This window comes from Streptomyces malaysiense (assembly GCF_000980885.2).
GTDB classification, from domain to species: Bacteria; Actinomycetota; Actinomycetes; order Streptomycetales; family Streptomycetaceae; genus Streptomyces; species Streptomyces malaysiense.
On the sequence record NZ_LBDA02000049.1, the window covers coordinates 1 to 113,805 of the forward strand.

A 113,805-nucleotide genomic window follows, 5' to 3' on the forward strand; every position below is an offset into this window, starting at 1 on the left:
CCAGAAGTCGAGCACCGCGTGCTCAAGCGCGGGCAGGTCGACCTGGGCGGGCACCTGGCGGTATGTCGGCGCTGTCATCAGCGAGCATCCTCCAACGGACTTGCTTACTTCCGTCGGAGGGACGAGAGCTTCGATTCCCACGCCGTGTGCGGCGCGCTCCCGCGGTACCACCCTCCTTGGCCCGCCGCCGCGCGTCCCGGCCGCCGGTGAGCCCCCTCATTGGGTTCGCGAAACCGGTTCTACTGGCCTGGCCCTGCGGGTGCGGCTTTCTTCCGGCGGCTCCGGGGTGATCTTCGCGTCGCGCTCGCCCCCGGGCTTCCACCGTCCCCGGGTCGCTCTGGGCTGCGTACGCCGCTACTCGTCCCCATCCATGCTTCTCGCTCCGCCCAGTGTACGGCGCCGCGCGGACAGCGGCCGACCGCCTTTCGGGCCGGTGCCCGCGGGGGCCCGGGGCGGGCGTCCGATGCCCCGAATGGCACGGGTACGGGTGTGATGCCCGGTGTGGCGGATTACCCGGCGGGGAGCTGGGCACAACGGAGGCAGGCCCGTCGCGCGGGGGGTGCGGCCGGGCGAATCGGGCGGTGTGCCCCGTTGCCGCGGGAGGCAAGTCGATTTATCGTCCCAGCACGATTCGCGAGCGAGATCACCATTTGTGAAGGGGCCGCGGCCATGGTGGCGAGAGAGAGCGCGAAGAAGACCGCGGCCGGGAGGACGGGTACCGACAGGACCGCTGCCCACGAGGCCGCCGCCGGCCCGGCGGCGGAACGGAGAGCGGTGACCGAGGAGGGGGACGGGAAGGCGGTGGCCGGTAGGGCCGCCGCCGAGAAGGGAGCCGCCGTGAAGCCGGTCCTGGAGCAGACGGGCGCGGCCGAGGAGGCCGCCGCCCACCCGGTGGCGAGGAAGACGGCCGCCAGGGGGACGCCGGAGAAGAAGGCGGCGGCCGGGAGGACCGCGGCGGCCGCGCGCAAGACGGCCGCGACGCGGAAGAAGGCGGCCGGGGGAACGGCGGCCAAGAAGGCGGCGGCGAGGAAGGCGCCCGCCGGGAAGAGCGCGGCCGAGGACGCGACGGCCGGTGACAGGACGGCCGAGGGCACCCCCGGGGCGGGAACCGCCGACGGTAAGGCCGCGGCGAGGGCCGTGGCCCACAAGGCGGAGCCGGACGAGAAGAGCACGGCCAAGAAGGCGGGCGCGGCGCGGGCCGCGAAGCAGACAGGAGCCACGAAGGTGGTTGCGAAGAAGACCCCGGGCACGGCCACGGCGGACGACACAGCCCTTACCGAGGCGCGCCTCGCCGCCGCGGACCCCGGCGAGCTGGCGGTGCGCCCCGGCGAGGACCCCTGGACCGGGCAGGAGGTCGCCGAGGCGCGCGCGGAGCTCCAGTCCGAGATGGAGCGGCTGCGGCGGGAGATCAGCTCGTCCGAGGAGTCGCTGGTCGGCCTGATGCGCGACTCCGGGGACGGCGCCGGCGACGACCAGGCCGACACCGGGACCAAGAACATCACCCGTGAGCACGAGCTGGCGCTGGCCGCCAACGCGCGCGAGATGCTCACCCAGACCGAACGGGCGCTCGAACGGCTCGACGCGGGCACCTACGGCCTGTGCGAGAACTGCGGCAACCCCATCGGCAAGGCCCGGATGCAGGCCTTCCCGCGGGCCACCCTGTGCGTGGAGTGCAAGCAGAAGCAGGAACGCCGCTCCTGAGCGTGTGGGGCCGCCTGAGCGTGCCGTAGTCTCGTCCCCAGTCAGGTACCTAGGTCGAGGGACGCACGTGGCAGAGGCGGAGCGCATCATCAATACGCCGGACACCCCGCAGGACGGCGCACAGCAGGTCCCGGAGCGCGCGGAGGACCAGGCGCCGGAGCGGACCGGCCGTGGCCGCCGGATCGCCGTGCTGTTCGCCGTGGCCGCGTTCGCCTACGCGCTCGACCTGATCAGCAAGACCCTGGTGGTGGCCAAGCTGGAGGGCCACGCGCCGATCAAGCTGGTCGGGGACCTGCTGGAGCTGAACGCCATCCGCAACCCGGGCGCCGCCTTCGGCTTCGGGGCGGCCTTCACCGTGATCTTCACGGTGATCGCCGCGGCGGTGATCGTGGTGATCATGCGCCTGGCCCGCAAGCTCTACAGCTTCCCCTGGGCCGTCGCGCTCGGCCTGCTGCTCGGCGGCGCGCTCGGCAACCTCACCGACCGGATCTTCCGCGCCCCCGGGGTGTTCGAGGGCCAGGTCGTGGACTTCATCGCGCCGAAGGGCTTCGCGATCTTCAATCTCGCCGACTCGGCGATCGTGTGCGGCGGCATCCTGATCGTGCTGCTGTCCTTCCGCGGCCTGGACCCCGACGGCACGGTCCACAAGGACTGACGGCACGGCCCACGACGACCGACGACGCGGGCTCCGGCGGACCGGGGCCGCGGCCGGTTCTCCACAGGCCCGGTCAGGGCCGCCGTGCCCGTCCGGCATACTCGACGGGTGAGCACGATTCCCGAGATCCGTACCCTGCCCGTGCCCGACGGCCTGGAGGGCGAGCGCGTCGACGCCGCCATCTCCCGCATGTTCGGCTTCTCCCGCACGAAGGCGGCCGAGCTGGCCGCGGCCGGCAAGGTGCAGGTCGACGGCGCGGTCGTCGGCAAGTCCGAGCGGGTGCGCGGCGGCGCCTGGCTGGAGGTCGAGATGCCGCAGGCGCCCGCGCCGGTGCAGGTGGTCGCCGAGCCCGTCGAGGGCATGGAGATCGTGCACGACGACGACGACGTGGTCGTGATCGTCAAGCCGGTCGGCGTGGCCGCGCACCCCTCCCCGGGCTGGAGCGGACCGACCGTCATCGGCGGTCTCGCCGCCGCCGGCTACCGGATCTCCACCTCCGGCGCCGCCGAGCGCCAGGGCATCGTGCACCGCCTGGACGTGGGCACCTCCGGCCTGATGGTGGTCGCCAAGTCGGAGTACGCGTACACCTCGCTCAAGCGCCAGTTCAAGGAGCGCACGGTCGACAAGCGCTACCACACCCTGGTCCAGGGCCACCCGGACCCGACGAGCGGCACCATCGACGCCCCGATCGGCCGTCACCCCCACCACGACTACAAGTGGGCGGTCACCGCCGACGGCAAGCCCTCGGTGACGCACTACGACCTCATCGAGGCCTTCCGCGCCGCCTCCCTGCTCGACGTGAAGCTGGAGACCGGCCGCACCCACCAGATCCGCGTCCACATGGCCGCCCACCGCCACCCGTGCGTCGGCGACCTCACCTACGGCGCCGACCCCACCCTCGCCAAGCGGCTGCGCATCACCCGCCAGTGGCTGCACGCCGTGCGCCTCGGCTTCGAACACCCGGGCGAGGGCCGCTGGGTGGAGTTCGCCTCCGACTACCCCGAGGATCTCCAGCAGGCCCTCGACCTGGTCCGCGAGGAGACCTACGGATGACCGGGACCCCCACCGTCCGCGTCGCCGCGGACCCCGCCGACCTGGAGGCGTGCTTCGCGGTCCGCAAGGACGTCTTCGTCCAGGAGCAGGGCGTGGACGAGGCCATCGAGTACGACGTGTACGACGCCGCCGCCGTGCACGTGCTGGCCCTGGGCGCGGACGGCACCCCGCTGGGCACCGGGCGGCTGCTGACCGGCGAGGCGGCCGTCGCCAAGACCGGCGCGGACGCCTCCGTCGGCTCCCTCGGGCGGCTCGCGGTCTCCCGCCGGGCGCGCGGGCTCGGCATCGGCGCCGCCCTGGTGCGGGCCATCGAGGACGCGGCCCGCGCGCGTGGCCTGGCCGCGGTGGACCTGCACGCGCAGACCCAGGCGCTCGGTTTCTACGAGCGGCTCGGCTACGCGGCGTACGGACCGGAGTTCCTGGACGCCGACATGCCCCACCGGGCGATGCGCCGCGCCCTGTGACCACCGGGCGCACGAGCCGCTGAACGGGGGGCGGCGGCACCCTCCGGGCCGACGGGCACGGACGGCCGCCGGCCGGGCGGCATGGCAGGCTTGAAGCCCCGCGTCCCGTGCCGACCCCGGAGTGCCGTCCTTGGATCAGCTGGCCCTGTTGTTCGCCCTGCTGCTCGGGGCCCTGGTGAGCGTCCCGGTCGGCGACCGCCTCGGGGTGCCGGCCCCGGTGCTGATGACGCTGTTCGGCGGGGTCCTCGCGGTGGCCGACTTCGTGCCCAACGTGGACATCCCGCCCGAGCTGATCCTCCCCGGACTGCTGCCGCCGCTGCTGTACGCGGCCGTACGGCGCACCTCCTGGCGGCAGTTCGCGGCCAACAAGCGCCCGATCCTCACCCTGGCCGTCGCCCTGGTGTTCGTGACCATGGTGTGCGTCGCCCTCGTCGCCCACGCGATCGTGCCCGGCCTCTCGGTCGCCGCCGCCGTGGCGCTCGGCGCCCTGATCGCCCCGCCCGACCCGGTCGCCGCGACCAGCGTCGCCGGTCAACTGGGGCTGCCGCGCCGCCTGGTGTCCATCCTGGAGGGCGAGGGGCTGTTCAACGACGTCACGGCCATCGTGCTCTACCACGTGGCGATCGCCGCCGCGGTGAGCGGCCTGTTCTCGCCCTGGCGCGCCGGGCTCGCGCTGGTGCTGTCCGCCGTGGTGGCGGTGGCCGTGGGGCTGCTGCTCGGCTGGGGCGCCAACCGGCTGATGGACCTGCTGGGGGACCCCACGCTCCAGATCGGCCTGACCCTGCTGGTGCCGTACGCCTCCTACGTGCTCGCGGAGAAGCTCCAGGGCTCCGGCGTGCTCGCCGTGCTCACCACGGCCCTCTACCTCTCCGAGTACGCCACCGGCGCCGACGACGTGATGACCCGGCTGGCCGGACACACCTTCTGGGACATCATCGACACCCTCGTCACGGGCGTCGCCTTCGGGCTGATCGGCCTGGAACTGCACAACGCGATCCGCACGGCCAGCGGACGCTGGGGCGAACTGCTCGGCTGGGCCGCCGCCGTCGCCGGTGTGGTGATCGTCGTACGGCTGCTGTGGCTGCTCCCGGCGACCTGGCTGACCAAACGGCTGCACGCCCGGCGCGACGTGGAGGAGGAGATCCCGGCGAGCTGGCGGGAGACGGTCGTGATGTGGTGGTCCGGGATGCGCGGGGTGGCCTCGGTCGCGCTGGCGCTGGCCATCCCGCTGGAGACCGACGCCGGCAAGCCCTTCCCGGACCGGGGCGAGATCGTCTTCATCGCCTTCGGAGTGATCGTCGCCACCCTGGTGCTCCAGGGCCTCACCCTGCCGTGGCTGGTCAAACGGCTGCGGGTGCGGGCCGACGCCGAGCGGGAGAAGGAGTACGAGAAGGATCTGGCGGTCCGCGCGGCCAAGGCGGCCAAGCGCCGGCTGCGGGAGATCGAACAGGTGGAGGACCTGCCCGAGGAGCTGTCCGAGCAGATGCTGCGGCAGGCCTTCGACATCGGCATCCGGATCAGCCCCGACATGGGTGAGGAGGAGCGCCGCGAGGCACAGCACCAGCGGGCCAAGCGGCTGAAGCGGATCCGGCGCATCCAGGGCGAGATGCTCAGCGCGGCCCGGCACGAGGTGCTCGCCGCGCGCAGCGAGCCGGGCATGGACCCGGAGATCGTGGACCGGATCCTGCGCCACCTCGATGTGCGCAGCCTGCGCTAGCCAGGTCCTGTCCCGGGAGGCTGTGCGTCTGCGGTCACACAAACGTACGGGGACTGTGGACAAGCGGAAGCGCCCTCCGCCGCGGACTCCTACTCTCGGATCATGAATCGCAACATCGTGATCAGCGGAGGCGGTACGGGCATCGGGCTGGCGACGGCACGGGCCTTCGCCGCGGACGGGGACCGGGTGCTGCTCCTCGGGCGGCGCGCGCGGGTGCTGGAGGAGGCCGGGGTGCCGGGGGCGCTCACGCACGCGGCCGACCTCGCCGAGCCCGCCGACGTGCGGGAGGTCGCCCGCCTCGTCGCCCGGGAGTTCGGCACCGTCGACGTGCTCGTGCACGGCGCCGGGGGCTCCGGCGGCCTGGAGCCCCCGGCCGGCGGCGAGGACCCCCTCGACCGGGTGGCCCACGCCTGGACCGTCGCCTTCAGACTCAACACCCTGACCGCGGTGCTGCTCACCGAGGCCCTCCGGGACCGGCTCGCCGAGCCCGGCGGCCGGGTGCTCTTCCTCAGCTCCATCGCCGCCTACCGGGGCTCGGGCAGCGGCGCCTACGCGGCCGCCAAGGCCGGACTGCACCCCTACGCCCACGATCTGGCCCGCAGGCTCGGCCACCGGGGCATCACGGTGAACGTGGTCGCGCCCGGCTATGTCGAGGACACCGGCTTCTTCGGCGACGGCATGTCCGAGGAGCGGCGCGGGCAGCTCGTGGCCGAGACCTCCACCGGCCGGGCCGGCGAGCCGGGGGACGTGGCGTCCACCCTGCACTGGCTGGCCTCGCCCGCCGCCGGGCACATCACCTCACAGATCATCCAGGTCAACGGAGGCGCCGAACGCGGACACTGAGCCGGTCGGCATGGCCGCCGGCCCCGTCCCGCTCAGCTTTTGCCGGTGCGCGGGAACTCGTACGCCTTGCGCAGGGAGTGACGGTCCGGGGACGGGACGCGGTGGGGCGGCGGCACCGCGTCCGCGGTGTTGACCCGGGGCAGCGCGTAGGGGTGCTCCGCGGACAGCCAGGTGATCATCTGCTCGCGGACCGCGACCCGCACCGTCCAGATGTCGTCGGCGTCCTTCGCGGTCACCAGCGCGCGCACCTCCATGGTGTTGGCGGTGGAGTCGGTCACCACCAGGTTGGAGGCCCGGCCGTCCCAGGCCGGGCACTGGCGCAGGATGTCGCGCAGCTTCTCGCGCATCGCCTCCAGGGGCGCGCTGTGGTCGAGCTGCCAGAAGACGATCCCGGTCATCTGCGGGGTGCCCCGCGACCAGTTCTCGAAGGGGTTGGAGGTGAAGTACGACACCGGCATGGTGATCCGGCGCTCGTCCCAGGTCCGCACCGTCAGAAAGGTCAGGGTGATCTCCTCGATCGAGCCCCACTCGCCGTCCACGACCACGGTGTCGCCGATGCGGACCATGTCGCCGAAGGCGATCTGGAGTCCCGCGAACAGGTTCGACAGCGTCGACTGCGCGGCGACACCGGCCACGATGCCGAGAACACCGGCCGAGGCCAGCAGCGAGGCGCCCGCCGCGCGCATCGCCGGGAAGGTCAGCAGCATCGCGGCCACCGCGACCACGCCGACGATCGCCGAGACCACCCGCATGATCAGTGTGACCTGGGTGCGCACCCGCCGTACCCGCGCCGCGTCGTGGTGGGCGCGCGCGTAGCGGCTGTACGTCGTCTCGACCACGGCCCCCGCGATCCGGATCACCAGCCACGCCGCGGCACCGATCAGCACCAGCGTCAGGGTCCGCCCGACCCCGTCCCGGTGCTCCTCGAACAGCTCCGCCTCGTCGTAGGAGCCTCTGAGCAGGGCGGCCCACAGGACCAGCTGGTACGGGACGCGGGCGCGCCGCAGCAGGTCCCACAGGGGGGTCTCGGGGTGGCGTTCGTCCGCTTTGCGCAGCAGTACGTCCGTGGCCCAGCCGATGAGGACGGTCAGGAACACGGACGCGCCGACCACGATCACGGGACGCAGTACGGTCTCCATGCCTTGGAACGTAACCGGCTGCGGCGCTCGCGAACCTGTGATTTGTCCCGCTCCGGGGCCGGACCCCCGGGACTGGCACCATGGGCTCATGAACATCATGCTCTTTCACTCGACCTACGGGCTCAGGCCCGCGGTGCGCGACGCCGCCGACCGGTTGCGCGCGGCCGGCCACGAGGTGTGGACGCCGGACCTCTTCGAGGGGCGGACGTTCGGCACCGTCGAGGAGGGCATGGAGTTCAGCGACGGGATCGGCAAGGAGGAGCTGCTGAAGCGGGCCGTGCTGGCGGCGGCGCCGTACTCCGAGCGGGGGCTGGTCTACGCCGGGTTCTCGCTCGGTGCCTCCGTGGCGCAGACCCTCGCCCTCGGCGACGACAGGGCGCGCGGACTGCTGCTTCTGCACGGCACCTCGGACATCGCGCCGAACGCGCATGTGGACGAGCTGCCGGTGCAGCTGCACGTGGCCGAGCCGGACCCGTTCGAGACGGACGACTGGCTCGGCGCCTGGTACCTCGGGATGGGCCGGGCGGGCGCCGATGTGGAGGTCTACCGGTATGCCGGGGCCGGGCATCTGTACACCGACCCGGACCTCCCGGACCACGACGCGCAGGCCGCCGAGGCGACCTGGCGCGTGGCGCTCGGCTTCCTCGACGGCCTGCGGTCGGCCTAGGGCCTCTCGCTTGGATCATGCCGGGCCCTGATCCGGCCTGATCCGAACGGAAGACCCTAGACCGGGTCGTAGGCGCGCTCGACCTTCTGCGTGCCGGTGCGGGTGCGGTACGAGCGCTCCCACTTGGCGGTGGCGTTCGGGTCGGTGCGGTCGGAGAGGACGTAGTAGTCCATCTGGGCGCGCTCGGTGGTGATGTCGAGCACGCCGAAGCCGTGCCGGTCGGTGTCCACCCAGTGGACGTGCCGGTTGGCGGCCTCGATGAGCGGCGCGGCGACCGCGGAGACGAAGCCCTCGGGGACCTTGACGATGTCGTCGAGGTTGTCGGAGGTCACCGAGGTGATGACGAACTCGGTGGCGGCCGACTCCGACAGCGGGTAGGTGCCGGCGTCCACCGGCACGTCGTTGGCCCATGACATGTGGATGTCACCGGTCAGGAAGACGGTGTTGCCGATGTCGTTCGAGGTCAGGTGGTCGAGGAGTTCCCGGCGGTCGTGGGTGTAGCCGTCCCACTGGTCGGTGTTGACGCCTATGCCGCCCTGCGGCAGGTCGAGCAGCTTGGCGAGCGGCTTGAGCAGGTCCGCGGTGAGGGAGCCGATGACGAACGGCGCGATCATCACCGAGTTGCCGACCAGGCGCCACTTGGTGTCGGACGCCTTCAGGCCCGCCTTCAGCCAGTCGAGCTGGGCCCGGCCGGTGATGGTGCGGCTCGCGTCGTCCACCGCGCCGCTGGTGCCGGACACCTGCTGGGAGCGGAAGGAGCGCAGGTCCAGCAGGGACAGGTCGGCGAGCCTGCCGAAGCGCAGCCGCCGGTAGGTGGTGCCCTCGATCGCCGGGCGCACCGGCATCCACTCGAAGTAGGCCTGCTTGGCGGCGGCCTTGCGGGCGGTCCAGGTGCCCTCGGCGCCCTCGGTGTGGTTGACCGCGCCGCCCGACCACGCGTTGTCGGCGAACTCGTGGTCGTCCCAGATCGCGATGACCGGCGCCTTCAGGTGCAGGGCCTGGAGGTCGGCGTCGGTCTTGTACTTGCCGTGCCGGGTGCGGTAGTCGGCGAGCGTGATGATCTCGTTGGTGGGGGCGTGCTGCCGGATCACCTTGCCGCGGGCCGCGTACTCGCCGGACTTGTACTCGTAGATGTAGTCGCCGAGATGCAGCCAGGCGTCGAGGTCGTTCCGGGCGGCGAGGTGGCGGTACGAGGAGAAGTAGCCGGCCTCCCAGTTGGCGCAGGTGACCACGCCGAAGCGGAGCCCGGAGACGTCCGCGGTGGCGGCCGGGGCGGTGCGGGTGCGCGCGACGGGGGAGTCGGTGCCGCCGGAGGAGAACCGGAACCAGTAGTCGGTGGCCGGCCGGAGACCGCGGATGTCGGCCTTCACGGTGTGGTCCGAGGCGGCCGTCGCGGTGGTGGAGCCCTTGCTGACGACCTGGGTGAGCGCCTTGTCGGTGGCGACGACCCAGCTCACCACGGTGTCCGGGCCGATGCCGGAACCGGGAGTCGCGTCCGGGGTCGGGGTGACACGGGTCCACAGCAGGATGCCGTCGGGCAGCGGGTCACCGGAGGCCACACCGTGCAGGAAGGCGGGTGCCTGACCGGCGGCGCGGGCCGGAAGGGCGGCGGCGAGCGGCCCGGCCAGCACAGCGGTCGCCGCCGCGGCCTTGACGACCGTACGGCGGCGGGGGGAAGGGGAGTTGAGGCCCTGGGAGGCGGGCAGTGATCTGTTTCGACTGGTCACGGCCGATCAGGTTACCGATCGGTAGAACAAAAGAGCGGGCGAACAGGGAATGTTCGCCCGCTCTTCACCCGGCCGTCGGGTTTCGTCCGGCCGCCGAGCACCTTTGGCCGCCCTGGACGGTGAACGTCCGTCAGAGGCGCTTCGGGGACGGGCGCGCCGGCGCGGGGACGCCCGCCTTCGCCGGCGTCCCCGCACGGTGCCCGCCTACTTGCCCAGGGCCTTCTGGAGCGCGGTGTCGAACTCACCGACCGACATGGGGGCGTTCTGGCCGTCGCTGCCGGTCAGCTTCTTGCCGTCCATGAGAAGGGTGGGGGTGCCGCCGAAGCCGTACTTCTTCCCGTCCGCGTTGAACTTGTCGTTCATGAGCAGCGCCCACTTGTCGAACGTGCCCTTCTTGACGTCGTTCTGGAACGCCTTGTTGCCCTTGAGCGCGCCGACCGTGTCGGCCACCTTGATCAGGTAGGCGTCGTCCTTGAACTTGTCGTCCTGCTCGTCCGGGTGCCACTTGGTGGAGTAGAGCGCGGCCTTGTACTCCAGGAACGCCTCGGGGCTGACGTTCAGCGCGGCACCGAGGGCGCTCAGCGCGTTCTTCGAGCCCTCGCCGGGGATGTTCACGTCGATGAAGGTGGCTCCGACGTACTGGAGCTTGAACTTGCCGTCGTCGACGTCCTTCTTCACCGTCGAGCCCACGGTCTCCTCGAACTGGGCGCAGACCGGGCAGCGCGGGTCCTCGTACGTCACGAGGGTCTTCTTGGCGGTGCTCTTGCCGATGACGACGGTCGTGCCGTCCGCCCCGGTGGTGTTGGCCGGCTTCACCAGCTTCTGGTTCCGCACGGCGTCCCACCCGGTGGGCTTGTTGGCCTGGACGACCGCGTAGCCGATGCCGCCCGCGGCGGCCAGGACGACCACGATGCCGCCGGCCACGAACGCCTGGCGCCTCGCCTTGTCGCGCTTGGCCTGGCGCTCGCGCTCCATGCGCAGCCGCTCCCGGGCCGCCGTCTTCGACGCCTGGCTGTTCCGCTTGCTCATCTGGGTCTTCTCCCTGGGGGTCGCGCAGCTGTCCTGCGCGGGATACGGGTGGGGGACTGGTACGCGTCGCTCACCACGAGGCGAGCGCGGCGGAGCGCGGTGGTCCACGCCGTCCCAGGGAATGCGCGAGAAGCCGGTCGAGGGCGGTGGCCCGGCGTGGGGCCGGGCGGGGCGGGCGCCCCTGGGGCAGGGGCCGTGCGGCGACCGCGGCCACCGCGAGGAGCAGCGGCCGGAAGGAGGCGGCGGCCACCGCGCGCAGCAGCTGCGCCAGGGCCCGCTCGCCCCGGCGCAGCCAGGCGGCGGCCAGCAGGCCCACGCCGATGTGCGCGGCGAGCAGCAGCCAGGCGGTGGCCGGAGAGGCGTGCGCCAGTACCCCGGCGGCCTGGCCGCGGCTCACCTGGGCCAGCGGACCGCCCACCGCGCCGCCGTGGCACAGCAGGTCGAAGCCGAAGGAGTGCAGGGGGCCGGCGACCGGGCCGCCCGCTTGGCCGTAGCAGGTCTGCTGGCCGGTGGTGAACACCGTGTCCGCGGCCAGTTCCAGCGGGACCAGCAGGGCGGCGATCCGGCCGAAGCCGCGCTCGCGGCCCGCCAGCGCGTACGCGCCGGCGAAGACGCCGGCCGCGACCGCGGCCACGGTCGCGGCGGGCAGCGGGGTCCGGGACAGCAGCACGTGCGACGCGGTGCCGAGGGTCACGACGAAGGCCGTGAACAGCACCGCGCGAACGGCTCTGAGGTGGGTCCCGGATATGTCCATAGCGAAAGCAGAGTCTGTCATGAACCGGAGTAAGGGACCCCTAAAGGGGGCCTGTGAGTACGCGCACGCTACCGCCTTTCCGTGACTGTCCACAGCCCCGGGATCCGGCCGCTCCGGAACAGCTCCACGAAGATGCGGTGGTCCGCACGGGCCCGCGCGCCGTAGGTGTGCGCGAAGTCCACCAGCAGGGGCGCGAAGCCCTCCTCGTCGGCAGCGATCGCCGCGTCGACGGCCCGCTCGGTGGAGAAGGGCACCAGGGAGTCGCCGGAGGTCTCGTCCGCCGCCGCGTGCATGGTCGCCGTGGCCCGGCCCAGGTCGGCCACGACCAGCGCGATCTCCTCCGGGTCGTCGAGGTCGCTCCAGTCCAGGCCGACCGCGTACGGCGAGACCTCGGCGACCAGCTGGCCCGCGCCGTCCAGCTCGGTCCAGCCCAGCCAGGGGTCGGGGTGCGCCTGGAGGGCGCGCTGGGACATCACCGTGCGGTGGCCCTCGTGCCGGAAGCACCGGGCGACGGCCGGGTCGGTGAGGTGCCGGGAGACGGCCGGGACCAGTGCCTGCCTGACGCGGATCACGACGTCGTTCTCCAGGGCGTCGCTGTGGCCCTCCAGGAGGATGTCGTACGACGGCAGCCCGGCGGAGCCGATGCCGGCGCCCCGGCGGCCCACGACGTCCTTGACCCGGTAGGAGTCCGGGCGGGCGAGGGAGGAGTCCGGCAGCGTCTCCAGATAGCCGTCGAAGGCCGCGAGGATCTTGTAGCGGTCGGCCGCGTCCAGTTCGACGGTGCCGGGACCCGATGCGAACCGGCGTTCGAAGTCGCGGATCTCGGTCATCGAGTCCAGCAGCTCGGACCGGGTGCGGGAGCGGGCCGCGCGCAGCGCGCCGAGCAGCGGGCCCTCCGCGGTGTCCAGGGTGAACGGCGGCACCTCGTCGCTCTTGGCGCCGGTGGCCAGGGCGTGGATCCGCTCCCGGTACGCGTCCGCGTAGACCGTCACCACATCGGTGATCTGTCCGTCGCTCAGCGCCTTGGCGTACCCGAGGAGCGCGACCGAGGCGGCGAAGCGCTTCAGGTCCCAGGTGAAGGGGCCGACGTACGCCTCGTCGAAGTCGGCGACGTGGAACACCAGGCGGCCGTTCGAGTCCATGTAGGTGCCGAAGTTCTCCGCGTGCAGGTCGCCGTGGATCCACACCCGCGAGGTGCGGTCGTCCAGGTAGGGTCCGCCCCGCCGTTCGGCCTCGATGTCGTGGTAGAAGAGGCACGCCGCGCCCCGGTGGAAGGCGGACGCCGAGGCGGCCATCTTCCGGAACTTCACCCGGAACGCGGCCGGGTCGGCGGCCAGGAGCCTGCCGAAGGCGGTGTCGAACACGGCGAGGATCTCCTCACCGCGCTGCTCGTCACTGAGCTCGGGGACCGACATCGCGGGATGCCTCCTGGTGCGGGAGTGGTGCGTCACTGTGCGTCCATGGATACGACAGCGCTTTCGCCGTCTCCAACGGGCGACGCCGCGCGGGAGTGCCCGGTTCCCGCCCGGCCGTGCGCGGGGACCGACTCCGGCCGTCAGCGCCAGGGCATAGGATTCGAGGCTGTCCCCCGAGTGTCCGCCCGCCGTCGCCTGACGTTCTCCGCTGGAGGCCGAACCGTGTCAAAGCCGCCGTTCACGCACCTGCACGTCCACACCCAGTACTCGCTGCTGGACGGTGCCGCGCGGCTGAAGGACATGTTCAACGCCTGCAATGAAATGGGCATGACGCACATCGCCATGTCCGACCACGGCAACCTCCACGGCGCGTACGACTTCTTCCACACCGCCCAGAAGTCGGGGATCACTCCGATCATCGGGATCGAGGCCTATGTCGCCCCCGAGTCCCGGCGCAACAAGCGCAAGATCCAGTGGGGCCAGCCGCACCAGAAGCGCGACGACGTCTCCGGTTCCGGTGGTTACACCCACAAGACGATGTGGGCGGTGAACCGGACCGGTCTGCACAACCTCTTCCGGCTGTCCTCCGACGCGTACGCCGAGGGCTGGCTCCAGAAGTGGCCCCGGATGGACAAGGAGACCATCGCCCAGTGGTCCGAGGGCATCGTCGCCTCCACCGGCTGCCCCTCCGGCGAGCTCCAGACCCGGCTGCGCCTCGGCCAGTTCGACGAGGCCCTGAAGGCCGCCGGCGAGTACCAGGACATCTTCGGCAAGGACCGGTACTTCCTGGAGTTGATGGACCACGGCATCGACATCGAGCACCGGGTCCGCGACGGCCTCCTGGAGATCGGCAGGAAGCTCGGCATCCCCCCGCTGGTCACGAACGACTCGCACTACACATACGCCCACGAGGCGACCGCCCATGACGCGCTGCTGTGCATCCAGACCGGCAAGAACCTCTCCGACCCGGACCGCTTCAAGTTCGACGGCACCGGCTACTACCTGAAGTCGACGGACGAGATGTACGCCATCGACTCCTCGGACGCCTGGCAGGAGGGCTGCGCCAACACGCTCCTGGTGGCCGAGATGGTGGACACCACCGGCATGTTCGAGAAGCGCGACCTGATGCCGAAGTTCGACATCCCCGAGGGCTACACCGAGGTCACCTGGTTCAAGGAGGAGGTCCGCCGCGGCATGGAGCGCCGCTTCCCCGGCGGCATCCCCGAGGACCGCCAGAAGCAGGCCGACTACGAGATGGACGTCATCATCTCGATGGGCTTCCCGGGCTACTTCCTCGTGGTCGCCGACTTCATCATGTGGGCCAAGAACAACGGCATCGCGGTCGGCCCCGGCCGGGGCTCCGCGGCCGGCTCGATCGTCGCCTACGCCATGGGCATCACCGACCTCGACCCGATCCCGCACGGCCTGATCTTCGAGCGGTTCCTCAACCCCGAGCGCATCTCCATGCCCGATGTCGACATCGACTTCGACGAGCGCCGGCGCGTCGAGGTGATCCGGTACGTGACGGAGAAGTACGGCGCCGACAAGGTCGCCATGATCGGCACCTACGGCACCATCAAGGCCAAGAACGCGATCAAGGACTCGGCGCGCGTGCTGGGCTACCCGTACGCGATGGGCGACCGCATCACCAAGGCCATGCCCGCCGACGTCCTCGGCAAGGGCATCCCGCTGTCCGGCATCACCGACCCGCAGCACCCCCGCTACTCGGAGGCGGGCGAGGTCCGGGGCATGTACGAGAACGAACCGGACGTCAAGAAGGTCATCGACACCGCACGCGGCGTGGAGGGCCTGGTCCGGCAGATGGGTGTGCACGCGGCCGGCGTGATCATGTCCAGCGAGACCATCACCGATCACGTACCGGTCTGGGTCCGGCACACCGACGGCGTGACCATCACGCAGTGGGACTACCCGAGCTGCGAGTCGCTCGGCCTGCTGAAGATGGACTTCCTGGGTCTGCGCAACCTCACGATCATGGACGACGCGGTCAAGATGGTGAAGGCCAACAAGGGCCTCGACATCGACCTGCTGTCCCTGCCGCTGGACGACCCCAAGACCTTCGAACTGCTCCAGCGCGGCGACACCCTCGGCGTCTTCCAGTTCGACGGCGGCCCCATGCGCTCGCTGCTGCGGCTGATGAAGCCCGACAACTTCGAGGACATCTCCGCCGTGTCGGCCCTGTACCGGCCGGGCCCGATGGGCATGAACTCCCACACGAACTACGCGCTGCGAAAGAACGGGCAGCAGGAGATCACGCCGATCCACCCCGAGCTGGAGGAGCCGCTCAAGGAGGTCCTGGACGTCACCTACGGCCTGATCGTCTACCAGGAGCAGGTGCAGAAGGCCGCGCAGATCATCGCCGGGTACTCGCTCGGCGAGGCCGACATCCTGCGCCGCGTGATGGGCAAGAAGAAGCCCGAGGAACTGGCGAAGAACTTCACCATCTTCCAGGGCGGCGCCCGCAAGAACGGCTACAGCGACGAGGCCATCCAGGCGCTGTGGGACGTGCTGGTCCCGTTCGCCGGCTACGCGTTCAACAAGGCGCACTCGGCGGCGTACGGCCTGGTGTCGTACTGGACCGCCTACCTCAAGGCCAACCACCCCGCCGAGTACATGGCCGGCCTGCTGACCTCCGTCAAGGACGACAAGGACAAGTCGGCGGTCTACCTGAACGAGTGCCGCCGCATGGGCATCCGGGTGCTCCCGCCGAACGTGAACGAGTCGGAGTCCAACTTCGCCGCCCAGGGCGACGACGTGATCCTCTTCGGCCTCTCCGCGGTGCGCAACGTCGGCACCAACGTGGTCGAGTCGATCATCAGGTGCCGCAAGGCCAAGGGGAAGTACGCCTCCTTCCCCGACTACCTCGACAAGGTCGAGGCGGTCGTCTGCAACAAGCGCACCACCGAATCGCTGATCAAGGCCGGTGCGTTCGACACCATGGGGCACACCCGCAAGGGCCTCACCGCGCAGTACGAGCCGATGATCGACAACGTGGTCGCGGTCAAGCGCAAGGAGGCCGAGGGCCAGTTCGACCTCTTCGGCGGCATGGGCGACGACACCGCGGACGAGCCCGGCTTCGGTCTCGACGTGCAGTTCGCCGAGGACGAGTGGGACAAGACCTATCTGCTCGCCCAGGAGCGGGAGATGCTCGGTCTGTACGTCTCCGACCACCCGCTGTTCGGGCTCGAACACGTGCTGTCCGACAAGGCCGACGCGGGCATCTCCCAGCTCACCGGCGGCGAGCACGCGGACGGCGCGGTGGTCACCATCGGCGGCATCATCTCGGGCCTGCAGCGCAAGATGACCAAGCAGGGCAACGCCTGGGCGATCGCCACCGTCGAGGACCTCGCCGGCTCCATCGAGTGCATGTTCTTCCCGGCCACCTACCAGCTGGTGTCGACCCAACTGGTCGAGGACGCCGTGGTGTTCGTCAAGGGCCGTCTCGACAAGCGCGAGGACGTGCCCCGGCTCGTCGCCATGGAGCTGATGGTCCCGGACCTGTCCAACGCGGGCGCCAACGCGCCGGTGGTCCTCACCATCCCGGCGACCCGGGTCACCCCGCCCATGGTCAGCCGCCTCGGTGAGATCCTCAGCCACCACAAGGGCGACAGCGAGGTGCGGATCAAGCTCCAGGGGCCCCGCAAGACCACGGTGCTGCGCCTGGACCGGCACCGGGTCAAGCCCGACCCGGCGCTCTTCGGCGACCTGAAGGTGCTGCTCGGCCCGTCCTGCCTGGCCGGCTGAGCCGGCTCCCGGCAGCGTGAGAGGGGCGCACCCGCCATGGGCGCGCCCCTCCTTTCACGCAACAGGCGTCAATCGCCCTTTAGTTGTGGCCGAAGCTCTTCTGCTTCTTGCCGCGCCCGGTATCACCGGAACTGCCCTGGATGTGGGTGACCGGGGACTCGTGGGCCTCCGTGGTGTGCTGCGTCTGCTCGTGAGTCTGGCCGGCGTGCTGCGCGGCGCGGTTCTGCGAGCCACCCTGCTTGCGGTTCTTGTTCTTGGCCATGGTGATCTGCCTCCTGCGGGGGATCTAGGGGCCAGGGCCGGATTCAGATTCACATACGCTGACATCAATCGCATGTCGGACAATTACCCTGCGTGACAGGGTAGGTTGGCGGGTAACAGCCGCAAACGCCACGCCGAAGATCGAGTTCGGGCCGTTAACCCCCGCGCGGTCGGGCAGACTCGAAGGAAGTCCGAAGCAAAGCCTCCCGGGAAGAGGGTGAGTCGCGTGGACCGCTGCATCGTCCTGGTGGACGCCGGGTATCTGCTGGGCGCAGCCGCCAGTCTCCTCGCGGGCGAGCCCTCGCGGTCCCGGATCACCGTCGACCACACCGCACTGATCCAGGCGCTGCGCGACCGCGCCGAGTCCGACACCGAGCGGCCCCTGCTGCGCATCTACTGGTTCGACGGCGCCCCCGACCGGGTTCCCCAGCCCGAGCACCGCCGGCTGCGGGTCATGCCCCGGGTCACCGTCCGCCTCGGCGCCCTCACCCGCAGCGACGGACGCTGGGCCCAGAAGGGCGTGGACGCCGCCATGCACGCCGAACTGACCGAACTGGCCCGCAACCGTGCCTGCTCCGACGTCGTCCTCGTCACCGGCGACGGCGATCTGCTGCCGGGCATGATGGCGGCCAAGGAGCACGGCGTCGCCGTACACCTGTGGGCCGTACAGGCCGCCGACGGCGACTACAACCAGTCCGAGGACCTGGTCGCCGAGGCCGACGAGCGGCGCGTCCTGGACCGGGCCTGGATCACCCAGGCCGTCCGGGCCAAGGAACTGACCGGTGTGTGCGCCCCGCAGCCGGTGCCCCGCCCCGAGATCGCCGCGATCCTGTCCGCGCCGCTGCCCGAGTCCGCGCTCGCCGCGGCCGCCGAGCGCCCCGCCGAACAGGAGCCGCACCCGCCGGCCGGGGCCACCGGGAACGGCGGCCAGGAGCGGGTGCCCGCGCCCAAGGGCGTCCCCACCCCCAAGGACCTCGCCGCGCTGCGTGCCCCCGGCGCCGTCCAGCCCGCCCAGCAACCGGCCGGCGCGACCCTGCGCTGGTCCTCCGACAAGGGCTGGGTGGACCGGCCCGGCGCGGTGGCCGAACCGGCCGAGGCCGCCGCGATGCCGACCCTCGCCCAGCTCACCACGGCCGAGCAGCGCTGGGCGGACCGCGAGGAGGACATCACCACCGTCGGCGGTGATCCCTACGAGGTGGGTCAGGTCTTCGCCCGCCGCTGGATGTCCCGGCTCGGCGACCAGAGCCATCTCCAGCGGCTGTCCCAGATGTACCCGCGCATCCCGCACCGCATCGACGGGGAGCTGCTGCGCTACGCCGCGCGCTTCGGGCTGCTCGCGCACAAGGACGACCAGATCGACGAGCACGACCGTTACGCCATCCGGGCGGGCTTCTGGCGGGAGTTCGACGTCCCGGCCGCCGCGGAGCACGCGAGCGCGGGGGAGTGAGACGGCGCCGGGCGCACGGGAGCGGCGCGGGAGACCGGGCCGCGCGCCGGGCGGGCGCGGCCGGGCGCGGGGCGGGGCGGACCGGTGCGGTGGGGCGTGAGCCGGGGCGGGGCGGGTGCGCGGCCGGGGACGAGTCCTGACCGGACCGGCGGCGGTCCGGCGTGCGGCCGAGGCGAACCGGCGTGCGGCGGAGCCCGGGTCCGGGGCGGGACGAGCCCGGGACCCCGCGTGCGGCCGGGACGGCGCCGCGGTGGGCCCGGGGCACTGCGGACCGGGGTCCCGCGCGCGGACCGGGGCGCCGTCCGGCCGGCCGCGGTCCGGGCGGCCCCAAAGGCGGGTAAAGGCACCGACCCCGTACCCTCTTCCCTTGTGAGTACGCGCGTGGGACAGGCACTTCGGCAGGACGAGGTCGTCCGCGTGCGCGGGCTCGCCAAGACCTACCCGGCCGTCAAGGGCCGCCGCGGCGCACCCGGCACCCCCGAGGTGCGGGCCACCGAGGCCCTGGAGCTGACGGTACGGCGCGGGGAGATCTTCGGGCTGCTCGGCCCCAACGGCGCCGGCAAGTCCACCCTCGTACGGCAGCTCACCGGGCTGCTGCGCCCCGACAGGGGCAGCGTCGAGATCCTCGGCCACGACATCGTGCGCCACCCCGAGCGGGCCGCCCGCCTCCTCGCCTACCTGGGCCAGGAGTCCACCGCCCTGGACGAGCTGACCGTCTCCCTCGCCGCCGAGACCACCGGGCGTCTGCGCGGCCTGGACGTGACCCGGGCACGGGCCGAGCGGGACGCCGTACTGGAGGAGCTGGGGCTCACCCCGATCGCCGGGCGACCGCTGAAGAAGCTGTCCGGCGGCCAGCGCCGGCTCGCCACCTTCGCCGCCGCCCTCGTCGGCGAGCGCCCCCTGCTGGTCCTCGACGAGCCGACCACCGGCATGGACCCGGTGGCCCGGCGCGCGGTCTGGTCGGCCGTGGACCGGCGACGCGCCGAGCACGGCACGACCGTCCTCCTCGTCACCCACAACGTCATCGAGGCCGAGACCGTGCTCGACCGGGTCGCCGTGCTCGACCGGGGCCGGGTCATCGCCTGCGACACCCCCACCGGACTGAAGGAGCGGGTCGCGGGCGAGGTCCGGGTGGAACTGGTGTGGCGGGAGCGGGCGCCGCTGGACGTGCCCGAGGTCGCCGCGCTGCGCGAACGCGCGGTGGAGGCCGGCCGGCGCTGGACGCTGCGGCTCGCGCCCGAGGAGGCCCGCGCCGCCGTCGCCACGGTGACCGGCGGCGCCGCCTTCGCCGCCCTGGACGACTTCACCCTGGCCACGCCCAGCCTGGAGGACGTCTATCTGGCCCTCGGCGGCGCCGCCCGGCAGGGGCTGGTGAAGGCATGAGCGCACGGGACGTACGCAGCGGGGTCGGTGCGACTGCCGTAGGGAAGAGGAGCAGCTCGTCGTGAGTGTCGTACCCGCGCAGGTTCTGCCGGACACAGCCCGCGGCGTGCCGGAGGCGGGGCCGGCCGCGGCCGAGCTCGCCCCCGCGGCGCGGCTGTGGCCCGCGCTGGTGGCCGTGTACCGGGCGCAGCTGTCCCGGGCCCGGGTGGCGCGGATCCCGCTGCTGTTCGTGGCGACCTTCCAGTCCATCGGCATCACCGTGATGATGCGCGGTGTCGTCGGCAACGGCTTCGAGGCGCGGTCCGTGGTGGCCGGCTCGTCCGTGCTGGTCGTCGCGTTCGTCGCACTCAATCTGCTGGCCCAGTACTTCGGGCAGCTGCGGGCCGGCGGCGGGCTCGACCACTACGCCACGCTGCCGGTGCCGCCCGCCTCGGTGGTGCTGGGCACGGCGGCGGCGTACGCCTCCTTCACCCTGCCCGGGACGCTGGTGACCGCCGTCTTCGGCTGCGTCCTGTTCGGGCTGCCGCTGGCCAACCTGTGGGTGCTGCTGGCCGTCGTGCCGCTCGCCGGGGCCGCGCTGTCCGGGCTCGGCGCGGCGCTCGGCCTGCTGGCGCCCCGCCCCGAGCTGGCCACGCTGCTCGGGCAGCTGGGCATGTCCGCGGCGTTGCTGCTCGGAGTGCTGCCGCCCGACCGGATGCCGGAGATCATCCGGCTGGCGCGGGACCTGCTGCCCTCCACCTACGGCGTGGAGGCGTACGCCCGCACCTTCGGCGCCCACCCGGACTGGGCCGTCGTCCTCGCTGACCTGGGGGTGTGCGCGGGGGTCGGGGTGGTCTCGCTGGCCGTGGCCGCGTGGGCCTACCGCAGGGCCGCCGTCCGGTGACGCGGCGCACAGGCCGACCTGGCACGATGGCAGGGTGACCGCACCGCTGAATCCGCCCCCGCCCCCGCACGACCACTCCGCGCACCAGGTCTGGCAGGCGCCGCCCGCCGGGGCGCCGATGGCGGGCGCCTACGAAGAGGACGGCCCCGGGATGAAGACCGAAGCGCGCGAGGCCGCCGTGATCACCGTGCTGGTGACGGTGTGCGGAGCGCTGCTCGGGCTGCTGTGGTGGCGGCTGGCACCCCAGGTGCCGCTGGTCGGCGACCAGTCGGGCAACAGCTGGGTGGTCTATCTCAAGGACACCGAGGGCGAGCAGGCGATCGGCGTGGACGGCACGTTCACCCTGCTGGCGCTCGCGTTCGGCGCGGTGAGCGGGCTCGCCGCGTTCCTGTGGCGCAGGCGCGGCGGCGTACCGCTGGTCGTCGGCCTGGCGCTCGGCGGACTGCTCGGCTCCCTGCTGGCCTGGCGGCTCGGCGTGTGGCTCGGTCCCACGTCCGACGTGATCGCCCATGCCCGAGCGGTCGGCAAGGGAGTCACCTTCCCGGCCCCGCTGCGTCTGGGGGCGAAGGCCGCGCTGCTGTCCTGGCCGTTCGCCGCGGTGCTGGTCCATCTCGGCCTGACCGCCCTGTTCGGCCCCCGCGACCCCGAGCCCCAGCACCCGGGCGAGGTGCCGCTCACGCCCGCGCCGTAGGCGGGCCGGCGCCGTCTCAGCCCCGTCCGATGGGCGCCCGCACCGCTCCCGTCAGCTCCGCCAGGTCGCCCGGCGCCAGCTCCACCTCCAGGCCCCGCCGCCCCGCCGACACACAGATCGTGGCGTGGCCGAGGGCCGAGTCGTCCAGGACGGTGCGGAGCCTCTTGCGCTGGCCGAGCGGGGAGATCCCGCCGCGGACGTAGCCGGTGGTGCGTTCGGCCAGGGCCGGGTCGGCCATGGCGGCGCGCTTGCCGCCCACCGCCGAGGCGAGGGCCTTCAGATCGAGGGTGCCCGCGACCGGGACGACGCCGACGACGAGGTCGCCGTCCACGTCGGCCACCAGCGTCTTGAAGACGCGGTCGGGGGAGACGCCCATCGCCTCCGCGGCCTCCTCGCCGTAGGAGGGGTGGGCGGGGTCGTGGTCGTAGGCGTGGACCGTGAACTCCACGCCCGCCGCGCTCAGCGCGACCGTCGCCGGGGTCCCCCCGGACTGCTGCTTCCTGGGCTTCTTCGCCATGAGGATGTGGACTCAGTTCAGACTGGTCGGCGTCCGCGTCAGCTCGAACGCGGGCAGCGACGGCAGATTACGGATGATGGCGGTCTCGCCGCGCAGGAGCCGCAGCTCGTCGCGCAGCCGGGAGGCGGTGTCCGGTGCCTGGAGCAGCCGCTGCTTGGTCGGCGTGTCGTGCACCATCGCGGCCGCCACCAGGTACGACACCACGCTCGGATCGTCCGGCAGTTCCGCGCTGGTGGCGAGCGACCGCTCCCGTGCCCCCGCCAGCCGCTTCTGGTACTGCCTGAAGGCCCGCAGCACGCCCTCCGCGAGCGCTCCCGCCTCGTCGCCGGGCTCCTCCGGCAGCTCCTCCAGCTCGGCCGTCAGATACGGCCCCGAGGCGTCCACCGACAGCAGCCGCACCCGGGTCGTACCGGTCGCGAGCACCTCGAAGGCACCGCCGGCGCGCTCCCGGATGGTCGCCGCGTCCGCGATGCAGCCCATCTGGTGGAAGGACTTGAGCGGGTCCGGGCCGAAGCCCGCGGCCGGGCCCCGCTCGGGCTCAGCCGTGGGGTCGGGCATGCCGGGGGCGCTGGGCGCCACCTCGTACCCGTCGCGGATGGCCACGACGGCGAACCGCCGCGGCTCCTCCTCGGGGGTCTTCAGCAGCTCGCGCATCATGGCGCGATAACGCTCCTCGAAGACGTTGAGCGGCAGCACGAGTCCCGGGAAGAGGACCGTGTTCAGCGGGAAGAGCGGCAGACGGACGGTGGTCACGGCGCCCCAGCCTAATGGTCTGCGGGGCGGGCGTGTCGGCGGTGTCCGGGCGAAAGGTCCTCGGGCGCCGGCAGCAGCACGGACAGAGCGGGCGCCCCGCCCCCCGACAGCAGCTGCTCGCGCAGCCGCAGGAAGTGGCCGAGCGGGTCGTCCGAGAACCGGTCCCAGGGGCAGGAGGTCACATAGGGGCCGATCAGCCGCACCAGGGCGCGGGCGTCGTCGGGGCGGTCCAGGCGCAGCAGGACGTAGAGCAGCTTGTTGCGCACCCCGGCGGGCTCCGGATCGGCCGCCGCGAACCGCGCCGACAGGGCTATCGCGCGGTCGGCCGCGGAGTCCAGCCGCCGCCGGGGCACCCCGGGTCCGCCGCCCTCGGTCAGATAGCCGTAGGCGGCCCACGCGGGCAGCACCTGCACCAGCGAGTCCGCCGGAGCGTCCTGCGCGGCCAGCTCGGCGAAGTCGAAGCAGGCGCGGTGCGCGGTGCTCGGCACGTGCGGGGCGTCCCCGAAGCGGACGCAGCAGAACGCGCCCAGATAGCGCAGGGCGGCCACGTGGCAGCCGTAGTGGTGCGGGGCTCGGCGCAGCGCCGCCTCCCACAGTTCCTCGAAGTAGCGGTGCCCGGCCCGTGAGCCGCGCGCGTGGTCCAGCGCGATCCGCCAGGGCACCGGGTCCCGGTCGTCGGCCCGCGCGGCGGCCGTGATCAGCGGGCTGACCTCGCGCAGCAGTTCGGCGCGGGCCGGCGAGGACCACACCCGGTCCACCGCCAGCTGGGCCGCCACCAGCAGGGAGCCGGGGTCGTCCGGCTCGGCCGCCCGCCAGTCCTCGAACCACTCGGTGCGCAGCCGGGCGAAGGCGGCCAGCCGCCGGGCGTACCGGTCGTGGTCCTCCCACTCGGACGCGGCCCGGGTGCCCGCCAGCAGCTCGGCCGCGTCCCGGTACTCGCCCCGCCCGGCGGAGACCAGCGCGGGCGAGAGCCGCTCGTCGGGCGCGTCGAGCACGGCCTCGTCCCCGGAAGGAATCGTTCCGGCCGGGCGCGCGGCACGTCGGGACATCCGGGAGCGGCGGAGGAACGAGGGCAGCGCAACCATGGTGCGGACCATTGAAAGTCCGCAGGTCGGGGCTGCGCCAGAGGCTTGGGGGAAGTCGCGGAAGGTTGTACGGCCAAGGGTCAAGGACCGGCAAAGGGTGGCTGTTCGCTTTCTGTGCGACAGGGTGGGGCAAGGGCCGTCTCCACGTACATGACCGCACACGACCACACACACCCGCGCACAGCCGCGCGGTCAGCCGCGCCGCAGCAGCCGGGTCGCCCCCGCCGCCACCGTCGTCGCCAGGATCCAGCCGAGCAGGATCATCACCGCGGACAGCCACTGCCAGGGGCCGCGCAGCTGCCACTCGCCGACCTGCCCGAGGTCGATCACCGGCAGCAGCAGGTCCAGGGTGAACAGCGCCGGGCTCCAGTAGGGGTGCTCGCCGTGGTTCGTCGGAGGGTGCGCGGCATGGGCGAAGGTGAGGGTGCCGGCCGCCCAGAGCACCGCCATCCACACCGCGGCGCGGCCGGGCCGGTAGCCGTACGCGACCGTCAGGTCCTGGACGTAGCCCCAGAGCTTGCCCGCCAGCGGCAGCGTCTCGCGGCGCCTGCGCTGCTTGGCGAGCAGTACTTCCCTGGCGTCCTCGTCCTCCCCGGCCTCCCGCAGCACCGAGGCGAGTCGCTCGTACGGCTCCGGGGCGTACTCGGCGGTGGCCGCGGCGACCCAGTCCAGGCGCCGGGTCAGCGGGAACGGGCCCTGCGGCACCAGATTCTCGTAGGCGAAGCCGCCCATGTGCAGCCGCCCGGCGCCCGGCCAGGCGCCCGCGCGGTCCACCAGGTTCATGATCTGCGCCCCCGACAGCACCACCTTGCCGCGCTGCGGCCCGTCCCCGAGGAAGCGCAGCTCGGGCGCGTGCACCCGGCGCAGCGACAGCTCCTGGTCGTCGGTGAGGGTGAACCGGGACCGCTCCAGGTCCACCGCGTCCCCGAACCGCCCGTCGTCCAGCCGCAGCCCGCCCTGACACTCGAACCGCTGGATCCGGGTCCCGCGCGCCGGGGTGGTCCCGCTGAGCAGCGGGTTCCCCACGCCGGCCGGGGTCAGGTACAGGGTGCGCTCCACGCTGAGCTGGGGCGCGTTCAGGGCCAGCCGGGCGTACGGGTTGGACAGGCGCGCGCCGCGCAGGCTCAGCGACCCCCCGGTCTGGGCGCCGCGCAGCCGCAGCTCGCCGTGCGACTCCAGCAGCTCCGCCTGGAGGTCCTGGCCGACGTTGAGTCCGTCGGCGGAGATCGAACGCCCGCTGCGGTCGCGGTACACGATCGCCTGGTTGAGCAGGAGATCGGTGCCGATGTGCGCGTCGGTCAGCCGGACCCCGTTCTGGAAGCGGCAGCGCGGCAGGTGCAGGTCGCCCTCGGTGTGCACCCGGGCCGCCTCCAGGCGCGGCACCGAGCAGTTCACCAGGCGCAGCGTGCTGAACCGCGCCTCCGGCACCAGCACCTGTTCGTCGAAGCGGCAGTCACTCAGCTCGGTGTACGGCCGCACGGTCCCGCCCGCCAGATCCAGGGCGCCCGTGACCCGCACCCCGGCGAGCTTCAGCGCGGACACCCGCCCGGCGAGCGCGGGCGGTCCGTCCAGCAGCAGCCAGGCGACGATGCGCGCCCGCACGGACCGCTCGGGCCCCCAGGGATGGCCGCCGTGCGGATCGTCCACGACGGAGTCGCCGCTGCCCAGGTCGTACACACTGCCGTTGCGGAAGGCCTGCCACATGCCCGCCTCGGCCGCGGTCAGGTCGTCCGGCAGGTCCCCGGCGGCGAAGCCGGTCCCCTCGGTCACCGCTGTTCCTTCCTTCTCCGCTGTCCGGGTGATTCGTCCAGCCGTTGATGCCCGCTGGGTGACGCCCGGAACACCCGGGGTGAAGGGGATCTTCCGAGTTCCGGCCAGCGTCTGTACCAGACATTGGTCCACGGCCTGTATCAGCCACTGATACGTGCGGACGACTACGGACGGCGGTCTGAGAGAATTGGGACCGTGATTTCCCGAATCGATCTGCGCGGCGACGCCCTCCCCGAGGGACCCGCCCTGCGTGACCTGCTGCCCCGAGCCGACTTCGACGTTCAGGCCGCCCTGGAGAAGGTGCGTCCGATCTGCGAGGACGTGCATCATCGTGGCGACGCGGCGCTGATCGAGTTCGCGGAGAGGTTCGACGGGGTGCGGCTGGAATCCGTCCGTGTCCCGGCCCGGGCGCTCGCCGACGCGCTGGCCGGCCTCGACGCGGACGTGCGCGCCGCCCTGGAGGAGTCCATCCGGCGCGCCCGTCTCGTGCACCGCGCGCAGCGCCGCACCACCCACACCACCCAGGTCGTCCCCGGCGGCGCGGTGACCGAGAAGTGGGTTCCGGTCGGGCGCGTCGGGCTGTACGCGCCGGGCGGTCGCTCGGTCTACCCCTCCTCCGTGATCATGAACGCGGTCCCGGCCCAGGAGGCCGGCGTCGAGTCCGTCGCGCTCGCCTCCCCGCCGCAGGCCGGGTTCGGCGGGCTCCCGCATCCGACGATCCTTGCCGCCTGCGCGCTGCTCGGCGTGGACGAGGTGTACGCGGCCGGCGGCGCCACCGCCGTCGCGATGTTCGCGTACGGCACCGAGTCCTGCCCGCCCGCCGACATGGTCACCGGGCCCGGCAACATCTGGGTGGCCGCCGCCAAGCGCTACTTCACCGGCCGCATCGGCATCGACACCGAGGCCGGACCCACCGAGATCGCGATCCTCGCCGACGACACCGCCGACCCGGCGCACGTGGCCGCCGACCTGATCAGCCAGGCCGAGCACGACCCGCTCGCGGCCGCCGTGCTCGTCACCGACTCCACGGACCTCGCGGACGCGGTGGAGAAGGAGCTGGAGCCGCAGGTCGCGGCCACCAAGCACATCGACGACCGGATCCGCCCGGCCCTCGCGGGCCGGCAGTCCGCGATCGTCCTGGTGGACGGCGTCGAGGAGGGTCTGAAGGTGGTCGACGCGTACGGCGCCGAGCACCTGGAGATCCAGACCGCCGACGCCGCCGCCGTGGCCGACCGGGTGCGCAACGCGGGCGCGATCTTCATCGGCCCCTGGGCGCCCGTCTCCCTCGGCGACTACGCGGCCGGATCCAACCACGTCCTGCCGACCGGTGGCTGCGCCTGCCACTCCTCGGGCCTGTCCGTGCAGTCCTTCCTGCGCGGCATCCACATCGTCGACTACACCAGGGAAGCGCTGGCCGAGGTCGCGCATCACGTGGTGACGCTGGCGGAGGCGGAGGACCTGCCGGCGCACGGCGCGGCGGTCAAGGCGAGGTTCGGCTGGAAGGTACCGGAGAGCAAGTGAGCGACGTAAGGATCGACGACCTCCCCATCCGGGACGAGCTGCGCGGCAAGTCCCCTTACGGCGCGCCCCAGTTGGACGTCCCGGTCCGCCTGAACACGAACGAGAACCCGTACCCGCTGCCCGAGCCGCTCGTCGAGCGGATCGCGGAGCGGGTCCGGGAGGCCGCCCGCGACCTGAACCGCTACCCCGACCGGGACGCGGTCCGGCTGCGCACCGAGCTGGCCAAGTACCTCAGCGACACCGGCGGCTTCCCGCTCGCCCTGGAGAACGTCTGGGCGGCGAACGGCTCCAACGAGGTCATCCAGCAGCTGCTCCAGACCTTCGGCGGGCCCGGCCGCAGCGCGATCGGCTTCGAGCCGTCGTACTCGATGCACGCGCTCATCGCCCGCGGCACCGGCACCGGCTGGATCTCCGGGCCCCGCGAAGAGGACTTCACCATCGACCCGGCCGCCGCCGCGCGCGCCATCGCCGAGCACAAGCCGGACGTGGTCTTCCTCACCACCCCCAACAACCCCACGGGCAACGCGGTTCCGGCCGGGACGGTCCGCGCGCTGTACGACGCGGCGCAGGCGGCCAAGCCGTCGATGGTGGTCGTGGACGAGGCGTACGTCGAGTTCAGCCACGGCGACTCGCTCCTGCCGCTGCTCGAAGGCCGCCCGCACCTGGTGATCTCGCGCACCATGTCCAAGGCGTTCGGCGCGGCGGGCCTGCGTCTCGGCTACCTCGCGGCCGACCCGGCCGTGGTGGACGCCGTCCAGCTGGTCCGGCTGCCGTACCACCTGTCGGCGATCACCCAGGCGACCGCGCTGGCCGCCCTGGAGCACACCGACACCCTGCTCGGCTATGTCGAGCAGCTGAAGTCCGAGCGGGACCGGCTGGTCGCCGAGCTGCGTGCGATCGGCTACGACGTCGTCGAGTCCGACGCGAACTTCGTGCAGTTCGGCCGGTTCGCCGACGCCCACGGAGTCTGGCGGAAGATCCTCGACCGGGGCGTCCTGGTCCGGGACAACGGCGTACCGGGATGGCTGCGGGTCTCCGCGGGCACGCCCGAGGAGAACGACGCGTTCCTCGACGCCGTACGTGAAGTCAAGAAGGAGCTTGAGGCATGAGCCGCGTAGGGCGCGTCGAGCGCACCACCAAGGAGACCTCGGTCCTGGTCGAGATAGACCTCGACGGCACCGGGCGGACCGACATCGCCACCGGCGTCGGCTTCTACGACCACATGCTCGACCAGCTCGGCCGGCACGGTCTGTTCGACCTGACCGTGAAGACCGACGGCGATCTGCACATCGACTCCCACCACACCATCGAGGACACCGCCCTCGCGCTCGGCGCCGCCTTCAAGCAGGCGCTCGGCGACAAGGTGGGCATCTACCGCTTCGGCAACTGCACGGTCCCGCTGGACGAGTCCCTCGCCCAGGTCACCGTCGACCTGTCCGGCCGCCCCTACCTCGTGCACACCGAGCCCGAGCGCATGGCGCCGATGATCGGCGAGTACGACACCACGATGACCCGGCACATCCTGGAGTCCTTCGTGGCCCAGGCACAGGTCGCGCTGCACGTTCACGTACCGTACGGACGCAACGCCCATCACATCGTGGAGTGCCAGTTCAAGGCGCTCGCCAGGGCGCTGCGTTACGCCTCCGAGCGCGACCCGCGCGCGGCCGGCATCCTCCCGTCGACGAAGGGCGCGCTGTAACCCATGACCGGTCTGTCGACCATCCTGATCGTCGTCGGCCTCTTCCTGGTCGGCGGCATCATCTCCTTCGTCAAGCAGAAGATGCCCACCAGCCTGATCGTGCTGCTCTCCATCGCGGCCGGGATGTGCCTGGTCGCCGGCGTCATGCGGCTGGAGGTGTGGAATTGAGCGCGGCCGCCAAGAAGGTCGTCGTCTTCGACTACGGCTTCGGCAACGTCCGCTCGGCCGAGCGCGCCCTGGCGCGGGTCGGCGCCGACGTGGAGATCACGCGCGACTTCGACGCGGCGATGAACGCGGACGGTCTGCTGGTGCCGGGCGTCGGCGCCTTCGCCGCCTGTATGCGGGGCCTGCTCGACGCCCGCGGTGACTGGGTCATCGACCGCCGGCTGTCCGGCGGACGCCCGGTGATGGGCATCTGCGTCGGCATGCAGATCCTGTTCTCGCGCGGCATCGAGCACGGCGTCCAGGCCGAGGGCCTGGAGGAATGGCCCGGCACCGTAGGCCCCCTGGAGGCCGACGTCGTGCCCCACATGGGCTGGAACACCGTCGACGCGCCCGCCGACTCCGAGCTGTTCGCCGGCCTGGACGCCGGCGCCCGCTTCTACTTCGTGCACTCCTACGCCGTCCACGACTGGACGCAGGAGACCCACAACCCGCTGATCGCCGCGCCGAAGGTCACCTGGGCCACGCACGGCAAGCCCTTCGTCGCGGCGGTGGAGAACGGCGCCCTGTGGGCCACCCAGTTCCACCCCGAGAAGTCCGGCGACGCCGGCGCCCAGCTCCTCACCAACTGGATCGGAACCCTGTAGACCATGGCCAAGCTCGAACTCCTCCCCGCCGTCGACGTCCGCGACGGCCAGGCCGTACGCCTCGTCCACGGCGAGTCCGGGACCGAGACCTCCTACGGCTCGCCGCTGGAGGCCGCCCTCGCCTGGCAGCGGTCCGGCGCCGAGTGGCTGCACCTGGTCGACCTGGACGCGGCCTTCGGCACCGGTGACAACCGGGCGCTGATCGCCGAGGTCGCGCGGGCCATGGACATCAAGGTGGAGCTGTCCGGCGGCATCCGCGACGACGACACCCTCGCCGCCGCTCTCGCCACCGGCTGCACCCGCGTGAACCTCGGCACCGCCGCCCTGGAGACCCCGGAGTGGGTCGCCAAGGTGATCGCCGAGCACGGCGACAAGATCGCCGTCGGCCTGGACGTGCGGGGCACCACCCTGCGCGGCCGCGGCTGGACCCGCGACGGCGGCGACCTCTACGAGACGCTGGACCGCCTGAACAAGGAGGGCTGCGCGCGCTACGTCGTCACCGACATCGCCAAGGACGGCACCCTCCAGGGCCCCAACCTGGAGCTGCTGCGCAACGTGTGCGCGGCCACCGACCGGCCGGTCGTGGCGTCCGGCGGCGTGTCCTGCCTGGACGACCTGCGCGCCATCGCCGAACTGGTGCCCCTCGGTGTGGAGGGCTCCATCGTCGGGAAGGCCCTGTACGCGAAGGCGTTCACCCTGGAAGAGGCCCTGGCGGCCACGTCGTGAAAAGGGACACAGTGTCATGACATCTCAAGGCGCCCGGCGGGTGCAGAGCGCAAGTCCCTGGGAAGAGAGTTTCGGCTTCGCGCGCGCCGTCGCGGCGGGGGACCGGGTGTCGGTGGGCGGCACCACGTCCTTCAAGGGCACGGTCCTGTACGGCGAGGGTGATCCCTACGAGCAGACCAGGGTCGCCTTCGGGAACGCCCTGGAGGCGCTCAAGGAGTTCGGGCTCGGCGTGGAGTCCGTGATCCGCACCCGTATGTACCTGAGCCATGTGCGCGACGTCGACGAGGCCGGCCGGGCCCACAAGGAGCTGTTCGACTCCGTGCGCCCCGCCTCGACCCTGCTGGTGGTCGAGGGCTTCGTGGACCCGCGCATCCTGGTCGAAGTAGAGCTTGAAGCATTCAGAGGAGCCTGAGCAGTCATGACCCTGGCGGTCCGAGTCATCCCCTGCCTGGACGTGGACAACGGCCGGGTCGTCAAGGGCGTCAACTTCCAGAACCTGCGCGACGCGGGCGACCCCGTCGAGATGGCCAAGGTGTACGACGCCGAGGGCGCCGACGAGCTGACGTTCCTGGACATCACCGCGTCCTCGGGTGACCGGGAGACGACGTACGACGTGGTGCGCCGCACCGCCGAGCAGGTGTTCATCCCGCTCACCGTCGGCGGCGGCGTCCGCACCGTCGAGGACGTGGACAAGCTGCTGCGGGCCGGCGCCGACAAGGTGGGTGTGAACACCGCGGCGATCGCCCGGCCCGAGCTGATCCGCGAGATCGCCGAGCGCTTCGGCCGCCAGGTGCTGGTCCTGTCGGTGGACGCCCGGCGCACCGCGTCGGGGTCCTTCGAGGTGACCACGCACGGCGGCCGCCGGGGCACCGGCATCGACGCCGTCGAGTGGGCGCACCGGGCCGCCGAACTGGGCGCGGGCGAGATCCTGCTGAACTCGATGGACGCCGACGGCACCAAGGACGGCTACGACCTGGAGATGATCGCCGCCGTCCGGGCGCACGTCTCCGTGCCGGTGATCGCCTCCGGCGGCGCGGGCAGGCTGGCCGACTTCCCGCCGGCGGTCACCGCCGGCGCGGACGCGGTCCTCGCGGCCTCCGTCTTCCACTTCGGCGACCTGCGGATCGGCGAGGTGAAGGAGACCCTGCGGGAGGCGGGACACCCCGTCCGCTGACGCGCGCGTCTCCCCGGGCCCCGGTGGCTGAGCCACCGGGGCCTTCTCACGTCCGGTCACGGGACGGAAGTTGCGCAAAATTTATTGCGCAAGATTTCTTTCGTATCTAGGGTCGTGGACATGACAGAGAAGGAAAGGGGCCGCCGGATCAAGGACATGGGCACGCTCAAGGCGCTCGCCCACCCCCTGCGGATGCGGCTGTACCGGGCCCTGACACTCGCCGGCACCGCCACCGCCTCCCAGCTCGCCGAGCAGGTCGACGAGGCGGTCTCACTGGCCAGCTACCACCTGCGCAAGCTCGCCGAGCACGGGCTGATCGAAGAGGCCGAGCCGCAGCGCGGGGACGCGCGGGAGCGCTGGTGGCGGCCCGCCTCCGACGGCGTGCGGATCCGCGACGAGGACTTCCGCGACGCCCCCGAGGAGATCGCCGCGCACACCGCCGCGAGCCGGCTCTTCTTCGCCCAGCGGTCCGACATGTACCTGCGCTTCCTGGACGAACGCCCGCAGTGGGGCGAGCGGTGGGCACCCGGCGCGGTCTCCTCCGAGGCCGTGCTGCGGCTCACGCCCGGCGAACTCGCCGAACTGAGCGGGGAGATGCTCGCCCTCGTGCGGCGCTACGACGAGCGCGGCCGGGCCGCGGAGGCCGCGGGGGAGGGCGAGGGCCGCGAGAACGTCGCGGTGCACACCTACGCCTTCCCCTTCCACGGCTGAACCCCGCCGCTTCCCCGCCCCCGCGCCCCGGCCTCACAAGGAGCCCCCTTGAGCTCGACCCTCGTCGCCCCCGCCGCCGTGCAGGCCCACCGGGACCCCAATGTGCGGCGCTGGCTGGCCGCCTACACGTGCTCCATGCTCGGGGACAGCGTGTACTACCTGGCGCTGTCCTGGGCGGCCGTGCGGGCCGGGACGGCGGCACAGGCCGGCCTGGTGATGTCGGCGAGCGCGCTGCCCCGGGCCGTGCTGATGCTCGGCGGGGGAGTGATCGCCGACCGGCTCGGACCCCGGCGGGTCGTCATCGGCAGCGACGCGCTGCGCTGCGCCGCCGTCCTCGCGGTGGCCGCCCTGCTGTACCTCACCGGCCCCGGACTGTGGCCGCTCGCCCTGCTGGCGCTGGTCTTCGGCACCGTGGACGCCGTGTTCGTGCCCGCCGTGGGCGCCCTGCCCGCCCGGGTGACCGGCAAGGACCAACTGGCCCGCGTCCAGGGCATGCGCGGCCTGGCCATCCGCTTCGCGAGCGTCGTCGGCGCCCCGCTCGGCGGCCTCGGCGTGGCCGTCGGCGGCGCCTCCGCGGCCTTCGCCCTCGCCGGAGCGCTGATCGCCGTGTCCGTGCCGCTGCTGCTCTCCGTGCGGATACGGGAGCTGCCCGGCGGCCGCCCGGACGGCCCGCGCGCCACCGCCTGGGCCGACCTCGCGGCCGGGCTGCGCCACATCCGAGGCCACCGCGTCCTCGCCCCGCTGATGCTCGCCATCGCCCTCGGCGACCTGGGCTTCGTCGGCCCGCTCAACGTCGGGCTGACCCTGCTCGCCGAGCACCGCGGCTGGGGCGCCTCCGGGATGGGCCGGGTGCTCGCCGGGTTCGGCGTGGGAGCCGGCACCGCCTCGCTGCTGCTCACCCTCCGGGGCCGGCTGCCGCGCGCCGGACTGCTCGCCGGCGTCACCATCGTCGTCGGATCGCTGGCCATCGGCGCCCTCGCCTACGCGCCCGGCCTCTGGGCGGCCGTCGGCACCGCCCTGCTCGTCGGCCTGCTGACCGGGCTCAGCGGCGCCCTGTGCGGCGCCCTGCTCCAGACCCAGGCCGACCCCGCCTGCCTCGGCCGCGTCACCGCCGTCTCCAGCCTGATCAGCCTCGGTTTCACCCCGCTGAGCATGCCCCTCGCCGCCGCCGCGATCGGCGTCTGGGGGCTCGGCCCCGTCTACCTTGTCAGCGCCGGCGTGTGCGCCCTCGGCGGGGTCGTCGCCCTCGTCGTACCGGCCCTGCGCCGCGCCGAACTGCCCGCCTGAGGCTCACCCCTTCGGCTGCACCAGCTGCACCAGGTTGCCGCACGTGTCGTCGAACACCGCCGCCAGCACCGGCCCCTGCTCCCGCGGACCATGGGGGAAGCGGACACCCAGGCGGCTCAGGCGCCGGTGCTCGGCGGCGAGGTCGTCCACGGAGAACACGATGCAGGGGATGCCCGCCTCGTACAGCGCGCGGCGGTACGACTCGGCGATGGGGCCCTGGCCGGGTTCCAGCAGCAGCTGGAGGTCCGGCTGGGCGCCCCCGGACGCGCCGACCGTGACGAAGGGGACGCCGTCCCCGAGGTCCATGCTGGTGCGCGTCTCGAAGCCGAGGACGTCCGTGTAGAAGGCGTGCGCCCGCGCCACGTCGTCCACGTACACCCCGGTCATCGCGACCTTGATCACGGGCGGCCTCCCTGGTCAGAACCCCAGCTGCTTGGAGGAGTGCAGCTTGTCGATCGCGTCCGCCTCGCCCTCCAGCTCCACCCGCGCCGCCCGGTCCCGGCCGAACGCGAACAGCAGCAGCTCCGAGGGCTCCCCGGTCGCCGTGACCACCGGGACGCCCTTGTGCGCCACCACGGTCTGCCCGTCGGGCCGGCGCAGCACCAGACCGGTCGGCACCCCGCGCCCGAGCAGCCGCGCCGTCCGCTCCAGACGCGACCACAGCGCGTCCTGGAACACCGGGTCCAGCTCCCGCGCGCTCCAGTCCCGCTGCGCCCGGCGCACGTCCTCGGTGTGCACGTAGAACTCCACCGTGTTCGCGGCCTCGTCCACCTGCTTGACCTGGAACGGCGAGAACCGCGGCGGCCCCGTGCGGATCAGCTGGACCAGTTCCTCGTAGGGCTTCGCGGTGTACTCCGCCGTCACCTTCTCCAGACGCGGGGCGAGCTGCTTGATCAGCGCGCCCCCGGCCGCGTCCGGGCGGCGCTCGCGCACGATCACGTGCGCGGCCAGGTCCCGGGTCCGCCAGCCCTCGCACAGCGTCGGTGCGTCCGGGCCCACGGTTTCCAAGAGGTCGGCGAACAGGAGCCGTTCACGCTTGGCGAAGGTCGACATGGGGTCAGCCTACGGCCGGCCACCGGTCCGCGCAGTGGACACCCGCCCGGAGCCGCCGGTGACGCGCGGCACAATGGCATCCATGACCAGTACGCCCGGAACCCCCCGGCCCAGCAGCCTCGCCCCGGAGATCGCCGCCCGCCTCAAGCGCAGCGCCGACGGCCTCCTGCCCGCCATCGCCCAGCAGCACGACACCGGAGAGGTGCTCATGCTCGGCTGGATGGACGACGAGGCACTGCACCGGACCCTGACCACCGGCCGCTGCACCTACTGGTCGCGCAGCCGCCAGGAGTACTGGGTCAAGGGCGACACCTCCGGCCACGTCCAGTGGGTGAAGTCGGTCGCGCTGGACTGCGACGCCGACACCGTGCTGGTCCAGGTCGACCAGGAGGGCGCCGCCTGCCACACCGGCGCGCGCACCTGCTTCGACGAGGACGTGCTCCTGGAGGACGCCGGTCTCCCGTCCGGCGCGGACCGGTGAGCCCCGCCGCCATGGACCTGGAGACCTTCCGCAAGCTCGCCGCCGACCGGCGTGTCATCCCGGTCACCCGCAAACTGCTCGCCGACGGCGACACCCCGGTGGCCCTCTACCGCAAGCTGGCCGGCGAACGCCCCGGGACCTTCCTGCTGGAGTCCGCGGAGAACGGCCGCTCCTGGTCGCGCTACTCCTTCGTGGGCGTGCGCAGCGCCGCCACCCTCACCGCCCGCGACGGCGCGGCCCACTGGCTCGGCACCCCGCCCGTCGGCGTCCCCGTCGACGGCGACCCCCTCAAGGCGCTGCGCGCCACCCTCCAGGCCCTGCACACCCCGCACACCGAGGGCCTGCCGCCCTTCACCGGCGGGATGGTCGGCTACCTCGGCTACGACATCGTGCGCCGCCTGGAGAAGATCGGCCCCGGTGAGCGCGACGACCTGGGGCTGCCCGAGCTGACCATGCTCCTGACCAGCGACCTCGCCGTGATGGACCACTGGGAGGGCTCGGTCCTGCTGATCGCCAACGCGATCAACCACAACGACCTCGACACCGGCGTGGACGAGGCGTACGAGGACGCGGTGGCCCGCCTCGACGCCATGGAGGCCGACCTCACCCGGGCCGTGGCCCAGCCCCCGGCCGCACTGCCGCCCTCCGAGCTGCCCGAGTACACCGCGCTGTGGGGCGGCCCCGACTTCCGGCGCGCCGTGGAGGACGTCAAGGAGCGCATCCGCGCGGGCGAGGCCTTCCAGGTCGTCCCCTCGCAGCGCTTCGAGACGCCGTGCACGGCGAGCGCCCTGGACGTCTACCGGGTGCTGCGGGCCACCAATCCGTCGCCGTACATGTACCTGTTCCGCTTCGACGGCTTCGACGTCGTCGGCTCGTCACCCGAGGCCCTGGTCAAGGTCGAGGACGGCCGGGCCATGGTCCATCCCATCGCCGGCACCCGGCACCGCGGCGTCACGCCGCAGGAGGACCAGGCGCTCGCCGACGAACTGCTCGCCGACCCCAAGGAGCGCGCCGAGCACCTGATGCTGGTCGACCTCGGGCGCAACGACCTCGGGCGGGTCTGCGAGCCCGGCTCGGTCGAGGTGGTCGACTTCATGTCCGTCGAGCGCTACTCGCACGTGATGCACATCGTCTCCACCGTCACCGGGCGGGTCGCCGACGGCCGTACCGCCTTCGACGTGCTCACCGCCTGCTTCCCGGCCGGCACCCTCTCCGGCGCCCCCAAGCCCCGCGCGATGCAGATCATCGACGAACTCGAACCGTCCCGGCGCGGTCTGTACGGCGGCTGCGTCGGCTACCTCGACTTCGCGGGCGACTCCGACACCGCGATCGCCATCCGTACCGCCCTGCTGCGCGACGGCACGGCATACGTGCAGGCCGGAGCGGGCATCGTCGCCGACTCCGATCCGGTCGCCGAGGACCAGGAGTGCCGCAACAAGGCCGCGGCGGTGCTGCGGGCCGTGCACACCGCCAACCGGCTCGGCCGATAGGGCGCGTCTCACGGAACCCCGGGTGACGGTTCGCCCGGGGTTCAGGCGATAGTGGAGTACGTGACTGCCGTTCCTCACCCCCGTTCCGAAGCCGCCGCGCCCGCCCGGTCCGGCCGCCGGAGCCTCGCCGTGGCCCTCCTGTTCGGCGCGCTCGGCGCGGCCGTGGCGCTGCTCGCCAGCCGGCAGCGCTGGGCGGAGGGCACCGCGTCGGTGGCCGGCGGCGCGTTCCCGCTCACCGCGAAGGGCAGCGATGTCACGGGCGTGCCCGCGGCCCTCGCCATAGTGGGTCTCGCCGCGCTCGTCGCCGTCTTCGCCGTCCGCCGGGCCGGCCGCGTCCTCGTCGCCGGGCTGCTCTCGCTGTCCGGCGCGGGCATCATCGCGGCCGCCCTGGTCTCCGCCTCCGACGGCACCGTGCTGGACGAGAAGGCCGCCCAGGCCAGCGGCGACACCACCGCCACGGTCGCGGCGCTGAGCCACACCGGCTGGCCCTACGTGGCGGCCGCCGGTGGCCTGCTGATCCTGCTCGCGGGGCTGCTCGCGCTGCGCTTCGGCAGCGGCTGGCCCGCCATGTCCGGGCGCTACGAACGCGGCACCGACCGTCCGCGCAGATCGGCCAGGCCGGTCGATCCGGAGCGGCCCGAGGAGATCTGGAAGGCCCTGGACCGGGGCGAGGACCCCACCGGCGCCTGACCGCGCGCGGATGTGGCGAATCAGACGCCACCCCCGCGTCCGGCGCGCGTGCGCGTACGGGACAATGGACGGCGAGCGTCCGGCTCGGACAGTGACGGGCGGGCTCGGAGCCGTACGACACGTACGTCGCTCTCCTGGGACACGTACACAGCAACGAGGAGCACAGACATGGCGGGCAGCAGCCACGGCCACGGTCACACCCCGGCCGCCTGGACCGGCGTCATCATTTCCTTCATAGGCTTCCTGGTCGCCGGCGCCTTCATGGTGATGGCCAACGTCATCGGCTTCTGGGTCGGCATGGTGCTCATCATCGGCGGCGCGGTCGTCGGCGGCATCATGAAGGCCATGGGTCTCGGCGACCACCAGAAGCCCCTCGCGATGGTCGGCGGTGCCCCCATCGCCGTCCGCGAGCCCGTCGCGGTGGAGAGCTGAGCGGCCGAGCACGCGCCTCTTCGTGAGAAGGGCGGCCCGGGTGTCCCTGACGGACCCGGGCCGCCCTTCTCGCGTGTGCCGGGCCCCGGCCGGCCGCCTTCCCGCGCGCGCGGCCGCCGCGTCGGCGAGAATGCCTGACGTGACCGCCGCCGACCGCCCCGCCCCGCCCGCCGCCTTCCCGGCCGCCCGGACCGACCCCCGGCCGGACGCCCCGGGCACCTGGGCCCAGCCCCTGCCCGGCGCCCCCGCCCAGCCCTCGCCGGCCGCCCACCACCGGCCCTGGGTCCCCGCCGCCCCGCCGGCCCCCCGGTGGCGGCGCCTCGCCGTCCCCGCCGGTGTGCTCGCGGCCGTCGCCGGCGCCTTCACCTACGTCGGGATCGTCGATCCGAACCACCCCGGCCACTACCCGGTCTGCCCCCTCTACCGGTTCACCGGCCTGTACTGCCCCGGCTGCGGCGGGCTGCGCAGCGCGCACGCGTTCGCGCACGGGGACCTGGCGGCCGCCCTGCACGACAACGCGCCCGCCGTGGCCGGCTACCTCCTCTTCGCGGCGCTGTGGGTGGTGTGGGCGGTACGGGAGTGGCGTGGCCGGCCCGTGCGGTTCGAGATCGGCAACGCCCAGATGTGGGTCGTCGGCACGCTGCTGCTGGTGTTCAGCGTCGTCCGCAATCTGCCGTTCGGCGCCTGGCTGCACCCCTGACCCGCGGCGCCGACGTCCAAGGAGTGAAACCGGCGTCCACCGGATGCGAGGCCCCCGCCCTGCTCCGGATACCATCGAGTGACCACGGGTTTTCACAACCTGAAGGAACCTGAAGGAACCAACCGTCTGAAAGGGGGCCGCTCGCGTGAGTGTGCTCGACGAGATCATCGACGGAGTCCGTGCCGACCTCGCGGAGCGGCAGGCACGCGTCAGCCTCGACGAGCTCAAGGAGCGCGCGGCCAAGGCACCCGCCGCCAAGGACGGGGTGGCCGCGCTCCGGGGCGACGGTGTCAAGGTGATCTGCGAGGTCAAGCGCTCCAGCCCCTCCAAGGGCGCGCTGGCCGCGATCGCCGACCCGGCCGGGCTGGCCGCCGACTACGAGGCGGGCGGCGCCGCCGTCATCTCCGTCCTCACCGAGCAGCGCCGCTTCGGCGGCTCCCTCGCCGACCTGGAGGCCGTCCGCGCCCGCGTGGACATCCCGGTGCTGCGCAAGGACTTCATCGTCACCTCGTACCAGCTCTGGGAGGCCCGCGCGTACGGCGCCGACCTCGCCCTGCTGATCGTGGCCGCGCTGGAGCAGCCGGCCCTGGAGTCCCTGATCGAGCGCGCCGTCTCCATCGGTCTCACCCCGCTGGTCGAGGTGCACGACGAGGACGAGGCCGAGCGCGCCGTGGCCGCGGGCGCCCGGGTCATCGGCGTCAACGCGCGCAACCTCAAGACCCTGGAGGTCGACCGCGGCACCTTCGAGCGGGTCGCCCCCGAGATCCCCGAGGGCATCGTCAAGGTCGCCGAGTCCGGCGTGCGCGGCCCGCACGACCTGATCGCCTACGCCAACGCCGGCGCCGACGCCGTCCTGGTGGGCGAGTCCCTGGTCACCGGCCGCGACCCGAGGACCGCCGTCTCCGACATGGTGGCCGCGGGCGAGCACCCCGCGCTGCGGCACGGCCGCGACTGAGCTCCCGCTAGGCTGACCCCGATGACCGTGACCATGACGACCGCGGACCGCTACGCGCGCCTCGCCCGCGGCTGCCGCCCGCGCGGCTGCCGCGCGCCGGCGCGCCGTGTCCACGGTCGCCGGGTGCGCTACGTCATCGGGGACGAACCCGGGCAGGTCAACGGCATGCGATGGCAGCGGCCGACCTTCAGGGGCGCGGCGCGGAACTGAGTCCGCGGCTCCGCCGCGCGGGCGCGACCGGCCACATCCGGCCCGGGGTCGCCCCGTCCGCTCCGCCCCCACGGCGAGCAGTGTCTTTTCACACGCACACACCGTGAGGTACCGGCATGCCCAGCAACTACTTCTTCCCCGACCCGGAGGGTCAGGTCCCCAGCTCCGAGGGCTACTTCGGAGCGTTCGGCGGCAAGTTCATCCCGGAGGCCCTCGTCGCCGCCGTGGACGAGGTCGCCGTCGAGTACGACAAGGCCAAGCAGGACCCCGAGTTCGCCCGCGAACTGGACGACCTGATGGTCAACTACACCGGCCGCCCCTCGGCGCTCACCGAGGTGCCCCGGTTCGCCGGACACGCCGGCGGAGCAAGGGTGTTCCTCAAGCGCGAGGACCTGAACCACACCGGCTCGCACAAGATCAACAATGTTCTCGGCCAGGCGCTGCTCACCAGGCGCATGGGCAAGACCCGCGTCATCGCCGAGACCGGCGCGGGCCAGCACGGCGTCGCCACCGCCACCGCCTGCGCGCTGTTCGGCCTCGACTGCACCATCTACATGGGCGAGATCGACACCGAGCGGCAGGCCCTGAACGTGGCCCGGATGCGCATGCTCGGCGCCGAGGTGGTCGCCGTGAAATCCGGCAGCCGCACCCTCAAGGACGCCATCAACGAGGCGTTCCGGGACTGGGTCGCCAACGTCGACCGCACCCACTACCTGTTCGGCACCGTCGCCGGACCGCACCCCTTCCCGGCCATGGTCCGCGACTTCCACCGGGTCATCGGCGTCGAGGCCCGCCGGCAGATCCTGGAGCGCGCGGGACGCCTGCCCGACGCGGCCGTCGCCTGCGTCGGCGGCGGCTCCAACGCCATCGGCCTCTTCCACGCCTTCGTGCCCGACGAGGGCGTCCGCCTCATCGGCTGCGAGCCGGCGGGCCACGGCATCGACACCGGCGAGCACGCGGCGACCCTGACCGCGGGCGAGCCCGGCATCTTGCACGGCTCCCGCTCCTACGTCCTCCAGGACGAGGAGGGCCAGATCACCGAGCCGTACTCGATCTCGGCCGGTCTGGACTACCCGGGCATCGGGCCCGAGCACGCCTACCTCAAGGACTCGGGCCGCGGCGAGTACCGCGCGGTCACCGACGACGCCGCCATGCGGGCCCTGCGCCTGCTGTCGCGCACCGAGGGCATCATCCCGGCCATCGAGAGCGCCCACGCCCTCGCGGGCGCCCTGGACGTCGGCAGGGAACTGGGCCCGGACGGGCTGATCGTCGTGAACCTCTCCGGTCGCGGCGACAAGGACATGGACACCGCGGCCCGCTACTTCGGGCTGTACGACACCGACGCCGAGGTGGCCGCGGACGCCGCCGCCACCGCCGAGATCGAGGGGGACGCCAAGTGAGCGGCAACATCGAGCTGTTGACGGACACCCTCGCCGCCGCCAAGGCCGAGGGCCGGGCCGCGCTCATCGCCTATCTGCCGGCCGGGTTCCCGACCGTGGACGGCGGCATCGAGGCGATCAAGAACGTGTTCGACGGCGGCGCCGACGTCGTCGAGGTGGGCCTGCCGCACAGCGACCCGGTCCTGGACGGCCCGGTCATCCAGACCGCCGACGACATCGCCCTGCGCGGCGGCGTCAGGATCGCGGACGTGATGCGCACGGTGCGGGAGGCCCACGCGGCCACCGGCAAGCCCGTGCTCGTGATGACGTACTGGAACCCCGTCGACCGCTACGGCGTCGAACGGTTCACCGCCGAGCTGGCGGAGGCGGGCGGCGCGGGCTGCATCCTGCCCGACCTGCCGGTGCAGGAGTCCGCGCTGTGGCGGGAGCACGCCGACAAGCACGGCCTCGCCACGGTCTTCGTGGTGGCCCCGAGCAGCAAGGACGCGCGGCTCGCCGAGATCACCGCGGCGGGCAGCGGCTTCGTCTACGCCGCCTCGCTCATGGGTGTCACCGGCACCCGTGAGTCCGTCGGGGCGCAGGCCCAGGACCTGGTGCAGCGCACCCGGGTCACCCGTGCCGGGCTGCCCGTCTGCGTGGGCCTCGGCGTCTCCGACGCGGTCCAGGCCGCCGAGGTCGCCACCTTCGCCGACGGTGTGATCGTCGGCTCGGCCTTCGTCAAGCGGATACTGGACGCACCGGACCACGCGTCCGGACTGGCGGCGGTGCGCGAGCTGGCCGGGGACCTGGCGAAGGGCGTGCGCGGCCAGGCGTGACCCACGGGCCGCCGCGCGGCGGCCGGCCTGTGCCGGTCGTCATGTAACGGGCATTCCGGTCACTCGAACGGGTGGACCTCGGGCCGGGGAGGCGCGCTGCGCCTCCCCGGTTCGTTCTGGGGGTGTGAGCGAGAAGAACCGTGACGGAAAGCGGACCGCCCGCCAGCGGCTGGCGGTCGAGCGCGAGAAGCAGAAGTCCGCGGAGAAGCGGCGGCGGGCGCTGATCGTGGGCGCCGGCGTCGTCTGCGTCCTGGCCCTCGCGGCGGTGATCGGCGTGATCGCCGCGAACGCGGGCAAGAACAAGGCGAGCAACGACGCGGGCCCGGTCGTGGCGCCCTCCGGGGCGCAGGGCAAGGACAGTCTCGCGATCCCGGTCGGCAAGGACGGCGCGAAGTCGACGCTCACGATCTGGGAGGACTTCCGCTGCCCCGCCTGCCAGGCCTTCGAGACGGCGTACCGGCCCACCCTTCACGAGCTGGTCGACGCGGGCAAGCTCCGCATCGAGTACCACCTGGTCCGGCTGATCGACGGCAATCTCGGCGGCACCGGCTCGCTGCGCGCGGCCAACGCGGCGGCGTGCGCCCAGGACGCCGGGAAGTTCCGCGCCTACCACGACACGCTGTACTCGAACCAGCCCAAGGAGACCGACGACGCCTTCGCGAGCAACGCCAAGCTGATCACCCTGGCGGGCAAGGTCGGCGGGCTGGACACACCGGCGTTCCGGAAGTGCGTGAACACGGGGACGCACGACAGCTGGGTCGACCGCTCCCAGAAGGCGTTCCAGAGCGGAGGCTTCACCGGCACGCCCACGGTGCTGCTCGGCGGCAAGAACATCTACCAGGACCAGACGATGTCCCCGGCCAAGCTGAAGCAGATGGTGGAGTCGGCGGACCAGGGGTGAGGGGCCGCGGGCGGCCGAATCCCATGTCCCTGTTACGGACCCGTGGCCAGGCGGCTTGGTGTCGCCGGGGCCCGGCACGGTAGCGTCGGACTTGCCATGGAACTTGCCTACATTCCCAGTCCGTCCCGCGGGGTGCTGTATCTCGGCCCCATTCCGCTGCGCGGCTACGCCTTCTGCATCATCATCGGCGTCTTCATCGCCGTCTGGCTCGGCAACCGGCGCTGGGTCGCCAGGGGCGGGCAGTCCGGCACGGTGGCCGACATCGCGGTGTGGGCCGTCCCGTTCGGCCTGGTCGGCGGCCGGCTCTACCACGTGATCACGGACTACGAGCTGTACTTCAGTCCGGGCCGTGACTGGGTGGACGCCTTCAAGGTGTGGCAGGGCGGTCTGGGCATCTGGGGCGCGATCGCCCTCGGGGCGCTGGGCGCGTGGATCGGGGCGCGCCGCCGCGGCATCCCGATGCCCGCGTACGCCGACGCGGTGGCGCCCGGCATCGCCCTCGCGCAGGCCATGGGGCGCTGGGGCAACTGGTTCAACCAGGAGCTGTACGGCAGGGAGACCCATCTCCCCTGGGCGCTGCACATCACGTCCTCCGAGGGCGGCCGGGTCCCGGGGTACTACCACCCGACCTTCCTCTACGAGTCGCTGTGGTGCATCGGCGTCGCCTTCCTGGTGATGTGGGCCGACCGCCGCTTCAAGCTGGGCCATGGCCGGGCGTTCGCCCTCTACGTCGCCGCGTACTGCGTGGGCCGCGCCTGGATCGAGTACATGCGGGTGGACGACGCCCACCACATCCTCGGCCTGCGTCTGAACGACTGGACGGCGCTGATCGTCTTCCTGCTGGCGGTCAGCTACATGATCGTCTCGGCCCGCCTCCGTCCGGGACGCGAGGAGATCGTGGAGCCCCTCGCCCCCGGCGGCCCGGCGACGGGCACGGAGACCGACGAGGCCGCCGAGCCGGGCTCCGCGGCCGACAAGCCCGCCCCGGAGCCGAAGGGCGAGCCGTCGGACGAACCGCGGGACGAACCGCAGGACGAACCGGCGGGCGGGCCGAAGGCGGCCGCCGGGGAATCCGGGCCCGCGACGAAGAAGAGCTGACGAGCGGTCCGTACGACGTGAGGGGCGCCCGGGTCCTCCCGGGCGCCCCTCACGCGTGTGCCCGCCGAGATCCTCACCGCCGCCGGGTCAGCGACAGCGTGCGCCGGGCCATCGCCACCACCGCCGCGTCGACGAAGCGGCCGTCGGGGAGGGCCTGTGCGCCGGGCTCGGTGGTGGCGGCCTTGAGGACGGTCTCGGCATGGTCGCGCTCGGCCGAGGTGGGCAGGTAGGCGCGCTCGATGACCGGGAGCTGGCGGGGGTGGATCGCGGCCCGGCCGAGGAAGCCGAGGGCGCGGCCGTGGGCGCAGGAGGCGGCCAGGCCGTCCAGGTCGCGGATGTCGGGGTGGACGGTCTGCGCGGGCGGGGGCAGCCCCGCGGCCCGCGCGGCGACGATCACCCGGGAGCGCGGCCAGTCCAGCCCCGAGTCGGCCCGTACCCCGAGGTCGGCCCTAAGATCCGCCTCCCCGAGGGAGATGCCCCGCAGCGAAGGGTGCGCGCCCGCGATGGCGTACGCGTGCTCGACGGCCAGCGCCGACTCCAGCAGCGCGTAGAGAGGGAACGGAACGGCGGCGGCGACCGTGCGCACCTCCGCGGGGCTCGTCACCTTCGGCAGCCGCAGTCCCGACAGCCCCCGCAGCCCCCGCAGCGCCGTCAGGTCCGCGGCCGCCCACGGGGTGTCCAGGGCGTTCACCCGCACGTGTACCGGCACCGGCTGCACCGCCGTGAGCAGGTCCGCGGTGGCGGCGCGCGCGTACTCCTTGCGGTCCGGCGCCACGGCGTCCTCCAGGTCGATCACCACCACGTCCGCGCCCGCCACCAGCGCCTTGGCGACCACATGGGGCCGGTCCCCGGGGACGTACAGCCAGGTCAGCGGGGTCACAGGGCGCCCTCCGCGCGCAGGGCGGCGATGTCGGCCGGGGAGAGGCCCAGCTCGGTGAGGACCGCCTCGGTGTCCGCGCCGTGCGGCCGCCCGGCCCAGCGGACCGCGCCGGGCGTGGCGGACAGCCGGAACAGCACGTTCTGGAGGCGCAGCGGACCCAGCTCCGGGTCCGGCACGGTCGTCACCGTGTTCAGGGCCTGGTACTGGGGATCCGCCAGCACGTCCCGCACGTCCTGCACCGCCGCCACCGCCGCCTCCGCCTTCTCGAACGCCGCCAGGACCTCGGTACGGGTGCGGCCGGCGATCCAGGAGCCGACCGCCGCGTCCAGCACCTCCGCGTGCGCGGCCCGCTCCGCGCCGGTCGCGAACCAGGGTTCCTCGATCAGCTCCGGCCGCCCCACCAGCCGCATCACCCGCTCCGCCACCGACTGCGCGGACGTGGACACGGCGACCCAGGTGCCGTCGGCGGTGCGGTACGTGTTGCGGGGGGCGTTGTTCGCGGAGCGGTTGCCGGTGCGTTCCTGGACGTAACCGAGCTGGTCGTACCAGGTGGGGTGCGGGCCGAGCACGGACAGGATCGGCTCGATGATCGCCATGTCCACGACCTGCCCGGTGCCGGTGCGCTCCCGCGCGGCCAGTGCCGTGAGCACCGCGTAGGCGGTGGTGAGGCCCGCGACCGAGTCGGCGAGCCCGAAGGGCGGCAGGACCGGCGGGGCGTCCGGCTCTCCGGTGAGCGCGGCGAAGCCGCTCATCGCCTCCGCGAGGGTGCCGAACCCGGGCCGGCGCGCGTACGGCCCGAACTGCCCGAACGCGGTGACCCGGGCGAGCACCAGGCGCGGGTTTGCCGCGGACAGCTCCGCCCAGCCCAGATCCCATTTCTCCAGTGTCCCGGGGCGGAAGTTCTCGATCACGACGTCGGCGGTGGCGGCGAGCCGCAGCAGGGTCGCGCGGCCGCCCGGCCGGGACAGGTCCAGGGTGATCACCCGCTTGTTGCGGCCGAGCACCTTCCACCACAGGCCGACCCCGTCCTTCGCCGGGCCGTGCCCCCGGGACGGATCGGGCCGCCCCGGATGCTCCACCTTGATCACCTCGGCACCGAAGTCGCCGAGCAGCGTGGCGGCCATGGGCCCGGCGAAGAGCGTCGCCAGGTCCAGCACCCGCAGTCCGTCCAGCGCCGCGGCACCCGCCGCCGTACCCGCGCTCGTGCCCCCGCCCCAGCTCGCCGTACCCCCGCTCGTGCCCCCGCTCATGCGGTGAACCGGGCGTCGATCTCCGGGCGGTACGGCATCGACGCCGACGCCCCGGCCCGCTCGACCGAGAGGGACGCCGCGGCGGCCGCCCAGGACAGTGCCTCCCGCACGGGTTTCTCCTCGGCGAGGGCCACCGCGAGCGCCCCGGCGAAGGTGTCGCCCGCGCCCGTGGTGTCCACCGCCTCGACCCGGGGCGCGGGCACCACCAGCGGCTCGGCGTCCCGGGAGACGTACAGACAGCCGGTGGCGCCCAGGGTGACCACCGCGCGCGGCACCAGCTCCAGCAGCGCGGTGGCCGCCTCGCGCGGGTCGGTGCGGCCGGTGAGGGTGATCGCCTCGTACTGGTTGAGCACCAGGAGGTCGGTGGCGGCGAGGAGTCCGGGCGGCAGCGGCTGGACGGGGGAGGGGGTGAGGATCGTGCGGACCCCGTGCCGACGCGCCGCCGCGGCGCCCGCGACCACCGCGGCCGTCGGGATCTCCAGCTGGAGCAGCAGGGTGTCGGCGGAGGCGATCAGCCCCTCGTCGCCGGGCGAGAGGTGGTCGACGGTGCCGTTGGCGCCCGGGATGACGACGATGGAGTTGCCGCCCTCGTCGTCCACCACGATGTGCGCGGTGCCGGAAGGACCCTCGACGGTGCGCAGGAAGTCGGTGTCCACACCGGAGTGTTCGAGGGTCTCCCGCAGCCGGGACCCGGCCGCGTCGTTGCCCACCGCGCCGATCATGGAGACGGTGGCGCCGGCCCGCGCGGCGGCGATCGCCTGATTGGCGCCCTTGCCGCCGGGGATCGTGCGGAACTCCCGGCCGGTCACGGTCTCGCCGCGCTGCGGGGCCTCGGCGACGAAGGTGACGAGGTCCATGTTCGTGCTGCCGAGGACGGCGATATGGGTCATGGGCGGTTCGCCTCCAGGTGGGTGAGGTGGGCGAGGGTGTCGAAGCCGGTGCCGTCGAAGTCGGCCACGGCGGTGGCGAGCCGGTTCTTCAGCGGGGCCCGCCAGTGCTCGGGGATCGCGGCGGGGGAGCCCGCGAGGAGCCCGGCGAGGGCACCCGCGCTCGCGCCGACCGAGTCGGTGTCCAGGCCGCCCGCCACCGCCCGCCGGATCGAGCCGGTGAAGTCGCCGTCCGCGTGGGTGAGCGCGGCGGCCAGCAGGGCGGTGTTCGGCAGGGCGTGCACCCAGTGGTGGGCGGGGGAGTAGGCGGCGTGGAGTTCGTCCACCACGGTGTCGAAGTCATCGTGCCCGCAAGCCAGTCGAACGGCGTGGTCGACGGCCCCGGCCAGCCGGGAGCGGTGCGGGACGACCGACCGGCCCACGCGCAGACAGGAGTGGACGTCATGGTCGCCGGTGGCGGCCGCGGCGAGGGCGGCGGCGGTGAACATGGCCGCGTAGACACCGTTGGCCGTGTGGGTCAGCACCGCGTCCCGGTAAGCCTGTTCGGCGGCGGCGGCCGGGTCGCCCGGGTTGGTCCAGCCGTGGACGTCGGCACGGATCAGGGCGCCGATCCACTCCCGGAAGGGGTTGCGATGGCGGGCGGTGTGCGGGGGCTCCACGCCGCTGAGCAGGTTGCGGTAGGCGAGGCGCTCGGCGGTGAACGTGCGCCCCGGCGGCAGCTCCTGGAGCCACAGCCGGGCGACGTCCGCGGTGCTGAAGCCCTTTCCGTGCCGCTGGAGCAGCAGCAGGTTGAGCAAGGGGTAGTCGAGGTCGTCGTCCTCGGGCATGCCGTCGATGTTCTCGGCGAGCGAGGTGGCGGCCGAGCGGCGGTTCCACGGGTGCGCGCGGAGCAGTTCGACGGGCACGCCCCGGGCGGTGAAGTAGCCGCCGAGCGGCCAGTTGCCACTGGCCCGAGCGAGTGCGCGCAGGGCGTCCAGGGGCAACTTCTCGACCGGCTTGCCCAGCAGGCAGCCGACGGCCCGGCCCAGCCAGGACGCCTCGAACGCGAGCGGCCCCGGCGACCCGGCGGGCCGCGCGCCGGGCCAGTCGGGGCAGGCGGCCCGGATCGCGGACAGCTCGGTCGGTTCGTCGTCGGCCAGCCGGCTGGGCAGGTCGGCCAGTTCGTCCAGCAGATCCTCGGCGAGCAGCCGCAGATAGCGCGAGACGCGGTGCGGGGAGGCGCCCGCGCGGTCCGGGGCGTCCGGGCCGCCCGCCGCGCGCCAGCGCTCCTCGATCCGGGACGGCTCGCGGCCGTCGAGGCGGGCCTGGCGCAGCTCGTGGCCGAGCAGGTCCTCGGGCTGGACCCAGGTCAGTCGGAGCACGGCGCGCCTCCCAGGGCCGCGAAGGCCCTCTCGTGGGCGCGGCGCCGGCCGCGGTCGAGGGCGAACACCTCGCGCGCGACCTGGGCGAGCGTCCGGGCCGGCTGCCACAGGTCCAGGCGGCTCGCCTCGGCGACCGTCTTCGCCCAGTCCTCGGGCACCGGCGAGCCGAGCGCGCCCGCGAGGGCACCGGCCATGGTGGCGATCGAGTCGCAGTCGCGCCCGTAGTTGACCGAACCGAGCACCGCGTGCCGGAAGTCGCCGCCGGAGACCACCAGCATGCCCAGCGCGACGGGCAGTTCCTCGACGGAGTGCAGCCGCGAGGGGCGGCGGGCGCCGAGCGAGGGGGCCCGGTAGTCCGGACCGACCGTGTCGTAGGGCTCGACAGCCGCGCGCAGCGGACCGAGCGCCGACGCGAAGTCGGTGTGCCGGCGGGCCACTTCGCAGACCTTCTCGATCGCCTCCCGGGTCCCGTCCTTGGCCAGCGCCAGACAGGCGGTCACCACCGAGTCCGGGGTGGCGTCCGGCGCGGCGGCGGCGGCGACGGCCGCGGCGAGGACACCGGCCGCCTCCCGGCCGTACGACGACTGGTGGGCGCCGGCGACGTCCAGCGCCTCGGCGTACGCGGCGCGCGGGTCGGCCGCGTTGACCAGGCCGACCGGAGCCATGTACATCGCCGCACCGCAGTTGACGATGTTGCCGGTGCCCGCCTCCCGGGGGTCCACGTGACCGTGGGCGAGCCGGGCCACCAGCCACTTCTCGGCGAGGAAGAGGCGGTGCAGGGGCAGTGCCTCCGCCTCCAGCTCGGGGATCCAACGGGGGTTGGTCATCAGGTCCGGCACCAGGTGCTCGGCGATCGCGTAGGCGTCGAGGTGGTCCCGGACGCGGTCGTAGACCCGGACCAGGGCGTGCGTCATCAAGGTGTCGTCGGTGACGTGGCCGTCGCCCTTGTGGTACGGCGCCAGGGGCCGGGCGGTGCGCCAGGCGTCGCCGTGCCAGGGGCCGACGATGCCGTGCACGGGGCCGCCGTGGCGCTCGGTGATCTGGTCGGGGGAGTAGCCCTCGACCGGTCCGCCGAGGGCGTCGCCGACGGCGGCGCCGACGAGGGCACCGGCGATCCGTTCGTCCAGATCGGGCTGTCCGGTGCCTTTGGGTTGCTTGGGCGTCATGCCCGAATCATCCTCCCGGGCGGGCCGGCTGCGCGGCTTCCAGGAGTCCGGCGAGTTCCACCAGGTCGGTGCCGGTCAGCCGGGGCAGGGCGCAGCCGGGCAGCACACGGCAGGCGTCCCGCCAGGTCTCCGGGATCGCGGCGGCGCCGCCGAGCGCGCCGGTGAGGGCGCCCGCGAGGGCGGGAGCCGAGTCGGCGACCCGGGAGAGGCAAGCGGCGGCGGGTACGGCCTCGGCGACACGGCCGCCGGCGGCGGTGGTCAGCGCGAGGGCGACGGGGACGGTCTCGGCGGCGGCGACGCCGTAGCTGTAGACGTGGTCCACGATCTGGTGTTCGAGGAGTGGTACGAGCGTGAAGGCGCACGCGCCGTCCGCGGCGAGGGCGAGCGCGTGCCGGGCGTTGCGGCCGATCTCGGTGCCGGGCGGGAGTTCGGCGAGGGCGGCGGCGACGCAGGCGCCGGTGTCCGCGCCGGTGAGGGCGAGCGAGACGGCCGCCGCCATGGCGCGGGCGCCGTGCACACCGTCGCCGTCCTGGGTGTAGCGGGCGTCGAACTCGGCGAGCGCGGCGGCGCGTCCGGGATCCCCGGGGTGGGCCACGGCGAGGGCGCAGGCGCGCACACAGGCGGCGTCGTCGAAGTAGTGCGGGTTGTCGTGGCCGCTGGCGGGCGGGCGCAGGCCGGTGGCGAGGTTGCCGAGGCCGGCGCGGACGGAGATCCGGGCGCGCAGCGGCAGTACGGCGGACTCGACCTCCGGCGCGCGGTCCGCGGCGGCGGCGACCTCGCAGGCGACCGCGGACCAGGTGAGGTCGATGGCGGCACGCACCCGGCGGTCGCGGCTGAGGTCGCCGAGGGCATCGTCGGTACCGGCCCGCAGCACCGCCTCCGCGGCGAAGGCCGCCCACTCGGCGTCGTCGGAGGGGCCGAGGCGGAGGGGCTCGGGGGGCTGGTTGAGGGCGATCGGCACCGGCAGGGTGGTGGTCGCGTTCTGCTCCGCGAAGGTGTCCAGCTCACGGGTCAGCCGACGGGTCCACTCGGGCATCCGGGCCGCCCGGTGCCGCGCCGCGGGCCAGCCGGCGGCATCCCCGGCTGCCAACCCCAGCAGCATCCCCTCGACCCGCCCGGCCGTCATGCCGTCCCCTCGCGGTCGCCCCGGCCGGCGACGCCGGCCGCGTCCGTGCGGCCGTCCACCGCGACGTCCGTTCCGGAGTCCACCCCCACCAAGGGGCGGCGCACCCTGGAATCCCGGTTCCGCGCCCACCCGTCGTCCGGATCCGCCGGCCGGGAGGCGGGAGCGAGGGGCGGGGGAGGGACGGCGGGGGCCGACCGGAGGACCACGGCAGCGGGGCGGGGTGCCGCCGCCGGCCGGAGGGCGGCTGGTGCCGGCCGGGGCGGCTCCGCGGCCGGGAGGAGGAGTTCCGCCAGTTCCAGGATGTGCCGTCCCTCCATCGACGGCAGGCACCTGCCCCGCGCCGGGCCGATCGCGTCGGCCCAGGCGGCCGGGATCGCGGACAGCCCCTGCGTCGCGCCCGACAGCGCACCCGCCACCGCCGCCGTCGTGTCCGCGTCGCGGCCCATGTTGACGGCGGTGAGCACCGCCTCGCGGAAGTCGCCGTCGGCCGTGGCGTAGGCGCCGAAGGCCAGGGCGACCGCCTCCGGGGCGAGGTCGGTCCAGGGGTAGCCGCCGATGACGACCGCGGAGCGGACCGCGCGTTCGCCGCGGTGGGCGACGGCCACCGCGCGGCGCAGTGAGCGGGCGGTCCAGGAGTCGTCCGGGAGCACCGCCAGGGCCGCGGCGATCACCGCCGGGACCGGAGCGCCCGCCATCGCCGCGGCCACCCCCGCCGCGACGGCCCGGCCGCCGTGGATGCCCTCGCCCTCGTGGCTGACGGAGCCGTCGATCGCGACCAGCCGGGCCGCCTCCCCCGGGCGGCCCGCCGCGAACACCCCGAACGGGGCCGCGCGCATCGCGAGCCCGTCGCTCCAGGCGTGCCGGTGCTGCGCGGAGATCGGCGCCGCCAGCCCCCGGCGCAGATTCTCCAGCGTGCCCCGCTCGCTGAAGCCCGCGCCGCGGAACGCGGCCCGCTCGCCGATCCACTCGTGCCAGGCCGCCTCCGCGTGCGCCGGGGTGAGCGCGGAGCCGTGGCGGGCGAGCAGCAGACCGGAGAAGAGCGCGTACTCGGTGTCGTCCGTACCTTGCGGCCGGTCCGCGACGTAGCCGGTGATACGACCCCATCGGGCCCGGATCTCGGAGGGCTTCAGGTTCTCCGCGGGGGCGCCGAGCGCGTCGCCGACGGCCAGGCCCAGCAACGCGCCCCGGGCCCGGGAGCGCAGTCCGGTGGACTCACCGGGCCGCGCTCCGGTGGGCTCACCGGACGCCGGGAGCGGGGGAGTACAGGCGGTCGATGCCATGGGCGGCCTCCTTCGGCGGGGCCCACCCGGGCCCGCGGACCCTTTGCGGATGTGTCCCACGGCGGGCCGCCGTACGTGCCTGGGACGGCGTCCTGTCATCCGTTCGGCAACCTCGGCGCTGAGCGGGGCGAATGACCGGCGAAAACCGTGAAGCCGCAGGTTAGCCCAGCCTTTCCTTGCTGGCGGCGCGATCCGGAACGACGTAGATTCCGTGGTGTCGAAAAGTAGAACTCGTCCAAAGTTAGCTTTGGCTAAGCTAAATCGGGGAAGAAGACCATGGCCCTCATCGAAACCGAGGCCGCGCTGCACGAAGCGCACCGCGACAACCACACGCACCGCGATGTCAACGGCGGCTGGCTGCGCCCCGCCGTCTTCGGCGCGATGGACGGCCTGGTCTCCAACCTCGCCCTGATGACCGGCGTGGCCGGTGGCGCCGTCGGCCACCAGACCATCGTCATCACCGGACTCGCGGGCCTCGCCGCCGGCGCCTTCTCCATGGCCGCCGGCGAGTACACCTCCGTCGCCTCCCAGCGGGACCTGGTCGAGGCCGAGCTGGACGTCGAGCGTCGCGAGCTGCGCCGGCACCCCCAGGACGAGGAGGACGAGCTCGCGGCACTGTACGTGGCCCGGGGCGTGGCCCCCGAACTGGCCCGTGAGGTCGCCCGGCAGCTGTCCAAGGACCCCGAGCAGGCCCTGGAGATACATGCCCGCGAGGAACTGGGCATCGACCCGGGCGACCTGCCCTCCCCGCTGGTCGCGGCGGTCTCCTCCTTCGGTTCCTTCGCCCTCGGCGCGCTGCTGCCCCTGCTGCCGTACCTGCTCGGCGCGACCGTCCTGTGGCCCGCCCTGCTGCTCGCGCTGATCGGGCTCTTCGGCTGCGGCGCCGTCGTGGCCAAGGTGACCGCGCGCAGCTGGTGGTTCAGCGGCCTGCGGCAACTCGCGCTGGGCGGCGCGGCCGCCGGTGTGACGTACGCCCTGGGCGCCCTGTTCGGAACGGCCGTAGGATAACGCGCGACCGGTACTTATACGCGGAGACGAATAAGTAGCCGTTACCCGCTGGTTTCGGATGCATGACCACGGGGCATGAGCCGTAAGCGCTGTGGGCAATGACGCCTGCCGCACCCCCGCGGGGTGGGCCGACGAAGATCCCCCCTGCTCCCACCCCGGACCGATGGGCACCGATCCGACCGATGGTGCCGCAGCGGTCCACCCACATGCGTTCGCCGCCACCGCGGCGGCCGGCCGCCCCGGGCGGCACCGGGCCGTCGCGCCATGCGGCACCGGCCGCTTCGTGCGGTAACCGGCCGCCCCGCGCGGCCCCGGGACACCGGTCATGAACCCCGGCTGTGTCCGCATGATGAAACGGAGCATCCGCTTCCCGAGAACCGGGTCATCATGTAACCTGCACGAAATTTCGCCATCTCCGCAGAGGGCCAACGTCGTCCCTCGGCACACGCCACATGCCACATGACGACGACGGGAGAGCCGATGCGTACGCCGCGCCAGCCGTCCCAGCATTCCGAGAACGGCCAGAACTGGTCGTTCATGGATGCTCGCCCTGCTGCGCAGGGTATGTACGACCCCCGCAACGAACACGACGCCTGCGGCGTCGGTTTCGTCGCCACTCTCACCGGCGAGGCCTCCCACACCCTGGTCGAGCAGGCGCTCACCGTGCTGCGCAATCTGGAGCACCGCGGCGCCACCGGCTCCGAGCCGGACTCGGGCGACGGCGCGGGCCTGCTCTCGCAGGTGCCGGACGCCTTCTTCCGCGAGGTGGCCGGATTCGAACTGCCCGCCGCCGGTTCGTACGCCGTCGGCATCGCCTTCCTGCCCGCCGAGGGCACCGGGGACGCCGTCTCGGCGATCGAGACGATCGCCGCCGAGGAGGGCCTGACCGTCCTCGGCTGGCGCGAGGTGCCGGTCGCCCCCGAGCTGCTGGGCGCCACCGCCCGCGCCACCATGCCGGTCTTCCGGCAGATCTTCGTGACCGACGGGGCCAGCGAGGGCATCGTCCTGGACCGCAAGGCGTTCGTGCTGCGCAAGCGCGCCGAGCGCGAGGCGGGCGTGTACTTCCCGTCGCTGTCCGCGCGCACCATCGTCTACAAGGGCATGCTGACCACCGGCCAGCTGGAGCCCTTCTTCCCGGACCTCTCGGACCGCCGCTTCGCCTCCGCGATCGCGCTGGTGCACTCCCGGTTCTCCACGAACACCTTCCCGTCGTGGCCGCTCGCGCACCCGTACCGCTTCATCGCCCACAACGGCGAGATCAACACCGTGCAGGGCAACCGCAACTGGATGCGCGCCCGCGAGTCCCGGCTGGCCTCCGACCTGTTCGGCGCCCCGGAGAAGCTGGAGCGGATCTTCCCGGTCTGCACCCCCGGCGCCTCCGACTCCGCCTCCTTCGACGAGGTCCTGGAGCTGCTGCACCTCGGCGGCCGCTCGCTGCCGCACTCCGTGCTGATGATGATCCCGGAGGCATGGGAGAACCACGCCTCCATGGACGAGGCCCGGCGTGCCTTCTACGGCTTCCACGCCACGATGATGGAGCCGTGGGACGGCCCCGCCTGCGTCACCTTCACCGACGGCACCCAGGTCGGCGCCGTGCTCGACCGCAACGGTCTGCGCCCCGGCCGCTACTGGGTCACCGACGAGGGCCTGGTCGTCCTCGGCTCCGAGGTCGGCGTCCTCGACATCGACCCCGCCCGGGTCGTCCGCAAGGGCCGGCTGCAGCCCGGCCGGATGTTCCTCGTGGACACCGCCGAGCACCGCATCATCGAGGACGACGAGATCAAGGCCTCGCTCACCGGCGCACAGCCGTACGCCGAGTGGCTGGAGGCCGGTGAGATCGAGCTGGGCGACCTGCCCGAGCGCGAGCACATCGTGCACACCCACGCCTCGGTCACCCGCCGCCAGCAGACCTTCGGCTACACCGAGGAGGAACTGCGCGTCATCCTCGCCCCGATGGCCCGCACCGGCGCCGAGCCGATCGGCTCCATGGGCACCGACTCCCCGATCGCGGCCCTGTCCGAGCGCCCCCGGCTGCTCTTCGACTACTTCACCCAGCTGTTCGCCCAGGTCACCAACCCGCCGCTGGACGCCATCCGGGAGGAGCTGGTCACCTCCCTGCGCAGCGCGCTCGGCCCGCAGGGCAATCTGCTCGACCCGACCGCCGCCTCCTGCCGGTCCGTCCTGCTGCCCTTCCCGGTGATCGACAACGACGAGCTGGCCAAGCTCATCCACATCAACGCCGACGGCGACATGCCCGGCTTCAAGGCCGCGACGCTCTCCGGTCTGTTCCGGGTGAGCGGCCGCGGCGAGTCGCTGGCCGCCCGCATCGAGGAGATCTGCTCGGAGGCCGACGCGGCCATCGAGAACGGCGCCCGGCTGATCGTCCTCTCCGACCGGCACTCGGACGCCGAGCACGCGCCGATCCCCTCGCTGCTGCTGACCGCGGCCGTCCACCACCACCTCATCCGCACCAAGCAGCGCACCCACGTGGGCCTGCTGGTCGAGGCCGGCGACGTCCGCGAGGTCCACCACGTCGCCCTGCTGATCGGCTTCGGCGCCGCCGCCGTCAACCCGTACCTGGCGATGGAGTCGGTGGAGGACCTGGTCCGCGCGGGCACCTTCCTCGACGGCGCCGACCCCGAGAAGGCCATCAAGAACCTGATCTACGCGCTCGGCAAGGGCGTCCTGAAGGTCATGTCCAAGATGGGCATCTCCACCGTCGCCTCCTACCGCGGCGCCCAGGTCTTCGAGGCCGTCGGCCTCGACGAGTCCTTCGTGGAGAAGTACTTCAACGGCACCGCCACCAAGATCGGCGGCGTCGGCATCGACGTCATCGCCGGCGAGGTCGCCGCCCGCCACGCCAAGGCGTACCCGGCCTCCGGCATCGCGCCGGCGCACCGCGCGCTCGACATCGGCGGCGAGTACCAGTGGCGCCGCGAGGGCGAGCCGCACCTGTTCGACCCGGAGACGGTCTTCCGCCTCCAGCACTCCACGCGGACCGCGAGCTACGACATCTTCAAGAAGTACACCTCGCGGGTGAACGAGCAGTCCGAGCGACTGATGACGCTGCGCGGGCTGTTCGGTTTCACCTCCGAGCGGGCGCCGATCCCGGTCGAGGAGGTCGAGCCGGTCAGCGAGATCGTCAAGCGGTTCTCGACCGGCGCGATGTCGTACGGCTCCATCTCCAAGGAGGCGCACGAGACCCTCGCCATCGCCATGAACCAGCTGGGCGGCAAGTCCAACACCGGTGAGGGCGGCGAGGACCCGGAGCGCCTGTACGACCCCGCGCGCCGCTCGGCGATCAAGCAGGTCGCCTCCGGCCGCTTCGGCGTCACCTCCGAGTACCTGGTCAACGCGGACGACATCCAGATCAAGATGGCCCAGGGCGCCAAGCCCGGCGAGGGCGGCCAGCTGCCCGGCCACAAGGTCTACCCGTGGGTCGCCAAGACGCGTCACTCGACCCCCGGCGTGGGTCTGATCTCCCCGCCGCCGCACCACGACATCTACTCCATCGAGGATCTGGCCCAGCTGATCCACGACCTCAAGAACGCCAACCCCCGGGCGCGGATCCACGTCAAGCTGGTCTCCGAGGTCGGCGTCGGCACGGTCGCGGCGGGTGTGTCCAAGGCACACGCGGACGTCGTGCTGATCTCCGGCCACGACGGCGGCACCGGCGCCTCCCCGCTGACCTCCCTCAAGCACGCGGGCGGCCCCTGGGAGCTGGGCCTGGCCGAGACGCAGCAGACGCTGCTGCTCAACGGGTTGCGCGACCGGATCGTCGTGCAGACCGACGGTCAGCTCAAGACCGGCCGCGACGTCGTCATCGCCGCGCTGCTCGGCGCCGAGGAGTTCGGTTTCGCGACCGCGCCGCTCGTCGTCTCCGGCTGCGTCATGATGCGCGTCTGCCATCTGGACACCTGCCCGGTCGGCATCGCCACCCAGAACCCGGTGCTGCGCGAGCGCTTCGCCGGCAAGGCCGAACACATCGTGAACTTCTTCCGGTTCATCGCCGAGGAGGTCCGCGAGCTGCTCGCCGAGCTGGGCTTCCGCACCATCGAGGAGGCCGTCGGTCACGCCGAGGTGCTGGACGTGCGGCGCGCCGTCGACCACTGGAAGGCTCAGGGCCTGGACCTGGCGCCGCTGTTCCACGTGCCGGACCTGCCCGAGGGCGCGGTCCGCCACCAGCAGATCGCCCAGGACCACGGCCTGGAGAAGGCCCTGGACAACGAGCTGATCAGGCTCGCCGCCGACGCCCTGGCCGCGAACGACGCGACCGAGGCCCAGCCGGTGCGCGCCCAGGTCGCCATCCGCAACATCAACCGCACGGTCGGCACCATGCTCGGCCATGAGGTGACCAAGAAGTTCGGCGGCGCCGGCCTGCCCGAGGACGCCATCGACATCACGTTCACCGGTTCCGCGGGCCAGTCCTTCGGCGCGTTCCTGCCGCGCGGCGTCACGCTGCGGCTGGAGGGCGACGCCAACGACTACGTCGGCAAGGGGCTCTCGGGCGGCCGGATCGTCGTCCGCCCGGACCGCGCCGCCGACCACCTCGCCGAGTACTCGACGATCGCGGGCAACACGATCGGCTACGGCGCCACCGGTGGCGAGCTGTTCCTGCGCGGTCGTACCGGTGAGCGGTTCTGTGTGCGCAACTCCGGCGCGCTGGTCGTCTCCGAGGGTGTGGGCGACCACGGCTGCGAGTACATGACCGGTGGCCACGCCGTCGTCCTCGGTCCGACCGGCCGCAACTTCGCCGCGGGCATGTCCGGCGGCATCGCCTACGTCATCGACCTCGACCCCGACAACGTCAACGCGGGCAACGCGGACGCGGTCCGGGAACTGACCGAACCGGACAAGGCGTGGCTGCACGACGTCGTGCGCCGGCACGCCGAGGAGACCGGCTCGACCGTCGCCGCGAGGCTGCTCGCCGACTGGGACGCGGCCGCGGCCCGGTTCAGCAAGATCATCCCCAGCACGTACCAGGCAGTGCTCGCCGCCAAGGACGCCGCCGAGCGAGCCGGTCTCTCCGAGACCGAGATCACCGAGAAGATGATGGAGGCGGCGACCAATGGCTGATCCGAAGGGCTTCCTCAACCACGGCCGCGAGGCCGCCAGGACCCGTCCCGTCGGTGAGCGTGTCAAGGACTGGAACGAGGTCTACGTCCCCGGCTCCCTGCTGCCGATCATCGGCAAGCAGGCCAGCCGGTGCATGGACTGCGGCATCCCGTTCTGCCACAACGGCTGTCCGCTCGGGAACCTGATCCCCGAGTGGAACGACTACGCCTACCGCGAGGACTGGGCCGCCGCCTACGAGCGGCTGCACGCCACCAACAACTTCCCGGAGTTCACCGGGCGGCTGTGCCCGGCGCCGTGCGAGTCGGCGTGCGTGCTGGGCATCAACCAGCAGCCGGTCACCATCAAGAACGTCGAGGTCTCCATCATCGACAAGGCGTGGGAGGGCGGGCACGTCGCCCCGCGCGTCCCCGAGCGCCTGTCCGGCAAGACGGTCGCGGTCATCGGCTCGGGCCCCTCCGGCCTCGCCGCCGCCCAGCAGCTGACCCGGGCCGGCCACACGGTCGCCGTCTACGAGCGCGCGGACCGCATCGGTGGCCTCCTGCGCTACGGCATCCCCGAGTTCAAGATGGAGAAGCGGCACATCAACCGCCGTATCGAGCAGATGCGCGCGGAGGGCACCCGCTTCCGCACCGGTGTGGAGGTCGGCCGCGACCTCAACGCACGCGACCTGAAGAAGCGCTACGACGCGGTCGTGATCGCCGCCGGCTCCACCACCGCCCGTGATCTCCCCGTCCCCGGGCGGGAGCTGAAGGGCGTCTACCAGGCGATGGAGTACCTGCCGCTGGCCAACAAGGTCCAGGAGGGCGACTACGTGGCGGCGCCCGTGACGGCCGAGGGCAAGCATGTCGTCGTGATCGGCGGCGGTGACACCGGCGCGGACTGCGTGGGCACCGCCCACCGCCAGGGCGCGGCCTCGGTCACCCAGCTGGAGATCATGCCCCGCCCGAACGAGGAGCGGCACCCGACCGGGCAGCCCTGGCCCACCTTCCCGATCCTCTACAAGGTCACCTCGGCCCACGAGGAGGGCGGCGAGCGGATCTACTCCGCCTCCACCACCCACTTCGAGGGCGACGAGGACGGCAACGTGCAGTGGCTGCACATCGCCGAGGTCGAGTTCGTGGACGGCAGGCCGAGCCAGAAGCCGGGCACCGAGCGCCGTATCCCGGCGCAGCTGGTCACCCTGGCGATGGGCTTCACCGGCACCGACCGCGAGAACGGTCTGGTGGAGCAGTTCGGCCTGGACCTCGACGAGCGCGGTAACATCGCCCGCGACGCCGATTTCCAGACCAACGTGCCGGGAGTGTTCGTCGCCGGTGACGCCGGCCGCGGGCAGTCCCTCATCGTCTGGGCGATCGCGGAGGGCCGCTCGGCCGCCCGCGGCGTCGACCGCTACCTGACCGGGGCCAGCGACCTGCCGGCCCCGATCCGTCCGACCGACCGCGCGCTCGCGGTCTGACGGCACCCCCGAACGTCCCGCACAAAGGCGTGCGGAACACCGATGGCGCCTGCCCACCTGTCCCCGACCGGACGACCGGGCAGGCGCCGTCGACTTTTCCGCCGCCGCCGATCAGGCGGTCAGCGAGGCCGCCTTCAGCCAGGCGAGCACGATCAGCAGGGCGAGCAGGGCCACGCACACCCCCGCCTGCACCAGGGTGCGCCGCTGGTCGCGGGGCGCGTAGGCGTACGCCACGGTCACCACGGCACCCGCGAGCAGACCGCCGAGGTGGCCCTGCCAGGAGGTCAGCCCCGCGGAGATCACCAGCCACAGCAGCAGGCCCGCCATGTACCGGTTGACCTCGCGCATGTCGTGGCCGAGGCGGCGGCCCATGACCCAGTAGGCGGCGCCCAGTCCGAAGATCGCTCCGGAGGCGCCGACCGTGTAGGACTCCGGGGCCAGCAGCAGCTCCAGCACCGAACCGCCGAGCGCCGACAGCAGATACAGGGCGAGGTGGCGCACCCGGCCCAGCTGGGTCTCCACGACCCGGCCGATGTTCCACAGCGCCACCATGTTGAACAGGATGTGCGTGATCCCGAACGTCCCCTCACCGGGCGTCAGATGCAGGAACGCGCCGGTCAGCAGCCGGTACCACTCCCCGTGCGCGACGCCCTCCGGGACATAGCCGGCGGGTGTGGTGCCGAGCATCGCGAAGCGGTACTCGAACGACGGCCGGGCCAGCTCCACCAGATACGCCGCCACGTTCAGCCCGACCAGCACATAGGTCACCAGCGGCACCGCGGCGATCCGGCCCCCGAACACGGTCCGCGCCCGCCGGATCGAACGGGCGCCCTCCCGCACGCACTCCACGCACTGGTGGCCGACCGCGGCCTCCCGCATGCAGGACGGGCAGATGAAGCGGTCGCAGCGGGTGCAGCGGACATACGACTCCACCTGCGGATGACGGTAACAGGTGGTCACGACGGACTCGGCGGCCACGGGCCGGCTCCTCGAAAAGGGAAGGACGACAAGGAAAGGGGAGAGGCGGGGGGAAGCACAGCGAGCCGGTGGGGCGGCAGCGAACAAAATAGCGAACAGATGTGACGGCCGTGACGCCCGGTGCGCGTGATCACGTAGGCTCGGCCCCTCGGAACAGCCGGAGGGGGCCATGGCCGCGATCAGCCTGCGCAAGGTCGAGGAGACCGCGCCCGCACTCGTCGGCGCCTACCGCTCGGCCGGGGTCAGTCTGCGCAAACACGGCCTGGACGGGCTGCGGGCCGCCGTCTACCTCGTCCTCGACCACTCCGGTTCCATGCGCCCCTACTACCAGGACGGCAGCGTCCAGGCGCTCGCCGACCGGGTGCTGGGGCTGTCCGCGCACCTGGACGACGACGGCCGGGTGCCGGTGGTGTTCTTCTCCACCGGCATCGACGCCGTCACCGAGATCCCGCTCGCCGGTCACGAGGGCGGCGTCGAGCGGATCGTCGCCGGTCTCGGCCACATGGGCCGGACGAGCTACCACCTGGCGATGGACGCCGTCATCGAGCACTACCTGGACAGCGGCGCCACCGACCCCGCCCTGGTCGTCTTCCAGACCGACGGCGGCCCGGTCGACAAGTTCGCCGCGGAGCGCTATCTCTGCAAGTCCGCGAAGCTTCCGCTGTTCTGGCAGTTCATCGGCTTCGGCGACCCGCGCGGCAAGCAGTTCGACTTCCTGCGCAAACTGGACGAACTCCCGGTGCCCGGCAAACGGATCGTGGACAACGCCGGCTTCTTCCACGTGGGCGAGGACCCCCGGCGCGTCCCCGACGCCGAGCTGTACGACCGTCTCGTCGCCGAGTTCCCCGCCTGGCTGGCGGCCGCGCGCGCGGCGGGCGTCGTCCGCCCCTCCTGAACCGGCCCGCTCACGGGTTCACCTCCCCGAGGGCGTCGGCCAGGACCAGCTCCCGGCACTCCTCGGGCGTCCCCCACGCGGTGCGCAGCGCGCGGGCCTTGGTCAGCCACAGGGAGAGGTCGTACTCCGCGGTGTAGCCGATCGCGCCGTGCAGATGCAGCGCCGTCCGCGCGGTGCCGTACGCCGCCTCGCACGCCCGGAGCTTGGCCGCGGCCACGTCCGCCGGGCGCATCGATATCGCCGCGCCGAGCACGAGGGGCCGGGCGAACTCCAGGGCCGTCCTCGCGTCGGCCAGCCGGTGCTTGACCGCCTGGAAGGAGCCGACGGGTACCCCGAACTGGGTGCGCTGCCCGACGTAGGCCACCGTGCGGTCGAGCAGGGCCAGACCGACGCCGAGGGCCTGCGCGGCGACGGCCAGCCGGGCCCAGACGAGGGCCCGCTCGTACGGGGGATCGGTGCGGAGCGGGGCGCCGTCCGGGACGAGCGGGGTCAGCCGGCGGGCGGGATCCAGGGACGCGCGCACCGGTCCGGGGGTCGCCTGGCACAGGCCGCCGGGGGTGGGCGCGAGCCGGAGCGCGGCCGCGTCCCCGTCGAGGGCCGGCCCGCCGGGCGGTGCGACGGTGACCGGCACCTCGCCCGCCACCAGCCCCGGCAGGAAGCGTGCGGCGTGCGGCGGCGCGTCCAGGAGCAGGGCCGCCGCGACCGTCTCCACCAGCGGTCCGGGTACCGCGTGCCGACCCAACTCCAGGAAAGCGAGGGCCAGTTCCACCGGCCGCCGCCCTGCCCCGCCGTACTCCCGCGGTACCGCGAGCCCGAACACCCCGGCCTTCGCGAGCCGCGCCCACAAGGCCCGCCCGCGCGCGTGCTCGCCACGGCTCCACTCCCGGACCACCGCCGGGGTGTCCGCCGCCGTCAGCAGGGCTCCCAGCGAGTCGGTGAAGGCCCGCTGCTCGGCATCGGGGAGGAAGCGCATCAGCGGCGTCCCTTCGGCAGGCCCAGCAGTCGCTCGGCGATGATGTCGCGCTGGATCTCGTTGGTGCCCGCGTAGACCGGACCGGCCAGCGCGAAGACGTACCCCTGCGACCAGGCGCCGTCGGCCTCCTCGCCCTCCGGGCCCAGCAGGTCGAGCGCCGTCTCGTGCAGCGCGAGGTCCAGCTCGGACCAGAACACCTTGTTCATGCTGGTCTCCGGGCCGAGCCGGCCGCCGGCCAGGAACCGGGAGGCGGCCGCGTAGGTGAACAGCCGGTAGGCGCGGGCGCCGATCACCGCGTCCGCCACCCGCTCGCGCGCGTGCTCCGGACAGCCGCGCGCCCGCCACAGCCCGACCAGACGGCGCGCCGCGGCGAGGAACCGGCCCGGTGAACGCAGCGTCAGCCCCCGCTCGTTGCCCGCCGTCGACATCGCGATCCGCCAGCCCTGTCCCGGTTCGCCGATCACGTCCTCGTCCGGCACGAACACCTCGTCCAGGAACAGCTCCGCGAACGCGGGCCTGCCGTCCAGCCGGCCGATCGGGCGCACCGTGACCCCGGGAGCGCGCAGGTCGAACATCAGATAGGTGAGCCCCTGATGGGGCCGCTCCGCCCCCGGATCGCTGCGGAACAGCCCGAAGGCCCGGTCGGCGAAGGCCGCCCGCGAGGACCATGTCTTCTGTCCGCCGAGCAGCCAGCCGCCGTCCGCGCGCACCGCCCGGGAGGTGAGCGAGGCCAGATCCGAGCCCGCCTCGGGCTCCGACCAGGCCTGCGCCCACACCACCTCGCCCGAGGCCATCGGCGGCAGCACCCGCGCGCACTGCTCCGGCGTCCCGTGCTCCAGCAGGGTGGGGGCCAGCAGGTCGATCCCGTTCTGCCCGACCCGGCCGGGCGCGCCCGCCGCCCAGTACTCCTCCTCGAACAGCAGCCAGCCCAGCAGCCCAGCGTCCCGTCCGCCGTACCGCCGCGGCCAGGACACCACCGACCAGTGGTCCGCGGCCAGTTCGGCCTCCCAGGCGCGATGGGCGGCGAACCCCGCCGCCGTCTCCAGCGACGGCAGCGGCACCCGCGGCACGTGCGCCGCCAGCCAGGCGCGGGCCTCGGCGCGGAACTCCTCGTCGGCCGGGGAGAAGGTCAGGTCCATGGCCGCCGTCACCATCCTTCCCTAACAAGTGTTTGGTAGGTTAGCGTGACCCCATGACAGGCGTCGAGAGCCCGGCCTACGTCCCCGGGCACGGACTGCTCAAGGGCCGCAGCGCCGTCGTCACCGCGGCGGCCGGCACCGGTATCGGCGGGGCCACCGCGCGCCGCTTCCTGGAGGAGGGCGCCCGCGTCCTGCTCAGCGACGCACACCCCCGGCGCCTGAAGGAGCACGAGGCCGAACTGGCCCGGCGGTTCCCGGGCGCGGTGACCGCCCTGCCCTGCGACGTCACCGACGAGCGGCAGGTCCGGGCACTGTTCGAGACGGCCGCCGCCGAGCACGGCCGACTGGACATCGTCGTCAACAACGCGGGACTCGGCGGTACTTCGCCCCTCGCCGACATGACCGACGACCAGTGGAACCGCGTCCTGGACGTCACCCTGAACGGCACCTTCCGCTGCACCCGGGCCGCCCTGCGCGCGCTGCGGACCACCGGCGGCGGAGTGATCGTCAACAACGCCTCCGTCGTCGGCTGGCGCGCCCAGGCCGGACAGGCCCACTACGCCGCCGCCAAGGCCGGGGTGATGGCCCTGACCCGCTGCGCCGCCGTCGAGGCCGCCGCCTACGGGGTGCGGGTCAACGCCGTCGCGCCCAGCCTGGCCCACCACCCCCACCTGGTGAGGGTCACCACCCCCGAACTCCTGGCGGAGCTGACCGAACGCGAGGCCTTCGGCCGCCCCGCCGAGCCCTGGGAGGTGGCCAACGTGATCGTGTTCCTCGCCTCCGGCTACTCCTCGTACATGACCGGCGAGACCGTCGCCGTCAGCAGCCAGCGCGCCTAGGGCGAGCGGGGGAGCGTCCAGAATGGGTGCGTGCCGACCAAGAAGAAGCCCCAGGTGACCGCCGCAGCGGTCCGGCGCGGCGAACTCCTCAACACCGCCGCCGAAGTGTTCGCCGAACACGGCTACAACGCCACCACCGTCCGCCGCATCGCCGACCACGCCGGTATGCTCGCGGGCAGCCTCTACTACCACTTCGACTCCAAGGAGTCGATGCTCGAAGAGATCCTGCGCACCTTCCTCGACGAGCTGTGGGGCGGCTACGACAGCGTCCTCGCCGCCGGACTCGGGCCCCGCGAGACGCTGGAGGCCCTGGTCACCGAGTCCTTCCGGGAGATCGACCGGCACCGTGCCGCCGTCGCCATCTACCAGAAGGAGAGCCGGCAGCTGGTCGCCCAGGACCGGTTCGCCTTCCTCGCCGAGTCCCAGCGCCGGTTCGAACGGGCCTGGCTCTCCACCCTGGAACGCGGGGTCGCCGAACACGTCTTCCGCTCCGATTTGGACGTCCGGCTCACCTACCGGTTCGTCCGCGACACCGTGTGGGTCGCCGCCTCCTGGTACCGGCCCGGCGGACAGCACAGCCCCGAGGAGATCGCCCGCCAGTACCTGTCGATGGTGCTGGACGGCATCGCCGTACGCGCACGGCACGAAGAGCGCGACGAGAAGAGCGAGCACAGCGGATAACACCCCTTTCCCTGCGAGGGAGTCGAGTCACATGGCCGAGGCCTACATCGTCGAAGCGGTCCGCACGCCCGTCGGGCGACGCGGGGGAGGACTCAGCGGCGTCCACCCGGCCGACCTGGGCGCCCATGTCCTTCGAGCGCTCGTGGAGCGGGCCGGCATCGACCCGGCCGCCGTCGAGGACGTCGTGTTCGGTTGTCTGGACGCGGTGGGTCCCCAGGCCGGGGACATCGCCCGCACCAGCTGGCTGGCCGCCGGACTGCCCGAGGAGGTGCCGGGCGTGACCGTGGACCGGCAGTGCGGCTCCTCGCAGCAGGCCGTGCACTTCGCCGCGCAGGCCGTGCTCTCCGGCACCCAGGACCTGGTGGTCGCCGGCGGTGTGCAGAACATGTCCCAGATCCCCATCGCCTTCGCCTCCCGCCAGGCCGCCGACCCGCTCGGCCTGACCGAGGGGCCCTTCCTCGGCAGCACCGGCTGGCGCGCCCGCTACGGCAACCGGCCCGTCAACCAGTTCGCCGGCGCCGAGGCCATCGCCGCCCAGTGGCGCATCGGCCGCGCCGAGCAGGAGGAGTTCGCCCTGCGCTCGCACCGGCGTGCGGTGTGGGCCGTCGACACCGGCCGCTTCGCGCGCGAGACCGTCCCCTACGGCCCGGTCGCCGTGGACGAGGGCCCCCGCCGCGACACCTCCCTGGAGAAGATGGCCGCCCTGAAGCCGGTCCTCGACGGCGGCACCATCAGCGCCGCCTGCTCCTCCCAGACCTCAGACGGCGCCGCCGCCCTCCTCCTCGCCTCCGAACGCGCGGTCCGCGATCACGGACTGCGTCCCCGCGCCCGCGTCCACCACCTCTCCGCGCGCGGCGAGGACCCCATACGCATGCTCTCCGCCCCCATCCCGGCCACCGCGCACGCCCTGAAGAAGACCGGCCTGACCATCGACGCCCTCGACCTCGTGGAGATCAACGAGGCCTTCGCCCCGGTCGTCCTCGCCTGGCTGAAGGAGACCGGAGCCGACCCGGAGAAGGTCAACGTCAACGGCGGCGCGATCGCCCTCGGCCACCCCCTCGGCGCGACCGGCGCCCGGCTGATGACCACCCTGCTCCACGAACTGGAGCGCACCGGCGGCCGTTACGGCCTCCAGACCATGTGCGAGGGCGGCGGCCAGGCCAACGTGACCGTCATCGAACGCCTCTGAGCGAGACTCCGGTCCCGGCCCTTCCCCGGGGACCACAGGACGCCCGGCCTCGGGCCTCCGGGCCTTGCGTGCAAACGGCCTTCCGGGCTCGGGATCTGCAGGTCCCCAGGGCCTGTCGGTCTCGGGAGCTGCCGGCCTCCGGGATCTGTCGGTCCCCGGGACGGGGGCCCTGGGGCCGACGGACCTCAGGAACCGTCGGCGCCGTCAGCCCCGCTCGCCTCCGGCCAGTTCCGTCAGTCCCTCCAGCACCTCCTCCGCCTCCCTCACGATCCGCTCCACCAGTTCCGCGCACGAGGGCAGGTCCTCGATCACCCCGGTGACCTGTCCGGCCGCCATCACCCCCAGGTCGGTACGGCCGTCCACCATCGCCGACCTGAGCAGCATCGGCGTGTTCGCCGCGAGCAGGAGCCGGCTCCAGGACAGCTCCTTGCCGTGCCGCAGGGCGAGGCCGTCGTGGACCAGCTGCCGCCAGGTCAGCCCGGACAGCCGCCGGAAGCCGGCCGCCCGCCGCACCGCGTGCCCGAGGGTCCGTATGCGGCCCGAACGCTCCAGCGCCGTCACCAGATCCGTGCGCAGCATGCGGTGCGGCAGGCCGTCCACCGCGCGGGTCACGGTGACGTCCCCGACCGTGGCCGCCAGATACCTGGCCTTCACCGGGTCCGGCACCGTCGAGTCCGAGGTCAGCAGGAACCGGGTGCCCATCGCCACCCCCGCCGCCCCGTAGGCCAGTGCCGAAACCAGCCCCCGCCCGTCGAAGAATCCGCCCGCCGCCACCACCGGTATCCGTACCGCGTCCACCACCTGTGGCAGCAGCACGCTCGTCGCCACCTCGCCGGTGTGCCCGCCGCCCTCGCCGCCCTGCACGATCACCGCGTCCGCGCCCCACGCCGCCACTTTCTCCGCGTGCCGTCGCGCCCCGACGGACGGGACGACCACCACTCCCGCCTCCTTGAGCCGGGTGATCAGCTCGGGGGAGGGGGCCAGCGCGAAGGAGGCCACCCGGACACCCTCCGCCAGCAGGATCTCCACCCGCTCGGCCGCGTCCTGGGCGTCCGCGCGCAGATTCACCCCGAACGGCGCCTCCGTCCGCGACCGCACCTCCCTTATCGCCGCACGCAGCTGAGCGGGTGTCATCGTGGCCGAGCCCAGGACGCCCAGCGCGCCCGCGTTCGCCGCCGCCGAGACCAGCCGGGGCCCGGCGACCCAGCCCATCCCGGTCTGCACCACCGGATGACGGACGCCGGTCAGCCGGGTGAGCGCGGTCTCCATCAGTCCCGCACCCCCTCGGGCACCGCGCGCTCCCGGTCCCCGTCCGGGTCCAGCACCTCACGGATCAGCCGCAGTTCCCCTGGCTCGGGCTCCCGGGTGTCCGGCACCTCGTCCGGTACCACGAGGCCAAAGCCCGTCGCCTCCCGTACCTCGGCCACGCCCACCCCCGGATGCAGCGAGGCCAGCCGCATCGAGTGGTCCGGCGTCGCGAAGTCGAGGACCCCCAGATCGGACACGACCCGCCCGAGGCGGTGGAAGCGTGCCGTCCGGCCGAGCGCGGCCGCCCGGTCGTACCCCACCCCGCACACCATGTCCACCCGCTCCACGAAGACCCGCCGGGAGTGCCGCGGTATCCAGTAACTCGTCTGGTTGTTGAGCGTGTTGAGCGATGCCCCGCGCACTCCGAGCAGCTGGCGGCGGGGGCGGGCCCAGTCGCCGACGCAGGAGATGTTCTGATTGCCGTACCGGTCGATCTGGCTCGCGCCCATCATCACGTGCCGGCGGCCGCCCGCCACCAGCGTCAGATGCTCCCGGAAGGTCAGCCGGCCCTCCGGCCTCCCGTCCGGGCGGACCAGCAGGGCCTCCCCGTCCGTCAGCAGCAGGTCCGGCGCGAAGGTGAGCCGGGCCAGCCGGGCACCCAGCGAGGGGATCAGCCCCATCGGGCTCGCCAGTATCTCCCCGGCACCGCGCCACGCCTCGGCGCAGGCGATCACGCAGTACTCGGCCCGGGTCGCCCTCATCGCCCCTCCTCCTCGCGCCACTCGGCCACCGCCGCCCGGTACCCGTCCTCGCCGGCGCCGAGGAACCGCCCGGCGAACTCCGGCCACGGGGTGCTCGCGTACAGCCGCTGGAACTCCTCGTCCCGGTCGTAGTCCGGAGCGCAGGACGTGAAGTGCGCGCCGTCGGGCGCCTCCACCACGCCCGTCACCGTGAGGCGCCGCAGCAGCAGCGACTCCGGGGGCGCCTCCTCGGTCAGCTCGGCCGTGTCCACGATCCGCTCGCAGGAGACGTAGGCCGCGTCCGCCGCCGCGCAGAACAGATCGTCGAAATACGGGTCCGGGCCCAGGCACTGGCCGGTGCCCAGCCGGTCGGCGCGGTGCACGTGCACCAGGGCCGCGTCCAGCCGCAGCGCGGGCATCGCCACCAGCGTCTCCCCGTCCTCGTACGGCGAGGTGACCGTCCGCAGGCCGGGGTTGACCCGCATCACGTCCGAGCCGACGCCCGCCCGCACCGGCAGGAAGGGCAGCCGGTGCGCCGCCGCCTCCAGGCCGCGCAGCAGCATCCCCTCGTCCACCTCCGTCAGTTCCAGCCCGCCGTGCTCGCGGGCCGTCCGGTAGTGCGGTTCGAGGGGGATCGAGTCGAGGGTGACGAAGGCCGTGACCAGTCTGCGCACCCGCCCGGCCGCGGCCAGCATCCCGACGTCCGGGCCACCGCAGGAGACGACCGTGAGATCGCGCAGCCCGGACCGCAGCAGGGCCCGCACCAGGGCCATCGGCTTGCGGCGCGCACCCCAGCCGCCGATGCCCAGGGTCATCCCGTTCTCCAGCCGGCCGACGACCTCCTCGGCGGTCATCGTCTTGTCGCCCATCTAAACCCCCTCCTCCCCGTCCTCCCCGTCCTCCCCGTCCTTCCCGTCCTTCCCGAACGTGTCGCGCACCCGGCCGGCCAGGCCGCTGAGGCCCGCTTCGAAGGTGAAGCCCTGCTCGAAGCGGTAGCTGCGGCGCACATCGACCGGATCGATCCCGTTGATCGCGGCCTTGGCCATGCGCAGCAGCCGCCCGTCCTTGGCGGCGATCTCCCGGGCCAGCTCCAGCGCCGCCGCCCGCAGTTCCGCGCCCGGCACCACGCGCCACACCGAGCCGTGCCGGTGCAGTTCCGCCGCGGTCGCCGTCCGCCCCGTGTAGTACAGGGCGCGCATCAGATGCTGCGGGACCAGCCGGGCCAGATGGGTCGCGGCGCCCAGCGCGCCCCGGTCCAGCTCGGGCAGCCCGAAGACGGCGTCCTCGCTCGCCACGACCGCGTCCGCGTTGCCCACCAGGCCTATCCCGCCTCCCAGGCAGAACCCCTGGACCGCCGCGACCACGGGCGTCTCGCACTCGTACACCGCGGCGAAGGCGTCGGCGCAGCCCTGGTTCGCGCCGATCAGTGCCCGCTGTCCGTGCGCCTGTATCTCCTTGATGTCCACGCCCGCGTTGAACCCCCGGCCCTCGGCGGCCAGCACCACGCAGCGGACCTCGGGGTCGCGGCCCGCCGCGCGCACGGCCTCGGCCAGCGCGGACCAGCCGGTCACCGGGAGCGCGTTGACCGGCGGGAAGTCGACGGTGACCACGGAAATCCCTTTTTCCGGGGACGAACGGGAGACACCCATGGGCGCATCAGCTACCTTTCCACCAAACATTTGTTAGGTGCGATGGCTTCGAAATTAGCAGCCGCCACGGACCAGCGGGAGGCCCTGTGGAAAACTCGACCGCGCGCCCTGTGGACAACTCCTGGCCCGATCCGGCCGGCTCCCTGCGCGGCCGTACCGTCCTCGTCACCGGCGGCACCCGCGGGGTCGGCGCCGGCTTGGCGCGGGCCTTCGCCGACGCGGGTGCCCACGTGCTGACCTGCGCCCGCAGACCCCCCGAACAGCCCCTGGAGGGGATCGAGTTCGCCCCGCTCGACCTGCGGGACCCGGCCGCCGTCCGGGCCTTCTTCGGTGCGCTGCCCGGCCTGGACGTACTGGTCAACAACGCGGGCGGGACGCCGTACCGGCGGCTGCTCGACGCGGACGCCGAACGGCACGCCAAGGTGCTCGAGCTGAACCTGACCGCCCCGCTGACCGCGTCCCTGGCCGCGTACGAGCACCTGCGGCGCAGCCGGGGCTCGATCGTGATGATCGGCAGCGTCAGCGGCAGCCGCCCCTCGCCCGGCTCCGCCGCCTACGGCGCGGCCAAGGCGGGGCTCGCCGGTCTGGCCGCGTCCATGGCGGTGGAGTGGGCGCCGCATGTGCGGGTCAACACGCTCGTGGTGGGCATGGTGCGCACCGAACAGGCCGCCGCGCACTACGGCGGCCCCGACGGCCTCGCCGCCGTCGCCCGCACCGTCCCGCTCGGCCGGCTGGCCGCTCCCGCCGACGTCGGCGCCGCCGCCGTCTTCCTCGCCTCCGGCGCCGCGTCGTACATCAGCGGGGCGAGCCTCCAGGTGCACGGGGGCGGTGAGTGGCCGGGGTTCCTCGGCGCGCTGGGGCGGGGGCCCGCGGGATGTCCGACTTCCTTGGAGGAGAGCTGAGATGAGCGGAATCTGCGCGGGCCGGGTGGTCGTCGTCACCGGTGCGGGGCGGGGGCTGGGGCGGGCGCACGCCCTCGCCTTCGCGGCGGCGGGGGCGCGGGTCGTCGTCAACGACCTCGGGGTACGGCTCGACGGCGAGCCCGGCGGCGAGAACCCGGCGCGGGCCGTCGCCGCGGAGATCCGCGCGGCGGGCGGCGAGGCGGTGGCGCACGACGGGGACGTCGCGACGGGCGAGGGCGCGGCGTCGCTGGTGCGGACCGCGCTGGAGGCGTACGGGCGGCTCGACACGCTCGTCAACAACGCGGGGTTCCTGCGCGACCGGATGCTCGTCAACCTCGGCGAGGACGACTGGGACGCGGTGCTCCGGGCCCACCTCAAAGGGCACTTCCTGCCGCTGAGGCACGCCGCGGCGCACTGGCGGGCGGAGGCGAAGAGCGGGCGCGGACCGGCCGGGCGGGTCGTCAACACCAGCAGCGGGGCCGGCCTGCTGGGCTCGCTCGGGCAGGGGAACTACAGCGCGGCCAAGGCCGGGATCGTGGCGCTCACCCTGGTCGCGGCGGCCGAACTCGACCGGTACGGCGTCCAGGTCAACGCCATCGCCCCCGCGGCCCGGACCCGGATGACCGAGCGCGCCTTCGCCGGGACGATGTCCGCCCCGGCGACCGGTTTCGACGCCATGGCCCCGGAGAACGTCTCGCCGCTGGTGGTGTGGCTCGGCTCGGCCGCGAGCGCGGGCGTGAGCGGGCGGGTGTTCGAGGTCGAGGGCGGCCGGCTCAGCGTGATGGAGGGCTGGCACCGCGGCCCCACGGCGGACAAGGGAGCCCGGTGGGGAGTGGAGGAGGTGGGTGAGGAGGCGCTGAGACTGCTGGCGGAGGCGGCACGGCCCGGTGCGGTGTACGGAGCGGGGCCCGGCTGACCTGCCCCGTCGGCCGTCCCCGCGCTCACGTGTCGCATTCCAGCACCATCCCGCACAACCCGCACCGGGCCCGCACGCGCCCCCGCACCGGCACCCTGATCCGCTGGTGGCAGGTCGGACAGGGGAAGGTGACGTGGAGGCCGCCGGAGGGATCGGAGCCGAACGAGTAAGGGACGCCCGGGGGAGCCGCCGCGGCGTGGCGGCGGTCGTGGGCGTAGCGGCGGCGGCCCGTCCAGCCGGCGCCGGTCAGCGGGGGCTGCCGGATGTCGTGGCGGGCGCGGGCCAGCCCCTTCGTGTACGCGGTGTACGCCTGGGGGCTGGTGAACCGGATCGAGGGGTCCTCGTCGAAGAGCAGGGCCCGCTTGGCCAGGACGTACCCGAACTCCTCCGGGGTGAGGTAGCCCAGCTTCTGCGAGGAGAGCGAGTCCTCCCGGTAGGCGTCCAGCAGCAGCCAGCCCGCGCCCAGGTACGTCGTCACCGTGTCCGTGAGGATCTCGTTCTCCGCCGTCGTGGGGAAGGCGAGGTCCAGGCGGTGCAGATAGACGTGCGCCACCTCGTGCGCGAGTGCCGCGCCGATGTCCTCGCGGTGGGTGCGGAAGCGGTCGTTCAGCTCCACGAAGTACTCCGGGCCAGCCGCCAGTTCGATGTTCGCCGCGTGGGCCATCTCCCGGAAGCCGACGATCAGCCGCGCGTCCGGCAGCCGGAAGTGCCGCACCAACTCCCGGGCCACCCGCTGCGCGCCCAGATGCAGGTCGTCGGTGTCGCAGAACGCCACGTCCGCGGGGGCCACGCTGGTCGCGAAGGTCCGCACGGCCGTCGGCGACAGCCGCCGGTACAGCGCCGTGATCGCCGCCCGCACCGTCTCCAGATGCGGGAACCCGTGCTCCACCGGTCCGCCGTTCGCCACCTCGGCACCCCCAGACCCCGACAGCCCGCGCCGGCCACCGACGAGCCTCGGCGACCGTCCCTCCAGGGTAGGCGCCCCGCCGCCCCCGCACCCGGCCGCCGCCCGGGACGGCCCGCCTCACACCGGCAGCAACCGCGCCCCCGCCGCGCCCGCCGCCTCCTCCAGTTCCAGCACCCACACCTCGTTCTCCCCCTCCCGCAGCACCGGCCCGGGGACGAACAGCGACCGCTGGGGCCCCACCGACCAGTAGCGGCCGAGGCAGAAACCGTTGATCCACGCGAATCCACGCGTCAGGCCGGGCAGTTCCAGCCGCGCGTCCCCGGCCGCCTTGCGGACCGTGGCCGTGCCCCGGTACAGCCCCGGACCCCCCGCCGGGGGCGGCGTGGTGAACGGCACCGCCGACACCCCGTCCCCGAACGCGTCCAGGTCCAGTCCCCGGGCCCGCACCCCGTGCAGGTACTGCCGCTCGTGCAGCACACCCCCGGTGATCCCCTTCGGCTCGCCCAGGAGCGGTCCGTAGTTCACCCGGCCGAGGGACTCCACCCACAGCTCCACCCGCGCCGGACCCGCGACGGGCTCCGCCAGCCGCGGTTCCGCCTCGGTGAGCACGCCGGCCCGCACCCCGTCGACGTACACCACGGCCAGGTCCCTCAGCCCCCGTACGGACAGCGGGTACGGCTCACGCGGTCCGGGCACGTCCACCTCGTAGCGCACCAGGCCGCGGGTGACGCCCAGTTCCTCGAACGTGGGCGGCCGGGGGCCCGTCGTCTCCTCGCCGCCCAGGGCGGCCAGCACGGCGTCCACAGGAGCCCATCCGGTGAGCGGAACCCCGACCGGGGCGGCCAATCGCGCGGGCTCCGGCGGGAGCTCCGGCAGCGGCCCCTCCCGGTAGCGCGCCAGCACCTCCCGGAAGCGCCGGAACTTCTCCGTGGGGCGTCCGTACTCGTCCACCGGGGCGTCGTAGTCGTACGACGTCACATCCGGCCGCAGACCGCCCTCGTGCGACTCGCCGCCCCGGTTCGCGCCCGCCCAGCCGCCGAAGCTCGTGCCGCCGTGCGCCATGTAGAGGTTCACCGAGGCGCCGCACTCCAGGATCTCCCGCAGCGCCTCGGCGGCCTCCCCGGGGTCGCGCACGGCGGGCGTGCCGGACCAGTGGTCGAACCAGCCGCACCAGAACTCCGAGCACATCAGCGGGCCCTCGGGACGATGGCGGCGCAGCGCGGCGAAGGACTCGCGCGCGCGGGAGCCGAAGTTCACCGCGGCGAGCACCCCGGGCACCGACCCGCCGGTCAGCATGTGGTCCTCCGGGCCGTCGGAGGTGAACAGCGGCACGGTGACGCCGCGGGCACGGCACAGCGCGGCCAGTTCGGCGAGATAGCCCGCGTCGGAGCCGTAGCTGCCGTACTCGTTCTCCACCTGCACCAGGACGACCGGGCCGCCGCGGTCGGCCTGCCGGGACACGATCTCGGGCAGCAGCCGGCCGAACCAGTCGCGGACATGGCGCATGTACCGCTCGTCCCGTGTGCGCACGCTCCCGCCCAGCCCGCCCGTCAGCCAGGCCGGCAGACCGCCGTTCTCCCACTCGGCGCAGATGTACGGGCCGGGCCGCACCACCGCCCACAGGCCCGCCGCGCGCGCCGCGTCCAGGAACCGGCCGACCGCCGCCACGTCCCGGTGGCGCCCGGGGGCCGGCTGGTGCAGATTCCACGGCACGTAGGTCTCCACGCAGTTGAGGCCCATCGCGCGCAGCATCGCGAGCCGGTGCCCCCACTGCTCCTCGTGCACCCGGAAGTAGTGCAGCGCACCGGACAGCAGCCGCACCGGCCGCCCGTCCAGCAGGAAGTCCCTCTCGCCCACGGTGAACTCGCTCATACCGCCAAGGCTCACCCCTTCCGGCACCCGGCGCCATGGACGAAGATCGGCACCACTTGGACAAAAACCGGCCGCCGCCGACGCCGGCAGGAGCAGCGATGTACCAGACCTGGATGCGGTTCTTCAGCCCCGGCCCCGCCCATCAGCGCCTCGGCCTGGTCTGCCTCGGCGTCGGACTCCAGCACGGCGCGCTGCCCACCGTCGGCCCGCGCACCCTCGACCACCACGTGGCCGTCGTGATCAGCTCCGGCGGCGGCTGGTACGCCGGCGCCGACGGCCGCCGCAGGGCCGTCACCGCGCCCGCGCTGCTCTGGCTCACCCCCGGCGTGCCCCACCACTACGGCCCCGACCCGGACACCGGCTGGGACGAGGGCTTCGTGGACTTCGCCGGGCCCGCCACCGCCACCTACACGGAGCTGGGCTACATAGAGCCCGAACGGCCCGTCGTGGCCCTCTCCGACGCGGCGGAACCGCGTGCGGCCGTCGCCCGCATCGCCCGCGCCGCCCGCCGCGGCAACCCCCTGCTGGAGGTGGAGACCGGCGCCGCCGTGCACGAACTCCTCGTCGCCCTGCGCCGCGCCCGCGCCGACCTCGCCCCCGACGGCGAACAGGTGCTCGAAGCCCTCGCCCGTGACGCCTGCGCCCCGTTCAGCGTCGCCGACCACGCCGCCCGGCACGGCATGACCACCGCCGAACTGCGCGGCGCGGTCCGCCGGGCGGCCGGCTGCACCCCCAAGGACTATCTCCTCGGCATCCGGCTCGGCCGCGCCAAGGAACTCCTCGCCGCCACCGAACTGTCCGTCGCCGCCGTCGCCCGCCGCGTCGGCTACGACGATCCCGCCTACTTCTCCCGCCTGTTCACCCGCCGCGTCGGTCTCGCCCCGGTCCGCTTCCGCGCCCAGCAGGGCCGCGGCGTCCCGGGCGGCTGGAGCGACCGGGTCCCGGACCCGGACGATCCCCCGATGATCGGCCCCGGTGTTCCCCCGGCGGCCGGCCCCGGCGACCCGGCCGTTCCCCCGGCGGGCCGCCCGGAGGCCTCCCCGGTGATCCGTCCGGTGATCCATCCACCGGACACCTCATGAGTCCCGCCCCGCCGACCGCATAGGGTTGGCGTCCATGACCACCAGCAACACGGGTACGGGTGACGTGGACCCCGCGGTCCGCCAGGAACTGGAGCGGCTGCGCGACAGCATCGACAACATCGACGCGGCCGTCGTCCACATGCTCGCGGAACGCTTCAAAGCCACCCAGCAGGTCGGCCGGCTCAAGGCCGTGCACCAGCTGCCGCCCGCGGACCCGGCCCGTGAGGCGCGCCAGATCGACCGGCTGCGCCGGCTCGCCGAGAACGCCAAGCTCGATCCCGCGTTCGCCGAGAAATTCCTGAACTTCATCATCGCCGAGGTGATCAGGCACCACGAACGCATCGCCGAGGACACCAACGGGAGCTGAATCCGGAACCCGGATGCCGGGCACCGAATTCCGAACAAGGCGAAAGAAAGGGGCGGGTCGGATAATAGCCGTGTAACGCTGCTCCTCTGTGCGCTGTCAGTCCCATCAGGCAGCATGGCGTGTATGTCCGTACTCACGCGCGATGAAGCGCAGCTCCGAGCTCAGCTCCTCGACGTCCACCGCTACACGGTCGAACTGGACCTCACCACCGGGGACGAGACCTTCGACTCCCGCACCGTGATCCGGTTCACCACGCGGTCCGACGGGGACACGTTCCTCGAGGTGAAGCCCGCCGAGCTGCGCTCCGTGACCCTCGACGGACAGCCCCTGGACCCGGACTCGCTGCACGCGGACCGGCTGCCGCTGAAGAACCTCACCGCGGGCGAGCACGAGCTGCGCGCCGAGGCGGCCATGCGCTACTCCCGCACCGGCGAGGGCATGCACCGCTTCACCGACCCGGTCGACGGCGAGACCTACCTGTACACGCAGTTGGCCATGGACGACGTCCAGCGCGTCTTCCCGGCCTTCGACCAGCCCGACCTGAAGGCCGTCTTCGAGGTCTCGGTCAAGGCGCCCGAGGAATGGACCGTGCTCGCCAACGGCGTCACCGAGCGCGGCTCCGACGGCATCTGGCGGGCCGCGCCCACCCCGCCGATCTCCACGTACCTGGTCGCCGTCGCCGCCGGCCCCTGGCACTCGGTGCGCACCGAGCACCGCGGGCTGCCCTTCGGAATCCACTGCCGCCGCTCGCTCGCGCCCTACCTCGACGTCGACACCGAGGAGATCTTCGAGGTCACGCGCGCCTGCTACGACCGCTACCACGAGAAGTTCGAGGAGCCGTACCCCTTCGACTCCTACGACCAGGCGTTCGTGCCCGAGTTCAACGCGGGCGCCATGGAGAACCCGGGCCTGGTCACCTTCCGCGACGAGTTCGTCTACCGCTCCGCCGTCACCGACACCGAGCGCCAGCTGCGCGCCATGGTCATCTCGCACGAGATGGCCCACATGTGGTTCGGCGACCTGGTCACCCTCAAGTGGTGGGACGACATCTGGCTGAACGAGTCCTTCGCCGAGTACATGGGCTACCAGACCACCGCCGAGGCCACCCGCTTCAGCGACCCCTGGACCGAGTTCGGCGTCACCCGCAAGGCATGGGGTTACGAGGCGGACCAGCGCCCCACGACCCACCCGGTCGCCCCCGAGGGCGTGGACGACGCCGCCTCCGCCCTGCTCAACTTCGACGGCATCTCGTACGCCAAGGGCGCCTCCGCGCTGCGTCAACTGGCCGCCTGGCTCGGCGAGAAGGACTTCCTCGCGGGCATCAACACCCACTTCGCCCGGCACAGGTTCGGCAACGCCACCCTCGCCGACTTCCTCGACTCCCTCGCCTCCGTCACCGAACGCGACGTGCGCGCCTGGGCCGACAGCTGGCTGCGCACCACCGGCGTCGACACCCTCACGCCCGTGATCGAGGCCGCCGACGGCGCCTGCACGCTGACCGTCGACCACCAGGGCGGCCGCCCGCACCGCATCGTCGCCGGTCTGTACGACCACGACGTCGCCGACGAGGGCCGGCTGATCCTGCGCGAGCGCCTCGAACTCGACGTCCCGCAGGACGCCCCGCGTCCCATCGGCAAGCGCCCCGCGCTGCTCCTGCTCAACGACGGCGACCTCACCTACGCCAAGGTCCGCTTCGACGCCGAGTCCTTCGACTCGGTCCGCGGCAGCCTGTCCGGACTGCCCGACCCGCTCACCCGCGCGATCGTGTGGAACTCCCTGCGGGACGCGGTGCGCGACGGCGAACTCGCGCCCGCCGCCTATCTGGAGATCGCCCGCGTCCATCTGCCGCGCGAGACCGATCTCGCCATCGTGCAGGGCGTGCTCGTCTTCGCGAGCGGCCAGATCGCCGACCAGTACCTGCCGGCCGAGGAGCGCCCGGCCGCGCTCGCCACCCTCACCGCCCTCTGCCGCGACCTGCTGCGCCGCACCGAGGACGGCGACCATCCCGGCCTGCGCCTGATCGCCGTCCGCCACCTGGTCAACGTGGCCGCCCACCCGGACACCATCGCCGCCTGGCTCGCCGACGGCACCGTGCCCGGCGGTCCCGAACTCGACCCCGATCTGCGCTGGCGCATCCTCGCCCGGCTCGCCGTGCTCGGCGCCACCGACGAGGCCGCCATCGCCGCCGAACTGGCCCGCGACCCCAGCGCCACCGGCCAGGAGGGTGCCGCCCGCTGCCGCGCCGCGCTGCCCGACCCGGAGGCCAAGCGCGCGGCCTGGGCCGCGATGTTCGACAGCGACGATCTGTCCAACTACCTGTTCACGGCCACGGCCCACGGCTTCTGGCAGCCCGAACAGGCCGATCTGGTAAGAGAGTACGTGCCGCGCTTCTACGCGGAGTCGGTCCCCCTGGCCGCCCGCCGCGGCCCCGCCATCGCCGCCTCCGTCGGCCGCTGGTGCTTCCCGGCCCACGCCGTCGACGCCGAGCACGTGCGCCTGGGCGAGGAGTGCCTGGGCCGCGACGACCTCACCCCGTCCCTGCGCCGCGCCCTGGCCGACCGCCTGGACGACCTGGGCCGCGCGCTGCGGGCCCGTGAGGGGGAGGCGCGGCAGTAGGGCCGACGGCCCGGGGCGCCGCTCGTCCTGAAAGACGATGCGGCGCCCGGCCCGCCCCCCTAGGCTCGGCGACCGACATGCTCAGCCGAGCCGGGAGGCAGCCATCGTGATCGCAGTGACCGGCGCGACCGGGAACGTGGGCCGCGCCCTGGTGGACCGGCTCCTCGCCGCGGGCCGGCCGGTACGCGCGCTGACCCGCGACCCGGAGCGGGCCGCGCTGCCCGAGCGGGCCGAGGCGGTGCGGTTCCGGCCCGAGGAACCCGCCGCCCTGTTCGACGGGGTGACCGGGGTCTTCCTCTACGCGCGGGCCGTCACCGAGCCCCTGCTGGCGGCGGCCCGCGCGGCCGGGGTCCGCCACGCCGTCCTGCTCTCCAGCGGCATCGTCCGGGAGGGCGCCGACGAGACCCACCCCATCCACGTCCTGCACGCCACCGCCGAGCGGCTGATCCGCGAGAGCGGCCTGGAGTGGACGTTCCTTCGGCCGAACGGTTTCGCCGCCAACGCCCTCCAGTGGGCACCCCAGATCCGCGCCGGGAACACCGTCCGGGGCGTCTACGCGCACGCGGTCGCCGCACCGATCCACGAGGACGACATCGCCGCCGTCGCCGAGCGCGTGCTCCTGGACGGCGGCCACGAGGGCGCCGTGCACCGTCTGACCGGACCGCGGGCGGCCACCAACGCCGACCAGGTGGCGGCGATCGGCGCGGCCGTCGGCAGAGAACTGACCTTCGTGGAGATCGACCCCCGCACGGCCGGCCCCGAGCTGTTCCCCCACCTGGACGCGTACATGCTCGACCGCCTCCTGAAGACCTTCGAGGCCACCGTCGGGGTACCCCCGGAGATCACCCACACGGTCGAGCGGATCACGGGCACCCCGGCCCGCACCTTCACCCGGTGGGCGCGGGACCACGCGGCGGACTTCGGCGCCGGTCCAGCGGCCTAGGAGGCGCGTTCCGGGGCCCGGTGCCCGGCAGCGGGCGAGGTCGCCGGGCGGCTCGCCCGCCGACACGGCTCACAGACCCCCGCCCCGCCTCAGCACCGCCCGCCGCATTTCCCCTTCCCGCGGCCCCGACCTGCGGTTGGCGCCGCCCGGCCCCGACTCCTGGTCCAGGCGGAAGCCGAGCCGCTCCAGGAAGCGCTCGCCGGCGCGCCAGCCGGGCGGGACCGTCGCCGTCACCAGGGGCGGATCCCCGGCCCGTGCCAGCAGGGAGCGGGCCAGAAAGTGGCCGAGGCCGCGGCCGCGGCACCAGGGGGCCAGCAGGAAGAGGCCGACGGCGACCGCGCCCGGCTCGGGATGGTCGCGCACCGCGTCCACGACGCCCGCGACCACCCCGTCCCGCTCCAGCACCAGCAGCACCTTGCCGTCGGGGCGCGCGCCCTCGGGCAGGCCGTAGTACAGGCTCTGTACATCGCCCGGCGCCGGCGGCAGCCCGGTGGCCGCCAGGAACCAGTCCTCGCTCTCCTCGAACAGCCGGATCAGCGGCGCCTCGTCCGCCGGGGCGAGTTCACGCACCAGCACCCGTTCGCCGGGCACGTCGAGCATCCACGCGTCCACCATCCGGCCGACGGTAGTGGCGGACAGCCCCCGCTCCAACAAGTTTTCCCCGTACGGCAGTACCCACGTGCGGGTCCCGCTCGTTGCACGTACCGGGACACCCGCCCCTCTTGCCGTACCACCCGGAGCCCACGCGGCGCGCCCCGAGCAGCCCCGAGAGCGGAGGCCAGCCCCATGCCCACCCAGCCCCTCGCCTCGGGCCCGCACGGCCACGGCGCCCTCCGCCCGCTCCTGGACACCGTGCTGGACGCCCTGGAGCAGGGCCGGAAGGCGCGCGGCGGCCCCCTGCCCGCCGGCGGACCCGAGGCCACCGCCCGGCGGATCGCCGACGCGCTCGGGGACGTACTGCCCCCCGAGGGCGACCCGGACGGCCTGCGCGATCTCGTGCGGCTGCTCGCCGAGAGTGCCGCCGACCCCGCCGACCCGCTGTGCGCCGGCCACCTGCACTGCCCGCCCCTCGCCGTGGCCGCCGCCGCCGACCTCGCGGTCAGCGCCCTCAACCCCTCCCTCGACTCCTGGGACCAGGCCCCCGGCGCCACCGCCCTGGAAGCCGTCGTCGCCCAGGCCCTCGCGCGGGCGGCCGGACTGGCCGACGCGCTGGTCACCACCGGTGGCACCGAGTCCAACCAACTCGCCCTGCTGCTCGCCCGCGAGGCGGGCGACGGCAGCGTCCGGCTCGTCTGCGGCGCCGCCGCCCACCACTCGCTGACCCGCGCCGCCTGGCTGCTCGGACTGCCCGACCCGGTGCTCGTCCCGACCCCCGGCGGCACCCTCGAACCGGCCGCCCTCGACGCCGCCCTCACCGCGCTCCCCGGCCCCCTGCTGGTCGCCGCCACGGCCGGCACCACCGACGCCGGCCTCGTCGACCCGCTGCCCGAGATCGCCGCCCTGTGCCGGGCCCGCGGCGCCCGGCTGCACATCGACGCCGCCTACGGGGGCGGACTGCTCTTCAGCGACCGGCACCGCGCCGAACTCGCCGGACTCGACGCCGCCCACACCGTCACCCTCGACCTGCACAAACTCGGCTGGCAACCGGTCGCCGCCGGCCTGCTCGCCGTCGCCGACCCGGCCGAACTCGCCGTACTCCACCACCGGGCCGACTATCTGAACGCCGACGACGACACCGAGGCCGGTCACCCCGACCTGCTCGGCCGCTCCCTGCGTACCACCCGCCGCCCCGACATCCTCAAGGCCGCGGTCACCCTGCGGACCCTCGGCCGCCGCGGCCTCGGCGCCCTGGTCGACCAGGTCTGCGACCTGGCACGCGAGTTCGCCGCGCTCGTCGAGGCACACCCCGGCTTCGAGCTGTACGACACCCCGGTCATCAGCACGGTCCTGTTCCGCCCCGCCGGGGCCACCGACGCCGCCGTGGCCGAAGCCCGCCGCGTACTGCTGCACGAGGGCCGCGCCGTCCTCGGCCGCGCCCGGCTCGACGGCCGCCTCTGGCTCAAGGCGACCCTCCTCAACCCCCGTACCCGGCCGGACGACCTGGCCCACCTGTTGAAACTCGTCGAAGGAAGCACCCCCGGATGACCCCCCACCAGGCTCCCCCGAACACCCTCCTGTCGCGCCGCGACCCCGACGCCCCCCGCGACCTGGTCGGCATCGGTATCGGCCCCTGCAACCTCTCCCTCGCCGCGCTCGCCCAGCCGCTGCCCGAACTCGACGCCGTCTTCTACGAACAGCGGCCCGGCTTCAGCTGGCACCCCGGTCTGCTCATCGAGGGCTCCACCGTCCAGGTGCCCTTCCTCGCCGACCTGGTGAGTCTCGCCGACCCCACCAGCCCCTGGAGCTTCCTCAACCACCTCAGAACCCGCGAACGACTGTTCCCCTTCTACTTCGCCGAGCGCTTCCACATCGAACGCGCCGAGTACGACGCCTACTGCCGCTGGGTCGCCCGGAACCTGCCCGGACTGCGCTTCGGCCACCAGGTCGACGCCGTCCGCTGGAACCCCGAACGCGAGTTGTTCGAGGTCGACTTCACCCAGCTCGACGCGGACGGCGAGGCCGACGCCCTCGGCCGCGCCTACACCCGCAACCTGGTCCTCGGCGTCGGCACCGTCCCCCATGTGCCGGCCCCGCTCAAGCCCATGGTCGACGCCGAGGGCCTGCCCGTCGTGCACGCCGCCGACTACCTCGACCACCGTGCGGAACTGCTGGCCGCCGGGCACATCACCGTGGTGGGCTCCGGGCAGTCCGGCGCCGAGGTCTTCCTCGACCTGCTGCGCCGCCGGCCGGCCGGTGAGGAGCGGCTGCACTGGATCGGCCGCAGCCCCGCGTTCTCGCCGATGGAGTACTCCAAGCTCGGCCTGGAGCACTTCACCCCCGACTACACGCGCTACTTCCACGCCCTCGCCGAGCCCGTCCGTGACCGGCTGGTCGGCGCCCAGTGGCAGCTGCACAAGGCCGTCGACGCCGGCACCCTCGCCGCCATCCACGACGAGCTGTACCGGCGCACCCTGAACGGCGGCTGGCCCGACGCCGTCCTCACCCCGGGCGTGCGGGTGCGCACCGCGGGCCGGATCGCCAACAGCAAGATCGAGCTCCATCTGGAGCACCTGGAGGAGAGCAGCCGTTCCCGGCTCGCCACCGACGCGGTCGTCCTCGCCACCGGCTACCAGCAGCGGCCCCTCGGCCGCCTGCTCGCCGGGCTCGACCCGTACATGCGCCGCGACGCCGGCGACCGGCCGCGCATCGACGCGGACTACCGCCTGGCCCTCGACCCCTCGGTCAAGGGCTCCGTCTACGTCCAGAACGCCGAGCTGCACACCCATGGTGTCGGCGCCCCCGACCTGGGCCTCGCCGCCTGGCGGAGCGCCACCATCCTCAACTCGCTCACCGGGAAGGACCCGTACCCCCTTCCGGAGCGTACGGCCTTCACCACCTTCGGTCTGCGCGAGCCGCGTTCCACCGTCCCGGGGGCACGGCACGCCGGCCGGCGGCTCACTCCGCTCGTCGAGGAGAGGTGAGTCGAATTCGCTCATAGGAGCGACCCGTCGCACAATTCAACACTTGTCAATAAGGCTTCATGTAAAGGTTGTTGAGTGGTCATGCGGCCCGGAATCTCTACCGACGGGTAAGCCCTAGGCTCGAACCATGCGCCGAGCAAAGATCGTTTGTACATTGGGGCCCGCCACCGACTCGTACGACCAGATCAAGGCACTGGTCGAGGCCGGAATGGACGTCGCCCGGTTCAACCTCAGCCACGGCACCCGCGCCGAACACGAGGAGCGTTACCGGCGCGTGCGCATGGCTGCCGACGAAACCGGCCGCAGCGTCGGAATCCTCGCCGACCTTCAAGGTCCGAAGATCCGCCTCGGCCGTTTCGCCGAAGGGCCGGTACTGCTTGAACGCGGCGACGACTTCACCATCACCGTGGAGGACGGCGTGGAGGGCGACCGCCTTCGCTGCGGCACCACCTACGCGGGGCTCGCCGGGGACGTCGCCCCCGGCGAGCGCGTCCTGGTGGACGACGGCCGGGTCTGCCTGGAGGTCACCGCCGTCGACGGCCCCCGGGTGCGCACCCGCGTGGTCGAGGGCGGCATGGTCTCCGACCACAAGGGCCTCAACCTGCCCGGCGTCGCCGTCTCCGTGCCGGCCCTGTCGGAGAAGGACGAGGAGGACCTGCGCTGGGCGCTGCACATCGGCGTCGACATCATCGCCCTCTCCTTCGTGCGCAGCGGCGACGACGCCCGGGTGGTGCACCGCATCATGGCCGAGGAGGGTCGCCGCCTCCCGGTGATCGCCAAGATCGAGAAGCCGCAGGCGGTGGCCAACCTGGACGACATCGTGGCCGCCTTCGACGGGCTGATGGTCGCGCGCGGCGACCTCGGCGTGGAGATGCCCCTGGAGCAGGTGCCGATCGTCCAGAAGCGCGCCATCAAGCTCGCCCGGCGCAACGCCAAGCCGGTCATCGTCGCCACCCAGATGCTCGACTCCATGGTCGACAACTCCCGCCCCACCCGCGCCGAGGCCTCCGACGTGGCCAACGCGGTCCTCGACGGCACGGACGCCGTGATGCTCTCCGGCGAGACCAGTGTCGGCAAGTACCCGATCGAGACCGTGCGCACCATGGCGAAGATCGTCATGGCGGCCGAGGAGGACATGCTGGCCAAGGGGCTGCCGCCGCTGACCGAGCGGAACAAGCCGCGCACCCAGGGCGGCGCGGTCGCCCGCGCGGCCGCCGAGATGGGTGACTTCCTCGGCGCCAGGTTCCTCGTGGCCTTCACCCAGTCCGGCGACACCGCCCGCCGGCTCTCCCGTTACCGCCCGCCGATCCCGCTGCTCGCCTTCACCCCCGAACCCGCCACCCGCTCCCAGCTCAGCCTCACCTGGGGCGCCGAGACCTTCCTCGGCCCGCACGTCGACTCCACCGACGCCATGGTCGACCAGGTGGACGAACTGCTGCTGCGGTACGGCCGCTGCGAGAAGGGCGACGTCGTGGTGATCACGGCGGGCTCCCCGCCCGGGGTCTCCGGCTCCACCAACATGGTCCGCGTCCACCGCATCGGCGAGGGCGACGACCCGGAGGTCTGAGCGAGGACCGGGAGCGCGCGCGGCGGGACATGAGAAAGGGCCCCTTCGTCGAAGGGGCCCGCACAAACCTGAGAATCAGGAAAACCCGTGACCATGGAAAACAAGGAAAAAGTGCCCCGGGTCGGACTCGAACCGACACTGTACGGGTTTTGAATCCGTTGCCTGCTGCCAATTGGGCTACCGGGGCTCGCAGAATCAAAGGTTTCCCCCGACCCTCCGCGCGTCCACCATACCGTAGCTAGGTAGGCTCTTGTCAGCAGTACCCCTGCACCGAACGAGGAGCCCCCGTGACCGCCGAGTCGCCCCAGCCCGTAGACGCGCCCGACGACGACAAGTCGCACGTGCCTCCGCTGACGACCCGTGTCGTCATCGCCGAGGACGAGGCACTGATCCGGCTCGACCTCAAGGAGATGCTGGAGGAGGAGGGGTACACCGTCGTCGGTGAGGCCGGCGACGGCGAGCAGGCGATCGAGCTGGCCCGCGAGCACCGGCCGGACCTGGTGATCCTGGACGTGAAGATGCCCAAGCTGGACGGCATCTCCGCGGCCGAGAAGATCGCCGAGGAGTCCATCGCCCCGGTCCTGATGCTCACCGCCTTCTCCCAGCGCGACCTGGTCGAGCGCGCCCGGGACGCCGGTGCGATGGCGTACCTGGTCAAGCCGTTCAGCAAGAGCGACGTGGTGCCGGCGATCGAGATGGCCGTCTCCCGCTTCACCGAGCTGAAGCAGCTGGAGCAGGAGGTCGCCGACCTCACCCTGCGCCTGGAGACCCGCAAGCTGGTCGACCGCGCCAAGTCCATCCTGCAGACCGAGTACGGCCTGACCGAGCCGGCCGCCTTCCGCTGGATCCAGAAGACCTCCATGGACCGCCGCATGTCGATGCAGCAGGTCGCCGAGGCCGTGATCACGGACAACGAGGAGAAGAAGGCCGCCAAGAACGGCTGAGCGGCCCCGCACGCACGGCGATGCCCGCGTCCCCTCCGAAAAGGGGACGCGGGCATCGCCGCAGGAGCGGTGTGTCAGTCCTCGCCCAGATACGCCTTGCGGACCGACTCGTCGTGCAGCAGATCCTGCCCGGTGCCGGACAGCACGATCGAGCCGACCTCCATCACATGGCCCTGGTCGGCGAGCGAGAGCGCCGCCTGGGCGTTCTGCTCGACCAGCAGGATGGTGGTGCCCTGGGACTTCAGCTCCGCGATGGTCGCCAGGATCTTCTGCATCATGATCGGCGACAGACCCATGGACGGCTCGTCCAGCATCAGCAGCTTGGGCCGGGACATCAGCGCCCTGCCCATGGCCAGCATCTGCTGCTCGCCGCCGGAGAGGGTGCCCGCTGCCTGCTTGCGCCGCTCGCCCAGGATCGGGAAGAGGTCGTAGGCACGCTGGACGTCCTTCTCGATGCCCTCCTTGTCCTTGCGCAGGAAGGCGCCGAGCTGGAGGTTCTCCGCGATGCTCAGACGCGGGAAGATGTGCCGGCCCTCGGGGGAGTGGGCGAGCCCCAGAGCGACGATCTTGTGCGCCGGCACGCCGGTGAGCGGCTTGCCGTCGAACAGGATCTTGCCGCCGACCGGCTTGAGCAGCCCGGACAGGGTGCGCAGGGTGGTCGTCTTGCCGGCGCCGTTGGTGCCGATGAGGGTCACGACCTGGCCGGCCTCGACGCTGAACGAGATGCCCTTGACGGCCTCGATCTTGCCGTACGCGACCCTGAGGTCCTCGACCTCCAGCAGTGCGGTCACTGGGTCTCTCCCTCTGTGCTGTCGGCGGAACCAGCCGCCTCGACCTCGGCCGTGCCGGCCTCCGTCGTCTCACTCCCGGCGGTGCCGGCCCGCGCCGTCGTGGCCCCGGCCGGCTCGGCCGTGGCCGCTGCGGCCTCCGCCGTGTCGACCTCCGCGGCCTCCGCCGTGTCCGGCTCGCCCTCGAAGGGCTCGCCCAGGTAGGCCGCGATGACCCGCTCGTCGGCCTGGACGACCTCGGAGGTGCCCTCGATCAGCTTCTCGCCCTGCACGAGCACGGCGACGCGGTCGCACAGGTTGAAGATGAACCGCATGTCGTGCTCGATGACGAGGACGGCGATGCCCATGTCCCGGATGGCGAAGACCAGTTCCTCGGTGGTCCGGGTCTCCTGCGGGTTCATGCCCGCCGTCGGCTCGTCCAGGAGCAGCAGGCCCGGCTCGCTGGCCAGCGCCCGCGCGATCTCCAGCTTGCGCTGCTCGCCGTAGGGCAGGTTGCGCGCCAGGTGCTCGCGCTTTTCGGCGAGGCCGACGAACTCCAGGAGTTGCAGGGCCCGTTCCTCGGACTCGCGCTCGGCCTTGCGGAAGCCGGGGCCGCGCAGCAGCGCCGACCACAGGCCCTCTTTGGTCCGCGTGTGGCGGCCCACCAGGACGTTCTCCAGAACGGTCATGTTGGCGAAGAGCCGGATGTTCTGGAAGGTACGGGCGATGCCCGCCTGCGTCACCATGTGCGGCTTGGGCGGCAGCACCTTGCCCTGGTAGGCGACGGTGCCCTCGGTGGGGACGTACAGGCCGGTGAGGCAGTTGAAGAAGGTGGTCTTGCCGGCGCCGTTCGGCCCGATCAGGCCGACGATCTCGCCGCTGTTCACCGTGAAGTCCACGGACCGTACGGCGGTCAGACCGCCGAACCGCATGGTGACGTCACGGGCTTCGAGTACAGGTGTCGTCATGGTTCCTCAGGCCCCTGCCTTGGTGACGGCCGCGTCCTCGGACAGCGTCGTCTGTGCCGGTACGTCGAGCTGGCCGGTCTCGTGGAACTCCAGCTTGCGGCGGCGGTTGGCGATGATGCCCTCCGGCCGGAACCGCATGAGCAGGATCAGCGCCACACCGAAGGCGAGCAGCTCGTAGTTCTGCATGAACTGGAGCTTCTCCGGGATGAGGTAGAGCAGGCTGGCGCCGAGCAGCGGGCCGCTGACGGTGCCCATGCCGCCGAGGACGACGGCCGCCAGCAGGAAGGCCGAGTTGGGCGGGGCGGCGCCGGCGAACTGGTACGGCTGCGGGTTGACGCTGTAGTTCACGTGCGCCATCACGGTGCCGGCCAGGCCCGCCAGGGAGGCGCCGAGCGCGAACGCGACCAGCTTGACCCGGAAGCCGTTGATGCCCATCGCGGTCGCGGCGGTCTCGTCCTCGCGGATGGCGATCCAGGAGCGGCCGATGCGCGAGTCGGCGGCGCGGGTGAAGACCAGCACCACGATGGCCGTGATGATCAGCATCAGGAACAGGTAGTTGGCGAACCGGCCGAGGGTGAACGAGCCGAAGGTGTGGGAGTCGCCCAGGTTGAACCCGAAGAGCTGGATGTCCGGGATCTGGGTGATGCCGTTGGGCCCGCGGGTGATGTTCGGACCGGAGTCGCCGTCCAGGTTGTTGACGGTGATGCGGAAGATCTCTCCGAAGCCGAGCGTCACGATGGCCAGGTAGTCACCGCGCAGCCGCAGCGTCGGACCGCCGATCAGGACACCGAAGACCAGGGAGGCGGCCATGCCGGTGAGGGCTGCGGCCCAGAAGGGGAAGTGGACCTGGAAGGGCGAGTACTCGGAGCCGGAGACCAGGGCGGCCGCGTAGGCGCCGACGCCGAGGAAGGCGACGTAACCGAGGTCGAGCAGACCGGTGAGGCCGACGACGATGTTCAGGCCGAGCGCGACCGTGGCGAAGATGAGGATGTTCACGCCGATGTTGGCGTTGTGGTCGTTGCTCTGCGTGAACGGGAAGATCACGGCTGCCGCGAACGCCAGGCAGGCCGCGAAGCCCTTGTGGCGGGTGGACATGGTCGTGTACCGGTCGAGGAGCCCGGAGTGCACCAGGCCCCAGGCGGCGAAGACGCAGACCAGCAGGAAGCCGATGAAGGTCTCGCTGTCGTCGTCGTTGATGCCGATGCCGTAGGTGAAGACGATCAGGCCGAGGGCGGTGCCGACGGTGACGGCGGCGCGTTCCGCGAGCGGCGACAGGGTGCCGGGCCGGGGCTGTTCGGGCTTGCCGAGATAGCCCTTGAGGCCGGTGCCCGGGGCCGGGTGCGGCAGGGCGAGGGCGCCGAGGACGGGCAGCAGGGAGGCCACCATCGCGACGTACGCGCCCGGGTCGAGGTTGACCAGACCGCCGAGGTCGACGGCGATGGCGATCCCGGTGAACCAGCACACGGCGAACGCCGACAGGGCGGTCAGGAGCACCGGGCTGGTGGCGCCCGACGGGTTCAGCCAGCCGAGGCCCTTCACCCGCCACTGGGCGAGCAGGTGGAGCAGGGTGAGCGCGCCGGCCACCAGGGCCAGGATCTGGAGTCCGGCCGGGTACCCGTAGATGGTCAGGTTGCCGGGGAAGTCGGGCGTCCAGGTCCAGCTCATGAAGGCGCTGGCGATGGTGCCGACGGCGCCGACGGCGATGAGAGGCCGGGCCACGGCGGCCGGGAGCGGCAGAAGGCCGCGCTCCGCCGGGGTCTGGAGGGTGGTGTCGGTCATGGTGCTCACGCCCTGTCCGCGACGCGTTCGCCGAGCAGGCCCTGTGGCCTGAAGAGGAGTACGAGGATGAGGAGGACGAAGGCCCAGACCGGCGCCCAGCCCTGGCCGCCGAGCTGGTGCATGCCGGGGACGTCCGCGATGTAGGCGGTGGCCATGGCCTCGGCGACACCGAGGACGAGTCCGCCGAGCATGGCGCCGTAGATGTTGCCGATGCCGCCGAGGACGGCCGCGGTGAAGGCCTTGAGGCCGGCGAGGAAGCCCATGTCGTAGGAGACCGAGCCGTACTTGAGGCCGTACGCGGTGCCCGCGACCGCCGCGAACAGGCCGCCGATGGCGAACGCGATCACGATGATGCGGTTGGTGTCGATGCCCATCAGCTGGGCGGTGTCCGGGTCCTGCGCGGTGGCCTGCATGGCGCGGCCGGTGCGCGAGAGCCGCACGAAGAAGGCGAGGATCGCCATGCACACCGGGGCGGCGATGATCAGGAAGAGGTCGCCGCTCTGCACGGTGACCGAGCCCAGGTGGTAGGGGCCGAAGGGGAGCTGCGGGAAGACCCGGGCGGCCTTGGCGTTCGGGTACAGGTTGAAGACGAGCTGCTGGAGCGCGAGCGAAAGACCGATGGCCGTGATGAGCGGCGCCAGGCGTGGCGCGCCGCGCAGCGGCCGGTAGGCGAAGCGTTCGGCGCCGACGGCGATGAGTACGGCGACCAGGGCGCCGCCGACGAGCATCGCCGGCAGGGCTATCCACATGGATATGCCGTCCGGCAGGGCGAGGTACACCGTGAGGGCGCCGAAGCCTCCCGTCATGAAGATCTCGCCGTGAGCGAAGTTGATGAGCTGGACGATGCCGTACACCATCGTGTACCCGATGGCGATCAGGCCGTACATCGAGCCGAGGAACAGCCCGTTGGCCAGCTGCTGCGGCAGAGTGTTCACCGCATGGCCTCCATGTGGTGGGGAGAGTCAAGGGGGCGGTAGAGGGCGGGCCGCGCGGTGACGGTGGTCAGTGCCGCGCGGCCCCGGGGTCGCGATGTGTGCCGCGGGCTACTTCGGGTTGGCGACGCCGCTCTTGACGGACTTCCACGCACCGTTGACGACCTGGTAGACGGTCAGCTGCTTGTTCGTGGTGTCACCGAACTCGTCGAACGAGATCTTGCCGGAGATGCCGTCGAAGGAGTTGTGCTGGACCGCGTCGACGACCTTGGCGCGGGCGTCGTCCGGGAGCTTGCCGTCCTTGATGACCTGGCCGACGGCCTTGATGATCGCGGTGGTGGCGTCGTAGGAGTACGAGCCGTAGGTGCCGTAGTCACCGGGGTACTTCTTGGCCTTGTAGGTGGCCACGAAGTCCTTGGCGGCGGGCAGGGTGTCGACCGGGACGCCGATGGAGGTCGCGAGGTCGCCCTCGGAGGCCTTGCCGGCGGTCTTGATGTAGGTCGGGGTGAACATGCCGTCGCCGCCGAACAGCGGGATCTTGGCGCCGGCGTCCTTGAGCTGCTTGGTCAGCACCTGGGACTCGTCGTACTGGCCGCCGTAGTACAGGATGTCGGCGCCCGAGTTCTTGATCTTGGTGACCAGGGTGGAGAAGTCGCGGTCGCCCACGCTGACGTGGTCGGTGCCGATGACCTTGCCGCCCTGCTTGGTGAACTGCTCCTTGAAGATCTTGGAGAGGCCGGCGCCGTAGGTCTGCTTGTCGTCGACGACGAACGCCTTCTTCTTGTGCAGACCGTTGTAGGCGTAGTCCGCCGCGAACGCGCCCTGGAGGGCGTCGGTGGTCGCGGTGCGGAAGTAGGTCTTGAACGGACGGACCTTCTTGCTCTGCCAGTCCTTGCCCTGGGTCAGCTCCGGGGCGGTGTTCGACGGAGAGATCTCCACCAGGTTCGCGGTGTCCAGGACCTGCTGCATCTGGGTCGCGACACCGGAGTTGAGCGGGCCGACCACGCCGAGGACGTCCTTCTCGGCGACCAGCTGGGTGGCGTTCTGCTGGCCGGTGGCCGGGATCGCCTTGTCGTCCAGCGCCTTGATCTTGAAGGTCACGCCGGGGACCGTCTTGTTCTTGTTGGCGTCGTCGACCGCGATCTGCGCGCCGTACTGGATGCCCAGGCCGGTCGCGGAGTTCTGGCCGGTCAGCGGGGCGTCCACGCCGATGGTGACCGTGATGTTGCCGCTGTCGCCGCCCTTGCTGTCGTTGTTGCGGGAGCCGCAGGCGGTGAGAGTCAGAGCCCCGGTCGTCAGAACGGAGGTAAGAATCACCAGAGAACGCTGTCGCACAATCGATCCTTTCCGCAGGCATGAGCGGTCCCTGGAACGGGACGGCATGGAGCCGCGTTGGTACCGAACTCCCGTTGGAGCGGTGACTGGCCGTGACTCTAAGCCCGCTATGGAGACCTGGGCAGCGCCGTAGGCGTCCTTGTGACTTTCTTGTTATGACGGCGTGGACGGGAAAGTTCCGCAGGGGATGCTCTCGGCCGGTTTGGCGGAATTTCCCCGCGGTCCACATTTTGAGAATGCGCACTTCCGGTTGGCCGTCGGGCCGAGGTCACGGGCCGACGGCCGCGGGGCCCCCGGGGCGCCCGGGGAAGATCACCCGGGGGCGTGCCCCCGAAGGGGAGACGGGAGGTGCTTATTGCACACGTGTTACGCAGCGTTACGCCGGAAAAGAAAGGTGTGGGATACAGCAATTCTGCGGGCGGGCCGCCGATATCTCCACCCGGTCCCGCGGGGGTGCCAAGAGACCGTCCCGCCCGGACGAATGAATTCCACTTACCCGTAAGCGGGATGACGCCGCATCGGTAACAAAAAGGCCCGGTCGCACACCTTTTGGTGAGTGGACCGGGCCTTTGGTGAGGGAGCGTCAGACCGCGGCGGGCGCCTGCTCGCCGTGCTGCGCGCCGAAGTCACGGAGCATGCAGGTCAGCCGGGCACTGCACACCCGGCGGCCCTGCTCGTCGCTGATGACGACCTCGTACGTCGCCGTCGAACGGCCCCGGTGCAGGGGCGTGGCCACCCCGGTCACCAGGCCCGAGCGGATCCCGCGGTGATGCGTGCAGTTGAGGTCCACACCGACCGCGACCTTGGTGCTGCCGCCGTGCAGCATCGCGCCGACCGAGCCCAGCGTCTCCGCGAGCACCGCCGAGGCACCGCCGTGCAGCAGGCCGTACGGCTGGGTGTTGCCCTCCACCGGCATCGTCCCGACGACCTTGTCGGGGGACGCCTCGAGGATCTGCACGCCCATCCGGGTCCCGAGGTCACCGGCGGAGAACAGTGCGGGCAGGTCCACACCGAGCGCCGCGTACTCCTCGATGATCTCCTGCGGGAATCGCACCTGCTGCTGCTCGCCCATGAGCCGGCTCCGTTCGTCGTACACCTGTCTTAACCTGAGCGAACGCTCAGTCGGTCGCCGATTGTTCCAGACGGCCTTCCGCGTGCGCCTCCAGGCGTACGATCACCGACTTGCTCGCCGGGGTGTTGCTGGTGTCGGCGGTCGCGTCCAGCGGCACCAGCACATTGGTCTCCGGGTAGTACGCCGCCGCGCAGCCCCGGGCCGTCGGGTAGAGCACCACCCGGAAACCGGGCGCCCGCCGCTCCACGCCGTCCCGCCACTCGCTCACCAGGTCCACGTACGCCCCCTCGGCGAACCCGAGCGAGCGCGCGTCCTCGGCGTTCACCAGCACCACCCGGCGGCCGCCCGTGATGCCCCGGTAACGGTCGTCCAGGCCGTAGATCGTGGTGTTGTACTGGTCGTGCGAGCGCAGCGTCTGCAACAGCAGCCGCCCCTCGGGCAGTTCGGGGCACTCCACCGGCGCCGCGGTGAAGTTCGCCCTGCCGGTGGCGGTCGGGAAGCGGCGCTCGTCGCGCGGCGCGTGCGGCAGCGCGAAACCGCCGGGCCGGGCCACCCGCGCGTTGAAGTCCTCGAACCCCGGGACCACCCGCGCGATCCGGTCGCGGACGGCCGCGTAGTCCTTCTCGAACTCCTCCCACGGCACCACGCTGCGCTCCCCGAGCACCGCGCGCGCCAGCCGGCACACGATCGCCGGCTCGGACAGCAGGTGCGTGCTCGCGGGCGCCAGCCGGCCGCGCGAGGCGTGCACCATGCCCATGGAGTCCTCGACGGTCACGAACTGCTCGCCGCTCGCCTGCTCGTCGCGCTCGGTGCGGCCCAGGGTGGGCAGGATCAGCGCCCGCGCGCCGGTGACCGTGTGCGAGCGGTTCAGCTTGGTCGACACGTGCACCGTCAGCCGCGCCCGCCGCATCGCCGCCTCGGTCACCTCGGTGTCCGGGGAGGCGGAGACGAAGTTGCCGCCCATGGCGAAGAACACCTTCGCCTCGCCGTCCCGCAGCGCGCGGATCGCCCGCACCACGTCGAAGCCGTGCTCCCGGGGCGGCGCGAACCCGAACTCCCGCTCCAGGGCGTCCAGGAAGGCGGGCGCGGGCCGCTCGAAGATGCCCATGGTGCGGTCGCCCTGCACGTTCGAATGGCCGCGCACCGGGCACACGCCCGCCCCGGGCCGGCCGATGTTGCCGCGCAGCAGCAGGAAGTTGACGACCTCGCGGATCGTCGGCACGGAGTGCTTGTGCTGGGTCAGACCCATCGCCCAGCACACGATGGTGCGCTCGGAGGCGAGTACCAGCTCCAGCGCCTGCTCGATCTTTGGGCGGCTCAGCCCCGTCGCGGCCAGCGTCTGCGCCCAGTCGGCCGACTCCGCGGCCTTGGCGAACTCCTCGAACCCGTGCGTGTGTTCCCGCACGAACTCCTCGTCGACCGCGCCGTCCGTCTCCAGGATCAGCTTGTTGAGGAGCCGGAAGAGCGCCTGGTCGCCGCCGATGCGGATCTGGAGGAACAGGTCGGTGAGCGCGGCGCCCTTGAGCATGCCCTGCGGGGTCTGCGGGTTCTTGAACCGCTCCAGGCCGGCCTCGGGCAGCGGGTTGACGCTGATCACCTTCGCGCCGTTCGCCTTGGCCTTCTCCAGCGCGGACAGCATCCGGGGGTGGTTGGTGCCCGGGTTCTGGCCGGCCACGATGATCAGATCGGCCTTGTACAGGTCCTCCAGGAGGACACTGCCCTTGCCGACGCCGATGGTCTCCGTCAGCGCCGACCCCGACGACTCGTGGCACATGTTCGAGCAGTCCGGCAGGTTGTTCGTGCCCAGCTCGCGGGCGAAGAGCTGGTAGAGGAACGCCGCCTCGTTGCCGGTACGGCCCGAGGTGTAGAAGACGGCCTCGTCCGGGCTCGCGAGGGCGGCGATCTCCTCGGCGATGATGCCGAAGGCGCGCTCCCAGGTGACCGGCTCGTAGTGCGCCGCCCCTTCGGGCAGGTACATGGGATGGGTGAGCCGCCCCTGCTGTCCCAGCCAGTACCCGCTCCTGGCCGCCAGGTCGGCGACGGGATGCGCGGCGAAGAACTCCGGGGTGACCCGGCGCAGGGTGGCCTCCTCGGCCACCGCCTTCGCGCCGTTCTCGCAGAACTCCGCGGTGTGCCGGTGCTCCGGCTCCGGCCAGGCGCAGCCAGGACAGTCGAAGCCGTCCTTCTGGTTCACCCGCAGCAGCGTCAGCGCGGTGCGCCTGACCCCCATCTGCTGCTGCGCGATCCGCAAGGTGTGCCCGATGGCCGGCAACCCGGCCGCCGCGTGCTTCGGCTCCGTGACCTGCGGCGCGTCCTGCACCGGATCACCCTTGGGCGGCTTCGTCGCCATCGCACGCTCTCCTTCGACTGCGTGTACCACCTACGGGGCCGATCCTCCCACGGGGGGCTGACGCGGGGAACGGGCGGCTCCAGGGGGTGATGAGGGGATGACGAGGGGCGATGAGCGGGCGACGAGGGGACAGGGCCGGCTTCGCCGCCCCGTGAGCCGCCCCGTGAGCCGCCCCGTGAGCCGCCCCGTGCGCCGCCCTCCGGGGTCCGCGGGGGCTCGCCCGCCGTGGGCCCCGCCGCGTGGCCCGTGTGGGGCCCGCCGGCCCCGGCCCTCCGGCCGCCGGGGGCACACCCGGTCCGGAGTGTCAGTGGGGCGTGGCAGGATCGGGTGCGTGGCAGAGACAGCATCGAAGAAGACCGACAAGATCCCCGGCGGCACCCGTCCCCGGCTGATGCTCATGGACGGGCACTCGCTGGCCTACCGCGCGTTCTTCGCGCTGCCCGCGGAGAACTTCACCACCGCGACGGGCCAGCCGACGAACGCGATCTACGGTTTCGCGTCGATGCTGGCCAACACCCTGCGTGACGAGGCGCCCACCCACTTCGCCGTGGCCTTCGACGTCTCCCGCAAGACCTGGCGCTCCGAGCGCTTCACCGAGTACAAGGCGAACCGCTCCAAGAGCCCCGACGAGTTCAAGGGCCAGGTCGAGCTGATCGGCGAGCTCCTGGACGCGATGCACGCGCCGCGCTTCGCCGTCGACGGCTTCGAGGCCGACGACATCATCGCCACCCTCGCCACCCAGGCCGAGGCCGCGGGCTTCGACGTACTGATCGTCACCGGCGACCGCGACTCCTTCCAGCTGGTCAGCGAGCACACCACCGTGCTCTACCCGACCAAGGGTGTCTCGGAGCTGACCCGGTTCACCCCGGAGAAGGTCGTCGAGAAGTACGGCCTGACGCCCGCCCAGTACCCCGACTTCGCCGCCCTGCGCGGCGACCCGTCCGACAACCTCCCCGGCATCCCCGGCGTCGGCGAGAAGACCGCCGCGAAGTGGATCAACCAGTTCGGTTCCTTCGCCGAGCTGGTCGAGCGCGCCGAGGAGGTCAAGGGCAAGGCCGGCCAGAACCTCCGCGACCACCTGGAGTCGGTCAAGCTCAACCGCGTTCTCACCGAGCTGGAGCGCCGGGTCGAGCTGCCGAAGTCGGTCACCGACCTGGAGCGCGTGCCGTACGACCGCAAGGGCGTCGCGCTGGTCCTGGACACCCTGGAGATCCGCAACCCGTCCCTGCGCGAGCGACTCTTCGCCGTCGACCCCGGTGCCGAGGAGGCCGACACCACCCCGGTCACCGCCGAGGGCGTCGAGGTCGACGGCACCGTCCTGCGCACCGGCGAGCTCGCCCCCTGGCTCGCCGAGCACGGCACGCGGCCCCTGGGGGTCGCCACGGTCGACACCTGGGCGCTGGGCACCGGCTCGGTCGCCGAGGTCGCCCTGGCGGCGGCCGGGGGAGCGGCCGCCTGGTTCGACCCCGCGGAGCTGGACGAGGCCGACGAGAACGCGTTCGCGGCCTGGCTGGCGGACGCCGGCCGCCCCAAGGTGTTCCACAACGCCAAGGGCGCCATGCGCGTCTTCGCCGAGCACGGCTGGAGCATCGAGGGCGTGCGCATGGACACCGCGCTCGCCGCCTACCTGGTCAAGCCCGGCCGGCGCTCCTTCGACCTGGACGCGCTGTCCCTGGAGTACCTGCACCGCGAGCTGGCGCCCGCCGCCGCGGCCGACGGCCAGCTGGCCTTCGGCACGGACGAGGCCGCCGAGGCCGAGGCCCTGATGATCCAGGCCCGCGCCGTCCTGGACCTCGGCGAGGTGTTCGAGGGCCGCCTGGAGGAGGTCGGCGCCGCCGATCTGCTGCGCGACATGGAGCTGCCCACCTCCGCCCTGCTCGCCCGCATGGAGCGGCATGGCATCGCCGCGGACCGCGCGCACCTCGACGCGATGGAGCAGATGTTCGCGGGTGCGGTGCAGCAGGCCGTGAAGGAGGCGCACGCGGCCGCGGGCCACGAGTTCAACCTGGGCTCGCCCAAGCAGCTCCAGGAGGTCCTCTTCGGCGAGCTGGCCCTGCCCAGGACGAAGAAGACCAAGACCGGCTACACCACGGACGCCGACGCCCTGGCCTGGCTCGCCACCCAGACGGACAACGAGCTGCCGGTGATCATGCTCCGGCACCGCGAGCAGGCCAAGCTCCGGGTCACCGTCGAGGGCCTGATCAAGACCGTCGCGGGCGACGGCCGCATCCACACCACCTTCAACCAGACGGTGGCCGCGACCGGCCGGCTGTCCTCCACGGACCCGAACCTCCAGAACATCCCGGTCCGCACCGACGAGGGCCGGGCGATCCGCCGCGGCTTCGTCGTCGGCGAGGGCTTCGAGTCCCTGATGACCGCCGACTACAGCCAGATCGAGCTGCGCGTGATGGCGCACCTCTCCGAGGACGAGGGCCTGATCAGGGCGTTCACCTCCGGGGAGGACCTGCACACCACGGCCGCCTCCCAGGTCTTCGGGGTCGAGCCGGCCGCGGTGGACGCGGAGATGCGCCGCAAGATCAAGGCCATGTCGTACGGACTGGCCTACGGCCTGTCCGCGTTCGGCCTCTCCCAGCAGCTGAACATCGAGGCCGCGGAGTCCCGCGCTCTGATGGACGCCTACTTCGAGCGCTTCGGCGGGGTCCGCGACTACCTGCGCCGCGCGGTGGACGAGGCCCGAGCCACCGGCTACACGGCGACCGTCTTCGGGCGCCGCCGCTATCTGCCCGACCTCAACAGCGACAACCGCCAGCGCCGCGAGGCCGCCGAGCGGATGGCCCTCAACGCGCCCATCCAGGGCACGGCGGCGGACATCGTCAAGATCGCCATGCTCAAGGTGGACGCCGCCCTGCGGGCCGCGGAACTGAAGTCCCGGATGCTGCTCCAGGTCCACGACGAAATCGTCCTGGAGATCGCCCCCGGCGAGCGCGCCCGCGTCGAGGAGCTCGTCCGCCACGAGATGTCCAACGCCGTGACCCTCAAGGCCCCCCTGGACGTCTCGGTCGGCGTCGGCCCGGACTGGGAGTCGGCCGCGCACTAGCCCGCGCCGCGCGCCGTGGGAGCCGCCGCACCCGGGCCGCCGCGGTGGGGGCGCCGTATTCCGACGGAGTACGGCGCCCACCGCGGCCCGCGCAACCCGGAATCCCCCATTCCGCGCCGGTACCACAAAGACGGCCCAACCCCCGGCGGGACCGTCACTCACGTGGCCCCCGTCAAAACGCCCCGCACCCCCCGCAGCCGCAAAACTGCGGGCATGGGTATACGCATGCTTCACCGCCGGACGCCCGAGACAGTCACCCGGGTCCGGGCGGACACCGCCTCGGCGCAGGCCCTGCCCGCCTCGCCGGTCCCGGCCCTCGCGGCCGACGCAAGCACCGCCCGCATCCCCGCCGACCCGGCCACGAGCGTCCGCAGGGCCGCCCGGAACGTCCGGCGCGGCCTCAAGGACCGCACCGCCCGGACCGGGGCTGCCGGCCGCGCCCCCGACTGGCGCCAGTGGGCCGACCTGGCCCGCGGCTATCTCGCGCTCACGCTCGCACTGGTCCCGAGATCCCGCCCCCGCCCCACCCTCACGGTCTTCGTCGCCCCCCTCGCCGAACGCCCGGTCCGCCGGGACCCCCGCGACCCCGGACCGCGCGCCACCTTCTAGGGAGAACCCCCTCCCCCACAACTCAAGAGCGGGCCATCGCCGGCCCCTTGGCGGAACGCCGGACGCGTCCCCCGACGACAAGTGGCCAACCGGTGAAAGCCGGGCAGGAACGGGTGCCCCCGCGAGGCAAGTTGTCGTAGGGTCGCCTGCGGCGCCGTGCCGGGTGCGCGGGCCGGACACCGTCACTCATGTGAAAGGGCGCCACAGGGGCAACCGGAACGCCGGGTCGTTCGTCAGACCAGGGCGGGACACACACGTGGATACGGACGCAGGGCGTCCTCTGGGAGGGGTTCACTCTATGGCGGCGCATATCGGCAGGCGGCTGCGCAAGGGGGCGGCGACCACCGCCGTGGCCGCGGCGGCGGTCGCGGCTCTCTCCGCGTCCCAGGCTCCGGGAGCGACCGGCGAGGACCACGGCAGACAGGCCACGGCCGGCGCCTCCGTCCCCGTACCGGACCCCACCGGCGACGACGCCACGGGCAACTCGCCGTACTACACGGACCTGCCGCCCCTGAACAGCCCCGACCCGAGCCCCTCGCCGAGCGCCGGCACGCCCGTCGCCCAGGGCGCCGCCGAGGCCGGCATACCGGCCACGGTCCTCGACGCGTACAAGAAGGCCGAGGCCGAGCTGCGTTCCTCCAAGCCCGGCTGCAACCTCCCCTGGCAACTGCTCGCCGCCATCGGCAAAGTGGAATCCGGCCAGGCCCGCGGCGGCGAGGTCGACGCCGCCGGCACCACGCTGCGACCGATCCTCGGCCCGGTCCTCGACGGCCACGGCTTCGCGCTCATCAAGGACACCGACCACGGCGCGTACGACGGGAACGCCCAGTACGACCAGGCCGTCGGGCCCATGCAGTTCATCCCGTCCACCTGGGCCTGGGCCGGCCGCGACGGCAACGGCGACGGCAAGAAGGACCCCAACAACATCTACGACGCGGCCCTCGCCGCCGGCCACTACCTGTGCCGCGGCGACCGGGACCTGTCCCAGGCGGCCGACCTGCACCGCGCGATCCTCGGCTACAACGACTCGCAGGACTACCTGAACACCGTCCTGTCGTGGATGGAGTACTACAGCAAGGGCACCTACTCGGTGCCCGACGGCACCGGCGCCGCGCCCGGCCGCCGCAGCGACGACGGCACCCCGCGCACCGCGCCGTCCACCCCCGCCGCGCCCGCGAAGCCGCACCGGGGCAAACCGGGCTCGAAGGACCAGGGCGGCCAGAAGGGCCCCTCGCCCTCGCCCACGCCGTCGAAGCCCGGCGGGAACCAGGACGGCGGTGACCCGGCCCCGCGGCCGCCCGGGACACCCGACCCGACCACCCCGACCCCCGCGCCCACCCCCACCGACACGGTGGACCACCTGGAGAACGCGGGCACGGACACGGCGAAGCTCACCGCGACGGCCGGGGAGGCCTTCACCGGGACGATCAGCACCCGTGCCGAGACCGAGGCGGGCGCCGCCGTGGCCAAGGTCAGGATCCGGTTCACCATCTCCGGGGACACCGACGCCACCTTCACCGGCGGCGAGGACGTGGCCACGGTCGCCACCGACGGCAAGGGCGTCGCGAAGGCCCCCGCGCTCCAGGCCGGCGAGAAGACGGGCGACTTCAAGGTCACCGCCACCGTCGTGGGCCGCTCCCTCAAGGGCGTCGACTACCAGGCGACGGTCACCGAACGCGCCGCCGACACCCTGACCGCCGTCACCGACGGCGACACCCCGCCGACCTGCGTCCCCGGCGGCGAGTTCGCCGGCCAGATCCAGGTGAAGGCGACCTACGAGGGCGCCGTCGCGGACAAGGTCGCGGCCACCGTCACCCTGGTCAAGTCCGCCACCGACGCCACCGAGAACGACAAGGGCCCCTACTTCAAGGACGCCACCACCGGCAGTACCGTACGCACCCTCACCGGCCTGAAGACCGACGACAAGGGCCTGCTGACGCTGCCGAAGCTGTACGCGGACGACACCACCGGCACGTTCCTGCTGCGCGTCACCACCCCGGGCGGCGGCACCCTCACCCTCCAGCTGACCGTGGCCCCCGACGGCACCGCCACGGCGAGCCCGTCCCCGTCCCCGAGCGCACCGGCCACCTCCTGAACCGACCGGACCTCCACGGCGCCCTCCCCGCTCCCGGCGGGGAGGGCGCCGTCGTTCGTGGCCGCACCGCTGTTCTCATCTCGCCTGCCCGTTGCTACGGTGCCCGGACCTGACGAGGCATCAGAAGAAGTCAGGGCCCGACCGACCGTCCACCGGGAGGCCCCGCATGCGCGCCCTGATCGCCGCCGCGACCGGCCTCCTCCTCGCCCTCGCCCTGGTGCTCACGATCGACGCGCTCGGCACGCCGTCCGGCCGCACCTCACCGAAACCGCTGCTGACCACGGTCCCCGCACATCCGTAACCCGCCCGGGAGGCAGACCGCGATGCGCCGCACGGCAAGCCTGGTCCTGCTCGCCTGTGCCGTCTTCTGCGCGGCACTGTCGCCACTGACACGCTGGTACGCCTTTCCGCACCTGGCCCGGATCCCCGCGAACCAGTACCAGGACGTCGTCCTGGAGGCCAGGAACGCCACCCTCCTCGACTACGGCACCATGCGCGCGAAAAAGGTCCCCCAGGTCACCATCGTGCAGACCCTCAAGGGCGATGTGGCGGCCGCCAGGAAGATCGAGAAGACGGCACACCGGCCGGTCGTCGTCTGGAACGCCCTGTCCTACGTCCAGGGCCCCGACGGCAAGATGGTCTCCGAGGTCCCCGAACGCTACATCTTCGACGCCCACAGCCAGGCCCCCGTCCACGCCACCGGCGAGATGGTCGACGGCGACCCGGTCCGGCGGGCCGGCATCGAGTTCAAGTGGCCCTTCCTGACGCAGAAACGGGACTACGAGTACTTCGACGCGCAGACCCGCACCACCAGCCCCATCCACTACGAGGGCACCCGCGAGTTCCGCGGCCTGAAGGTCTACTGCTTCGAACAGACCGTCCCCTGGACCCGGGTCCCCATGCCGAAGTCCATGCCGGTCAAGGGCATCACCCCGCAGACCGTCGCCAGGACCGGCACCACCCGCTGGTACACCACGGTCCGCAGGTTCTGGGTCGAACCCGTCACCGGCGCACCGGTCTACGGCGAGGAGATCCACCGGGAGGAACTGCGCGGCGGCACCCTGCTCGGCGGCCGCGCCGAGGTCACCGCGTTCGCCGGGGACGTGAAGATGCGCGAGGACTACGTCGAACACACCGTCGCCCTCGTCAAGCACAACCGCACCCTCGTCCTCGCGCTCACCTCCTACGTCCCCCGCGGCACCCTGGCCCTCGGCCTGCTCCTGCTCGCCCTCTCCCTCGTCCTGGAGGCCCGCGCCCGCCGCCCCGCCGGCCCGGCACCCGCCCCCACGACGCGACCGCGACCGGTCAGCGCCTGAGCCGCGCGTTGGTGTGCCGGGTGGGCTCCGCCGCCGCCGGGTCCTCCGGCCACGGATGCTTCGGATAGCGGCCGCGCAACTCGGCCCGCACGGCCCGGTAGCCGTCCCGCCAGAACGACCCCAGATCGGCCGTGACGGCGGCGGGCCGCCCGGCGGGGGAGAGCAGATGCACGAGCAGCGGCACGCCCGCCACCGACGGCGTCTCGCGCAGCCCGAACATCTCCTGGAGCTTCACCGCGAGCACCGGCCGCTCGGGATCCCGGTAGTCGATCCGGATCCTGGACCCGCTCGGCACGGTCATCCGCTCGGGCGCCAGCTCGTCCAGCCGCACGGCCTCCCCGCTCGCCCAGGGCAGCAGCCGCGCCAGCGCCTGCCCGGCGTCGATCCGCCCGAGATCCGCCCGCCGCCGCGCCCGGCCCAGTTCCGGCTCCAGCCACTGCTCCGCGCCCGCGAGGAGCGCCTCGTCCGACACGTCCGGCCAGGGCTCCCCGAGCCGGGCCCGCAGGAACGCCAGCCGCTGCCGCAGCACCTCCGCGTCCGGCGTCCACCGCAGCAGCGCCGGCCCCTCGCGCCGCAGACCGTCGAGCAGCGCCGCACGCACCAGCCCCGGCGCGGCGTCCTTCAGGGGCCGCACGGTCAGCTCGACGGCCCCGAGCCGCTCGACCCGCCGGGCCACGACATCGCCGTCCGCCCAGCGCACCTCGTCCCGCTCCTCCAGCACCGCGCCCGCCGCCGCCCGCGCCACCTCCTGCGACACGGCGGCCCCGAGCCGCACCCGGGCATGCCCCTTCCCGCCCGGCCGGTCGGCCACGGCCACCACGACCCACGGCGCGCCCCGCAAGGCCGACCCCTCCACCACCTCGGCCCGCGTCCCCGACACCATGAGGTACGAACCGCCGTCCGACCTCCCGACCCGCTCGGGAAAGGCGAGCGCGGCGACCAGCCCCACCAGACCGTCCTCCCCGGCAGCGGACGACGGGACCAAGGGGACGGGGTTGCGGCCCCCGGCGTCCGCTCCCGGCCCGGCGTCCACCCGCGGCCGGCCGTCCCGGTCCTCCCGGCCGTCCCGGTCCTCCCGGGCGGCCGGACTGGAGAACTCCGCCGCGACGGACCGCAGCCGCCGCACCTCCGCGGCCCACCGCCCCGCGTAGCCGTCACCCCCGCGCCGAGCGGAACGCAACGCGCCCGCGAGATCGTCCCCGTACTCCCGCGGCACCTCCTCCGAGAGCAGCGCGACCACCTCCGCCCCCGCCCCCGACGTGTCCAGCAGCGCCCGCCCCAGCCGCGGATGCAGCCCGAGCCGGGAGAGCCGTACGCCGCGTTCCGTCGCCCGCCCCGCGCGGTCCACCGCGCCCACCGCCTCCAGCGCGGAGCGCGCCGCCGCCATCGCCCCGCCCGGCGGCGGATCCAGCAGCGCCAGACCCGAGGCGTCCGGATCGCCCCAGCAGGCCGCCTGGAGCGCGAACGACGTCAGATCGGCCACCTTGATCTCCGGCGCCGGGAACGCCGGCAACCGGCCGTCCTCGGCCTCCGCCCAGCACCGGTACACCGCACCCGGCGCCTCACGCCCGGCCCGCCCCGCCCGCTGCCGCCCGGCCGCGCGCGACGCCCGTACCGTCGTCAGCCCGCTGAGCCCCCGCGCGTGATCCACCCGGGGCTCCCGGGCCAGCCCCGAGTCCACCACCACCCGCACCCCGGGCACGGTCAGCGAGGACTCCGCGACCGACGTCGCCAGCACCACCCGCCGCCGCCGGCCGGGCGCCAGCACCGCCTCCTGCACCGCCGTCGGCGCCCGCCCGTGCACCTGGAGCACCTCGGCCCCGGCCGGCTCACCCAGCTGCCCGGCCACCCGGGCGATCTCGCCGACCCCGGGCAGGAAACACAGCACGTCACCGTCCCGCTCGGCCAGCGCCCGCCGCACCACCGACGCCACGTGCGCCAGCAGCGCGGGGTCCACCCGCATCCCGTGCGGCGGCCGCGCCGGGCGCACCGGCGGCGCCCACACCACCTCCACGGGATGCGCGGTCCCCGCCGCCTCCACCACCGGCGCCCCGCCCAGCAGCCGCGCCCACCCCTCGGCGTCCGTGGTCGCCGACGCGGCCACCAGCCGCAGCTCCGGCCGCAGCGCCTGCCGCACGTCCCACAGGAAGGCCGCCACCGTGTCGGCGTCCAGATGCCGCTCATGGCACTCGTCGAGCACGACGACGTCCACCCCGGCCAGCTCCTGGTCGCGCTGGAGCCGCTGGAGCAGCACGCCCGTGGTCACCACCTCCACCCGCGTACGCCGCCCCACGGCCCGCTCGCCGCGCACCGTGAAGCCCACGCTCTCGCCGGGCCGCTCACCCAGCAGCCACGCCATCCGCCGCGCCGCCGCACGCGCCGCGATCCGCCGCGGCTCGGCCACCACGACCCGCCGCGCCGGCCCGTCCCCGACCAGCCCCGCAAGCACCAGCGGAACCAGGGTCGTCTTGCCGGTGCCGGGCGGCGCCACCAGGACGGCGGTGCCGTCGGCCGCGAGCGCGTCGGTCAGGGCGGGCAGGGCGGAGCGCACGGGGAGCGCGTCCAGGGCGTCGTAACGGATCACGCCCCCCAGTGTCGTACGACGGCCGGACCCGCCCCCCGCGTCCCCGACCGGGGAGGTTTCAGTCCCGCTCGCACACGAAGACGGCGGTACCCGGGATCAGGCCGCCCCGCAGCGGGGACCAGCCGCCCCACTCCGAGCTGTTCCAGGCCGGCCACTCCGGCTCCACCAGGTCCACCAGGCGGAACCCGGCGGCCACGATGTCGCGGACCCGGTCGCCCAGCGTCCGGTGGTGCTCCACGTAGACCGCCCGGCCCCGCTCGTCCTGCTCCACGTAGGGCGTGCGGTCGAAGTAGGAGGCGGACACCGACAGACCCTCGGGACCCGGCTCGTCAGGGAACGCCCAGCGGATCGGATGGGTCACCGAGAAGACGAACCGGCCGCCCGGCCGCAGCACCCGCCGCACCTCGCGCAGCACCAGGCGCGGATCCGCGACGAACGGCAGCGCGCCGTACGCCGAGCACGCCAGGTCGAAGGAGCCGTCCGCGAAGGGCAGCGCGCCCGCGTCCGCGCACACCAGCGGAAACGACCCACCGATGCGCAGCGCGTGCTGGAGCTGGCGGTGCGAGAGGTCCAGGGCCACCGGACGGGCGCCCTGGGCGGCCAGCCAGCGCGCGCACTGCGCCGCGCCCGCGCCGATCTCCAGGACCTCCTGGCCCTTCAGGTCCTCCGGTGGCCCGAGCAGCTCGGCCTCCACCTCGTCCAGACCCTCCGGGCCCCACACGAAGCGGTCGTCGCCGAGGAACGTGCCGTGCTCCACCTGGTACTCGTCCGCGTTGCGGTCCCACCAGCCCCGGTTGGCCCGGCTGCTCTCCGCGACACCGGAGTCACGGCGGGTGGCTTCGGGCTCGAACCCCTCGGGATCGGGCCGTTCGGACTCTTGGATGACGGGCTCCCTCGTCGTAATCTTCCGTCCCGACCCACCGGACGGCGGTACGCCGTGAAGGAGGGCGCGAGGCCCTGCCGCGCGGGCCTGCGGGACATTTCGTGCCGGGTATGCGGCGATCCGCCCCGGGTGTCCGCCTTCGCGCATTGACCCTTTCCGGCTGCCCCCGTATGCTACAAGTTGCGCTGCGGGCCTGCGCGCCTCAGACGTAGCAGGCTGCGCTCGCATCTGTATGTATGTCCCCTCGGTTCTCGAGGCGCCATCGGACACCTGGTGTCCTCAAAGGTGGCGCTTCCTTGGCTGTCCGGCTTCTGCAGAGCGAAACAGGCTCCCGGCGTAAGCAGTACCTACGACTTCAATGTCCGTACCGGAGCCCTTTCCCACATGACGAGCAGCACCGAGACCACCGCCACCACCCCGCAGGTAGCGGTCAACGACATCGGTAACGAGGAAGCCTTCCTCGCCGCGATCGACGAGACGATCAAGTACTTCAACGACGGCGACATCGTCGACGGCGTCATCGTGAAGGTCGACCGGGACGAGGTCCTGCTCGACATCGGTTACAAGACCGAAGGTGTCATCCCGAGCCGAGAGCTCTCGATCAAGCACGACGTCGACCCGAACGAGGTCGTGGCCGTCGGCGACGAGATCGAGGCCCTGGTCCTCCAGAAGGAGGACAAGGAAGGCCGCCTGATCCTCTCGAAGAAGCGCGCCCAGTACGAGCGTGCCTGGGGCACCATCGAGAAGATCAAGGAAGAGGACGGCATCGTCACCGGTACCGTCATCGAGGTCGTCAAGGGTGGTCTCATCCTCGACATCGGCCTCCGTGGCTTCCTGCCGGCCTCCCTGGTCGAGATGCGCCGCGTCCGCGACCTCCAGCCGTACGTCGGCAAGGAGCTCGAGGCCAAGATCATCGAGCTGGACAAGAACCGCAACAACGTGGTCCTGTCCCGCCGTGCCTGGCTGGAGCAGACCCAGTCCGAGGTCCGCCAGACGTTCCTCACGACCCTCCAGAAGGGTCAGGTCCGCTCCGGCGTGGTCTCCTCGATCGTCAACTTCGGTGCCTTCGTGGACCTGGGTGGCGTCGACGGTCTGGTCCACGTCTCCGAGCTGTCCTGGAAGCACATCGACCACCCGTCCGAGGTTGTCGAGGTCGGCCAGGAAGTCACCGTCGAGGTCCTCGACGTGGACATGGACCGCGAGCGCGTCTCCCTGTCGCTGAAGGCGACCCAGGAAGACCCGTGGCAGCAGTTCGCCCGCACCCACCAGATCGGCCAGGTCGTGCCCGGCAAGGTCACGAAGCTGGTTCCGTTCGGTGCGTTCGTCCGCGTGGACGAGGGCATCGAGGGTCTGGTCCACATCTCCGAGCTGGCCGAGCGCCACGTGGAGATCCCGGAGCAGGTCGTCCAGGTCAACGACGAGATCTTCGTCAAGGTCATCGACATCGACCTCGAGCGTCGTCGCATCAGCCTCTCGCTGAAGCAGGCCAACGAGTCCTTCGGCGCCGACCCGTCGGCCGTCGAGTTCGACCCGACCCTGTACGGCATGGCCGCGTCCTACGACGACCAGGGCAACTACATCTACCCCGAGGGCTTCGACCCCGAGACCAACGACTGGCTCGAGGGCTACGAGAAGCAGCGCGAGGAGTGGGAGCGCCAGTACGCCGAGGCGCAGTCCCGCTTCGAGCAGCACCAGCAGCAGGTCATCAAGTCCCGCGAGGCCGACGCCGCTGCCGCGGCCGAGGGCGGCGAGGCTGCGGCTCCGGCCGCGACCGGTGGCTCGTACTCCTCCGAGGGTGCGGACACCTCCGGCGCCCTGGCGTCGGACGAGGCGCTCGCCGCGCTGCGCGAGAAGCTGGCCGGCGGCCAGAGCTGAACGCGCCGACCGCTGACGCTTAGCGGATAGCTGCTGAGGGGCCCCACCTTTCGAGGTGGGGCCCCTCAGGGTTTCTCGGGGTCCGGCCGTCACGCTCCGGGCGCGGGCCCGTCGTGCCCCGTCGCGCGGTTCCCCCCTGGAAGATCAACGGTGCCGCGGGTCTCCGGGCTCGAAGTGCGGACCAGGTGCGGACCCTCAAGACGGTTCGAGGGAGATCGCTGATCAGCGGCGTGTCGCGGGAATGCCCCCGTTCCAGGGCGCGTTGTAGCTGAGGAACAGGAGGAGGAGCGGTCACAGTGCTTGATCCGCAGGGTTTGTACGCATGGGAGCCGAAGGGCCTCGCCGTGGTCGACATGGCGCTCGCCCAGGAATCGGCCGGCCTTGTCATGCTCTACCACTTCGACGGATACATCGACGCGGGCGAGACCGGGGACCTCATCGTCGACCGGCTGCTCGACTCACTGCCCCACCAGGTCGTCGCCCGGTTCGACCACGACCGGCTCGTGGACTACCGGGCCCGCCGGCCTCTGCTCACCTTCAAGCGGGACCGCTGGACCGACTACGAGACCCCGGCCATCGAGGTCCACCTCGTCCAGGACACCACCGGCGCTCCCTTCCTGCTGCTGTCCGGGCCCGAACCGGACGTGGAGTGGGAGCGCTTCTCGACGGCGGTACGGCAGATCGCCGACCGGCTCGGCGTCCGCCTGGCCGTGAACTTCAGCGGCCTGCCCATGGGTGTCCCGCACACCCGCCCCGTGGGCCTCACCCCGCACGGCAACCGTGTCGACCTGGTCCCCGGCCACACCAGCCCCTTCGAGGAGGCCCAGGTCCCCGGCAGCGTGGAGCAACTGGTGGAGTACCGGCTGATGCAGGCCGGACACGACGTCCTGGGCGTCGCCGCGCACGTCCCGCACTACGTCGCCCGCTCCCCGTACCCGGACGCCGCGCTGACCGTCCTGGAGGCCATCACCGCCGCCACCGGCCTGGTCCTGCCCGGCATCGCGCACTCCCTGCGCACGGACGCGCGACGCACCCAGACGGAGATCGACCGGCAGATCAAGGAGGGCGACGAGGAGCTGACCGCCCTCGTCCAGGGCCTGGAGCACCAGTACGACGCGGCCGCGGGCGCCGAGACCCGGGGCAACATGCTCGCCGAACCGGTGGAGATCCCGTCCGCCGACGAGATCGGGCGCGAGTTCGAGCGATTCCTGGCGGAACGCGAGGGCGAGGCCTGAGCCCCGCTGCCGCCGCGATCCCGGCTCCGGTCCTGCCACGGTCGGTGGCAGGGCCTAAGCTTCCGCTCATGCTGAAAGTTGGCCTGACCGGCGGGATCGGCGCCGGCAAGAGCGAGGTGTCCCGGCTGCTCGTGGAGCACGGAGCCGTACTGATCGACGCGGACCGCATCGCGCGGGAGGTCGTGGCACCCGGCACACCCGGCCTCGCCGCCGTGGTCGAGGCGTTCGGCCCGGACGTCCTCGCCGAGGACGGCGGCCTGGACCGGCCCCGCCTCGGCTCGATCGTCTTCGCGGACCCGGACGAACTCGCGGTCCTCAACTCGATCGTGCACCCCCTGGTCGGCGCTCGCTCCCGCGAACTGGAGGAGGCCGCCGCCCCCGACGCCGTGGTGATCCACGACGTACCCCTGCTCACCGAGAACGGCCTGGCGCCGCTCTACGATCTCGTGATCGTCGTGGACACGAGCCCCCGGACCCAGCTCGACCGGCTGATACGGCTGCGCGGGATGACCGAGGAGGACGCCCGCGCCCGCATGGCCGCCCAGGCCACCCGCGAGCAGCGGCACGCGGTCGCGGACATCGTGATCGACAACGACGTCCCCCTGGACGCGCTGCGCAAGCGGGTCGACGCGGTCTGGGACGACCTGGTCCGCAGGACCCACGCGGATTCCGCCGCCGACCGGCCCGCGGAATAGCGGCTCGGGCGGGGGCGTTGAAGCCCGGGAACAAGGGAAGGACTCTGTCGTGCCCGAGACCAGCGGTTCCCCCGGACCCACTCCGGAGACGCATGTCATCGACTTCCGTGCCGCCGAGCAGCTGCTCCACGCACGTGATCCGCGGGGCGCGGTGAAGCTGCTCGACGGAGTCATCGCCGCGCATCCCGAGAACACCGCGGCCCGGCTGCTGCGCGCGCGTGCCTTCTTCGCCGCCGCGCAACTGCGTCCCGCCGAGCTGGAGTTCACCATCGTCCTGGAGCGGGAGCCGGACAACGCGTTCGCGCACTTCGCCCTGGCCCGCACCTACGAGCGCCAGGGCCGCGCCGACCAGGCCAAGCGCCACTTCCGGCTGGCCGCGGCGCTGGACCCGAACCCGGAGTATCTGAAGGCGGCCCGTTTCGACGGCTGAGGCCGCGACGGCCGACGTCCCTCAGGGGTGCCGGTGGCGCGGCGGCCGGGGGTACGAGGGGCCGCGCCGGGACAGCCGGGGGTAGCGGGGCCCGCCGTCGTCCGGCGGCTGGTACGGCGGCACGTCCCGGCCCGGCTGGTAGTGCGGGCCCTGCCGGATGTGCCGGACGATCACCGCCATGTCGGCGGTGGCGACCAGCAGCAGCACCCCGCAGGCGACCGCCCAGCCGGGACGCCCGACGAGCGCGAACACCGCCGTCCCGAAGGACGCCCAGACCAGCCCCCACACGCTCAGCCACAACCGCGCCCGCAAAGCACTGCGCGCGGTCGCCGGTTCACTGCCCGTACGCATCGGATCATCACTCCTCCTTGCAACGTACTCTCCGGGACGGCGACGCGCACCGGCGACGCGCATCCATGGCGGAGCGTGCACCAGGGCGAAGCGATGCGCCCGTGACGGACGTGCACCCATGGCGGACATGCGCCCGCGACGGACATGCACCCGAGGTGCGCGCCGGATGCCGGGGACAGGGCGTCGGCTCCGCGGCTCGGGCTCCCGTTCGGCCGCGACCCCTTGCCGCGAGTTCCCGGTTCCGTGAGTTCCCGATCCGGCGAGTTCCCGGTCCCGGGAGTTCCCGGACTGCGGCAGATCGCTGGAACGGGTGAACTACGGTCGAACGGGAACGTGAGGGCGGGGGCGGGCCGTTCTCCGGGCATGACGGTCGAGACACGTGAGGGATACGGGGGCACAGGCACCGGCGCGATCACCCCGGACGGCTGCGCGGTGGAGGTCTACGCCCGCCTGCCGATCGGACCCGAGCCGGACATCGTCGCCGCGGCGGTACCGGCCGGGGCGCACATCCTGGAACTGGGCAGCGGGGTCGGCCGGATGACCCACCGGCTGCTGGAGCGCGGCTTCACGGTCACCGCGGTGGACGAGTCACCCGACATGCTGGCCCGGATCCGCGGGGCACGCACCATATGCGCCCCGATCGAGGAACTGGACCTGGGTGGCGAGAAGTTCGACGTGGTGATGCTCGCCTCGTTCCTGGTCCACGCCGGCGACGAGGAGGTGCGCCGGAGCCTGCTGCGCACCTGCGCCCGCCATGTGGCCGACGGCGGCCACGTGCTCATCCAGCGCGAGGGCGCCGACCACCACACCGACGTGCCGAGAGAGCGGGTCGACCCGGTCGGCTTCACCGTGCGCGTCGCGTCGGTGACCCCTGTCGGCGACGGAGTGGACTCCGTCCATGTCGAGTACCACTTCCCGGACGGCACCTGGACCCAGACCTTCCTCGCCCGGCCCCTGACGAAGGAACAGTTCGAATCGGCGCTGGGGGAGGCGGGACTGGAGGTGGACAAGTACCTGACACCGGACGCGATGTGGGTACGGGCCGTACGGAGGACGCGGTAGGCGCCGCAGGGGCGCGGTGGTCGAGACGCGGACGCCCGGCCGTGGACGGGGACGGGCGCGCGCGGCGTCGCCCGTCACCGCTCCCGGGGCCGCCGCTCCGCTCCGCCCGTGCCAGTGCTGAATCCCGGCGGTGTGAGGCCCCGCAGGCGTTCCATGTCCCGGCGGTCGCGCTTGGTGGGCCGGCCGGTGCCCCGGTCGCGGACCCCGGCAGGGGCGACGGCCTCGCGCGGCGGCGGGGGAGGGGAGTTGTCGACGTAGCACTGCACGGCCACGGGCGCACCGACCCGTTTGCGGATGAGGCGCTTGACGATCACGATCCGCTCCCGCCCCTCGTTCCGCAGGCGGACCTCGTCACCGACCCGCACCGAGTAGGCCGGCTTCACCCGCTCGCCGTTCACATGCACATGCCCGCCACGGCAGGCGGTGGCGCCCTGGGACCGTGTCTTGATCAGCCGCACGGCCCAGATCCAGCTGTCGATCCGGACCGTCTCCCCGGTGCCGGGGCCCGCGGCCTCCGCGGCGGCGACCCTGGGGTCCGGCGTGGCGTTCATTGCCGGCTCCGCCTCGGGGCCGACCGGCCCGCCGGCCGCGGCACCGCCGTCCCCGGCACTTTGGGCGGGAGCCGTCCCGGCCGGCCCGTCGGTGCCCCGGTCCACGTTCTCGTCCGCATCCTGGGAAGCCATGTCCCGACCCTAACGCCCCGGGCCGCAGTACCTGGACAGGTTTTCCGGGGCGGGCGGCGTCCGGTGTGGAGAGGCCGGGTCGCGGACACGGGCGACGCCGCGCCGGGCATACGGTGGCCCTATGGACGACAGCGGCCCCCTCGCCCGGCTGGACCGGCGGGTCACCGGCTGCCGGGCCTGCCCCCGGCTGGTGGAGTGGCGCGAGGAGGTGGCACGGACCAGGCGCGCCGCCTTCGCGGACTGGACGTACTGGGGCCGCCCGGTACCCGGCTTCGGCCCCGCCGACGCCCGGCTGCTGATCATCGGCCTGGCCCCGGCCGCGCACGGCGGCAACCGCACCGGGCGCATGTTCACCGGCGACCGCTCCGGAGACGTGCTGTACCAGGCGCTGTACGACCTCGGGCTCACCAACCGGCCCGCCTCGGTCCACATCGACGACGGCCTGGAGCTGTTCGGGGTCCGGGTCACCTCCCCCGTGCACTGCGCGCCGCCCGCCAACAAGCCGACCCCGACCGAGCGCGACACCTGCCGCCCCTGGCTGGTCCGGGAGCTGAGGCTGCTGCGCCCGACGCTGCGGGCCGCGGTGGTCCTCGGCGCCTTCGGCTGGCAGGCGGCGCTGCCGGCGTTCACCGAGGCCGGCTGGACCGTGCCCCGCCCCCGTCCGGCCTTCGGCCACGGCGCCCGCGTCGCGCTCGACGGCCTGGACCTCTTCGGCTGCTTCCACGTCAGCCAGCGCAACACCTTCACCGGGAAGCTCACACCGACGATGCTGCGCGAGGTGCTGGGCACGGCGGCACGAACGGCCGGGCTGCCGGTGCGCTGAACCGCTCCGTCACCGGGCGCCGCGACGAGCCGCGACCGGGGGGTCAGGGCTGCCAGACGTACCGCACGTCCGGCTCCCGCTCCTCGTTGCCGCTGCCGTCCGTGGACTCGGCGACGAGGAAGCCGTGGCGTTCGTAGAAGCGGTGCGCGGGCCTGTTGACCTGGAAGGTCCACAGGGTCAGCCCCTCGGGGCTGCGCTCCTTGGCCAGTGCGACGAACCGGTCCCCGAGCCCCCGCCCCCGCCGGTCCGGATCCAGATACAACTGGGACAGCAGTCGGCCGTCGAGGACCATCACCCCGGTGATCCGCCCGCCTTCCTCCTCCGCCACCCAGGTCTCCCGCAGCGGCACGACCACGTCCCGGAAGTAGTCGCGGACGTCGTCGTCGGTGCGCGGCCGTACGACCGTGGGCAGCGCGGCGGCGAAGGAGCGCAGCCAGACATCGGCGGCGTCCCGGGCGTCGGCGGCCCGCGCCCGCCGGATGAGGACGCCGGTCATCGCCGTACCCCGTCGGCCCCCGTCGGCCCCCGGTCCCCGCCCTCGGCCGCCCCGTCCCGCGGCACCACCGCCGTCGCCGTGATCTCCACCAGCTGCCCGGTGTACCCGAGGCAGGCGACCCCGAGCAGGGTGGAGGAGTGCGGTCCCTTGCTCAGTCCCGAGTCCTCCACGACCTCCCAGACCTCGGACAGCGTCGCGGGGTCCGCGCTCACGACGTACACCTCGGTGCTGAGCACATGCGCCAGGTCGCTGCCCACGGCGCGCAGTTGCTCCCGCAGATTGGCGATCACCTGCCGGGCCTGGCGCGCCGGATCGCCCGGTCCGACGATCTCACCGTGCTCGTCGAGCGGCACGGACCCGGCGAGGAACGCCAGTTTCGTGCCCGCCTCCACGACGGAGGCATGGGAGTAGGTGGGCGGCGGGAAGAGGCCGGGAACGGTGACGCGCTGGATCATGGAGCTGCTCCTACGACGGTCAGCGGACAATCTCCCGATCATCGGCCCCCGCCGGACCCGGGCGCACCCCAATTTCCGGGCGCGGCGAACGGCGGGGCGAGGGAGGCGAACGGCGGGGCGAGGGAGGCGAAGGGCAGGGGCGCGGTACTCCACGGCGCCCCCGCCCGGTCGGCTACCCGGAGCGGCTGCGCCGTACCGCCGCCGAGCACTGGGGCGGCACCGCCCGCGCCACCCTCGGCCACGCCAAGGCCGGCCACGCGCGCGAGGGACGAGAAACGGCTGCTGGAGCGCGCCGGACTGCGGGAGTTCGACGAGGTGGCCGGCCGGCCGCGAACCACCCCCGCCACCCTGGTCGCGGCCGTCACCAGGACCGAGGAGATCGTCGCCGGGGCACTGCCGCCGACTCCGTGAACCCCGCCGTCGCGAACCCCTGGAGAAAATCCCCGTCCAGGCGATGAGTTCCGCGTCCACCGGCGGTCACCACCCCGAGCCGGCCGTCGGACAGGAGGACCCATGTCGCTACCGGAGATCGTCTCGCGCGAGCAATGGCGTGCCGCGCGCGAGGA

At 72.9% G+C, this 113,805-nt stretch carries 103 protein-coding genes, 1 tRNA gene and 1 pseudogene (1 of these 105 only partly in view); 62 read left to right on the plus strand and 43 right to left on the minus strand.

Annotated features, from left to right (window positions below; translation table 11 throughout):
- Window positions 1-669 precede the first annotated feature (669 nt).
- From VT52_RS20395 to VT52_RS20420, 6 genes are all read left to right on the plus strand, one after another.
- Complete coding sequence (locus VT52_RS20395) at window positions 670-1,701, plus strand: TraR/DksA family transcriptional regulator (protein ID WP_079175152.1); 1,032 nt, start codon at window positions 670-672, stop codon at window positions 1,699-1,701.
- Window positions 1,702-1,768: 67 nt separating this feature from the next.
- Window positions 1,769-2,356 carry a signal peptidase II gene (gene lspA / locus VT52_RS20400; RefSeq protein ID WP_046423061.1) on the plus strand — a complete coding sequence of 196 codons (588 nt, stop codon included), beginning with the start codon at window positions 1,769-1,771 and terminating at the stop codon, window positions 2,354-2,356.
- A 108-nt stretch (window positions 2,357-2,464) separates the two neighbouring features.
- Entirely contained in the window at window positions 2,465-3,409 is a 945-nt protein-coding gene (locus tag VT52_RS20405; protein ID WP_046423063.1) for an RluA family pseudouridine synthase, read from the plus strand.
- Window positions 3,406-3,873: a GNAT family N-acetyltransferase gene (locus tag VT52_RS20410; protein WP_046423064.1), complete on the plus strand. Its 468-nt coding sequence runs from the start codon at window positions 3,406-3,408 to the stop codon at window positions 3,871-3,873. The genes VT52_RS20405 and VT52_RS20410 overlap by 4 nt, the downstream gene beginning before the upstream one ends.
- A gap of 130 nt (window positions 3,874-4,003) precedes the next feature.
- The gene (locus tag VT52_RS20415; RefSeq protein WP_046423066.1) at window positions 4,004-5,590 is read left to right on the plus strand and encodes a Na+/H+ antiporter; all 1,587 of its coding nucleotides are present in this window, start codon (window positions 4,004-4,006) and stop codon (window positions 5,588-5,590) included.
- 102 nt (window positions 5,591-5,692) lie between these two features.
- Entirely contained in the window at window positions 5,693-6,433 is a 741-nt protein-coding gene (locus VT52_RS20420) for an SDR family NAD(P)-dependent oxidoreductase (protein WP_046423068.1), read from the plus strand.
- Window positions 6,434-6,465: 32 nt separating this feature from the next.
- Here VT52_RS20420 and VT52_RS20425 read toward each other — a convergent pair whose 3' ends face one another.
- Window positions 6,466-7,572 carry a mechanosensitive ion channel family protein gene (locus VT52_RS20425; protein WP_046423070.1) on the minus strand — a complete coding sequence of 369 codons (1,107 nt, stop codon included), beginning with the start codon at window positions 7,570-7,572 and terminating at the stop codon, window positions 6,466-6,468.
- Window positions 7,573-7,660: 88 nt separating this feature from the next.
- Between VT52_RS20425 and VT52_RS20430 the strand changes: the two genes are divergently transcribed.
- On the plus strand, window positions 7,661-8,239 hold the full coding sequence (locus VT52_RS20430) for a dienelactone hydrolase family protein (protein ID WP_046423073.1): 579 nt from the start codon (window positions 7,661-7,663) through the stop codon (window positions 8,237-8,239).
- Between the two features lie 56 nt (window positions 8,240-8,295).
- Here VT52_RS20430 and VT52_RS20435 read toward each other — a convergent pair whose 3' ends face one another.
- The 4 genes from VT52_RS20435 to VT52_RS20450 form a co-directional block, all read right to left on the minus strand.
- Window positions 8,296-9,966: an alkaline phosphatase D family protein gene (locus VT52_RS20435; RefSeq protein ID WP_046423075.1), complete on the minus strand. Its 1,671-nt coding sequence runs from the start codon at window positions 9,964-9,966 to the stop codon at window positions 8,296-8,298.
- A gap of 204 nt (window positions 9,967-10,170) precedes the next feature.
- Window positions 10,171-10,995 carry a thioredoxin domain-containing protein gene (locus tag VT52_RS20440; RefSeq protein ID WP_046423076.1) on the minus strand — a complete coding sequence of 275 codons (825 nt, stop codon included), beginning with the start codon at window positions 10,993-10,995 and terminating at the stop codon, window positions 10,171-10,173.
- A gap of 70 nt (window positions 10,996-11,065) precedes the next feature.
- Window positions 11,066-11,749 carry a hypothetical protein gene (locus VT52_RS20445; protein WP_046423079.1) on the minus strand — a complete coding sequence of 228 codons (684 nt, stop codon included), beginning with the start codon at window positions 11,747-11,749 and terminating at the stop codon, window positions 11,066-11,068.
- A gap of 68 nt (window positions 11,750-11,817) precedes the next feature.
- On the minus strand, window positions 11,818-13,164 hold the full coding sequence (locus VT52_RS20450; protein WP_046423080.1) for a DUF2252 domain-containing protein: 1,347 nt from the start codon (window positions 13,162-13,164) through the stop codon (window positions 11,818-11,820).
- 222 nt (window positions 13,165-13,386) lie between these two features.
- Between VT52_RS20450 and dnaE the strand changes: the two genes are divergently transcribed.
- Entirely contained in the window at window positions 13,387-16,926 is a 3,540-nt protein-coding gene (gene dnaE, locus VT52_RS20455; RefSeq protein ID WP_046423081.1) for a DNA polymerase III subunit alpha, read from the plus strand.
- 79 nt (window positions 16,927-17,005) lie between these two features.
- On the opposite strand, the gene VT52_RS20460 is transcribed toward dnaE, so the two are convergent.
- A complete protein-coding gene (locus VT52_RS20460; RefSeq protein ID WP_046423083.1) occupies window positions 17,006-17,188 on the minus strand; it encodes a hypothetical protein in 183 nt (60 codons plus the stop codon).
- Between the two features lie 225 nt (window positions 17,189-17,413).
- Between VT52_RS20460 and VT52_RS20465 the strand changes: the two genes are divergently transcribed.
- From VT52_RS20465 to VT52_RS20480, 4 genes are all read left to right on the plus strand, one after another.
- Window positions 17,414-18,634, plus strand: a complete 1,221-nt coding sequence (locus tag VT52_RS20465) for an NYN domain-containing protein (RefSeq protein ID WP_046423085.1) — start codon at window positions 17,414-17,416, stop codon at window positions 18,632-18,634.
- Between the two features lie 369 nt (window positions 18,635-19,003).
- Complete coding sequence (locus VT52_RS20470; RefSeq protein WP_046423087.1) at window positions 19,004-20,017, plus strand: ABC transporter ATP-binding protein; 1,014 nt, start codon at window positions 19,004-19,006, stop codon at window positions 20,015-20,017.
- A 61-nt stretch (window positions 20,018-20,078) separates the two neighbouring features.
- Window positions 20,079-20,900, plus strand: a complete 822-nt coding sequence (locus tag VT52_RS20475) for an ABC transporter permease (RefSeq protein WP_046423090.1) — start codon at window positions 20,079-20,081, stop codon at window positions 20,898-20,900.
- 34 nt (window positions 20,901-20,934) lie between these two features.
- The gene (locus VT52_RS20480) at window positions 20,935-21,591 is read left to right on the plus strand and encodes a hypothetical protein (RefSeq protein WP_046423092.1); all 657 of its coding nucleotides are present in this window, start codon (window positions 20,935-20,937) and stop codon (window positions 21,589-21,591) included.
- Between the two features lie 16 nt (window positions 21,592-21,607).
- On the opposite strand, the gene ybaK is transcribed toward VT52_RS20480, so the two are convergent.
- From ybaK to VT52_RS20500, 4 genes are all read right to left on the minus strand, one after another.
- Window positions 21,608-22,108 carry a Cys-tRNA(Pro) deacylase gene (gene ybaK / locus VT52_RS20485; protein ID WP_046423094.1) on the minus strand — a complete coding sequence of 167 codons (501 nt, stop codon included), beginning with the start codon at window positions 22,106-22,108 and terminating at the stop codon, window positions 21,608-21,610.
- Between the two features lie 12 nt (window positions 22,109-22,120).
- Complete coding sequence (locus VT52_RS20490; protein WP_046423096.1) at window positions 22,121-22,861, minus strand: LON peptidase substrate-binding domain-containing protein; 741 nt, start codon at window positions 22,859-22,861, stop codon at window positions 22,121-22,123.
- A gap of 11 nt (window positions 22,862-22,872) precedes the next feature.
- Window positions 22,873-23,958: a hypothetical protein gene (locus tag VT52_RS20495; protein WP_107481392.1), complete on the minus strand. Its 1,086-nt coding sequence runs from the start codon at window positions 23,956-23,958 to the stop codon at window positions 22,873-22,875.
- A 180-nt stretch (window positions 23,959-24,138) separates the two neighbouring features.
- Window positions 24,139-25,716 carry a hypothetical protein gene (locus VT52_RS20500; protein ID WP_046423097.1) on the minus strand — a complete coding sequence of 526 codons (1,578 nt, stop codon included), beginning with the start codon at window positions 25,714-25,716 and terminating at the stop codon, window positions 24,139-24,141.
- 195 nt (window positions 25,717-25,911) lie between these two features.
- Here VT52_RS20500 and hisD point away from each other — a divergent pair, with 195 nt between their 5' ends.
- The 10 genes from hisD to VT52_RS20545 all read left to right on the plus strand — a co-directional run bounded on the left by hisD (window position 25,912) and on the right by VT52_RS20545 (window position 33,643).
- A complete protein-coding gene (hisD, locus tag VT52_RS20505) occupies window positions 25,912-27,237 on the plus strand; it encodes a histidinol dehydrogenase (RefSeq protein ID WP_046423101.1) in 1,326 nt (441 codons plus the stop codon).
- Window positions 27,234-28,346 carry a histidinol-phosphate transaminase gene (locus VT52_RS20510; protein WP_046423103.1) on the plus strand — a complete coding sequence of 371 codons (1,113 nt, stop codon included), beginning with the start codon at window positions 27,234-27,236 and terminating at the stop codon, window positions 28,344-28,346. The genes hisD and VT52_RS20510 overlap by 4 nt, the downstream gene beginning before the upstream one ends.
- Complete coding sequence (gene hisB / locus VT52_RS20515; RefSeq protein ID WP_046423105.1) at window positions 28,343-28,936, plus strand: imidazoleglycerol-phosphate dehydratase HisB; 594 nt, start codon at window positions 28,343-28,345, stop codon at window positions 28,934-28,936. The genes VT52_RS20510 and hisB overlap by 4 nt, the downstream gene beginning before the upstream one ends.
- Before the next feature lie 3 nt (window positions 28,937-28,939).
- A complete protein-coding gene (locus VT52_RS38035; RefSeq protein WP_046423107.1) occupies window positions 28,940-29,104 on the plus strand; it encodes a hypothetical protein in 165 nt (54 codons plus the stop codon).
- Window positions 29,101-29,745 carry an imidazole glycerol phosphate synthase subunit HisH gene (gene hisH / locus VT52_RS20520; RefSeq protein WP_206306572.1) on the plus strand — a complete coding sequence of 215 codons (645 nt, stop codon included), beginning with the start codon at window positions 29,101-29,103 and terminating at the stop codon, window positions 29,743-29,745. Before VT52_RS38035 ends, hisH begins: the two co-directional genes overlap by 4 nt.
- 3 nt (window positions 29,746-29,748) lie before the next feature.
- Complete coding sequence (gene priA / locus VT52_RS20525; protein ID WP_046423111.1) at window positions 29,749-30,471, plus strand: bifunctional 1-(5-phosphoribosyl)-5-((5-phosphoribosylamino)methylideneamino)imidazole-4-carboxamide isomerase/phosphoribosylanthranilate isomerase PriA; 723 nt, start codon at window positions 29,749-29,751, stop codon at window positions 30,469-30,471.
- A gap of 16 nt (window positions 30,472-30,487) precedes the next feature.
- Window positions 30,488-30,883 carry a RidA family protein gene (locus VT52_RS20530; RefSeq protein ID WP_046423113.1) on the plus strand — a complete coding sequence of 132 codons (396 nt, stop codon included), beginning with the start codon at window positions 30,488-30,490 and terminating at the stop codon, window positions 30,881-30,883.
- A 6-nt stretch (window positions 30,884-30,889) separates the two neighbouring features.
- A complete protein-coding gene (gene hisF, locus VT52_RS20535; RefSeq protein WP_046423114.1) occupies window positions 30,890-31,645 on the plus strand; it encodes an imidazole glycerol phosphate synthase subunit HisF in 756 nt (251 codons plus the stop codon).
- A gap of 120 nt (window positions 31,646-31,765) precedes the next feature.
- Window positions 31,766-32,356: an ArsR/SmtB family transcription factor gene (locus tag VT52_RS20540; RefSeq protein WP_046423115.1), complete on the plus strand. Its 591-nt coding sequence runs from the start codon at window positions 31,766-31,768 to the stop codon at window positions 32,354-32,356.
- A gap of 48 nt (window positions 32,357-32,404) precedes the next feature.
- Window positions 32,405-33,643 (plus strand): MFS transporter, encoded by a 1,239-nt coding sequence (locus VT52_RS20545; RefSeq protein WP_046423116.1) that lies wholly within the window; start codon window positions 32,405-32,407, stop codon window positions 33,641-33,643.
- Between the two features lie 3 nt (window positions 33,644-33,646).
- On the opposite strand, the gene VT52_RS20550 is transcribed toward VT52_RS20545, so the two are convergent.
- Together VT52_RS20550 and VT52_RS20555 are read right to left on the minus strand one after the other, a co-directional pair.
- The gene (locus tag VT52_RS20550; protein ID WP_046423118.1) at window positions 33,647-34,045 is read right to left on the minus strand and encodes a VOC family protein; all 399 of its coding nucleotides are present in this window, start codon (window positions 34,043-34,045) and stop codon (window positions 33,647-33,649) included.
- Between the two features lie 15 nt (window positions 34,046-34,060).
- The gene (locus VT52_RS20555; RefSeq protein ID WP_046423120.1) at window positions 34,061-34,696 is read right to left on the minus strand and encodes a TIGR03085 family metal-binding protein; all 636 of its coding nucleotides are present in this window, start codon (window positions 34,694-34,696) and stop codon (window positions 34,061-34,063) included.
- Between the two features lie 82 nt (window positions 34,697-34,778).
- Between VT52_RS20555 and hisI the strand changes: the two genes are divergently transcribed.
- The 11 genes from hisI to lgt all read left to right on the plus strand — a co-directional run bounded on the left by hisI (window position 34,779) and on the right by lgt (window position 43,868).
- Entirely contained in the window at window positions 34,779-35,177 is a 399-nt protein-coding gene (gene hisI / locus VT52_RS20560) for a phosphoribosyl-AMP cyclohydrolase (RefSeq protein WP_046423122.1), read from the plus strand.
- Between the two features lie 11 nt (window positions 35,178-35,188).
- Window positions 35,189-36,667, plus strand: coding sequence for an anthranilate synthase component I (locus VT52_RS20565; protein ID WP_046423147.1), 1,479 nt, complete (start codon window positions 35,189-35,191; stop codon window positions 36,665-36,667).
- A 51-nt stretch (window positions 36,668-36,718) separates the two neighbouring features.
- The gene (locus tag VT52_RS20570; protein WP_046423124.1) at window positions 36,719-37,357 is read left to right on the plus strand and encodes a TIGR02234 family membrane protein; all 639 of its coding nucleotides are present in this window, start codon (window positions 36,719-36,721) and stop codon (window positions 37,355-37,357) included.
- Between the two features lie 168 nt (window positions 37,358-37,525).
- On the plus strand, window positions 37,526-37,789 hold the full coding sequence (locus VT52_RS20575) for an HGxxPAAW family protein (protein ID WP_046423126.1): 264 nt from the start codon (window positions 37,526-37,528) through the stop codon (window positions 37,787-37,789).
- Between the two features lie 232 nt (window positions 37,790-38,021).
- Window positions 38,022-38,489, plus strand: coding sequence for a DUF2752 domain-containing protein (locus VT52_RS20580; protein WP_046423148.1), 468 nt, complete (start codon window positions 38,022-38,024; stop codon window positions 38,487-38,489).
- 145 nt (window positions 38,490-38,634) lie between these two features.
- Entirely contained in the window at window positions 38,635-39,444 is an 810-nt protein-coding gene (trpC, locus tag VT52_RS20585) for an indole-3-glycerol phosphate synthase TrpC (protein ID WP_046423128.1), read from the plus strand.
- A 21-nt stretch (window positions 39,445-39,465) separates the two neighbouring features.
- Window positions 39,466-39,654, plus strand: coding sequence for a tryptophan biosynthesis modulator TrpM (gene trpM / locus VT52_RS20590; RefSeq protein WP_046423130.1), 189 nt, complete (start codon window positions 39,466-39,468; stop codon window positions 39,652-39,654).
- A gap of 116 nt (window positions 39,655-39,770) precedes the next feature.
- On the plus strand, window positions 39,771-41,054 hold the full coding sequence (trpB, locus tag VT52_RS20595) for a tryptophan synthase subunit beta (RefSeq protein WP_046423132.1): 1,284 nt from the start codon (window positions 39,771-39,773) through the stop codon (window positions 41,052-41,054).
- Window positions 41,051-41,869, plus strand: coding sequence for a tryptophan synthase subunit alpha (gene trpA / locus VT52_RS20600; RefSeq protein ID WP_046423134.1), 819 nt, complete (start codon window positions 41,051-41,053; stop codon window positions 41,867-41,869). The genes trpB and trpA overlap by 4 nt, the downstream gene beginning before the upstream one ends.
- A 124-nt stretch (window positions 41,870-41,993) precedes the next feature.
- Window positions 41,994-42,770: a DsbA family protein gene (locus VT52_RS20605; protein WP_046423136.1), complete on the plus strand. Its 777-nt coding sequence runs from the start codon at window positions 41,994-41,996 to the stop codon at window positions 42,768-42,770.
- A gap of 96 nt (window positions 42,771-42,866) precedes the next feature.
- The gene (lgt, locus tag VT52_RS20610; protein WP_046423138.1) at window positions 42,867-43,868 is read left to right on the plus strand and encodes a prolipoprotein diacylglyceryl transferase; all 1,002 of its coding nucleotides are present in this window, start codon (window positions 42,867-42,869) and stop codon (window positions 43,866-43,868) included.
- Window positions 43,869-43,941: 73 nt separating this feature from the next.
- Here the strand turns inward: lgt and VT52_RS20615 are convergent, their stop codons facing one another.
- Genes VT52_RS20615 through VT52_RS20645 form a run of 7 tightly spaced genes read right to left on the minus strand, consistent with a single transcriptional unit; the run spans window position 43,942 to window position 51,818 of the window.
- A complete protein-coding gene (locus tag VT52_RS20615) occupies window positions 43,942-44,748 on the minus strand; it encodes an HpcH/HpaI aldolase/citrate lyase family protein (protein ID WP_046423139.1) in 807 nt (268 codons plus the stop codon).
- Window positions 44,745-45,998 (minus strand): CaiB/BaiF CoA transferase family protein, encoded by a 1,254-nt coding sequence (locus VT52_RS20620; RefSeq protein WP_276207956.1) that lies wholly within the window; start codon window positions 45,996-45,998, stop codon window positions 44,745-44,747. Before VT52_RS20620 ends, VT52_RS20615 begins: the two co-directional genes overlap by 4 nt.
- Complete coding sequence (gene rbsK / locus VT52_RS20625) at window positions 45,995-46,888, minus strand: ribokinase (protein ID WP_046423140.1); 894 nt, start codon at window positions 46,886-46,888, stop codon at window positions 45,995-45,997. The genes VT52_RS20620 and rbsK overlap by 4 nt, the downstream gene beginning before the upstream one ends.
- On the minus strand, window positions 46,885-48,246 hold the full coding sequence (locus VT52_RS20630; RefSeq protein ID WP_046423141.1) for an ADP-ribosylglycohydrolase family protein: 1,362 nt from the start codon (window positions 48,244-48,246) through the stop codon (window positions 46,885-46,887). Before VT52_RS20630 ends, rbsK begins: the two co-directional genes overlap by 4 nt.
- Window positions 48,234-49,412 carry an ADP-ribosylglycohydrolase family protein gene (locus VT52_RS20635; protein ID WP_046423142.1) on the minus strand — a complete coding sequence of 393 codons (1,179 nt, stop codon included), beginning with the start codon at window positions 49,410-49,412 and terminating at the stop codon, window positions 48,234-48,236. Before VT52_RS20635 ends, VT52_RS20630 begins: the two co-directional genes overlap by 13 nt.
- A gap of 7 nt (window positions 49,413-49,419) precedes the next feature.
- Window positions 49,420-50,538, minus strand: coding sequence for an ADP-ribosylglycohydrolase family protein (locus VT52_RS37080; RefSeq protein ID WP_046423143.1), 1,119 nt, complete (start codon window positions 50,536-50,538; stop codon window positions 49,420-49,422).
- Window positions 50,535-51,818, minus strand: a complete 1,284-nt coding sequence (locus VT52_RS20645; protein WP_167377714.1) for an ADP-ribosylglycohydrolase family protein — start codon at window positions 51,816-51,818, stop codon at window positions 50,535-50,537. The genes VT52_RS37080 and VT52_RS20645 overlap by 4 nt, the downstream gene beginning before the upstream one ends.
- 276 nt (window positions 51,819-52,094) lie before the next feature.
- Between VT52_RS20645 and VT52_RS20650 the strand changes: the two genes are divergently transcribed.
- The 3 genes from VT52_RS20650 (at window position 52,095) to VT52_RS20660 (ending at window position 59,358) form a co-directional block, all read left to right on the plus strand.
- Entirely contained in the window at window positions 52,095-52,826 is a 732-nt protein-coding gene (locus tag VT52_RS20650) for a VIT1/CCC1 transporter family protein (protein ID WP_046426558.1), read from the plus strand.
- Between the two features lie 564 nt (window positions 52,827-53,390).
- On the plus strand, window positions 53,391-57,902 hold the full coding sequence (gltB, locus tag VT52_RS20655) for a glutamate synthase large subunit (RefSeq protein ID WP_046426556.1): 4,512 nt from the start codon (window positions 53,391-53,393) through the stop codon (window positions 57,900-57,902).
- Window positions 57,895-59,358: a glutamate synthase subunit beta gene (locus VT52_RS20660; protein WP_046426554.1), complete on the plus strand. Its 1,464-nt coding sequence runs from the start codon at window positions 57,895-57,897 to the stop codon at window positions 59,356-59,358. Before gltB ends, VT52_RS20660 begins: the two co-directional genes overlap by 8 nt.
- A gap of 111 nt (window positions 59,359-59,469) precedes the next feature.
- Here VT52_RS20660 and VT52_RS20665 read toward each other — a convergent pair whose 3' ends face one another.
- Window positions 59,470-60,336: a rhomboid family intramembrane serine protease gene (locus VT52_RS20665; RefSeq protein ID WP_046426553.1), complete on the minus strand. Its 867-nt coding sequence runs from the start codon at window positions 60,334-60,336 to the stop codon at window positions 59,470-59,472.
- 169 nt (window positions 60,337-60,505) lie between these two features.
- On the opposite strand from VT52_RS20665, the gene VT52_RS20670 reads away from it, so the two are divergent.
- On the plus strand, window positions 60,506-61,231 hold the full coding sequence (locus VT52_RS20670; RefSeq protein ID WP_046426551.1) for a VWA domain-containing protein: 726 nt from the start codon (window positions 60,506-60,508) through the stop codon (window positions 61,229-61,231).
- A 10-nt stretch (window positions 61,232-61,241) separates the two neighbouring features.
- Here the strand turns inward: VT52_RS20670 and VT52_RS20675 are convergent, their stop codons facing one another.
- Window positions 61,242-62,204: an acyl-CoA dehydrogenase family protein gene (locus VT52_RS20675; protein WP_046426549.1), complete on the minus strand. Its 963-nt coding sequence runs from the start codon at window positions 62,202-62,204 to the stop codon at window positions 61,242-61,244.
- Window positions 62,204-63,343, minus strand: a complete 1,140-nt coding sequence (locus VT52_RS20680; protein ID WP_046426547.1) for an acyl-CoA dehydrogenase family protein — start codon at window positions 63,341-63,343, stop codon at window positions 62,204-62,206. Before VT52_RS20680 ends, VT52_RS20675 begins: the two co-directional genes overlap by 1 nt.
- A 53-nt stretch (window positions 63,344-63,396) precedes the next feature.
- Here VT52_RS20680 and VT52_RS20685 point away from each other — a divergent pair, with 53 nt between their 5' ends.
- The 3 genes from VT52_RS20685 to VT52_RS20695 are packed head-to-tail and all read left to right on the plus strand — an operon-like array spanning window position 63,397 to window position 66,052.
- Complete coding sequence (locus VT52_RS20685; protein WP_046426545.1) at window positions 63,397-64,182, plus strand: SDR family oxidoreductase; 786 nt, start codon at window positions 63,397-63,399, stop codon at window positions 64,180-64,182.
- 30 nt (window positions 64,183-64,212) lie between these two features.
- A complete protein-coding gene (locus tag VT52_RS20690) occupies window positions 64,213-64,863 on the plus strand; it encodes a TetR/AcrR family transcriptional regulator (protein WP_046426543.1) in 651 nt (216 codons plus the stop codon).
- A gap of 31 nt (window positions 64,864-64,894) precedes the next feature.
- The gene (locus tag VT52_RS20695; RefSeq protein WP_046426539.1) at window positions 64,895-66,052 is read left to right on the plus strand and encodes an acetyl-CoA C-acetyltransferase; all 1,158 of its coding nucleotides are present in this window, start codon (window positions 64,895-64,897) and stop codon (window positions 66,050-66,052) included.
- 204 nt (window positions 66,053-66,256) lie between these two features.
- On the opposite strand, the gene VT52_RS20700 is transcribed toward VT52_RS20695, so the two are convergent.
- From VT52_RS20700 to VT52_RS20715, 4 genes are read right to left on the minus strand one after another with little or no spacing between them, the layout of a single operon-like run.
- Entirely contained in the window at window positions 66,257-67,321 is a 1,065-nt protein-coding gene (locus VT52_RS20700) for an NAD(P)H-dependent flavin oxidoreductase (protein ID WP_046426538.1), read from the minus strand.
- Window positions 67,321-68,061: a CoA-transferase subunit beta gene (locus VT52_RS20705; RefSeq protein ID WP_046426535.1), complete on the minus strand. Its 741-nt coding sequence runs from the start codon at window positions 68,059-68,061 to the stop codon at window positions 67,321-67,323. Before VT52_RS20705 ends, VT52_RS20700 begins: the two co-directional genes overlap by 1 nt.
- Window positions 68,058-68,909, minus strand: coding sequence for a CoA transferase subunit A (locus VT52_RS20710; protein ID WP_046426532.1), 852 nt, complete (start codon window positions 68,907-68,909; stop codon window positions 68,058-68,060). The genes VT52_RS20705 and VT52_RS20710 overlap by 4 nt, the downstream gene beginning before the upstream one ends.
- Window positions 68,910-69,689: an enoyl-CoA hydratase family protein gene (locus VT52_RS20715; RefSeq protein ID WP_046426529.1), complete on the minus strand. Its 780-nt coding sequence runs from the start codon at window positions 69,687-69,689 to the stop codon at window positions 68,910-68,912.
- 143 nt (window positions 69,690-69,832) lie between these two features.
- Between VT52_RS20715 and VT52_RS20720 the strand changes: the two genes are divergently transcribed.
- Together VT52_RS20720 and VT52_RS20725 are read left to right on the plus strand one after the other, a co-directional pair.
- Entirely contained in the window at window positions 69,833-70,591 is a 759-nt protein-coding gene (locus tag VT52_RS20720) for an SDR family oxidoreductase (protein ID WP_046426580.1), read from the plus strand.
- A gap of 1 nt (window position 70,592) precedes the next feature.
- The gene (locus tag VT52_RS20725; RefSeq protein ID WP_046426526.1) at window positions 70,593-71,507 is read left to right on the plus strand and encodes an SDR family oxidoreductase; all 915 of its coding nucleotides are present in this window, start codon (window positions 70,593-70,595) and stop codon (window positions 71,505-71,507) included.
- A gap of 25 nt (window positions 71,508-71,532) precedes the next feature.
- Here the strand turns inward: VT52_RS20725 and VT52_RS20730 are convergent, their stop codons facing one another.
- Together VT52_RS20730 and VT52_RS20735 are read right to left on the minus strand one after the other, a co-directional pair.
- Window positions 71,533-72,414 (minus strand): hypothetical protein, encoded by an 882-nt coding sequence (locus VT52_RS20730; RefSeq protein WP_046426523.1) that lies wholly within the window; start codon window positions 72,412-72,414, stop codon window positions 71,533-71,535.
- A gap of 117 nt (window positions 72,415-72,531) precedes the next feature.
- Window positions 72,532-74,286 (minus strand): glycoside hydrolase family 35 protein, encoded by a 1,755-nt coding sequence (locus VT52_RS20735; protein ID WP_046426521.1) that lies wholly within the window; start codon window positions 74,284-74,286, stop codon window positions 72,532-72,534.
- Between the two features lie 98 nt (window positions 74,287-74,384).
- Between VT52_RS20735 and VT52_RS20740 the strand changes: the two genes are divergently transcribed.
- The 4 genes from VT52_RS20740 (at window position 74,385) to VT52_RS20755 (ending at window position 79,294) form a co-directional block, all read left to right on the plus strand.
- Entirely contained in the window at window positions 74,385-75,368 is a 984-nt protein-coding gene (locus VT52_RS20740) for a helix-turn-helix domain-containing protein (protein ID WP_079175154.1), read from the plus strand.
- A gap of 34 nt (window positions 75,369-75,402) precedes the next feature.
- Window positions 75,403-75,735, plus strand: coding sequence for a chorismate mutase (locus VT52_RS20745; protein ID WP_046426519.1), 333 nt, complete (start codon window positions 75,403-75,405; stop codon window positions 75,733-75,735).
- A 123-nt stretch (window positions 75,736-75,858) separates the two neighbouring features.
- A complete protein-coding gene (gene pepN, locus VT52_RS20750) occupies window positions 75,859-78,351 on the plus strand; it encodes an aminopeptidase N (protein ID WP_046426517.1) in 2,493 nt (830 codons plus the stop codon).
- Between the two features lie 106 nt (window positions 78,352-78,457).
- Entirely contained in the window at window positions 78,458-79,294 is an 837-nt protein-coding gene (locus VT52_RS20755; RefSeq protein WP_046426514.1) for an NAD(P)H-binding protein, read from the plus strand.
- A gap of 69 nt (window positions 79,295-79,363) precedes the next feature.
- On the opposite strand, the gene VT52_RS20760 is transcribed toward VT52_RS20755, so the two are convergent.
- Window positions 79,364-79,909: a GNAT family N-acetyltransferase gene (locus VT52_RS20760; protein ID WP_053055679.1), complete on the minus strand. Its 546-nt coding sequence runs from the start codon at window positions 79,907-79,909 to the stop codon at window positions 79,364-79,366.
- Window positions 79,910-80,080: 171 nt separating this feature from the next.
- Here VT52_RS20760 and VT52_RS20765 point away from each other — a divergent pair, with 171 nt between their 5' ends.
- From VT52_RS20765 to pyk, 3 genes are all read left to right on the plus strand, one after another.
- Window positions 80,081-81,439 carry a pyridoxal phosphate-dependent decarboxylase family protein gene (locus tag VT52_RS20765; protein ID WP_046426511.1) on the plus strand — a complete coding sequence of 453 codons (1,359 nt, stop codon included), beginning with the start codon at window positions 80,081-80,083 and terminating at the stop codon, window positions 81,437-81,439.
- Window positions 81,436-82,875: a lysine N(6)-hydroxylase/L-ornithine N(5)-oxygenase family protein gene (locus VT52_RS20770; RefSeq protein WP_046426509.1), complete on the plus strand. Its 1,440-nt coding sequence runs from the start codon at window positions 81,436-81,438 to the stop codon at window positions 82,873-82,875. The genes VT52_RS20765 and VT52_RS20770 overlap by 4 nt, the downstream gene beginning before the upstream one ends.
- A 127-nt stretch (window positions 82,876-83,002) precedes the next feature.
- Window positions 83,003-84,442, plus strand: coding sequence for a pyruvate kinase (pyk, locus tag VT52_RS20775; RefSeq protein ID WP_046426507.1), 1,440 nt, complete (start codon window positions 83,003-83,005; stop codon window positions 84,440-84,442).
- 112 nt (window positions 84,443-84,554) lie between these two features.
- Here pyk and VT52_RS20780 read toward each other — a convergent pair.
- Window positions 84,555-84,629, minus strand: a tRNA-Leu gene (locus VT52_RS20780).
- A gap of 100 nt (window positions 84,630-84,729) precedes the next feature.
- Here VT52_RS20780 and VT52_RS20785 point away from each other — a divergent pair.
- Window positions 84,730-85,386, plus strand: coding sequence for an ANTAR domain-containing response regulator (locus VT52_RS20785; RefSeq protein WP_037653222.1), 657 nt, complete (start codon window positions 84,730-84,732; stop codon window positions 85,384-85,386).
- Window positions 85,387-85,460: 74 nt separating this feature from the next.
- On the opposite strand, the gene VT52_RS20790 is transcribed toward VT52_RS20785, so the two are convergent.
- From VT52_RS20790 to VT52_RS20820, 7 genes are all read right to left on the minus strand, one after another.
- Window positions 85,461-86,177, minus strand: a complete 717-nt coding sequence (locus VT52_RS20790) for an ABC transporter ATP-binding protein (RefSeq protein WP_046426505.1) — start codon at window positions 86,175-86,177, stop codon at window positions 85,461-85,463.
- On the minus strand, window positions 86,174-87,121 hold the full coding sequence (locus VT52_RS20795) for an ABC transporter ATP-binding protein (protein ID WP_046426503.1): 948 nt from the start codon (window positions 87,119-87,121) through the stop codon (window positions 86,174-86,176). Before VT52_RS20795 ends, VT52_RS20790 begins: the two co-directional genes overlap by 4 nt.
- A gap of 6 nt (window positions 87,122-87,127) precedes the next feature.
- Window positions 87,128-88,900 carry a branched-chain amino acid ABC transporter permease gene (locus VT52_RS20800; protein WP_046426573.1) on the minus strand — a complete coding sequence of 591 codons (1,773 nt, stop codon included), beginning with the start codon at window positions 88,898-88,900 and terminating at the stop codon, window positions 87,128-87,130.
- A 5-nt stretch (window positions 88,901-88,905) separates the two neighbouring features.
- On the minus strand, window positions 88,906-89,835 hold the full coding sequence (locus VT52_RS20805; protein ID WP_046426500.1) for a branched-chain amino acid ABC transporter permease: 930 nt from the start codon (window positions 89,833-89,835) through the stop codon (window positions 88,906-88,908).
- Between the two features lie 108 nt (window positions 89,836-89,943).
- Window positions 89,944-91,167 carry a branched-chain amino acid ABC transporter substrate-binding protein gene (locus VT52_RS20810; protein ID WP_240509824.1) on the minus strand — a complete coding sequence of 408 codons (1,224 nt, stop codon included), beginning with the start codon at window positions 91,165-91,167 and terminating at the stop codon, window positions 89,944-89,946.
- Between the two features lie 583 nt (window positions 91,168-91,750).
- A complete protein-coding gene (locus VT52_RS20815; protein ID WP_046426568.1) occupies window positions 91,751-92,239 on the minus strand; it encodes a hotdog fold thioesterase in 489 nt (162 codons plus the stop codon).
- A gap of 46 nt (window positions 92,240-92,285) precedes the next feature.
- Window positions 92,286-94,589 (minus strand): FdhF/YdeP family oxidoreductase, encoded by a 2,304-nt coding sequence (locus tag VT52_RS20820; RefSeq protein WP_046426498.1) that lies wholly within the window; start codon window positions 94,587-94,589, stop codon window positions 92,286-92,288.
- Between the two features lie 331 nt (window positions 94,590-94,920).
- On the opposite strand from VT52_RS20820, the gene polA reads away from it, so the two are divergent.
- The 5 genes from polA to pgfA all read left to right on the plus strand — a co-directional run bounded on the left by polA (window position 94,921) and on the right by pgfA (window position 101,667).
- Window positions 94,921-97,647, plus strand: a complete 2,727-nt coding sequence (gene polA / locus VT52_RS20825) for a DNA polymerase I (RefSeq protein WP_046426496.1) — start codon at window positions 94,921-94,923, stop codon at window positions 97,645-97,647.
- Between the two features lie 213 nt (window positions 97,648-97,860).
- Window positions 97,861-98,256: a hypothetical protein gene (locus VT52_RS20830; RefSeq protein ID WP_107481394.1), complete on the plus strand. Its 396-nt coding sequence runs from the start codon at window positions 97,861-97,863 to the stop codon at window positions 98,254-98,256.
- Window positions 98,257-98,554: 298 nt separating this feature from the next.
- Window positions 98,555-100,351: a lytic transglycosylase domain-containing protein gene (locus VT52_RS20835; RefSeq protein ID WP_046426494.1), complete on the plus strand. Its 1,797-nt coding sequence runs from the start codon at window positions 98,555-98,557 to the stop codon at window positions 100,349-100,351.
- 166 nt (window positions 100,352-100,517) lie between these two features.
- Window positions 100,518-100,652, plus strand: coding sequence for an SPW_0924 family protein (locus tag VT52_RS37085; protein WP_107481395.1), 135 nt, complete (start codon window positions 100,518-100,520; stop codon window positions 100,650-100,652).
- Window positions 100,653-100,674: 22 nt separating this feature from the next.
- A complete protein-coding gene (gene pgfA, locus VT52_RS20840) occupies window positions 100,675-101,667 on the plus strand; it encodes a cell envelope lipid trafficking protein PgfA (protein ID WP_046426492.1) in 993 nt (330 codons plus the stop codon).
- Here pgfA and VT52_RS20845 read toward each other — a convergent pair.
- Both VT52_RS20845 and VT52_RS20850 read right to left on the minus strand, forming a co-directional pair.
- Complete coding sequence (locus VT52_RS20845) at window positions 101,657-104,251, minus strand: ATP-dependent RNA helicase (RefSeq protein ID WP_046426490.1); 2,595 nt, start codon at window positions 104,249-104,251, stop codon at window positions 101,657-101,659. The two genes, pgfA and VT52_RS20845, sit on opposite strands and share 11 nt — an antisense overlap.
- A 58-nt stretch (window positions 104,252-104,309) precedes the next feature.
- On the minus strand, window positions 104,310-105,155 hold the full coding sequence (locus tag VT52_RS20850; RefSeq protein WP_206306575.1) for a class I SAM-dependent methyltransferase: 846 nt from the start codon (window positions 105,153-105,155) through the stop codon (window positions 104,310-104,312).
- Window positions 105,156-105,518: 363 nt separating this feature from the next.
- Between VT52_RS20850 and rpsA the strand changes: the two genes are divergently transcribed.
- The 4 genes from rpsA to VT52_RS20870 all read left to right on the plus strand — a co-directional run bounded on the left by rpsA (window position 105,519) and on the right by VT52_RS20870 (window position 109,369).
- The gene (rpsA, locus tag VT52_RS20855) at window positions 105,519-107,009 is read left to right on the plus strand and encodes a 30S ribosomal protein S1 (RefSeq protein ID WP_046426488.1); all 1,491 of its coding nucleotides are present in this window, start codon (window positions 105,519-105,521) and stop codon (window positions 107,007-107,009) included.
- A gap of 296 nt (window positions 107,010-107,305) precedes the next feature.
- The gene (locus VT52_RS20860; RefSeq protein ID WP_046426485.1) at window positions 107,306-108,244 is read left to right on the plus strand and encodes a PAC2 family protein; all 939 of its coding nucleotides are present in this window, start codon (window positions 107,306-107,308) and stop codon (window positions 108,242-108,244) included.
- Window positions 108,245-108,312: 68 nt separating this feature from the next.
- Entirely contained in the window at window positions 108,313-108,939 is a 627-nt protein-coding gene (gene coaE, locus VT52_RS20865; RefSeq protein WP_046426483.1) for a dephospho-CoA kinase, read from the plus strand.
- A gap of 49 nt (window positions 108,940-108,988) precedes the next feature.
- Window positions 108,989-109,369: a tetratricopeptide repeat protein gene (locus tag VT52_RS20870; protein WP_037653237.1), complete on the plus strand. Its 381-nt coding sequence runs from the start codon at window positions 108,989-108,991 to the stop codon at window positions 109,367-109,369.
- 21 nt (window positions 109,370-109,390) lie between these two features.
- Here the strand turns inward: VT52_RS20870 and VT52_RS20875 are convergent, their stop codons facing one another.
- A complete protein-coding gene (locus VT52_RS20875; RefSeq protein WP_046426480.1) occupies window positions 109,391-109,720 on the minus strand; it encodes a DUF6343 family protein in 330 nt (109 codons plus the stop codon).
- A gap of 363 nt (window positions 109,721-110,083) precedes the next feature.
- On the opposite strand from VT52_RS20875, the gene VT52_RS20880 reads away from it, so the two are divergent.
- A complete protein-coding gene (locus VT52_RS20880) occupies window positions 110,084-110,782 on the plus strand; it encodes a class I SAM-dependent methyltransferase (protein ID WP_046426478.1) in 699 nt (232 codons plus the stop codon).
- A gap of 74 nt (window positions 110,783-110,856) precedes the next feature.
- Here VT52_RS20880 and VT52_RS20885 read toward each other — a convergent pair whose 3' ends face one another.
- The gene (locus tag VT52_RS20885) at window positions 110,857-111,465 is read right to left on the minus strand and encodes an RNA-binding S4 domain-containing protein (protein WP_046426477.1); all 609 of its coding nucleotides are present in this window, start codon (window positions 111,463-111,465) and stop codon (window positions 110,857-110,859) included.
- A 121-nt stretch (window positions 111,466-111,586) separates the two neighbouring features.
- On the opposite strand from VT52_RS20885, the gene VT52_RS20890 reads away from it, so the two are divergent.
- A complete protein-coding gene (locus VT52_RS20890; RefSeq protein WP_046426475.1) occupies window positions 111,587-112,288 on the plus strand; it encodes a uracil-DNA glycosylase in 702 nt (233 codons plus the stop codon).
- Window positions 112,289-112,331: 43 nt separating this feature from the next.
- Here VT52_RS20890 and VT52_RS20895 read toward each other — a convergent pair whose 3' ends face one another.
- Together VT52_RS20895 and VT52_RS20900 are read right to left on the minus strand one after the other, a co-directional pair.
- Window positions 112,332-112,784, minus strand: coding sequence for a GNAT family N-acetyltransferase (locus VT52_RS20895; protein ID WP_046426472.1), 453 nt, complete (start codon window positions 112,782-112,784; stop codon window positions 112,332-112,334).
- On the minus strand, window positions 112,781-113,239 hold the full coding sequence (locus tag VT52_RS20900) for a RidA family protein (protein WP_046426470.1): 459 nt from the start codon (window positions 113,237-113,239) through the stop codon (window positions 112,781-112,783). The genes VT52_RS20895 and VT52_RS20900 overlap by 4 nt, the downstream gene beginning before the upstream one ends.
- A 513-nt stretch (window positions 113,240-113,752) precedes the next feature.
- On the opposite strand from VT52_RS20900, the pseudogene VT52_RS20905 reads away from it, so the two are divergent.
- Window positions 113,753-113,805 (plus strand): annotated as a pseudogene (locus VT52_RS20905) (DUF899 domain-containing protein) (it continues 591 nt past the right edge of the window).

Excerpts from the sequence above, each read along its gene's own strand:
- VT52_RS20700 (WP_046426538.1), bottom strand. The coding sequence starts at position 67,321 with ATGGAGACCGCGCTCACCCGGCTGACCGGCGTCCGTCATCCGGTGGTG.
- rpsA (WP_046426488.1), top strand. The coding sequence starts at position 105,519 with ATGACGAGCAGCACCGAGACCACCGCCACCACCCCGCAGGTAGCGGTC.
- coaE (WP_046426483.1), top strand. The coding sequence starts at position 108,313 with ATGCTGAAAGTTGGCCTGACCGGCGGGATCGGCGCCGGCAAGAGCGAG.
- VT52_RS20820 (WP_046426498.1), bottom strand. The coding sequence starts at position 94,589 with ATGGCGACGAAGCCGCCCAAGGGTGATCCGGTGCAGGACGCGCCGCAG.
- VT52_RS20635 (WP_046423142.1), bottom strand. The coding sequence starts at position 49,412 with ATGACGCCCAAGCAACCCAAAGGCACCGGACAGCCCGATCTGGACGAA.
- VT52_RS20565 (WP_046423147.1), top strand. The coding sequence starts at position 35,189 with ATGGACCTGGAGACCTTCCGCAAGCTCGCCGCCGACCGGCGTGTCATC.
- VT52_RS38035 (WP_046423107.1), top strand. The coding sequence starts at position 28,940 with ATGACCGGTCTGTCGACCATCCTGATCGTCGTCGGCCTCTTCCTGGTC.
- VT52_RS20745 (WP_046426519.1), top strand. The coding sequence starts at position 75,403 with ATGACCACCAGCAACACGGGTACGGGTGACGTGGACCCCGCGGTCCGC.
- pgfA (WP_046426492.1), top strand. The coding sequence starts at position 100,675 with ATGCGCCGCACGGCAAGCCTGGTCCTGCTCGCCTGTGCCGTCTTCTGC.
- VT52_RS37080 (WP_046423143.1), bottom strand. The coding sequence starts at position 50,538 with ATGACGGCCGGGCGGGTCGAGGGGATGCTGCTGGGGTTGGCAGCCGGG.
- rbsK (WP_046423140.1), bottom strand. The coding sequence starts at position 46,888 with ATGACCCATATCGCCGTCCTCGGCAGCACGAACATGGACCTCGTCACC.
- pepN (WP_046426517.1), top strand. The coding sequence starts at position 75,859 with ATGTCCGTACTCACGCGCGATGAAGCGCAGCTCCGAGCTCAGCTCCTC.
- VT52_RS20800 (WP_046426573.1), bottom strand. The coding sequence starts at position 88,900 with ATGACCGACACCACCCTCCAGACCCCGGCGGAGCGCGGCCTTCTGCCG.
- VT52_RS20495 (WP_107481392.1), bottom strand. The coding sequence starts at position 23,958 with ATGGTCCGCACCATGGTTGCGCTGCCCTCGTTCCTCCGCCGCTCCCGG.
- VT52_RS20705 (WP_046426535.1), bottom strand. The coding sequence starts at position 68,061 with ATGAGGGCGACCCGGGCCGAGTACTGCGTGATCGCCTGCGCCGAGGCG.
- VT52_RS20900 (WP_046426470.1), bottom strand. The coding sequence starts at position 113,239 with ATGATCCAGCGCGTCACCGTTCCCGGCCTCTTCCCGCCGCCCACCTAC.
- VT52_RS20740 (WP_079175154.1), top strand. The coding sequence starts at position 74,385 with ATGTACCAGACCTGGATGCGGTTCTTCAGCCCCGGCCCCGCCCATCAG.
- VT52_RS20795 (WP_046426503.1), bottom strand. The coding sequence starts at position 87,121 with ATGACGACACCTGTACTCGAAGCCCGTGACGTCACCATGCGGTTCGGC.
- VT52_RS20395 (WP_079175152.1), top strand. The coding sequence starts at position 670 with ATGGTGGCGAGAGAGAGCGCGAAGAAGACCGCGGCCGGGAGGACGGGT.
- VT52_RS20890 (WP_046426475.1), top strand. The coding sequence starts at position 111,587 with ATGGACGACAGCGGCCCCCTCGCCCGGCTGGACCGGCGGGTCACCGGC.
- VT52_RS20710 (WP_046426532.1), bottom strand. The coding sequence starts at position 68,909 with ATGGGCGACAAGACGATGACCGCCGAGGAGGTCGTCGGCCGGCTGGAG.
- hisI (WP_046423122.1), top strand. The coding sequence starts at position 34,779 with ATGACCAGTACGCCCGGAACCCCCCGGCCCAGCAGCCTCGCCCCGGAG.
- VT52_RS20660 (WP_046426554.1), top strand. The coding sequence starts at position 57,895 with ATGGCTGATCCGAAGGGCTTCCTCAACCACGGCCGCGAGGCCGCCAGG.
- lgt (WP_046423138.1), top strand. The coding sequence starts at position 42,867 with ATGGAACTTGCCTACATTCCCAGTCCGTCCCGCGGGGTGCTGTATCTC.
- VT52_RS20815 (WP_046426568.1), bottom strand. The coding sequence starts at position 92,239 with ATGGGCGAGCAGCAGCAGGTGCGATTCCCGCAGGAGATCATCGAGGAG.
- VT52_RS20575 (WP_046423126.1), top strand. The coding sequence starts at position 37,526 with ATGGCGGGCAGCAGCCACGGCCACGGTCACACCCCGGCCGCCTGGACC.
- VT52_RS20440 (WP_046423076.1), bottom strand. The coding sequence starts at position 10,995 with ATGAGCAAGCGGAACAGCCAGGCGTCGAAGACGGCGGCCCGGGAGCGG.
- hisB (WP_046423105.1), top strand. The coding sequence starts at position 28,343 with ATGAGCCGCGTAGGGCGCGTCGAGCGCACCACCAAGGAGACCTCGGTC.
- VT52_RS20445 (WP_046423079.1), bottom strand. The coding sequence starts at position 11,749 with ATGGACATATCCGGGACCCACCTCAGAGCCGTTCGCGCGGTGCTGTTC.
- VT52_RS20430 (WP_046423073.1), top strand. The coding sequence starts at position 7,661 with ATGAACATCATGCTCTTTCACTCGACCTACGGGCTCAGGCCCGCGGTG.
- VT52_RS20650 (WP_046426558.1), top strand. The coding sequence starts at position 52,095 with ATGGCCCTCATCGAAACCGAGGCCGCGCTGCACGAAGCGCACCGCGAC.
- pyk (WP_046426507.1), top strand. The coding sequence starts at position 83,003 with ATGCGCCGAGCAAAGATCGTTTGTACATTGGGGCCCGCCACCGACTCG.
- VT52_RS20725 (WP_046426526.1), top strand. The coding sequence starts at position 70,593 with ATGAGCGGAATCTGCGCGGGCCGGGTGGTCGTCGTCACCGGTGCGGGG.
- VT52_RS20620 (WP_276207956.1), bottom strand. The coding sequence starts at position 45,998 with ATGAGCGGGGGCACGAGCGGGGGTACGGCGAGCTGGGGCGGGGGCACG.
- VT52_RS20460 (WP_046423083.1), bottom strand. The coding sequence starts at position 17,188 with ATGGCCAAGAACAAGAACCGCAAGCAGGGTGGCTCGCAGAACCGCGCC.
- VT52_RS20765 (WP_046426511.1), top strand. The coding sequence starts at position 80,081 with ATGCCCACCCAGCCCCTCGCCTCGGGCCCGCACGGCCACGGCGCCCTC.
- hisF (WP_046423114.1), top strand. The coding sequence starts at position 30,890 with ATGACCCTGGCGGTCCGAGTCATCCCCTGCCTGGACGTGGACAACGGC.
- VT52_RS20715 (WP_046426529.1), bottom strand. The coding sequence starts at position 69,689 with ATGGGTGTCTCCCGTTCGTCCCCGGAAAAAGGGATTTCCGTGGTCACC.
- VT52_RS20760 (WP_053055679.1), bottom strand. The coding sequence starts at position 79,909 with ATGGTGGACGCGTGGATGCTCGACGTGCCCGGCGAACGGGTGCTGGTG.
- trpM (WP_046423130.1), top strand. The coding sequence starts at position 39,466 with ATGACCGTGACCATGACGACCGCGGACCGCTACGCGCGCCTCGCCCGC.
- VT52_RS20685 (WP_046426545.1), top strand. The coding sequence starts at position 63,397 with ATGACAGGCGTCGAGAGCCCGGCCTACGTCCCCGGGCACGGACTGCTC.
- VT52_RS20540 (WP_046423115.1), top strand. The coding sequence starts at position 31,766 with ATGACAGAGAAGGAAAGGGGCCGCCGGATCAAGGACATGGGCACGCTC.
- VT52_RS20450 (WP_046423080.1), bottom strand. The coding sequence starts at position 13,164 with ATGTCGGTCCCCGAGCTCAGTGACGAGCAGCGCGGTGAGGAGATCCTC.
- VT52_RS20895 (WP_046426472.1), bottom strand. The coding sequence starts at position 112,784 with ATGACCGGCGTCCTCATCCGGCGGGCGCGGGCCGCCGACGCCCGGGAC.
- VT52_RS20885 (WP_046426477.1), bottom strand. The coding sequence starts at position 111,465 with ATGGCTTCCCAGGATGCGGACGAGAACGTGGACCGGGGCACCGACGGG.
- VT52_RS37085 (WP_107481395.1), top strand. The coding sequence starts at position 100,518 with ATGCGCGCCCTGATCGCCGCCGCGACCGGCCTCCTCCTCGCCCTCGCC.
- VT52_RS20420 (WP_046423068.1), top strand. The coding sequence starts at position 5,693 with ATGAATCGCAACATCGTGATCAGCGGAGGCGGTACGGGCATCGGGCTG.
- VT52_RS20675 (WP_046426549.1), bottom strand. The coding sequence starts at position 62,204 with ATGCGCTTCCTCCCCGATGCCGAGCAGCGGGCCTTCACCGACTCGCTG.
- VT52_RS20670 (WP_046426551.1), top strand. The coding sequence starts at position 60,506 with ATGGCCGCGATCAGCCTGCGCAAGGTCGAGGAGACCGCGCCCGCACTC.
- trpB (WP_046423132.1), top strand. The coding sequence starts at position 39,771 with ATGCCCAGCAACTACTTCTTCCCCGACCCGGAGGGTCAGGTCCCCAGC.
- VT52_RS20835 (WP_046426494.1), top strand. The coding sequence starts at position 98,555 with ATGGCGGCGCATATCGGCAGGCGGCTGCGCAAGGGGGCGGCGACCACC.
- VT52_RS20875 (WP_046426480.1), bottom strand. The coding sequence starts at position 109,720 with ATGCGTACGGGCAGTGAACCGGCGACCGCGCGCAGTGCTTTGCGGGCG.
- VT52_RS20425 (WP_046423070.1), bottom strand. The coding sequence starts at position 7,572 with ATGGAGACCGTACTGCGTCCCGTGATCGTGGTCGGCGCGTCCGTGTTC.
- ybaK (WP_046423094.1), bottom strand. The coding sequence starts at position 22,108 with ATGGCGAAGAAGCCCAGGAAGCAGCAGTCCGGGGGGACCCCGGCGACG.
- priA (WP_046423111.1), top strand. The coding sequence starts at position 29,749 with ATGGCCAAGCTCGAACTCCTCCCCGCCGTCGACGTCCGCGACGGCCAG.
- gltB (WP_046426556.1), top strand. The coding sequence starts at position 53,391 with ATGTACGACCCCCGCAACGAACACGACGCCTGCGGCGTCGGTTTCGTC.
- VT52_RS20680 (WP_046426547.1), bottom strand. The coding sequence starts at position 63,343 with ATGGACCTGACCTTCTCCCCGGCCGACGAGGAGTTCCGCGCCGAGGCC.
- VT52_RS20530 (WP_046423113.1), top strand. The coding sequence starts at position 30,488 with ATGACATCTCAAGGCGCCCGGCGGGTGCAGAGCGCAAGTCCCTGGGAA.
- VT52_RS20645 (WP_167377714.1), bottom strand. The coding sequence starts at position 51,818 with ATGGCATCGACCGCCTGTACTCCCCCGCTCCCGGCGTCCGGTGAGCCC.
- VT52_RS20695 (WP_046426539.1), top strand. The coding sequence starts at position 64,895 with ATGGCCGAGGCCTACATCGTCGAAGCGGTCCGCACGCCCGTCGGGCGA.
- VT52_RS20770 (WP_046426509.1), top strand. The coding sequence starts at position 81,436 with ATGACCCCCCACCAGGCTCCCCCGAACACCCTCCTGTCGCGCCGCGAC.
- VT52_RS20410 (WP_046423064.1), top strand. The coding sequence starts at position 3,406 with ATGACCGGGACCCCCACCGTCCGCGTCGCCGCGGACCCCGCCGACCTG.
- VT52_RS20555 (WP_046423120.1), bottom strand. The coding sequence starts at position 34,696 with ATGTCGACCTTCGCCAAGCGTGAACGGCTCCTGTTCGCCGACCTCTTG.
- VT52_RS20735 (WP_046426521.1), bottom strand. The coding sequence starts at position 74,286 with ATGAGCGAGTTCACCGTGGGCGAGAGGGACTTCCTGCTGGACGGGCGG.
- VT52_RS20830 (WP_107481394.1), top strand. The coding sequence starts at position 97,861 with ATGGGTATACGCATGCTTCACCGCCGGACGCCCGAGACAGTCACCCGG.
- VT52_RS20880 (WP_046426478.1), top strand. The coding sequence starts at position 110,084 with ATGACGGTCGAGACACGTGAGGGATACGGGGGCACAGGCACCGGCGCG.